The sequence below is a fragment of the Streptomyces sp. NPDC047014 genome, assembly GCF_040644195.1.
In the GTDB taxonomy this organism is placed as follows: Bacteria; Actinomycetota; Actinomycetes; order Streptomycetales; family Streptomycetaceae; genus Streptomyces.
Genome location: NZ_JBEYVX010000013.1, coordinates 1 through 115,343 on the forward strand (window position 1 = coordinate 1; position 115,343 = coordinate 115,343).

General features: G+C 72.1%; 93 protein-coding genes, 3 pseudogenes and 5 riboswitches (1 of these 101 running past the window's edge). Of the genes and pseudogenes, 49 read left to right on the plus strand and 47 right to left on the minus strand.

The window, feature by feature from the left end; translation table 11 throughout:
• Positions 1-764 (minus strand): serine/threonine-protein kinase (locus ABZ873_RS11075; protein ID WP_360868552.1); only part of this gene is annotated, 764 nt, incomplete at its 3' end.
• A gap of 205 nt (positions 765-969) precedes the next feature.
• Here ABZ873_RS11075 and ABZ873_RS11080 point away from each other — a divergent pair.
• Positions 970-2,967 (plus strand): FHA domain-containing protein, encoded by a 1,998-nt coding sequence (locus ABZ873_RS11080; protein ID WP_360868555.1) that lies wholly within the window; start codon positions 970-972, stop codon positions 2,965-2,967.
• Here the strand turns inward: ABZ873_RS11080 and ABZ873_RS11085 are convergent.
• Positions 2,964-3,521, minus strand: a complete 558-nt coding sequence (locus tag ABZ873_RS11085; RefSeq protein WP_360868558.1) for a YceI family protein — start codon at positions 3,519-3,521, stop codon at positions 2,964-2,966. The two genes, ABZ873_RS11080 and ABZ873_RS11085, sit on opposite strands and share 4 nt — an antisense overlap.
• Positions 3,522-3,683: 162 nt before the next feature.
• The gene (locus ABZ873_RS11090; protein ID WP_360868817.1) at positions 3,684-4,085 is read right to left on the minus strand and encodes a M64 family metallopeptidase; all 402 of its coding nucleotides are present in this window, start codon (positions 4,083-4,085) and stop codon (positions 3,684-3,686) included.
• A 682-nt stretch (positions 4,086-4,767) separates the two neighbouring features.
• On the opposite strand from ABZ873_RS11090, the gene ABZ873_RS11095 reads away from it, so the two are divergent.
• On the plus strand, positions 4,768-5,553 hold the full coding sequence (locus ABZ873_RS11095) for a hypothetical protein (protein WP_360868561.1): 786 nt from the start codon (positions 4,768-4,770) through the stop codon (positions 5,551-5,553).
• 80 nt (positions 5,554-5,633) lie between these two features.
• Here ABZ873_RS11095 and ABZ873_RS11100 read toward each other — a convergent pair whose 3' ends face one another.
• The 3 genes from ABZ873_RS11100 to ABZ873_RS11110 all read right to left on the minus strand — a co-directional run bounded on the left by ABZ873_RS11100 (position 5,634) and on the right by ABZ873_RS11110 (position 9,491).
• Complete coding sequence (locus ABZ873_RS11100; protein ID WP_360868564.1) at positions 5,634-6,566, minus strand: hypothetical protein; 933 nt, start codon at positions 6,564-6,566, stop codon at positions 5,634-5,636.
• A gap of 241 nt (positions 6,567-6,807) precedes the next feature.
• Positions 6,808-8,106 carry a metallophosphoesterase gene (locus tag ABZ873_RS11105; protein WP_360868567.1) on the minus strand — a complete coding sequence of 433 codons (1,299 nt, stop codon included), beginning with the start codon at positions 8,104-8,106 and terminating at the stop codon, positions 6,808-6,810.
• Between the two features lie 152 nt (positions 8,107-8,258).
• A complete protein-coding gene (locus ABZ873_RS11110; protein ID WP_360868570.1) occupies positions 8,259-9,491 on the minus strand; it encodes a S8 family peptidase in 1,233 nt (410 codons plus the stop codon).
• Positions 9,492-9,844: 353 nt separating this feature from the next.
• On the opposite strand from ABZ873_RS11110, the gene ABZ873_RS11115 reads away from it, so the two are divergent.
• Positions 9,845-13,972, plus strand: coding sequence for a bifunctional nitrate reductase/sulfite reductase flavoprotein subunit alpha (locus ABZ873_RS11115; RefSeq protein WP_360868573.1), 4,128 nt, complete (start codon positions 9,845-9,847; stop codon positions 13,970-13,972).
• A 69-nt stretch (positions 13,973-14,041) separates the two neighbouring features.
• Here the strand turns inward: ABZ873_RS11115 and ABZ873_RS11120 are convergent, their stop codons facing one another.
• The 8 genes from ABZ873_RS11120 to ABZ873_RS11155 form a co-directional block, all read right to left on the minus strand.
• Positions 14,042-14,638 carry a molybdopterin-dependent oxidoreductase gene (locus ABZ873_RS11120; RefSeq protein WP_360868576.1) on the minus strand — a complete coding sequence of 199 codons (597 nt, stop codon included), beginning with the start codon at positions 14,636-14,638 and terminating at the stop codon, positions 14,042-14,044.
• A 155-nt stretch (positions 14,639-14,793) separates the two neighbouring features.
• The gene (metE, locus tag ABZ873_RS11125; RefSeq protein ID WP_360868580.1) at positions 14,794-17,121 is read right to left on the minus strand and encodes a 5-methyltetrahydropteroyltriglutamate--homocysteine S-methyltransferase; all 2,328 of its coding nucleotides are present in this window, start codon (positions 17,119-17,121) and stop codon (positions 14,794-14,796) included.
• 188 nt (positions 17,122-17,309) lie between these two features.
• Positions 17,310-17,465: riboswitch (cobalamin riboswitch) on the minus strand.
• 152 nt (positions 17,466-17,617) lie between these two features.
• The gene (locus ABZ873_RS11130) at positions 17,618-18,439 is read right to left on the minus strand and encodes an enoyl-CoA hydratase (protein WP_360868583.1); all 822 of its coding nucleotides are present in this window, start codon (positions 18,437-18,439) and stop codon (positions 17,618-17,620) included.
• A complete protein-coding gene (gene mmsB, locus ABZ873_RS11135; RefSeq protein ID WP_360868585.1) occupies positions 18,436-19,338 on the minus strand; it encodes a 3-hydroxyisobutyrate dehydrogenase in 903 nt (300 codons plus the stop codon). The genes ABZ873_RS11130 and mmsB overlap by 4 nt, the downstream gene beginning before the upstream one ends.
• Positions 19,335-20,441, minus strand: a complete 1,107-nt coding sequence (locus ABZ873_RS11140) for an enoyl-CoA hydratase/isomerase family protein (protein WP_360868588.1) — start codon at positions 20,439-20,441, stop codon at positions 19,335-19,337. The genes mmsB and ABZ873_RS11140 overlap by 4 nt, the downstream gene beginning before the upstream one ends.
• Positions 20,438-21,583 carry an acyl-CoA dehydrogenase family protein gene (locus ABZ873_RS11145; RefSeq protein WP_360868591.1) on the minus strand — a complete coding sequence of 382 codons (1,146 nt, stop codon included), beginning with the start codon at positions 21,581-21,583 and terminating at the stop codon, positions 20,438-20,440. Before ABZ873_RS11145 ends, ABZ873_RS11140 begins: the two co-directional genes overlap by 4 nt.
• Positions 21,584-21,588: 5 nt before the next feature.
• On the minus strand, positions 21,589-23,088 hold the full coding sequence (locus ABZ873_RS11150; RefSeq protein WP_360868595.1) for a CoA-acylating methylmalonate-semialdehyde dehydrogenase: 1,500 nt from the start codon (positions 23,086-23,088) through the stop codon (positions 21,589-21,591).
• 212 nt (positions 23,089-23,300) lie between these two features.
• A riboswitch (cobalamin riboswitch) is annotated at positions 23,301-23,486 on the minus strand.
• Positions 23,487-23,546: 60 nt separating this feature from the next.
• Positions 23,547-24,959, minus strand: coding sequence for a short-chain fatty acyl-CoA regulator family protein (locus tag ABZ873_RS11155; RefSeq protein WP_360868598.1), 1,413 nt, complete (start codon positions 24,957-24,959; stop codon positions 23,547-23,549).
• Between the two features lie 378 nt (positions 24,960-25,337).
• Here ABZ873_RS11155 and aceA point away from each other — a divergent pair, with 378 nt between their 5' ends.
• The 3 genes from aceA to ABZ873_RS11170 all read left to right on the plus strand — a co-directional run bounded on the left by aceA (position 25,338) and on the right by ABZ873_RS11170 (position 29,193).
• The gene (aceA, locus tag ABZ873_RS11160; protein ID WP_360868601.1) at positions 25,338-26,624 is read left to right on the plus strand and encodes an isocitrate lyase; all 1,287 of its coding nucleotides are present in this window, start codon (positions 25,338-25,340) and stop codon (positions 26,622-26,624) included.
• An 80-nt stretch (positions 26,625-26,704) separates the two neighbouring features.
• Positions 26,705-28,303, plus strand: a complete 1,599-nt coding sequence (gene aceB / locus ABZ873_RS11165) for a malate synthase A (RefSeq protein ID WP_360868604.1) — start codon at positions 26,705-26,707, stop codon at positions 28,301-28,303.
• Positions 28,300-29,193 (plus strand): 3-hydroxybutyryl-CoA dehydrogenase, encoded by an 894-nt coding sequence (locus ABZ873_RS11170; protein WP_360868607.1) that lies wholly within the window; start codon positions 28,300-28,302, stop codon positions 29,191-29,193. The genes aceB and ABZ873_RS11170 overlap by 4 nt, the downstream gene beginning before the upstream one ends.
• Positions 29,194-29,299: 106 nt before the next feature.
• On the opposite strand, the gene ABZ873_RS11175 is transcribed toward ABZ873_RS11170, so the two are convergent.
• Genes ABZ873_RS11175 through ABZ873_RS11185 form a run of 3 tightly spaced genes read right to left on the minus strand, consistent with a single transcriptional unit; the run spans position 29,300 to position 32,367 of the window.
• Positions 29,300-30,334 carry a serine hydrolase domain-containing protein gene (locus ABZ873_RS11175; protein WP_360868610.1) on the minus strand — a complete coding sequence of 345 codons (1,035 nt, stop codon included), beginning with the start codon at positions 30,332-30,334 and terminating at the stop codon, positions 29,300-29,302.
• Positions 30,335-31,618 (minus strand): UDP-N-acetylglucosamine 1-carboxyvinyltransferase, encoded by a 1,284-nt coding sequence (locus tag ABZ873_RS11180; protein ID WP_360868613.1) that lies wholly within the window; start codon positions 31,616-31,618, stop codon positions 30,335-30,337.
• A gap of 26 nt (positions 31,619-31,644) precedes the next feature.
• Positions 31,645-32,367 (minus strand): hypothetical protein, encoded by a 723-nt coding sequence (locus ABZ873_RS11185; protein WP_360868616.1) that lies wholly within the window; start codon positions 32,365-32,367, stop codon positions 31,645-31,647.
• 455 nt (positions 32,368-32,822) lie between these two features.
• On the opposite strand from ABZ873_RS11185, the gene ABZ873_RS11190 reads away from it, so the two are divergent.
• Together ABZ873_RS11190 and ABZ873_RS11195 are read left to right on the plus strand one after the other, a co-directional pair.
• Positions 32,823-33,848 carry a tetratricopeptide repeat protein gene (locus tag ABZ873_RS11190; protein ID WP_360868619.1) on the plus strand — a complete coding sequence of 342 codons (1,026 nt, stop codon included), beginning with the start codon at positions 32,823-32,825 and terminating at the stop codon, positions 33,846-33,848.
• 151 nt (positions 33,849-33,999) lie between these two features.
• Positions 34,000-34,073: riboswitch (cobalamin riboswitch) on the plus strand.
• A gap of 168 nt (positions 34,074-34,241) precedes the next feature.
• Positions 34,242-34,736 (plus strand): DUF4430 domain-containing protein, encoded by a 495-nt coding sequence (locus tag ABZ873_RS11195; protein WP_360868621.1) that lies wholly within the window; start codon positions 34,242-34,244, stop codon positions 34,734-34,736.
• A 54-nt stretch (positions 34,737-34,790) separates the two neighbouring features.
• Here ABZ873_RS11195 and ABZ873_RS11200 read toward each other — a convergent pair whose 3' ends face one another.
• A complete protein-coding gene (locus ABZ873_RS11200) occupies positions 34,791-36,203 on the minus strand; it encodes a prenyltransferase/squalene oxidase repeat-containing protein (RefSeq protein WP_360868624.1) in 1,413 nt (470 codons plus the stop codon).
• Positions 36,204-36,320: 117 nt separating this feature from the next.
• A riboswitch (cobalamin riboswitch) is annotated at positions 36,321-36,397 on the minus strand.
• A 162-nt stretch (positions 36,398-36,559) separates the two neighbouring features.
• A riboswitch (cobalamin riboswitch) is annotated at positions 36,560-36,630 on the plus strand.
• A 181-nt stretch (positions 36,631-36,811) separates the two neighbouring features.
• On the opposite strand from ABZ873_RS11200, the gene ABZ873_RS11205 reads away from it, so the two are divergent.
• From ABZ873_RS11205 to ABZ873_RS11290, 18 genes are all read left to right on the plus strand, one after another.
• Positions 36,812-39,574 carry a prenyltransferase/squalene oxidase repeat-containing protein gene (locus ABZ873_RS11205; RefSeq protein WP_360868627.1) on the plus strand — a complete coding sequence of 921 codons (2,763 nt, stop codon included), beginning with the start codon at positions 36,812-36,814 and terminating at the stop codon, positions 39,572-39,574.
• Positions 39,571-40,515, plus strand: a complete 945-nt coding sequence (locus ABZ873_RS11210) for a hypothetical protein (RefSeq protein ID WP_360868630.1) — start codon at positions 39,571-39,573, stop codon at positions 40,513-40,515. The genes ABZ873_RS11205 and ABZ873_RS11210 overlap by 4 nt, the downstream gene beginning before the upstream one ends.
• Positions 40,516-40,519: 4 nt before the next feature.
• Positions 40,520-41,707, plus strand: coding sequence for an energy-coupling factor transporter transmembrane component T (locus tag ABZ873_RS11215; RefSeq protein WP_360868633.1), 1,188 nt, complete (start codon positions 40,520-40,522; stop codon positions 41,705-41,707).
• Positions 41,704-43,374: an ATP-binding cassette domain-containing protein gene (locus ABZ873_RS11220; RefSeq protein ID WP_360868636.1), complete on the plus strand. Its 1,671-nt coding sequence runs from the start codon at positions 41,704-41,706 to the stop codon at positions 43,372-43,374. Before ABZ873_RS11215 ends, ABZ873_RS11220 begins: the two co-directional genes overlap by 4 nt.
• Positions 43,371-44,228, plus strand: a complete 858-nt coding sequence (locus ABZ873_RS11225) for an ECF transporter S component (protein WP_360868639.1) — start codon at positions 43,371-43,373, stop codon at positions 44,226-44,228. Before ABZ873_RS11220 ends, ABZ873_RS11225 begins: the two co-directional genes overlap by 4 nt.
• A gap of 288 nt (positions 44,229-44,516) precedes the next feature.
• Positions 44,517-45,506, plus strand: coding sequence for an ABC transporter substrate-binding protein (locus tag ABZ873_RS11230; protein ID WP_360868642.1), 990 nt, complete (start codon positions 44,517-44,519; stop codon positions 45,504-45,506).
• A gap of 68 nt (positions 45,507-45,574) precedes the next feature.
• Entirely contained in the window at positions 45,575-46,591 is a 1,017-nt protein-coding gene (locus ABZ873_RS11235; RefSeq protein WP_360868820.1) for an iron ABC transporter permease, read from the plus strand.
• Positions 46,588-47,439 carry an ABC transporter ATP-binding protein gene (locus ABZ873_RS11240; protein ID WP_360868645.1) on the plus strand — a complete coding sequence of 284 codons (852 nt, stop codon included), beginning with the start codon at positions 46,588-46,590 and terminating at the stop codon, positions 47,437-47,439. The genes ABZ873_RS11235 and ABZ873_RS11240 overlap by 4 nt, the downstream gene beginning before the upstream one ends.
• Positions 47,440-47,939: 500 nt before the next feature.
• Positions 47,940-49,355, plus strand: coding sequence for a YcaO-like family protein (locus ABZ873_RS11245; protein WP_360868648.1), 1,416 nt, complete (start codon positions 47,940-47,942; stop codon positions 49,353-49,355).
• Positions 49,356-49,391: 36 nt separating this feature from the next.
• Entirely contained in the window at positions 49,392-50,414 is a 1,023-nt protein-coding gene (locus ABZ873_RS11250) for an LLM class flavin-dependent oxidoreductase (RefSeq protein WP_360868651.1), read from the plus strand.
• Positions 50,411-51,775, plus strand: coding sequence for an MATE family efflux transporter (locus ABZ873_RS11255; RefSeq protein WP_360868654.1), 1,365 nt, complete (start codon positions 50,411-50,413; stop codon positions 51,773-51,775). Before ABZ873_RS11250 ends, ABZ873_RS11255 begins: the two co-directional genes overlap by 4 nt.
• Positions 51,776-51,816: 41 nt before the next feature.
• Positions 51,817-52,779 (plus strand): TerC family protein, encoded by a 963-nt coding sequence (locus tag ABZ873_RS11260; protein WP_360868657.1) that lies wholly within the window; start codon positions 51,817-51,819, stop codon positions 52,777-52,779.
• 136 nt (positions 52,780-52,915) lie between these two features.
• Positions 52,916-53,044 (plus strand): hypothetical protein, encoded by a 129-nt coding sequence (locus ABZ873_RS11265; RefSeq protein WP_360868660.1) that lies wholly within the window; start codon positions 52,916-52,918, stop codon positions 53,042-53,044.
• Positions 53,045-53,162: 118 nt separating this feature from the next.
• Complete coding sequence (locus tag ABZ873_RS11270) at positions 53,163-54,131, plus strand: hypothetical protein (RefSeq protein WP_360868662.1); 969 nt, start codon at positions 53,163-53,165, stop codon at positions 54,129-54,131.
• 209 nt (positions 54,132-54,340) lie between these two features.
• Positions 54,341-55,123 (plus strand): PIG-L family deacetylase, encoded by a 783-nt coding sequence (locus ABZ873_RS11275; protein ID WP_360868665.1) that lies wholly within the window; start codon positions 54,341-54,343, stop codon positions 55,121-55,123.
• 187 nt (positions 55,124-55,310) lie between these two features.
• Positions 55,311-55,532, plus strand: coding sequence for a hypothetical protein (locus ABZ873_RS11280; RefSeq protein WP_360868668.1), 222 nt, complete (start codon positions 55,311-55,313; stop codon positions 55,530-55,532).
• Positions 55,533-55,719: 187 nt separating this feature from the next.
• Positions 55,720-56,175 (plus strand): tellurite resistance TerB family protein, encoded by a 456-nt coding sequence (locus ABZ873_RS11285; protein ID WP_360868671.1) that lies wholly within the window; start codon positions 55,720-55,722, stop codon positions 56,173-56,175.
• A gap of 68 nt (positions 56,176-56,243) precedes the next feature.
• Positions 56,244-56,801, plus strand: a complete 558-nt coding sequence (locus ABZ873_RS11290; RefSeq protein ID WP_360868674.1) for a LysM peptidoglycan-binding domain-containing protein — start codon at positions 56,244-56,246, stop codon at positions 56,799-56,801.
• A gap of 39 nt (positions 56,802-56,840) precedes the next feature.
• On the opposite strand, the gene ABZ873_RS11295 is transcribed toward ABZ873_RS11290, so the two are convergent.
• Both ABZ873_RS11295 and ABZ873_RS11300 read right to left on the minus strand, forming a co-directional pair.
• Positions 56,841-57,287 (minus strand): MerR family transcriptional regulator, encoded by a 447-nt coding sequence (locus ABZ873_RS11295; RefSeq protein ID WP_360868676.1) that lies wholly within the window; start codon positions 57,285-57,287, stop codon positions 56,841-56,843.
• Positions 57,287-57,637, minus strand: coding sequence for a hypothetical protein (locus ABZ873_RS11300; protein WP_360868679.1), 351 nt, complete (start codon positions 57,635-57,637; stop codon positions 57,287-57,289). The genes ABZ873_RS11295 and ABZ873_RS11300 overlap by 1 nt, the downstream gene beginning before the upstream one ends.
• A 334-nt stretch (positions 57,638-57,971) precedes the next feature.
• Here ABZ873_RS11300 and ABZ873_RS11305 point away from each other — a divergent pair, with 334 nt between their 5' ends.
• The 6 genes from ABZ873_RS11305 to ABZ873_RS11330 all read left to right on the plus strand — a co-directional run bounded on the left by ABZ873_RS11305 (position 57,972) and on the right by ABZ873_RS11330 (position 66,047).
• Complete coding sequence (locus tag ABZ873_RS11305) at positions 57,972-58,511, plus strand: EF-hand domain-containing protein (RefSeq protein ID WP_360868682.1); 540 nt, start codon at positions 57,972-57,974, stop codon at positions 58,509-58,511.
• Between the two features lie 46 nt (positions 58,512-58,557).
• Positions 58,558-60,342 (plus strand): isocitrate/isopropylmalate family dehydrogenase, encoded by a 1,785-nt coding sequence (locus tag ABZ873_RS11310; protein ID WP_360868685.1) that lies wholly within the window; start codon positions 58,558-58,560, stop codon positions 60,340-60,342.
• Positions 60,339-60,974 carry an isochorismatase family cysteine hydrolase gene (locus tag ABZ873_RS11315; protein ID WP_360868688.1) on the plus strand — a complete coding sequence of 212 codons (636 nt, stop codon included), beginning with the start codon at positions 60,339-60,341 and terminating at the stop codon, positions 60,972-60,974. Before ABZ873_RS11310 ends, ABZ873_RS11315 begins: the two co-directional genes overlap by 4 nt.
• Entirely contained in the window at positions 60,971-62,137 is a 1,167-nt protein-coding gene (locus ABZ873_RS11320; protein WP_360868690.1) for an SAM-dependent methyltransferase, read from the plus strand. Before ABZ873_RS11315 ends, ABZ873_RS11320 begins: the two co-directional genes overlap by 4 nt.
• Before the next feature lie 202 nt (positions 62,138-62,339).
• Positions 62,340-63,290 carry a helix-turn-helix transcriptional regulator gene (locus ABZ873_RS11325; RefSeq protein WP_360868693.1) on the plus strand — a complete coding sequence of 317 codons (951 nt, stop codon included), beginning with the start codon at positions 62,340-62,342 and terminating at the stop codon, positions 63,288-63,290.
• Positions 63,291-64,889: 1,599 nt separating this feature from the next.
• Entirely contained in the window at positions 64,890-66,047 is a 1,158-nt protein-coding gene (locus tag ABZ873_RS11330; protein WP_360868696.1) for a trypsin-like serine protease, read from the plus strand.
• 117 nt (positions 66,048-66,164) lie between these two features.
• On the opposite strand, the gene ABZ873_RS11335 is transcribed toward ABZ873_RS11330, so the two are convergent.
• From ABZ873_RS11335 to ABZ873_RS11345, 3 genes are all read right to left on the minus strand, one after another.
• Positions 66,165-67,316: an acyltransferase gene (locus ABZ873_RS11335; RefSeq protein WP_360868699.1), complete on the minus strand. Its 1,152-nt coding sequence runs from the start codon at positions 67,314-67,316 to the stop codon at positions 66,165-66,167.
• A gap of 401 nt (positions 67,317-67,717) precedes the next feature.
• Complete coding sequence (locus ABZ873_RS11340; protein WP_360868702.1) at positions 67,718-70,126, minus strand: trypsin-like serine protease; 2,409 nt, start codon at positions 70,124-70,126, stop codon at positions 67,718-67,720.
• A gap of 124 nt (positions 70,127-70,250) precedes the next feature.
• A complete protein-coding gene (locus ABZ873_RS11345; RefSeq protein ID WP_360868705.1) occupies positions 70,251-70,763 on the minus strand; it encodes a hypothetical protein in 513 nt (170 codons plus the stop codon).
• 465 nt (positions 70,764-71,228) lie between these two features.
• On the opposite strand from ABZ873_RS11345, the gene ABZ873_RS11350 reads away from it, so the two are divergent.
• On the plus strand, positions 71,229-74,591 hold the full coding sequence (locus ABZ873_RS11350) for a hypothetical protein (protein WP_360868708.1): 3,363 nt from the start codon (positions 71,229-71,231) through the stop codon (positions 74,589-74,591).
• A gap of 302 nt (positions 74,592-74,893) precedes the next feature.
• Here the strand turns inward: ABZ873_RS11350 and ABZ873_RS11355 are convergent, their stop codons facing one another.
• On the minus strand, positions 74,894-75,103 hold the full coding sequence (locus tag ABZ873_RS11355; RefSeq protein WP_360868711.1) for a hypothetical protein: 210 nt from the start codon (positions 75,101-75,103) through the stop codon (positions 74,894-74,896).
• 55 nt (positions 75,104-75,158) lie between these two features.
• Here ABZ873_RS11355 and ABZ873_RS11360 point away from each other — a divergent pair, with 55 nt between their 5' ends.
• Both ABZ873_RS11360 and ABZ873_RS11365 read left to right on the plus strand, forming a co-directional pair.
• The gene (locus ABZ873_RS11360) at positions 75,159-76,697 is read left to right on the plus strand and encodes a DNA/RNA non-specific endonuclease (RefSeq protein ID WP_360868714.1); all 1,539 of its coding nucleotides are present in this window, start codon (positions 75,159-75,161) and stop codon (positions 76,695-76,697) included.
• A gap of 29 nt (positions 76,698-76,726) precedes the next feature.
• Positions 76,727-77,608: a hypothetical protein gene (locus tag ABZ873_RS11365; RefSeq protein WP_360868716.1), complete on the plus strand. Its 882-nt coding sequence runs from the start codon at positions 76,727-76,729 to the stop codon at positions 77,606-77,608.
• Between the two features lie 25 nt (positions 77,609-77,633).
• Here ABZ873_RS11365 and rph read toward each other — a convergent pair whose 3' ends face one another.
• The gene (rph, locus tag ABZ873_RS11370; RefSeq protein WP_360868718.1) at positions 77,634-80,315 is read right to left on the minus strand and encodes a rifamycin-inactivating phosphotransferase; all 2,682 of its coding nucleotides are present in this window, start codon (positions 80,313-80,315) and stop codon (positions 77,634-77,636) included.
• 318 nt (positions 80,316-80,633) lie between these two features.
• Between rph and ABZ873_RS11375 the strand changes: the two genes are divergently transcribed.
• A complete protein-coding gene (locus ABZ873_RS11375) occupies positions 80,634-81,380 on the plus strand; it encodes a class I SAM-dependent methyltransferase (protein WP_360868721.1) in 747 nt (248 codons plus the stop codon).
• 80 nt (positions 81,381-81,460) lie between these two features.
• Positions 81,461-82,282, plus strand: a complete 822-nt coding sequence (locus ABZ873_RS11380; protein ID WP_360868724.1) for a type II CAAX endopeptidase family protein — start codon at positions 81,461-81,463, stop codon at positions 82,280-82,282.
• 789 nt (positions 82,283-83,071) lie between these two features.
• Here the strand turns inward: ABZ873_RS11380 and ABZ873_RS11385 are convergent.
• The 4 genes from ABZ873_RS11385 to ABZ873_RS11400 all read right to left on the minus strand — a co-directional run bounded on the left by ABZ873_RS11385 (position 83,072) and on the right by ABZ873_RS11400 (position 86,016).
• A complete protein-coding gene (locus tag ABZ873_RS11385; protein ID WP_360868727.1) occupies positions 83,072-83,476 on the minus strand; it encodes a hypothetical protein in 405 nt (134 codons plus the stop codon).
• On the minus strand, positions 83,469-84,332 hold the full coding sequence (locus ABZ873_RS11390) for a heavy metal-binding domain-containing protein (RefSeq protein WP_360868730.1): 864 nt from the start codon (positions 84,330-84,332) through the stop codon (positions 83,469-83,471). The genes ABZ873_RS11385 and ABZ873_RS11390 overlap by 8 nt, the downstream gene beginning before the upstream one ends.
• Position 84,333: 1 nt before the next feature.
• Positions 84,334-85,155, minus strand: a complete 822-nt coding sequence (locus ABZ873_RS11395) for a heavy metal-binding domain-containing protein (protein WP_360868733.1) — start codon at positions 85,153-85,155, stop codon at positions 84,334-84,336.
• A gap of 288 nt (positions 85,156-85,443) precedes the next feature.
• Positions 85,444-86,016: a snapalysin family zinc-dependent metalloprotease gene (locus ABZ873_RS11400; protein WP_360868736.1), complete on the minus strand. Its 573-nt coding sequence runs from the start codon at positions 86,014-86,016 to the stop codon at positions 85,444-85,446.
• Between the two features lie 531 nt (positions 86,017-86,547).
• Between ABZ873_RS11400 and ABZ873_RS11405 the strand changes: the two genes are divergently transcribed.
• Positions 86,548-87,186, plus strand: coding sequence for a hypothetical protein (locus ABZ873_RS11405; protein ID WP_360868739.1), 639 nt, complete (start codon positions 86,548-86,550; stop codon positions 87,184-87,186).
• Here ABZ873_RS11405 and ABZ873_RS11410 read toward each other — a convergent pair.
• From ABZ873_RS11410 to ABZ873_RS11435, 6 genes and pseudogenes are all read right to left on the minus strand, one after another.
• Positions 87,187-88,119: pseudogene (locus ABZ873_RS11410) on the minus strand (IS5 family transposase). It lies immediately after the preceding gene.
• Between the two features lie 269 nt (positions 88,120-88,388).
• Positions 88,389-89,027, minus strand: coding sequence for a hypothetical protein (locus ABZ873_RS11415; protein WP_360868742.1), 639 nt, complete (start codon positions 89,025-89,027; stop codon positions 88,389-88,391).
• A 761-nt stretch (positions 89,028-89,788) separates the two neighbouring features.
• Positions 89,789-89,980, minus strand: coding sequence for a hypothetical protein (locus ABZ873_RS11420; RefSeq protein ID WP_360868745.1), 192 nt, complete (start codon positions 89,978-89,980; stop codon positions 89,789-89,791).
• A gap of 1,202 nt (positions 89,981-91,182) precedes the next feature.
• Complete coding sequence (locus ABZ873_RS11425; protein WP_360868748.1) at positions 91,183-91,752, minus strand: hypothetical protein; 570 nt, start codon at positions 91,750-91,752, stop codon at positions 91,183-91,185.
• Positions 91,753-91,908: 156 nt separating this feature from the next.
• A complete protein-coding gene (locus tag ABZ873_RS11430; protein ID WP_360868751.1) occupies positions 91,909-92,385 on the minus strand; it encodes a hypothetical protein in 477 nt (158 codons plus the stop codon).
• 131 nt (positions 92,386-92,516) lie between these two features.
• Positions 92,517-93,119 (minus strand): hypothetical protein, encoded by a 603-nt coding sequence (locus ABZ873_RS11435; RefSeq protein WP_360868753.1) that lies wholly within the window; start codon positions 93,117-93,119, stop codon positions 92,517-92,519.
• A 287-nt stretch (positions 93,120-93,406) separates the two neighbouring features.
• Between ABZ873_RS11435 and ABZ873_RS11440 the strand changes: the two genes are divergently transcribed.
• Positions 93,407-93,685, plus strand: coding sequence for a hypothetical protein (locus ABZ873_RS11440; RefSeq protein ID WP_360868756.1), 279 nt, complete (start codon positions 93,407-93,409; stop codon positions 93,683-93,685).
• Here ABZ873_RS11440 and ABZ873_RS11445 read toward each other — a convergent pair.
• From ABZ873_RS11445 to ABZ873_RS11455, 3 genes are all read right to left on the minus strand, one after another.
• The gene (locus tag ABZ873_RS11445; protein ID WP_360868759.1) at positions 93,675-95,390 is read right to left on the minus strand and encodes a sulfite exporter TauE/SafE family protein; all 1,716 of its coding nucleotides are present in this window, start codon (positions 95,388-95,390) and stop codon (positions 93,675-93,677) included. The two genes, ABZ873_RS11440 and ABZ873_RS11445, sit on opposite strands and share 11 nt — an antisense overlap.
• Positions 95,387-96,730, minus strand: coding sequence for a tetratricopeptide repeat protein (locus ABZ873_RS11450; RefSeq protein WP_360868762.1), 1,344 nt, complete (start codon positions 96,728-96,730; stop codon positions 95,387-95,389). Before ABZ873_RS11450 ends, ABZ873_RS11445 begins: the two co-directional genes overlap by 4 nt.
• An 86-nt stretch (positions 96,731-96,816) precedes the next feature.
• Complete coding sequence (locus tag ABZ873_RS11455; RefSeq protein ID WP_360868765.1) at positions 96,817-98,385, minus strand: DUF4331 domain-containing protein; 1,569 nt, start codon at positions 98,383-98,385, stop codon at positions 96,817-96,819.
• 892 nt (positions 98,386-99,277) lie between these two features.
• Here ABZ873_RS11455 and ABZ873_RS11460 point away from each other — a divergent pair.
• Positions 99,278-100,342 carry an NAD-dependent epimerase/dehydratase family protein gene (locus tag ABZ873_RS11460; RefSeq protein WP_360868768.1) on the plus strand — a complete coding sequence of 355 codons (1,065 nt, stop codon included), beginning with the start codon at positions 99,278-99,280 and terminating at the stop codon, positions 100,340-100,342.
• 84 nt (positions 100,343-100,426) lie between these two features.
• Here ABZ873_RS11460 and ABZ873_RS11465 read toward each other — a convergent pair whose 3' ends face one another.
• Both ABZ873_RS11465 and ABZ873_RS11470 read right to left on the minus strand, forming a co-directional pair.
• Positions 100,427-101,536 carry a HAMP domain-containing sensor histidine kinase gene (locus ABZ873_RS11465; RefSeq protein WP_360868771.1) on the minus strand — a complete coding sequence of 370 codons (1,110 nt, stop codon included), beginning with the start codon at positions 101,534-101,536 and terminating at the stop codon, positions 100,427-100,429.
• Positions 101,529-102,386, minus strand: a complete 858-nt coding sequence (locus ABZ873_RS11470; protein ID WP_360868774.1) for a response regulator transcription factor — start codon at positions 102,384-102,386, stop codon at positions 101,529-101,531. Before ABZ873_RS11470 ends, ABZ873_RS11465 begins: the two co-directional genes overlap by 8 nt.
• A gap of 124 nt (positions 102,387-102,510) precedes the next feature.
• On the opposite strand from ABZ873_RS11470, the gene ABZ873_RS11475 reads away from it, so the two are divergent.
• The 3 genes from ABZ873_RS11475 to ABZ873_RS11485 are packed head-to-tail and all read left to right on the plus strand — an operon-like array spanning position 102,511 to position 104,500.
• Positions 102,511-103,227: a glycosyltransferase family 2 protein gene (locus tag ABZ873_RS11475; RefSeq protein ID WP_360868777.1), complete on the plus strand. Its 717-nt coding sequence runs from the start codon at positions 102,511-102,513 to the stop codon at positions 103,225-103,227.
• Positions 103,224-103,844 (plus strand): DUF2064 domain-containing protein, encoded by a 621-nt coding sequence (locus tag ABZ873_RS11480; RefSeq protein ID WP_360868780.1) that lies wholly within the window; start codon positions 103,224-103,226, stop codon positions 103,842-103,844. Before ABZ873_RS11475 ends, ABZ873_RS11480 begins: the two co-directional genes overlap by 4 nt.
• Positions 103,841-104,500, plus strand: a complete 660-nt coding sequence (locus tag ABZ873_RS11485) for a methyltransferase domain-containing protein (RefSeq protein WP_360868783.1) — start codon at positions 103,841-103,843, stop codon at positions 104,498-104,500. Before ABZ873_RS11480 ends, ABZ873_RS11485 begins: the two co-directional genes overlap by 4 nt.
• Positions 104,501-104,580: 80 nt before the next feature.
• Here the strand turns inward: ABZ873_RS11485 and ABZ873_RS11490 are convergent, their stop codons facing one another.
• A complete protein-coding gene (locus ABZ873_RS11490) occupies positions 104,581-104,985 on the minus strand; it encodes a hypothetical protein (protein WP_360868786.1) in 405 nt (134 codons plus the stop codon).
• Entirely contained in the window at positions 104,985-106,127 is a 1,143-nt protein-coding gene (locus ABZ873_RS11495) for a molybdopterin-dependent oxidoreductase (protein WP_360868788.1), read from the minus strand. Before ABZ873_RS11495 ends, ABZ873_RS11490 begins: the two co-directional genes overlap by 1 nt.
• Positions 106,128-106,240: 113 nt before the next feature.
• On the opposite strand from ABZ873_RS11495, the gene ABZ873_RS11500 reads away from it, so the two are divergent.
• A complete protein-coding gene (locus ABZ873_RS11500) occupies positions 106,241-107,695 on the plus strand; it encodes a glycosyltransferase 87 family protein (protein ID WP_360868791.1) in 1,455 nt (484 codons plus the stop codon).
• A gap of 177 nt (positions 107,696-107,872) precedes the next feature.
• On the opposite strand, the gene ABZ873_RS11505 is transcribed toward ABZ873_RS11500, so the two are convergent.
• The gene (locus ABZ873_RS11505) at positions 107,873-108,322 is read right to left on the minus strand and encodes an SRPBCC family protein (RefSeq protein WP_360868794.1); all 450 of its coding nucleotides are present in this window, start codon (positions 108,320-108,322) and stop codon (positions 107,873-107,875) included.
• A gap of 240 nt (positions 108,323-108,562) precedes the next feature.
• Between ABZ873_RS11505 and ABZ873_RS11510 the strand changes: the two genes are divergently transcribed.
• A complete protein-coding gene (locus tag ABZ873_RS11510; RefSeq protein ID WP_360868797.1) occupies positions 108,563-108,937 on the plus strand; it encodes a DUF4267 domain-containing protein in 375 nt (124 codons plus the stop codon).
• A gap of 132 nt (positions 108,938-109,069) precedes the next feature.
• Here the strand turns inward: ABZ873_RS11510 and ABZ873_RS11515 are convergent, their stop codons facing one another.
• Complete coding sequence (locus tag ABZ873_RS11515) at positions 109,070-110,332, minus strand: beta-ketoacyl-[acyl-carrier-protein] synthase family protein (RefSeq protein WP_360868800.1); 1,263 nt, start codon at positions 110,330-110,332, stop codon at positions 109,070-109,072.
• Between the two features lie 67 nt (positions 110,333-110,399).
• On the opposite strand from ABZ873_RS11515, the gene ABZ873_RS11520 reads away from it, so the two are divergent.
• Positions 110,400-111,017 carry a TetR/AcrR family transcriptional regulator C-terminal domain-containing protein gene (locus tag ABZ873_RS11520; RefSeq protein WP_360868803.1) on the plus strand — a complete coding sequence of 206 codons (618 nt, stop codon included), beginning with the start codon at positions 110,400-110,402 and terminating at the stop codon, positions 111,015-111,017.
• 382 nt (positions 111,018-111,399) lie between these two features.
• On the opposite strand, the gene ABZ873_RS11525 is transcribed toward ABZ873_RS11520, so the two are convergent.
• Complete coding sequence (locus tag ABZ873_RS11525; RefSeq protein WP_360868806.1) at positions 111,400-111,915, minus strand: hypothetical protein; 516 nt, start codon at positions 111,913-111,915, stop codon at positions 111,400-111,402.
• 192 nt (positions 111,916-112,107) lie between these two features.
• Between ABZ873_RS11525 and ABZ873_RS11530 the strand changes: the two are divergent.
• Positions 112,108-112,311: pseudogene (locus ABZ873_RS11530) on the plus strand (DUF5133 domain-containing protein); the annotation flags it as partial.
• A gap of 135 nt (positions 112,312-112,446) precedes the next feature.
• Here ABZ873_RS11530 and ABZ873_RS11535 read toward each other — a convergent pair.
• Complete coding sequence (locus tag ABZ873_RS11535; RefSeq protein ID WP_360868823.1) at positions 112,447-112,818, minus strand: hypothetical protein; 372 nt, start codon at positions 112,816-112,818, stop codon at positions 112,447-112,449.
• A gap of 906 nt (positions 112,819-113,724) precedes the next feature.
• A pseudogene (locus tag ABZ873_RS11540) lies at positions 113,725-113,889 on the minus strand (pirin family protein); the annotation flags it as partial.
• A 94-nt stretch (positions 113,890-113,983) separates the two neighbouring features.
• On the opposite strand from ABZ873_RS11540, the gene ABZ873_RS11545 reads away from it, so the two are divergent.
• Both ABZ873_RS11545 and ABZ873_RS11550 read left to right on the plus strand, forming a co-directional pair.
• Positions 113,984-115,138 (plus strand): tyrosine-type recombinase/integrase, encoded by a 1,155-nt coding sequence (locus ABZ873_RS11545; RefSeq protein ID WP_360868809.1) that lies wholly within the window; start codon positions 113,984-113,986, stop codon positions 115,136-115,138.
• Positions 115,139-115,288: 150 nt separating this feature from the next.
• Positions 115,289-115,343, plus strand: the start of a protein-coding gene (locus ABZ873_RS11550) for a helix-turn-helix domain-containing protein (protein ID WP_360868812.1). 179 nt of this gene lie beyond the right edge of the window; only the first 55 of its 234 coding nucleotides appear in the window; the start codon lies at positions 115,289-115,291; its stop codon lies off the right edge, out of view.

The window sequence follows — 115,343 nt, forward strand, 5'->3', positions numbered from 1 at the left end:
GGCGCTGCTGTGCGGGTTCGCGCTCCAGGCCATGGGTACGGCGGGCGAGCCGGTGCTGCGCGGGATCGGGCATGTGCAGAAGCTGGTGTTCCGGGGGGCGAGGTGCCCTCGACGGCCGTGTACAGCAGCACGCCGAGCGACCACAGGTCGGACTCGGGGCCCGAGGGCCGGCCCAGCGCCCGTTCCGGCGGCAGGTATTCGGGGGATCCGACGACCTCGCCGGCCATGGTGAGGGCGGTGCTGCCCTCGACGGCGGCGATGCCGAAATCGCTGAGCACCACGCGCCCGTCGTCCGCGATGAGGACATTGGCCGGTTTCACGTCCCGGTGCTCGACGCCCGCGGCGTGCGCGGCGCGCAGCCCGCGCAGGACCTCGGCCCCGACCTGGGCGGCGTACCGGGGGGTGAGCGCGCCCTCACCGCGCAGCAGGTCGGCGAGGGAGCGGCCGCGGATCAGTTCCATGATGATCCAGGGGCGCCCGCCGTCCATGATCACGTCATGGACGGTCACGACATTGCGGTCCGCGATCCGGGCCGCCGCCCACGCCTCGCGTTCCAGCCGGGCGTAGAGCCGGGTCACATCGGCCGGTTCCAGCCCGGCCGGGCCGCGGACCTCCTTGACGGCGACGTCCCGCTGCAAGGTCTCGTCCCGTGCGCACCACACCGTACCCATGCCGCCCTCACCGAGCCGGGACAGCAGGCGGTAGCGGCCCGCGACCAGCCCGCCACCGGCGGGTTCCCACAGCGTGGTCTCCTCGTCGTACATCAGGGCGACTCTCCGTTCCGTTCCTTCACGCGTCGGGCTTCGGCCTTCCGCCACGCACCACACGTGGGCTGAGGCATGCCGGTTCACCGGTGAAGCGAAGAGTTCAAGGAAGTTTTCGGAAAAAATCGAACCCGGTTGAACCGAACCGATCAAGACGACGTGTCAGTGCCGTACGGGGATGGGTTTCGTTCACAAGGAGTGTGCTGTGCCATCGGTCATCGTGGGTCGCACGGGTCCCTTCACGGGGCAGAGCGTGGTGCTGGGCGACGCCCCGCTGACGTTCGGGCGCAAGAGCGACAACGGCGTCGTCATCGTGAGCCCCAGCGCCTCCCGGCTGCACGCCGAGATCGTCGCGGAGGACGCGGGCTTCGTCCTCTACGACCGCGACAGCAGGAACGGCACCTACGTCAACGACCGGCGCGTCGTCCGCCACGCGCTGCGCCCGGACGACCTGGTCCGGATCGGTGACGAGACCTTCCTCTACGAGGCGCAGGACTCGGCGGAGACGGTCGTGGTGAACCTCTCCCAGCTGGACCTGCCGCGCCTGAGCGCCCCCGCCGACCCGGGCGTCCTGCGGGTCACCGTCACGGGCGGCGGCCCGGTGGGCCTCGCCTTCGCGCTCTCCCTCGACGCGATACTGCCCGGCCGGGTGGCGGTCACCGTCCACGACGGACGGTGGACGCGGCGCGGCACCACGGTCGTGTGGAAGGGCGCCGAGCAGGGCAATGTCCGGCGCAAACAGGTCGTGACCGTCCAGAGCCGGCAGTACCTCGCGCTGCCCGAGGAGGTGCGCTCGGCGCTGTTCTCCGACGGCTCCGCCTACTCCGAGATGTGGCCGGTCGGCCCGGACTCCGTGGAGGGCAACCCGCCCCGCAACATCCGGATCGCGGACATCGAGGACCGGCTGCTGGAGCTGGCGAACACCAAGGCGTCGATCCGGCTGGTCCCGAAGCGCTTCGACCCGGAGGAGCAGCGACAGCGGCTCGCCCAGCAGCATGTCCTGGCCGTCTGCGAGGGCGGGCGCTCCCGCACCCGCGAGTACTTCGCGGACCGCTTCGGCGCGGCCGACGCCTCGATCTACTCCCTCGACGGGGAGCACCTCCAGGACATCGTGCTCGGGCTGCGGGTGAAGTCGGCGCTGCCGGACCCGATGAGCGTGCTGCTGACCGTGTCGCAGAACCGTTTCCTGCTGAACTCCCTGCGCGGCGAGGGCTTCCTGAACATGCGGCTCACCCGTGAGGAGGCCCGGAACGTGGTCGGCATCGACCCGGTCCGCCAGGTCTTCGAGGAGTGCGTCGCGGCCCGCCCCTGCCTGATGAGCCGGGAGGAGGACCACGAGTTCCGCTGCCCGACGCACGGCACGCTCTTCCTGCCCGCGCTGCTGCGGAGCTCGCCGCTGTGGAAGGAGATCCGGCAGGGGCTCGCGCTCTTCGGCGTGGCCGAGGAGGACCTGACCGCGATCACCTCGTTCCGGCTGGACATGGTGCAGCGCCCCCGGTTCACCGCCCCGTTGACCCGTCCGACGCCGACGAGCCCGGGGACGTACGGCTTCCTGCTCGGCGACGCGGCCAACGCCATCCACTTCTGGCCGGGCCGCGGCCTCAACAGCGGCCTCGCCTCCGCCACCTCCCTGGCCCGCTCACTCAGCCGGGCCTGGCGGGGCAGACCCCTGCGCGACGCGGATTTCATCCGGCACGAGGCGGCGATGTCCATGCTCCAGTACCGGCACAAGAGCCGGGCGTGGAACGCCATGGTCACCACCGACGAGCAGGGCGTCACCCGCGCCATCCGGGACGTCATCGCCGACAGCGTCCACCGGCCGCGCGGCACCGCGCCGGAGGGCGGGCAGGAGGGCGGGCCGGACGTCGCGCCGGAGGGCGGGCCGTACGAGGGCCAGAGCGGCACCGAGGCGCTGCTGGCCCGGATGACCGCCATCCGTGAACGTCTCGCGCCCCGGCTGCCGGGGACGCCGACGGACGACAAGCTGCGCGCGCACCTCGCGAAGCTCGCCCCGGCCACCGTCCGTACCCTGCTGGAGAGCGGCGCCTGGGACACCCTGATCGTCGGCGGGGAGGAGGCCGACATCGACCTCTTCTACCAGTCGGACTCCCCGGTCTACGTCCCCCGCCCGGAGGACCCCCGCGTCCCCCCGCCGCCGACGACGGGCCCCCCGAACCCGTACGCCGCCCTCGCGTTGTCCTAGTCCTGCTTGATGGCGGAGATGTCGAACTCCAGGACCACCTTGTCCCCGACCAGGACGCCGCCGCCCTCCAGCGCGGCGTTCCAGGTGACGCCGAACTCCTGGCGGGAGATCGTCACCTGGCCCTCCAGCCCGACACGCCGGTTGCCGAAGGGGTCCATGGCGGTGCCCGTGTACTCGAAGTCGATGCTGACGGGGCGGGTGGTGTCCTTGACGGTCAGGTCACCGGTGACGCGGTACTCGGTCTCGGAGACCGGCTCGACCGAGGTGCTGCGGAAGGTGATGTCGGGGTAGGCGGGGGCGTCGAGGAAGTCATTGGTCCGCAGGTGCTGGTCGCGCTGCTCGACGCCGGTGTCGATGCTCTCCGTCTTGATCACCACCTGTGCGGTGGAGCTCGCCGGGTCGGCGCCGTCCAGGTGCGCGGTCCCCTCGAAGCTGTGGAACGCGCCGCGGACCTTGGTCACCATGGCGTGCCGGGCGACGAACCCGATCCGGGTGTGGGCGGGGTCGAGGACGTAGTCCCCGGTCAGGTCGGCGAGGGTGGGGCTCGTGGTCAAGGTGCCTCCGTGGGCCGGGATCCCGGCGACGGCCGCCCGGGATCGTTCCCGCCCCACGCTAGGCCGTGCCCCGCCCCCACCCCCTCCGGACGCACGCACCCACGACGGAGTCCCCCCGAGGGGACCACGCGGCGGGCGGGGGGGCCGCCGGGCCGCACGTGCTCAGCGGCTGACGCGCCACTCGGCCTTCGAGGAGAGGCCCGCGGCGATCCGCGGGTCGCGGACGGCGGAGGTGGTGTCCGTGACGACGACCCACAGCCGGTGTTCGCGCCGGTCCGGCAGCGAGTCCGCCAACTGCGCGACCTCCACCCGGCGGCGGCCCGCAAAACCGGGCCGGAACAGGCCCCTCTGGTAGGAGCCGCCGCCCTCGTACGTGCCGACCGTGCCGCCGTCCGGCGAGGGCTCGCCGAGCCAGTGGGCCCATTTGGCGCCCCGGGCGGCCATGGCGCCGGCCTTGAGCACGGACAGGTTCACGTCGGCGGGCTCGGAGCCCCGGTAGCGTTTTCCGGCGCCGTACGTGTACTCGTCGGCGAGCTTGCCCAGCGAGTGCCCGGTCTCGCAGATCGGCCTCCGGGGCCTTCGCCACGTACGCGTCCGCTTTGGGCCGGTCGATTCTGCCGGGCGTCCGCGTGGAACTTCTCCTGCTCGGCCAGCGCGGTCACGGCGCCGTCCCCCTCCCGCTGGGCCCCGGAGAGCGGTGCGGGGGTACGGGCCTTGCCGGCCGCCGCCACTCCGGCGTGCCCCGACCCGGCCCGGCCACCGTGCTCCGGCCCCGGTATCTCGACCTCGACCCGCCCCGCGCCCGGGGCCGTCCGCCCGGGGCCGGGCCGGCGACGGCTCCGGGGGCGACGGTCAGAGTCGTGGCGACGGCGAGAGCGGCGGTGGCCGTCAGCATGACGGTGCGCGGGGTCGCGGGCATGGGGGCACCTTTCGGCGGGGGGAGGGAGGGGTGCCGGCTGGGCGCGGCGCGCTCAACCCAGGCAGCGCGGCGGAACAGGGTCAACGCCCTACTCGCCCTCAGGAAAAGGGAGTTGCGCGGTCCCCGGGGTGCCGGACGTGCCGGGACCGGCCCCCTGGCCAGGCCCTTCTCGCCGGAGGAGCCGAAGGCCGGTGCGCCGTCGCGGGACTGCCCCTGCGCGCCACTGGCGTCGATGAGCGTTCGGGCGGGCTCCGCGCGGCTTGGATGTCGGGGGCCCCGGGCGTTCCGGGGCCAGCTCCCCCAAGGCCCACACCCCTAGGAGTCGCCATGTCTCGCGCACGTCATGCCCGCCGCCGAAGGATCGGCACCCTCGCGGCCGTCACCGCGGCCTGCGGACTGCTCGCCGCGGGCCAGGCCGCGTCCGCGGCCGTCCCGGGCGGCAACGTCCTGATCAACTGGTCGATACCCGACGCCCCGTCGGACGGCGTGCAGAACCTCACCTTCCCGATCACCGTCAACCCGGCCACCACACACCAGCGCGGCCTCTACTTCGCGCAGATGTTCGCGTACACGGGGAACGGGCTCGTCGGCTACACCGGCCTGCAGCCCCGCCCCGACACGGACGGCCACGAGCAGCTGCGCGGCGTCTTCTCGATCTTCGGGCCCGGCGCCTCCACCACCGACCCGAACTGCTACGACGGGGCGGACGGCGATGACGGCGTCAGCTGCGCCACCGAGTTCGCGGGGGTCTACGGCCACACCTACGACCTGTCCGTCGACCGCACCGGCCCCGACACCTGGAGCGGCACCGCCACCGACACCGTCACCGGCGCGTCCCACCACATCGGCACCTTCACCCTCCCCGGCGGCGGGAACCTCGCCTCCTCCCAGCTCGGGTTCGTGGAGTACTACCTCGGCGTCCCCAGCTGCCGCAAGATGCCCCGTACCGACGTGGTGTTCGGCGCCCCCCGCACCACCGACGCCGACGGCCGGACCGGCACCAGCACGGCCGCCTACGAGTACGGCGCCTGCGTGGGCAAGGCCAGGTACGAGGCCGAGTCCGACGGCCACGGCGGCACCCACGTGACCCGCGGCAACCCCGGCAGCCGGTAGCGGATCCGCGCACACGCGCCGACGGCATGACGCGGCCGCGGGCCTTGGGAGCAAGGACACCGCGGCCGCACTGCCGTGATCTACCGCCGGAAGCCCCGTAGGGCGTCCCGGACCTCACGGCCGTCGAAGGGGACGAACCAGGCGGCCTGCGCGAGTTCGTCCGAGCCCATGGACCGGTCCGCCCGGCGGTCGAGGTCCCGGCCGCCGGTGAAGTCGGCGTGGAAGAGCGCCTCGACCTCGTGGTCCGGGGGCAGCAGGCGGGCGTAGTCGTAGTCGTCCTCGCACACCGGCAGGGTGTGGTGGTCGTCCTCCGCGCAGAGGTCCGCCTGGTGGCCGGGCGCGTCCTGGACGGCCAGGTGGAGGGCCATGCGCTCCGCGGTACAGGTGGGGTTGGGCCGGTTCCCGGCCGCGAGGTCGCCGGCCAGGTCGTCGAAGGCCCGCGCCATCCGGCGCCGCCAGCGGCGCCCGGCCGTCCACGTGAGCGGGGGCAGCCGGTCGAAGACCTCCAGCACCCCGGAGCCGGCCTCCCGTACGAAGCGGTCCCCCAGGTACTTCGCGTCGTCGTACGCCTGGTCCGCGAGGACGACCAGCGCGGTGTGGAGCAGGTCGGCGGTACGGGGCGTGAGCTGCCACGCGCGCTCCTCACCGTCCTCGCCCGCGCCGAGGAGTTCCGCGGAGCTCTGGTACTCCAGGGTCCGGGTCCCGCTGAGCGCGGGATCCCCGGTGAGGGCCATCACGGCGCCGAGCAGGTCACGCGGGTCGTCGTCGGCCCGGTCGGCCGCGGGCAGCGGCTGCCATCCGCGGCCCGCGGCGGCGTGCAGCAGCGCGTCCTCGTCGGTGACGCGGTACTCGTAGGCGTGCGTCACCCGTACGACCCTCCCCCGCGCACCTCTGGGCCGCGGCCGAGCCGGGTCGGCGTACGGCGCGGCGAGGAGGGGCGACCGGCGCTCCCGGTCCAGGGGCGGAAGGGGGTGGACGACCAGGGCCGGGGCGGTGTGCTGGGACTGGTTCATGCTCGCACTGCTCCTCACGGGATGGGTCTGCGCGGATGGGCGGGGAGACGGCCCGACGGGGCGGGGGCGCCGGGCGGGAAGGTGACCTCGGCCAGCTTGACCGGCTGCCCGGAGCCGTCGGCGGGGACCATGTACACGAGGCGCCTGCCCTGTTCCGTGCGGCCGTGAGGGGCGCGGGACGCGGAGAGGGCCCGCCGCCGGAAGGGCGGCCGCCGGGGAGGGCGGCCGCCCGGGGCGGGGGCTAGGAGCCCGTGGCCTTGGTGCGCTTGGCGTGGCAGGTGCCGCTGACCGAGTCGGTGAAGGTGCGGCCGGAGACCTGCTTGAAGGTGAACGCGTAACCGGTGGCGGACAGGTCGAACTGGCCTACTCCGTAGGTGTTGTTGTTGAACACCTCGGACGGACCGGCCGAGGTGCTGCGCTTGCTGTAGAGGGTCCGGCCGCCGGTGCCGAGGACGAAGGACCGTATGCCGTTGGCGGTGTCCTTGGTGCCGTCGGACATCGCGGGCGCGAAGCGCTCGTAGTGGTGGTCGTGGCCCCAGACCGCCACATCGGCCTTGTAGTCGGTCAGCGCCTTCATCAGCGGAGCCGTACCGCCGCTGTCGCCATGGTCGCCGGAGGAGAACCGGGCGTGGTGCCAGTAGGCGATCGTGCAGGGCTTGGTGCTCGCCGCCAGGTCGGCCCGCAGCCACTTCTCCTGCGCGCTGCCCGCCTTCGTGCTGATGTTGGAGTTCAGCGACACCATGTGCCAGTCGCCGACGTCGAAGCTGTAGTAGCCCTTGTCACGGTCGCCGGTGGTGACGCCCTTGCCCTGGTAGTAGTCGAAGTAGCCCTTCGCACCAGAGGTCTTGTACTCGTGGTTGCCCGGCGAGGGGTGCACGATCGAGTTGAACCTGCCCCAGTTCTTGTCGTAGGCCCCCTTGTACTCCGACAGCTTGCCCGACTCGTAGGCGTTGTCGCCCGCCGTGATCACGGCCGCCGGCGCCATGGCGCTCACGAGAGGGGCGGCCTGATTGCAGGCGGAGCCGCAGATGTCACCGACCGCCGCGACCTTGACGGACGCCGCGGCCAGGGATCCCCTGCCCGACTGGTAGGCGTCGATGGAGTACGCGCTGTCGGCCTGGGTGAGCTGCGGCTTCACCGTCACGCAGCCGCCGCTGAACGCCCGGGTGAAGAAGTCCTTGCCCGTCGCGTTCTCGGAGGTGAGCGTGTAGCTGTCACCGGTGGAGCCGGTGAGGGTGACGGTGTCCCCGCCGCGCAGGGTCAGCGCGGCGAAGCGCAGCCGCATCCGGCCCGCCCCGTCCGCGCACACGCGGCGCTCGGCGGCCGGAGTCGCCCGCGCGCCGTCGCCGCTGACCTTCGCGGTACCGAGCGTGGCGCCCGGCTGCGCCAGCTGGGTCACGGTGCTCTCATCGGCCTGGTCGGCCGGGGGCTGGCCCGCGGACGCGCTGTACATGAAGCCACCGCCGATGAGGGCGGCGAGGGAGGTCGCGATCAGCAGGTTCCTGCCGTAGTGGTGCTGCTTCGGTCCGGGTTCGTGCATGACTGCTCCATGGAGGGTGGGGGAAGAAGGGCCCGGCCGGTCCGTCGGCGGCACGCCGGGGATACGGGCGCGGCGGACCGGCCGGGGGCTTGCGGGGGGGGTGGGACGGGCGGTGCGGTCCCGGCCGCCCCGGGCGGGGCGGCGAGGAGCCGCTACGAGCCGCCGGTGTAGAGCAGCCGGTTCGGGGTGTCCTTGCCGACGCCGCGCACCTTGCCGGGGGTCGCGGCGTCGATCAGCGCGCTCTGGACCTCCGCCGGGGTCGCGGCCGGGTGCTTGGCCAGGTACAGGGCCGCGGCCCCCGTGACATGGGGTGCGGCCATCGACGTACCGGACAGCTGACGGCTCGCGGTGTCGCTCCGGTTCCCGGCCGAGGTGACGCCCGTACCGGGGGCGAACAGGTCCGTACAGGGGCCGAAGTTGGAATCCGAACGGCGGCTGTCACCGGACGTGGAGTTGTTGACCACGATCGCGGCGCTGATCCGGCCGGGCGAGTTGTTGCAGGCGTTGGTGTTGCCGTTGCCCGAGGAGACCACCCAGGTGACCCCCGACGCGATGGACCGCTTGATGGCCTCGTCCTCGGCGGAGTTGCCGCCGCCGTTGATGCTCATGTTGACCACCGCGGGCTTCACGGCATTGGCGGTGATCCAGTCCGCCGCGGCGATGATCGCGGAGGTGGAGGCCCGGTCGCGGCAGTCCGTGACACGCACGGACACCAGCTTCGCCCCCTTGGCCACACCGAAGTCCTTGCCTCCCACCGTCCCGGCCACATGCGTGCCGTGTCCGGTGCAGTCCGCGCCGTTGCGGCCGTCCCCGACTTTGTCCACCCCGATGGCGGCCCGGCCCTGGAACTGCTCATGGCTCGTACGCAAACCACTGTCCACCAAGTACACGGTGACATTGGAGGCCGTCTCCGCGGCCGTGTACTTCTTGTCCAGCGGCAGATCACGCTGGTCGATCCGGTCCAGACCCCACGGCGGATCGGCCTGACTCCCCGACACGCTATGCAGTCCGTCCTGCTGTACGTAGGCCACCGCGGGATCGGCGGCCATCTTCGCCGCCTGAGCCTCCGTCATCTCGGCGGCATAGCCCCGCAGAGCCGTACTGAACACGGTGCGCACGGTGCCGCCGTGCGCACGGGCGGTGCGCGTGGCCACGGAGGCCGCCGCCGCGTCCTCGGCACCGCGGACCGCGGAGACGGAGGCGGGTGCCTCCTTGAAGACCACCAGGTAGCGGCCGGGTATCGGCTCGGCGGCGGTCCGTACGCGGCCGTCCGCGGATCCGGCCTCGGCGGGCCCGACGGCGATCGTCACCGCGGTGATGGCGGTCGCACCGGCCACGGCGATGCTCAGCGACCTGTAGGACAGGCGGGGGAAGTGGAAGGACAAAGGAGGCTCCCTTGAGACGGGGAAGAAGTGGAATTGCAGACCCCGGTTGCTCCGGGGAACCACCGGTCTACCGCCCCAAACCCCCGAGCGGTGGCACAGGGAGGCCGGTGGCGCCAAAGGGCGCCCGCGCCCCTCCCACCGCCGCGCCGGGCCGTCTCCGACGCGCCGGAGCCGTCCGTACTGCGCTCACACCCAGGTCCGGCCCGGTGTGCGGGGCGGTTTACACAGGGCGGTCATGGGGCGTGATCGGGCGGTAATGGGGGCTTCCTACCGTCCTCGGCAGAGGGAATGCCGTCGCGACCGCCCGCCTGGGCGGGGGCGGCGGAGGCCGTGGACCGGGGAAAGGGGTTGGAGTGCCGGGCGCGAAGGTGGAGGGCGTACGGACGGTCTGCTCCTACTGCGGGGTCGGCTGCGGCATCGTGCTCGGCATCGGACGGGATCCCGCCAGCGGGCGGCGGGTCGTCACGAAGAGCTCCGGGGACCGGCGGCACCCCAGCAACTTCGGGCGGCTCTGCACCAAGGGCGCGACCAGCGCCGACATGATGGCCGCCGGCGGGCGGGCCACGAGCGCGCTGGTCCGGGCCGCGCGCGGCGCCGCGCCGGAGGAGGCGGACGTGGACGCGGCCGTCGCGGAGGTCGCCGGGCGGCTGCGCGCGATCCTCGATACGCACGGCCCCGACGCGCTGGCCTTCTACGTCTCCGGGCAGATGTCGCTGGAGGCCCAGTACCTGGCCAACAAGCTGGCGAAGGGCTTCGTGCGGACGAGCCGGATCGAGTCCAACTCCCGGCTGTGCATGGCGAGCGCCGGTTCCGGCTACAAGCTCTCGCTGGGCGCGGACGGGCCGCCCGGCTCCTACCAGGACTTCGACCACGCCGACGCCTTCCTCGTCATCGGCTCGAACATGGCCGACTGCCACCCGATCCTCTTCCTGCGGATGATGGACCGGGTGAAGGCGTCCGGGGCGAAGCTGATCGTCGTCGACCCCCGGCGCACCGCCACCGCCGACAAGGCCGATCTGTTCCTCCAGATCAGGCCCGGCACCGATCTGGCGCTGCTCAACGGGCTGCTGCACCTGCTGGTGGCGGACGGGCACACGGACGAGGCGTTCATCGCCGAGTTCACCGACGGCTGGGCGGACATGCCCGCCTTCCTCGCGGACTATCCGCCGGACAGGGTCTCCGGGATCACCGGGATCCCGGAGGACGACATCCGGCGGGCCGCGCGGTGGATCGGTGCGGCGAACGCCTGGATGAGCTGCTGGACGATGGGGCTCAACCAGTCCACCCACGGCACCTGGAACACCAACGCCCTGGTCAACCTGCATCTCGCCACCGGCGCGCTCTGCCGCCCCGGCGCCGGACCCTTCTCGCTCACCGGCCAGCCCAACGCCATGGGCGGCCGCGAGATGGGGTACATGGGCCCCGGCCTGCCCGGACAGCGGTCGGTACTGGTGGACGAGGAGCGGGAGTTCACCGAGCGGCTGTGGGGCGTCGGGGCGGGCACGCTGCGTACGGAGGCGGGGCGCGGCACGGTGGAGATGTTCGAGCAGATGGCCGCCGGGGAGATCAAGGCGTGCTGGATCATCTGCACCAATCCGGTGGCCTCCGTCGCCAACCGCAGGACCGTGATCGCCGGGCTGGAGGCGGCGGAACTGGTGATCACCCAGGACGTGTTCGCCGAGACCGAGACGAACGCCTACGCGGACGTGGTGCTGCCCGCCACGCTGTGGGCGGAGTCCGACGGGGTCATGATCAACTCGGAGCGGAACCTCACCCTCGTCCAGGGCGTGGTCGACCCGCCCGGCCAGGCCCTCCCGGACTGGCAGCTGATCGCCCGCGTCGCCTGCGCGATGGGCTTCGCCGAAGCCTTCACGTACACGAGCGCCGAGGAGGTCTTCGAGGAGCTCAAGCGCGCCTGGAACCCGAAGACCGGCTGGGACCTGCGGGGCATCAGCTACGAGCGGCTGCGCGAGACCCCCGTCCAGTGGCCGGCGGCGTCCGGCGACGGCCCGGACCGCAATCCGGTCCGCTACCTCAACGACGGCATCAGCCAGACCCTGCTGGAGCGCGCGGACGGCAGCCGCCCCCGGCTGGCCTTCCCCACCGCGACCGGCCGTGCCCAGTTCTTCGCGCGCCCGCATCTGCCGGCGGCCGAACTCCCCGACGACGAGCACCCGTTCGTGCTCAACACCGGGCGCCTGCAACACCAGTGGCACACCCTCACCAAGACCGGCAAGGTCGCCAAGCTGGGCAAGCTGAACCCCGGGCCGTTCGTCGAGCTGCACCCCGACGACGCCGCCGCGCTGGGCGCACGGGACGGGGACCCGGTCGAGGTCGCCTCCCGGCGCGGCCGCGCCGTCCTGCCCGCCGTCGTCACCGACCGGGTCCGCCCGGGGAACTGCTTCGCGCCCTTCCACTGGAACGACCTGTTCGGGGAATACCTCAGCGTCAACGCCGTCACCAACGACGCCGTCGACCCGATCTCCTTCCAGCCGGAGTTCAAAGCCTGTGCCGTGGCCCTGCGGGTGGTGGCCGCCGCTCCGGAGCGCGCCGAGGCCGTGGCACCGGGGGCGGCCGAGGACCTGTCCGCCCCTCTCGCCGCACTCAGCGGCATCTTCGGCCTGGCCGATGTCGCCGCCCCCGCCCTGGAGGAGCGGGAGCGGCGCTACCTGGCCGGATTCCTGTCCGGCGTGGCCCTGGCCCCGCCCGGCGGTGTTCCCGTACTGCCGCCGGGCGCGCCCTTCACCCCGGAGGCGGCGCTCTGGGTGGACGGCGTCCTGGCCGGCATGTTCTCCCGTACGAGCAACACGACCGCCCCGGAGGCCCCGGCCGCCCCGGCTCCCGGCGCGGGTGCGGGCGTCCCCGAGGCCCGGAAGCTGGTCGTCCTGTGGGCCTCGCAGACCGGCAACGCCGAGGAGTTCGCCGCCGCGGCGGCTGCCCGCCTCACCGCGACCGGGCGCACCCCGGCCCTGCTCTCCATGGCCGACACCACCCCCGCGCAGCTCACCGCCGACACCGACCTGCTGATCGTGACCAGCACCTTCGGGGACGGCGACAGCCCGGACAACGGCGCCGGCTTCTGGCAGGGGCTCACCGCCGCCGACGCCGCGCGCCTGGACGGCCTGCGCTACGCCGTACTGGCCCTCGGTGACTCGCACTACGAGGACTTCTGCGGCCACGGCCGCCGCCTGGACGAACGCCTCGCGGAACTCGGCGCCGGGCGGCTGCACCCCCGCGTCGACTGCGAGCCCGACTACGAGGAGGCCGCCGGCCAGTGGCTCGACCGGATCGCCACCGCCCTCGCCGCCCCGGGCACCGCCGCCGCCCCGCAGCCGGTGCCGGACGCGGTCGGGGCCCGTACGCCCGCTCCCCCCGGCATCTCGAAAGCCTCCCCGTTCGCGACGCTCCTCGTAGGGAACCGGCTGCTCAGCCTGCCCGGATCGCAGAAGGAGGTACGCCAGTTCGCCTTCGACACACGCGGCGGCGAGCTGGCCTACGAGGCCGGCGACGCCCTCGGGGTCTGGCCGGCCAACGGCTCCCCGCTCGTGGCCGAATGGCTGGCGCTCACCGGCCTCGACCCCGACGAGGACAGTGACGGCGTCCGCCTGGCGGAGGCCCTGCGCACCCGCTTCGACATCTCCCGCATCACCCCGGACCTGTTGAAGTTCGTCGCGGCCCGCACCGGTGACCGGGACCTCCAGCGCCTCCTGCGCCCCGACAACAAGGGCGAGCTGGCGAAGTGGAGCTGGGGCCGCCAGGCCGCCGACGTCATCGGCGCCTTCCCCGTCCGGGCCTCCGCCGCCGAGTGGACCGGCGTACTGAAACGGCTCCAGCCGCGTCTGTACTCCATCTCCTCCAGCCCCCTGGCCCACCCGGGCGAGGTCCGGCTGACGGTGTCCGTCGTCCGCTGGACCAATGACGCGGACCGGGAGCGCAAGGGCGTCTGCTCCACCTACCTGGCGGACTGCGCGGACGACGGGCCCGTACAGGTCTTCGTCCAGCGCTCACCGCACTTCCGCCCGCCCGCCGGCTCCGCCACGCCCATGATCATGGTCGGTCCGGGCACGGGCGTCGCCCCCTTCATCGGCTTCCTGGAGGACCGGCGGGCGAAGGGGCACACCGGCCCGAACTGGCTGTTCTTCGGCGAACAGCGCGAGGCCACCGACTTCTACTACCGCGAGGAGCTGGAGGCTTTCCGCTCCTCCGGCCACCTGGACCGGCTCGATGTGGCCTTCTCCCGCGACCAGCGCAACAAGGTCTACGTACAGGACCGGATGCGCGAGCACGGCCCGCGCCTGTGGCGCTGGCTCCAGGACGGCGCCCACTTCTACGTCTGCGGCGACGCGGGCCGCATGGCGAAGGACGTGGACCGCGCCCTGCACGGGATCGTCGCCGCGCACGGCGGGATGGACGAGGAAGCGGCTGCCGCGTACGTCCGCCGCCTGGCCGCCGACAAGCGCTATGTCCGCGATGTGTACTGAGCCCCACCAGACCCACCAGACCCCTCAGCCCCCACAGACCCGTCAGGCCCGTCAGACCCGTCAGGCCCGTCACCCGGTGGCGTCGTCCTCCTCCTGGTAGGAGTGCCGCCGCCCCGTCCACGGGTCCGCGATGTTGTGGTAGCCGCGCTCCTCCCAGAAGCCGCGCCGGTCCTGCGTCATGTACTCGATCCCGCGCAGCCACTTCGGCCCCTTGTAGCCGTACAGGTGCGGGACCACCAGGCGCAGGGGGAAGCCGTGTTCGGCGGTGAGCGGTTCGCCGTCGTGGTGGGTGGCCATCAGGGTGCGGGGGGAGGTGAAGTCCGCGAGGCGCAGGTTGGCGCTGTAGCCGTACTCGGCCCAGGCCATGACGTGGGTGACGTCCGGGGCGGGCGGCGCGAGCTCCAGGAGCACGGCCGCCGGTACGCCGAAGAACTCATGGCCGGTGGTCGTCGTACCGGAGGCGCAGTGGAGGTCGGTGCGCAGGCTCTCCTTCGGGAGGGCCGTGATCTCCTCGAAGCTCCAGGAGTACTTCTCCCCGCTCGCGGTGGCCCCGAAGACCTGGAGGTTCCAGCGGTCGGCCCGGAACCGGGGCACGGGCCCGTAGTGGGAGACCGGCCATCCCCTGACCGTGCGCTGCCCCGGCGGAAGCGGTTCGTCCTGCTCCACGCGCCTCACCTGCACACCACGGGGTCCACCTCGCACATGCGACCCAGTGTGGCAGATTCACCTGGCGGATGCCCGGCCGCCACTACCACCCCGTGGCCTGCCGCACCGGGCGCGAGGCCGGCGGCCGGACAGCCGTCGGCCCGCGCCCGGGCCCGTCAGGCGCGGTCGGCCGGGGGCAGTTCCGCGCGGATCTCGCGGGCTGCCGCCACCAGGTGCTCCAGGGAGGCGCGGGTCTCCGGCCAGCCGCGGGTCTTCAACCCGCAGTCCGGGTTGACCCACAGCCGGTCCGCCGGGATGGCCTCGAGGCCGGTGCGCAGCAGGTCCGCCGCCTCCCGCGTGGACGGGATACGGGGCGAGTGGATGTCCCAGACGCCCGGTCCGGCCTCGCGCGGGTAGCCGTGGGCGGCGAGTTCGCGGGCGACCTGCATGTGCGAGCGGGTGGCCTCCAGGCTGATGACGTCGGCGTCGAGGTCGTCGATGGCCTGGACGATGTCCCCGAACTCGGCGTAGCACATGTGCGTGTGGATCTGCGTGCCCGGCCGGACCCCGCTGGTGGTGAGCCGGAAGGACTCGGTGGCCCAGGCGAGGTAGGCGGCGTGGTCGGCGGCGCGCAGCGGCAGGGTCTCGCGCAGGGCGGGTTCGTCGACCTGGATGACGGAGGTGCCGGCGGCCTCCAGGTCGTCGACCTCGTCGCGCAGGGCGAGGGCCACCTGGCGGGCGGTCTCGCCGAGCGGCTGGTCGTCGCGTACGAAGGACCAGGCGAGCATGGTGACCGGGCCGGTCAGCATGCCCTTGACCGGCTTCGGGGTGAGGGACTGGGCGTACGAGGTCCAGCGCACGGTCATCGGCTCCGGGCGGGAGATGTCCCCGGCGAGCACGGGCGGCCGCACGTAGCGGGTGCCGTAGGACTGCACCCAGCCGTGCTGCGTGGCGAGGTAGCCGGTCAGCTGCTCCGCGAAGTACTGGACCATGTCGTTGCGTTCGGGCTCGCCGTGCACGAGGACGTCGAGGCCGGTCTTCTCCTGGAAGGAGATGACCTCGCCGATCTCGGCCCGGATCCGCTCCTCGTAGCCGGCGGCGTCGATGCGTCCGGCGCGCAGGTCCGCCCGGGCCACGCGCAGTTCGTCGGTCTGCGGGAAGGAGCCGATGGTGGTGGTCGGCAGCAGCGGCAGGCCCAGATGCGCCCGCTGGGCGAGGGCGCGCTCGGGGTACGGCTGGGCGCGGCGCCCGTCGGCGTCGGTGACGGCGGCGGTGCGGGCGCGGACGGCGGGGTCGTGGGTGAGGGCGGAGCCGGCGCGGGAGGCCAGGTCGGCGCGGTTCGCGGCGAGTTCGGGCGCGATGGCGTCCGTACCCCGGGCCAGTCCGCGGGCCAGGACGGCGATCTCCCGTGTCTTCTGGCGGGCGAAGGCGAGCCAGCGGCGTACCTGCGGGTCGATGTCGCGCTCGGCGGAGGCGTCGAGCGGGACGTGCAGGAGGGAGCAGGAGGCGGCGACGTCCACCCGGTCCGCGAGGCCGAGCAGGGTGCCGAGGGTGGTCAGGGACTTCTGGTAGTCGTTGATCCAGATGTTGCGGCCGTTGACCACGCCCGCGACGAGCCGCTTGCCGGGCAGCCCGCCCGCGGCGGCGAGGTCGTCCAGGTTGGCCGCGCCGCTGTCGGTGAAGTCGAGCCCCAGGCCCTCGACGGGTGCGGCGGCGAGCACCGGGAGGGCTTCGCCCAGCCGGCCGAAGTAGGAGGCGACGAGCAGCTTCGGCCGGTTGGCCGGGGCGCCGAGCTCGCGGTAGGCGCGGGCGGCGGCGTTCAGCTCGGCCGGGGTGCGGTCCTGCACCAGCGCCGGCTCGTCCAGCTGCACCCACTCGGCCCCGGCGGCCCGCAGGTCGGCGAGGACGGACGCGTACACGGGCAGCAGCCGGTCGAGCAGGGTCAGCGGCTCGAAGTCGGCGGGGACGCCGGGCGCGGGCTTGGCCAGCAGGAGGTAGGTGACCGGGCCGACGAGGACGGGGCGGGCGGTGTGGCCCTGGGCCAGGGCCTCGGTCAACTCGGCGACCTGCTTCGCGGAGTCCGCGGTGAAGACGGTGTCGGGGCCGAGCTCGGGGACCAGGTAGTGGTAGTTGGTGTCGAACCACTTGGTCATCTCCAGCGGCGCCACGTCCTGGGTGCCGCGGGCCATCGCGAAGTAGCCGTCGAGCGCGTCCGCGTCGACGGCGGCCCGGTGGCGGGCGGGGATCGCGCCGACCATGACGCTGGTGTCGAGCACGTGGTCGTAGTACGAGAAGTCGCCGGTCGGGACCTCGTCGATGCCGGCCTCGGCCAGCTGGCGCCAGTTCGTCCGGCGCAGTTCTGCGGCCGTCTCCCGGAGGGCTTCGGCGGTGACCCGGCCCTTCCAGTAGCCCTCGACGGCCTTCTTCAGTTCGCGGTGCTGACCCTGGCGGGGGTAGCCGTACACGGTGGCGCGTACCGCCGCGGCTGCGGGCTTCGGTGTCACGGAACTCTCCTTCGCGAGATGTGTCCAGGAACATCCCGGCGACGGGACGCGGACGCGAAGGGAACGGCAGAACGCGCGGACCACGCGGCGGCACCGGGGCCGCACATGCCGCTCGCTGTGTACGCCGACCCGCCCACGAGGTCACCGGGATATCCGCGCACGGCATCGGCCGTACACGGGCAACGGGCAGGTCTTCGGACTCGCGGGCACGCCTGCCGGTCTCCCGGCGGGCACCTACTGGCCGTCGCTTCCCAGGACCGTTGTCCGGTCCCAGTGCGTATGACGGCGGTCGTTCCCGCTCACCGCTGCGGGGCAGTCCCGGATTCCCACCGGGTTCCCTCTTACGACGCCTCCCGTCTGGCGGGCGGGGGCGAACCAGCTGCACCGGCCACCCTAGGCCGTTCCCCTGGAGCGCGAGTACAGCCGTCCACATACCGGACAGAAATCTGAGACGCGGGGCCCCGCGGTGTACCGCGGGGCCCCGCGCCGGGCGGGCTCAGCCGTGCGTGAAGTGCGGCGGTCGCTTGTCCACGAAGGCGGACATGCCCTCCTTCTGGTCGGCGATGGCGAACACCGCGTGGAACAGGCGGCGTTCGAAGCGGACGCCCTCGGCGAGGGTGGTCTCGAAGGCCCGGTTCACGGCCTCCTTGGCCATCATCGCCACCGGCTTGGACATCTCGGCCACGGTCGTCGCCACGGCCAGGGCCTCGGCGAGCAGGTCCTCGGCCGGAACGATCCGGGACACCAGCCCGGCCCGCTCCGCCTCGGCGGCGTCCATGGTGCGGCCGGTCAGGCACAGCTCCATGGCCTTGGCCTTGCCGACGGCCCGGGTGAGGCGCTGGGAGCCGCCGATGCCGGGGATGACACCGAGCTTGATCTCCGGCTGGCCGAACTTCGCGGTGTCGGAGGCGAGCAGGATGTCGCAGAGCATGGCCAGTTCGCAGCCGCCGCCCAGGGCGTAGCCGGAGACCGCCGCGAGCGTGGGGGTGCGTACCTCGCCGAGGCGGTCCCAGGCGGTGAACCAGTCGGTGAGGTACATGTCCATATAGCTCTGCGGGCGCATCTCCTTGATGTCCGCGCCTGCGGCGAACGCCTTGGCGGAGCCGGTGAGGACGATGCAGCCGACCTCCGGGTCCCGGTCCAGCTGCTCCGTGGCGGCCACGACCTCCCGCATCACCTGGAGGTTGAGCGCGTTGAGCGCGCCGGGCCGGTTGAGGGTGAGGAGGGCGACGCGGCCCTTGCGCTCCAGCAGGATCGTCTCGTAGGTCGTCTCGTCGGCGGTCGCGTCGCTGGTCGCGTCGGTCGTCTCGTAGGTCATACGGGGTTCCCGTTCTGGGGTCGGAGGGTGCGCACGATCGCCGAGAAGTCCAGGTCGGCCCCCTCGGCGGCGGCGAACGCGGCGTACATCTCGGCGGCCTTGAGCCCGAGCGGGGCCTCCACCCCGCCCGCGCGCAGGGCGTTGGCGGCGAGGCCGAGGTCCTTGGCCATGAGGGGCGCGGCGAAACCGGGGCGGTAGTCGCGGTTGGCGGGGCTGGCCGGGACCGGGCCGGGCACGGGGCAGTTGACGGTGAGGGCCCAGCACTGGCCGGAGGCGGTGGAGGCCACGTCGTAGAGCGCCTGGTGGTCCAGTCCGAGGCTGTCGGCGAGTACGAACGCCTCGCTGACGCCGATCATCGAGATGGCCAGGATCATGTTGTTGCAGATCTTCGCGGCCTGTCCGGCGCCCGGACCGCCGCAGTGCACGGCCTTCTTGCCCATGGCGCCGAGCAGCGGCTCGGCGGCGGCGAACTCCTCGGCGCCGCCTCCGGCCATGAAGGTGAGCGTGGCGGCCTCGGCGCCCACCACCCCGCCGGAGACGGGGGCGTCGAGCGCGCGGTGGCCGGCCGCGAGCACCGCCTCGTGCGCGGCGCGGGCGTCGGCCACGTCGATGGTGGAGCAGTCGACGAAGAGGGTCCCGGGCCGGGCGGCGGCCAGCAGCCCCTGCTCCCCGTAGAGGGCGAGGACATGGCGGCCGGCGGGCAGCATGGTGACGACGACCTCGGCCTGCGCGGCGGCCGCGGCGGCGGACTCCGCGGGCTCGACCCCGGTCGCGGTGGCCGCGGCCAGCAGGTCGGGGAGGAGGTCGAAGCCGAGGACGCGGTGTCCGGCCCCGACCAGGTTGGCTGCCATCGGCCCGCCCATGTGGCCGAGCCCGATGAATGCGACGGTGCTGCTCACCAGACGACCTCCTGGGACGGGGCGGCCGCGGCGAGCCGGAGCTCGTCCGCGCCGAGCGGGGCGAAGTAGCGGTCCACGTCCGCCGGGGTGACGTCCTCCAGCGTGGCCGGTGACCAGTGCGGGGTGCGGTCCTTGTCGATGACCTGGGCCCGGATGCCCTCGACCAGGTCGGGCGAGGCCAGGGCCGCGCACGAAACGCGGTACTCCTGTTCCAGTACGCGTTCCAGCGGCCCGAGGCGGCGGGCCCGGCGCAGCGCCGCCAGGGTGACCTTGACGGCGGTGGGCGACTTGGCCCGCAGGGTGTCCGCCGCGGCCTTCGCGGCGGGCACGCCGGAGGCGAGCAGCCGCGCCAGGATCTCCTCGGCGGAGTCGGCGGCGTAGCAGGGGTCGATCCACTCCCGGTCGGCGGCGAGCCCCCCGGCCGGCGGCTCCGCGACGTACCGCTCCAGCACGGTGTGTACGGGGTCCACGGCCAGCTCCCGGGCCAGCGCGGGCAGGGCGGCCGCCGGGACGAAGTGGTCCGCGAGGCCGCAGAGCAGCGCGTCGGCGGCGCCGACGGGGGCGCCGGTCAGCGCGAGGTGGGTGCCGAGCTCGCCGGGGGCGAGGGCGAGCAGGTAGGTGCCGCCGACGTCGGGCACGAAGCCGATGCCGGTCTCGGGCATGGCGACGCGGGAGCGCTCGGTGACGATCCGGACGCTGCCGTGGGCCGAGACGCCGACCCCGCCGCCCATGACGATGCCGTCCATGAGGGCGACGTACGGCTTGGGGTAGCGGGCGATCAGGGCGTTGAGCCGGTACTCGTCGCGCCAGAAGTCCGCGGAGGCGGTGCCGCCGGTGCGCGCGTCCTCGTGGATCGCGCGGATGTCGCCGCCCGCGCAGAGCCCGCGCTCGCCGGCGCCCTCGATCACGACCAGCTCGACCGCGGGGTCGTCGGCCCAGGCGGTGAGGGCTTCCATGATGCGGAGCACCATGGGGTGGCTGAGGGCGTTGAGGGCCTTGGGGCGGTTGAGGGTGAGGTAGGCGGCGCGGCCCTCGGTACGGATCAGGACAGGGCCGGGTGCGGCCGGGCCGCCGCCGGGTGTGTTCGCGGTGTTGTCGGTCATCGCAGTGTCTCCGTGAGTCCGCGCGCCACGATGACACGCATGATCTCGTTGGTGCCTTCCAGGATCTGATGGACCCGCAGGTCGCGGACGATCTTCTCGATGCCGTACTCGCTGAGGTAGCCGTAGCCCCCGTGCAGCTGGAGGGCCGCGTCCGCCACCGCGAAACCGGTGTCGGTGGCGAAGCGCTTGGCCATCGCGCACAGCCGGGGGGCCAGCGGGTCCCCCGCGTCCAGGGCCTCGGCGGCCTGCCGGACCAGCGCGCGGGCGGCGGCCAGCTCGGTGGCCATGTCGGCCAGGCGGAACTGCAGCGCCTGCGCGTCCAGCAGCCGGGCGCCGAACGCCTCGCGGTCGGCGAGATGGGCCAGCGAGCGGTCGAGGGCGCTCTGCGCCCCGCCGAGCGAGCAGGCGGCGATGCCGAGGCGGCCCCCGTTGAGGCCGTTCATGGCGATACGGAAGCCCTCGCCCTCGGCGCCGAGCCGCCGGTCGGCGGGCAGCCGGACGCCGTCCAGGATCACCTGGCGGGTCGGCTGGGCGTTCCAGCCCATCTTGCGCTCGTTGGGCCCGAAGGCCACCCCGGGGTCCTCGCGTTCGACGACGAACGCGGAGATGCCGCCGGGGCCGGGCTCCCCCGTCCGGGCCATGACCACGTAGAGGCCGGCCGCTCCGGCGCCGGAGATGAACTGCTTGACGCCGGTCAGGACGTAGTGGTCGCCCTGCCGTTCCGCGCGGGTGCGCAGTGCGGCGGCGTCGGAGCCGGCGCCCGGTTCGGTGAGGCAGTAGCTGCCCAGGGTCCCGGCGGAGCAGAGGCCGGGCAGCCAGCGGGCGCGCTGGGCGTCGTCCCCGTAGCGGTCGACCATCCAGGCGACCATGTTGTGGATGGAGAGGTAGCCGGCGATGGACGGGCAGCCCGTGGCGAGGGTTTCGAGGACGAGGACGCCGTCCGCGCGGCTGAGGCCGGAACCGCCGTGCTGCTCGTGTACGTACACCCCGGCGAGGCCCAGGGCGGCGGCCCGCCGGATGACGTCCACGGGGAAGTGCTTGTCCTGGTCCCAGGCCACGGCGTGCGGGGCCAGCTGCTCCTGCGCGAAGTCGAGGGTGACCTCGGCCAGTGCGAGCTGGTCCTCGGTGAGGGTGGTGGTCATGGCGCTCATCCCATCGTCGGGATGGTGAAGCTCGCGCCCTCCTTGACCCCGGAGGGCCAGCGCGAGGTGACGGTCTTGGTACGGGTGTAGAAGCGGATCGAGTCGGGGCCGTGCTGGTTGAGGTCCCCGAAGCCGGAGCGCTTCCAGCCGCCGAAGGTGTGGTAGGCGACGGGCACCGGGATGGGGACGTTGACGCCGACCATGCCGGTGTTGACGCGGCGGGTGAACTCGCGGGCGGTGTCCCCGTCCCGGGTGAAGATGGCCACGCCGTTGCCGTAGGGGTGCTCGCTCGGCAGCCGCAGCGCCTCCTCGAAGTCGGCGGCGCGGACCACCGACAGCACGGGCCCGAAGATCTCCTCGCGGTAGATCCGCATCTGCGGGGAGACCCGGTCGAAGAGGGTGGCTCCGGCGAAGAAGCCGTTCTCGTGGCCGTCGAGGGTGAACCCGCGTCCGTCGACGACGAGTTCGGCCCCCTCCCCCGCGCCGATGTCGACGTAGCGGCGGACCCGGTCGAGGGCGTCCCGGCTGACCAGGGGCCCGAAGTCGGCCTGGGGGTCGTCGGAGCGGCCGATGCGCAGGGTGCCGAGGCGTTCCTTGAGGGCGGCGACGAGCCGGTCGGCGGTCTCCTCGCCCACGGGGACGGCGACGGCGATGGCCATGCAGCGTTCGCCGGCCGAGCCGTAGCCGGCGCCGACGAGGGCGTCGACGGCCTGGTCGAGGTCGGCGTCGGGCATCACGATCATGTGGTTCTTGGCGCCGCCGAAGCACTGGGCGCGCTTGCCGTGGGCGGCGGCGGTGGCGTAGATGTGCGCGGCGATCGGGGTGGAGCCGACGAAGCCGAGGGCCTGGACGCGGGGGTCCTCAAGGAGGGTGTCGACGGATTCCTTGCCGCCGTTGACCACGTTGAGCACGCCCGGCGGCAGCCCGGCTTCGAGGAACAGCTCCGCGAGGCGCAGCGGTACGGAGGGATCGCGCTCGGAGGGCTTGAGGATGAAGGCGTTCCCGCAGGCGAGGGCGGGTGCGGCCTGCCAGAGCGGGATCATGGCGGGGAAGTTGAAGGGGGTGATGCCGGCGACCACGCCGAGCGGGGAGCGCAGCGAGTGGACGTCGATGCCGGTGCCCGCGTTGTCGGTGAACTCGCCCTTGAGCAGGTGCGGGATCCCGGCGGCGAACTCGACTACCTCCAGGCCGCGTTGCAGGTCTCCGTGGGCGTCGGCGACGGTCTTGCCGTGCTCTGCGGACAGCAGCCGGGCCAGGTCCTCCCGCTCGCCCTCGACGAGCTGGAGGAAGCGCAGCAGTACGCGGGCGCGGCGCTGCGGGTTCCACTGGCCCCAATCGGCCTGCGCCTCCTCGGCGTTGGCGATGGCGGCCTCGGTGTCGGCGCGTCCGGCGAGGGGGACGCGGGCCTGGACGGTGCCGGTGTTCGGGTCGTACACGTCGGCGAAGAGCCCGGAGGTGCCGGTGGTGTGCTTTCCGCCGATGAAATGGGTGAGTTCGCGGACCATGGGTGCCTGCTCTCGTCAGGTTGGATCCGGGATGGCACGGCAGGACCGCGCCCGCACCCGGTGGGGTGCGGGGGTGGGGCATGCCGTGGGACAGCGACGGCGCGGGGGCCGCCGACGAGCTAGGGGGACGCGGGAGTTCCCGCTCGCTCCGCCGGATCACCAGGGTCGTGGGTACGGACCGGTGCCATGCGTGTCTGCTCCATCCTCGTGGACAACACGGAACAATCCGCGGCCGGTATCCTGACTCCCGGATCCCCGCGCGCCGCCCGCCTTCCCGACAGCCCTCGTCAGTGGCGTGTGGATGGCAGCACACTCCCCGGTCACAGTGGCGGGACCGTGCCGGATTCACACCGGCTTCCCTGCACCGCGGACCTTGTGCCACGAACATATAGTTGGACGTCCTAGTAAGTCCAGAGCCTCCGCCCGCGCGCCCCGGGGCACGACCCCCTCGGCCCGCGTCACTCGCCGCCGCGGGCCACCGGGTAGGGGATGAAGGTGCTGCTGTTCTCGTCCACGGCGAGGGGGCGGCCCAGCGGCGGCACGGCGCGCTGCGGGCAGTCGAGGCGTTCGCAGAGGCGGCAGCCCATGCCGATGGGGGTGGCGGCGGCGATGTTGTCGAGGTCGAGGCCGTCGGAGTAGACGAGCCGCGGGGCGTGCCGGATCTCGCAGCCGAGGCCGATCGCGAAGGTCTTGCCGGGCTCGCCCCAGCCGCCCCGGTGGCGGGTGACCGCCCGCGCGGTCCACAGGTAGCGCTGGCCGTCGGGCATGGCGGCGACCTGGACGTGGATGCGTCCGGGCGCGGCGAACGCCTCGTAGACGTTCCAGAGCGGGCAGGTGCCGCCGGCGCGGGAGAAGTGGAATCCGGTGGCGGACTGCCGCTTGGACATGTTCCCCGCCCGGTCCACACGGACGAAGGAGAAGGGCACCCCGCGCAGCCTGGGGCGTTGCAGGGTGCTCAGCCGGTGGCAGACCGTCTCGTAGCCGATCCCGAAGTGGTCGGTCAGCCTTTCGATGTCGTAGCGGAATTCCTCGGCCGCCGTGTGGAAGGCCCGGTACGGGAGGATCAGCGCGGCGGCGAAGTGGTTCGCGATGCCGATCCGCGCCAGCCGGTGGGCCGGGGAGCCGGGCGGGAAGTCCTCGGCGGCGAGCCGGTCCAGTTCGGGGCCGTGTTCCAGGAGGGCCAGCTGGGTGGCCATCCGGAATGCCTGCTGGCCGGGGCGGAGCCGCCCGGACAGGTGCAGGACGCGCGTGGCGGCGTCGTAGTGGTGCAGACGGTCGGAGTCTGCGGCGAGCCGGATGCCGTGGCGCTCGGTGAGGCGGCGGGTGAGCGCCCGGACGACCTCGCCGGGGCGGATGCCGATCTCGCGGGCCAGGTCCTCGGCGGCGAGATCGGTGTCGTGGAGGTAGTTCTGCCGCCGGTAGAAGAACTCGCGGATCTCCTCGTGCGGGGAGCGCGGGGAGCGGGGCGCGGCCGGGCCGCCGTCCCGGCCGTCCGCGGTGTCCGCCAGCCGCTCCGCCAGGAGCTGGGCGCGCCGCCCGAGGTCCAGCAGCACGGAGGCGACGGCGGGCATCCGGGAGGCCAGTTCGGCCAGGTCGGAGGGGGAGACCCGGGCCTCGGCGACCTCCCCGGCCAGGGCCTCGCGCAGATCGGCGACGAGCCGGCTGGTGTCGCGCTCGGAGAAGAAGCCGGGGTCCACGCCGAACGCCTCGGTGAGCCGCAGCAGGACGGGCACGGTCAGGGGCCGCGAGTCGTGCTCCATCTGGTTGAGGTAGCTCGGGGAGATGGCCAGGACCCGGGCCAGCTCGGCCTGGCTCATCCGGCGCTCCTCGCGCAGCCGCCGCAGCCGCGCCCCCGCGTACGTCTTGCTCACCTGGCTCCTCCGGCTCTCGACCGGGATTCAGGTTACGCGCGATCCCGCCGCCCGGGACCTTCGCAAGCTTGGCAAATCCGCTGCCGAAGATTCGCAGAACTTGGCAGACGTACCGCATTGATGGCACTGCGTGCCGCTGCCAGAGTCTGTGGTGCGGCCCGCCGGACCCCGGCGGCCCGGGCGGACACTCCGGGCACGACTCACGCCCTGACGTCGGAGATCCCGGCAGTCCCACCCGGCCGACCTGCACCATTGCTCAGCACCTCCCCAGGTGGGGACGGCGGCCGCAACCCAAGAACACGGCACACAGTGCCACCCCTTCCGTCGCGAGGCACGGAGGGTTGGCAGGACAAGCGACTCATGGAGACGGTGACGGTCATGGCAGACACGAACACGACGGCGGCGGCCGAGCAGCTGGCGCGGCGGTGGGCCACGGACCCGCGATGGGCGGGCATCGAGCGCACCTACACCGCCGAGGACGTGGTCCGGCTCTCCGGCAGTGTCCGCGAGGAGCACACCCTCGCCCGGCGCGGCGCCGAGCGCCTCTGGCGCCAGCTGCACGACCTGGACTACGTCCACGCCCTCGGCGCGCTGACCGGCGGCCAGGCCGTCCAGCAGGTCCGGGCCGGACTCCAGGCCATCTACCTGTCGGGCTGGCAGGTCGCCGCCGACGCCAACCAGGCCGGGCACACCTACCCCGACCAGTCGCTCTACCCGGTCAACTCCGTGCCCCAGGTGGTCCGGCGGATCAACAACGCCCTGCTGCGCGCCGACCAGATCGCCACCGCCGAGGGCGGCGCCGACACCACCGACTGGCTCGCGCCGATCGTCGCCGACGCGGAGGCCGGCTTCGGCGGCCCGCTGAACGCCTTCGAGCTGACCAAGGCGATGATCGCGGCCGGCGCGGCGGGCATCCACTACGAGGACCAGCTCGCCTCCGAGAAGAAGTGCGGCCACCTCGGCGGCAAGGTCCTCGTCCCCACCGCGCAGCACATCCGCACCCTGAACGCGGCCCGCCTCGCCGCCGACATCGCGGACACCCCGACCCTGGTCATCGCCCGTACGGACGCCCTCGCGGCCACCCTGCTGACCAGCGACGTCGACGAGCGCGACGCCGAGTTCTGCACCGGCGAGCGCACCTCCGAGGGCTTCTACCACGTCCGCAACGGCATGGCCCCGGTCATCGCGCGCGGCCTCGCCTACGCCCCGTACGCCGACCTGATCTGGGTGGAGACCGGCACCCCGGACCTGGCCCAGGCCCGCGAGTTCGCCGAGGCGATCCACGCCCAGTACCCGGACCAGATGCTGGCCTACAACTGCTCGCCGTCCTTCAACTGGAAGGCCGCGCTGGACGACGACCAGATCGCCAAGTTCCAGCGCGAACTGGGCGCCATGGGCTACAAGTTCCAGTTCATCACCCTGGCCGGCTTCCACTCCCTCAACCACGGCATGTTCGACCTGGCCCGCGGCTACGCCGAGCACGGCATGACCGCCTACGTCGACCTCCAGGAGCGGGAGTTCGCCGCGCAGGCGCAGGGGTTCACCGCCGTCAAGCACCAGCGCGAGGTCGGCACCGGCTACTTCGACCTGGTCTCCACCGCCGTCAACCCGGCCTCCTCCACCACCGCCCTCACCGGCTCCACGGAGGAGGAGCAGTTCCACTAGGAACGCCCCCTCCCCCGTATCCGACGGCGCCCGGGCCGCACCCCGGGCGCCGGCCGCCCCACGCCGAGGAGCAGAACCGCATGTCGCCCACGTCCCTGACCGCCGGTGTCCGAGTCCTCGGCACACCGGGCGAACGCCACGAGGAGATCCTCACCCCCGAGGCGCTCGACTTCCTCGCCCGCCTGGACTCCGCCTTCGCGGACCGCCGGCAGGAGATCCTCAAGGAGCGCCGCCGCCGCACCGGCAACCTGGCCTCCGGTACGCCGCTGGACTTCTCCCGCGCCACCTCCGCCGTGCGCGCCGACCCGGGCTGGCGGGTGGCCCCGCCCGCGCCGGGGCTGCTCGACCGGCGCGTGGAGATCACCGGCCCGCCGGAGCGGCGTATGGCGGTCCACGCGCTGAACTCCGGGGCGAAGGTGTGGATGGCCGACTTCGAGGATGCCACCGCCCCCACCTGGGACAACGTGATCGGCGGGCAGTTGGTCCTGCGCGACGCGATCGAGCGCCGCATCGACTTCACCACCCCCGAGGGCAAGGAGTACCGCCTCGGGACGGAGCTCGCCACGATCATGGTCCGGCCGCGCGGCTGGCACCTCCTGGAAGAGCATCTGGAGATCGACGGCCGCCCCGTCCCCGCCTCGCTGGTCGACTTCGGGCTGTACTTCTTCCACAACGCGCGGCGGCAGATCGACGCCGGCCACGGCCCGTACTTCTACCTCCCCAAGCTGGAGAACCGGTACGAGGCCCGCCTGTGGAACGACATCTTCGTCCTCGCGCAGGAGCTGCTGGGCATCCCGCGCGGCACCGTCCGCGCCACCGTCCTCATCGAGACCATCACCGCCGCGTTCGAGATGGAGGAGATCCTCTACGAGCTGCGCGAGCACAGCGCCGGGCTGAACGCGGGCCGCTGGGACTACCTGTTCAGCCTGATCAAGACCTTCGGGCACCGCACCGACTTCCAGCTCCCGGACCGCGCCGCCGTCACCATGACCGCCCCGTTCATGCGCGCGTACACCGAACTGCTCGTACGGACCTGCCACCGGCGCGGCGCCCACGCCATCGGCGGCATGGCCGCCCATGTCCCGAGCCGGGACGCGGAGGCCAACACCGCGGCGCTCGCCAAGGTGCGGCTGGACAAGGAGCGCGAGGCCGAGGACGGCTTCGACGGCTCCTGGGTGGCCCACCCCGGGCTCGTCCCCGTCTGCCGCGAGGTCTTCGACGCGGTGCTCGGCACGCGGCCCCACCAGCTGGAGCGGACCCGCCCGGACGTCGAGGTCACGGCCGCCGACCTGCTCTCCGTACGCCGTATCGCCGCGCCGCCCACCCGGGAGGGCGTGCGCTCCAACGTGGCCGTGGCCCTGCGGTACTTCGACGCCTGGCTGCGCGGCAGCGGCGCCGTCGCCCTGTACGGGCTGATGGAGGACGCGGCCACCGCCGAGATCGCCCGCGTCCAGATCTGGCAGTGGCTGCGCCACGACCGGGTGGACCGCGGCACCGTCCTGGACCTGCTGGACGCCGAGTGCGCCGCGCTGGAGGCCGAGGACCCGCGGGCCCGGGTCCTGGAGGCGCGCGAGGTGTTCGTGGACACGGCCCTGTCGGTGCGGCTCCCGGCGTTCTTCACCCCGGAGACCTACTCCCGCCACCTGGTCCGCCGCGCCCCCGGGGCGGTGACGGCGTGAGCGCCCCGGCGTACCCGGCCGTACCCGGCGCCACGCGGCGCGTGGGCATCGTAGGCGGCGGGCAGATGGGCGCCGGCATCGCCGAGGTCTGCGCCCGCGCCGGGCTCGACACGGTCGTGGCCGAGGCCGACGCCACGGCCGCCCGCGCGGCGCGGGAACGGGTGGCGGTCTCCCTGGAACGGGCCGTGCAGCGCGGCAAACTGGACCGGCTGTCCGCCGAGGACGCCCTGGCCCGGCTGCTGTTCACCGGCGATCTCGACGACCTCGCCGACCGGCAGCTCGTCATCGAGGCGGTGACCGAGAACGCCGCCGCCAAGACGGAGATCTTCGCGGCGCTCGACAAGATCGTGGAGGACCCGGGGGCGATCCTCGCCACCAACACCTCCGCCATCCCCGTCATGCGGCTCGGCATGGCCACCCGCCGCGCCGACCACGTCCTGGGCCTGCACTTCTTCAACCCCGTGCCCGTGCTGCCGCTGGTGGAGATCGTCACGTCCCTGCACACCGCCCCGGCGGTCACGGCCACCGCCGAGGCGTTCGTCCGCGACACCCTCGGCAAGACCCCGATCCGCTCCCAGGACCGGGCGGGCTTCGTCGTCAACGCCCTGCTGATCCCCTACCTCCTCGCCGCCGTCCGCATGGCGGAGTCCGGGTACGCCGACGCCGCCGACATCGACCGGGGCATGGTCCTGGGCTGCGCGCACCCGATGGGCCCGCTGGAACTGGCCGACCTGATCGGCCTGGACACGGTCGCGGCGATCGCGGACTCGCTCTACGAGGAGTTCAAGGAACCCCTGTACGCCCCGCCCCCGCTGCTCCAGCGGATGGTGCAGGCGGGCCTGCTCGGCCGCAAGACCGGCCGCGGGTTCCACCAGTACGGCCGGCCCTGACGGCCCGGCCCGCCGCCCGGGCTCTGAGGGTGCCCGGCAGCTGAGGAAGAGGAGGGGCGCGACGAGTGGTGTCGTCCGCCCCTCCTCGCGGTGTCCGGGTTTCCGGTCAGGTCGCGGTGAGGGTCTTCAGGGCGAGTTCGCGCAGGGGTGCGATCCGGGTTCGGGCGGGGCCGTTGTAGATCGCGTTCGTGGCGATCACCAGGTAGCGGCCGGTCGCCGGGGCGAGGTAGAGGCTCGTGCCGGTGAAGCCGTGGTGGTAGGCCACCGTGCCGCCTGCGGCCAGGATCCAGCCAAGGCCCCGGGCGAGTCCCGGCTCGATCTCCGCCTGCGGAGTGAGGCTGTCCCGCCACCAGCGGCCGGACGGGGTGTCCGGACCGGCGTCGAGGAGGGCCTCGGCATAGGCCGCGAGGTCGGAGGCGGGTGCGAACACCCCGGCGTGACCGGCGACGCCGCCCAGGGTGACGGCGTTGTCGTCGTGCGCGGATCCCCAGATCCGGGGGCCGCCGGGGATCAGTGCCTCCGTCGGGGCCACACGGCGCGAACGGCCCACCGGACCGTAGGCGATGTCCTCCATGCCCAGATCGGACCACAAGCCCCGGGCAAGAGTGTCGAGGGGGCGCTGATGGATGTGGGCGAGCGCGAGCCCGAGCAGGATGTACCCCCGGTTGATGTACCGGTGGACGCCGGCGACCCCCTCCAAGGGTTCGCGGCACAGCAGTTCGTGCAGGGGCAGGCCGGCACCCCGGTACTGGTCGAGACGGGTGGATGCCCGCAGGCCGGAGGTGTGGGTCAGCAGCTGCCGCACCGTGGCCGCCCCGCTGGGGCTCTGGCCGGTCAGCGGGGGCAGGTAGTCGCGGATGGGGGCTTCGGGATCCAGCAGTCCCGCGTCCCGGGCCCGGCCGACCAGCGGCCAGACGGCGACGACCTTCGTCAGCGAGGCGATGTCGTACACCGTTCTCTCGTCGGGGACCTCGTCGCCGATCTCGCGGGCGATCACACCGGCGGAAAGGACGGAGCGCTCGCCACCGGCCGTACCGCACACCAGGACCCCGCCGGGACTGGCGCCGTCGGTGACGACCTGCCGGAGGCCGTCGTGCAGGATTGCGGTGTCGGTGCTGGTGAACGGTACAGCCTGGCTCATCTAGTCCTCCGGTTCCGTGGTGATGTCCGCACCCAGCCTGGCGAGGCCGTCGAGCAAGTGCCCGTAGCCGCGCCGGAGATGGTGCAGGCCCCGGATGGCAGAGGTGCCGTCCGCGGTCAGGGCGGCGATCAGCAGGGCGGTGACACCCCGGATGTCGGCGGCCTCCACGTCGGCGGCCCGCAGTCGCTTGCCGCCTTGTACCCGGATCAGGTTGCCGGTGGAGCGGATGTTCGCACCGAACTCCCGCAGCGGGGCCACGTGGGTGTCACGCCGGGGATAGACCCGCTCGCGGATCAGGGAAGTGCCCCGGGCCCGGGTGAGCATCGCGGCCAGCTGGGGGGCGGTGTCGGTGGGCAGACCCGGGTGCGGTCCGGTACGGGTTTCGATCGCGGTCAGCGGCCCGGCGGCGGCGGTGACGGCCGGAAGGTGCGCGCCGAGACCTTCCCCGGACACCTGAATGAGGGTGAGGCCGGCCGCCGCGAGCGGACCGGCGAGTCCTTCGGGGAATGCGTCCCGGCCGATGCCGTCCAAAGTGACGGCTCCGCCGGTCGCGGCGGCGGCCATGGCGATGGTGGCGGCCTCGATCCGGTCTCCGGCAACGGTGAACGCACCGCCGGGGAGGTAGTCGGTCCCGGTGATCATGAGGCTGCCGCCGTCTAAGGCGACTCCGACGCCGCGCTCGGACAGGAAGCGCGCGGTTTCGGTGACCTCCGGCTCGATGCTGGGGCTGGTGATGAGGGAAGTGCCGTCGGCCCGGGCGGCCAGGAGCATGGCGGTGACGGTCGCTCCCAGCGACGGCCCGTAGGGGGTGTTCACGTCCACGGTGAAGGGGCGGACGCCGTGGGTGCCGGTGAACGCCCGGACGCCGCTGTCGGAGGTGATGATGTCGGCTCCGGCTGCCTGCATCGCGGCCAGGTGCCGGTCGATCAGGCGCGGACAGAAGGCGTCACCGCCCGGGTAGGGGAAGGAGACCATCCCGGTACGGGCGAGGACAGCGGCGGCCAGAACGGCGGTGGTGCGGACGAGGTGGCCGATCGCGGGGTGGATGACAGGGCAGAGGGCGGGCGCCGGGCCGGTGGTGAAGGTGGTGCCGTCGAAATCGGCTCCCATCCCCGTGTGCTGGAGAATCCGGGCGCATACGCCGCTGTCCACGATGTCGGGTGCGTTGTGGAGAGTCACCGGCCCGTCCGCGAGGATCACCGCCGCGTACAGGTGCAGTGCGATGTTCTTGCTGCCCTGGATGCGGTAGCGGCCCGCCAGCGGGGTGCCGCCGGTCACTTTCACCAGTGGTTTTGAAGAGGTCACGGGAGTCACCGGGGCCGGGAACCGGCGGGCAGGAAGCCGCCGATCTGGTTGCGGGGGTAGAGGGTGGTGCCGGGGCCGATCAGGGTTCCCGGGGAGAGCGTGGTTCCGGCGGGAACGGCGACCTCGTCACCGATGACAGCCCCGAACTTCGTCTGTCCGGTGCCGATCCGCCGGCCTCCCAGGGTGACGGTGATCTCCTCCGTGGCCGGCTCCGCGACCGGCCCACCGTCACAGCGCAGGCCGGTGGTGGAGCAGAACGCGCCGAGGTTGACGCGGCGGCCGACCACGGAGTCCCCGATGAAGCAGGCGTGCTTGGCGAAGATGTGCCCGGCCAGCAGGCTGCGGGTGATCTCGGCGTTGAAGCCGATCCGGCAGCCGGGCCCGATCACCGTGTACTCACGGATCAGGGCCCCGGCGCTGATCACCGTACCGGTGCAGATGAGAGCGGGGCCGGTGACCATGGCGCCCCTCTCGACGCGGGCGCCGCACTGCACGATCACCTCCCCCTCGATGAGGGCCCCGGCGGCGATGCAGCCTCCCCGATCGGCGTCCAGACCGCTGGCTACGGGGTCGTCCAGGTCGGCCGTCATCAGCGGCTTGACGTCGAAGACGGTCGTACAGCGGGCCAGCAGAGCGGTGACGTAGTCGCCCAGGCCGTTGGGGTCGAGGTAGTAACCCGTGGTGAGTCGGACATCCGTCGCCGGAGCGGACGCGGTAGGGGGTCGCACGGAACCTCCCGGGTGAGAGTGGCAGGTGAGGGGAGGGCCCTTCTGAGCCAATCCCCTCGGAGGCGGGTGATGTCCAGTCAACGGCGCTCCCCGGTCCTGGGACAGGGCCCACGATGTAGTCCTGCGTAATCCCGCGTAATCCAGGTGGGGAGGATGACGGGGTGCCGAAAAGGCCGGTCATCGCGGAATTGATCAGCCGGGCATGTGAGGCCAAGGGCTGGGGCCCTACCGAGCTGGCCCGGGCTTGCGGCGTGGCCGAGAGCGGCGATCCCCGCCGCTTACAACGCCAGCACGCGTACCGCTGGATGACCGGTGACCGGACTCCGGGTCACTGGTGGCCGTACATCGCCCAGGTCCTCGACCTGGACCCGGAATCGATCAACCTTCCGGAGACCGGGCCGGGTGAACTCCTCACGGATACCGTGGCATCAGTCCTGTCCCTGGGAAGGAGCGATGTGGACCGCCGGAATTTCTTCACCGCGTCCAGCGGATACGCCTTGGCGGCCCTCGGCCTGCCCGATCCGGACAGCATCACGCGCCGGACCAAGGCCGCCCCGGGCGGCTCTGTCCACGTCGGCAAAGGCGAGGTCGCCGCCGTGAAGCAGATGGTCAAATCCCTGGGCGATTCCGCGTCCGAGCTGGGCGGCGGTCACGCCCGGCACCTCGCCGTGCGCTACCTCACCGAGGACGTCGCCCGCTGGCTGGAGGGCAGGTTCACCGAGGACACCGGCCGCGAGTTGTACGCGGCCACGTCCCAGCTCGTCCACCTCGCCGGCTGGATGGCTCAGGACGAGGGCGACACGCCCACACTGCGCGGCCTCGCGCAGGGCTACTACGCCCACGCCTTTCGTCTCGCCGCCGAGGCCGGAGACCCCGAACTGTCCGCGACCGCTCTGAGAGGACTCGCCGTCCAGTGTGTCGAGCTCGGATACCGCGCCGAAGCGGTCCAACTCGGTGAAGCCTGCGTGGAGTACGGCCGTCACCTCGACAACGGCCGGGCCGTCGCCTACTACGAGGCGACCCTCGCCAACGCCGCCGCCCAGGACGACGACCGGCGCACCGCCACACGCCACCTCGGGCTCTCCGAGTCCGCCATCGGCAAGCCGTCCGCGACCGGCGGCGAGTCCTGGGCCGCCCACTACTCGCCGGGCCGATGGGCCCACGAATCGGGCATGATCCTTTCCCGGCTCGGTGACCTCGACGCCGCCGAGGACCACCTCCATCTCGCCCTCGACATCCACGGCGTGGACCGACGCCGGACCCGCGCCATCGTCCTTGCCGACCTGGGCGGTGTCCGTCTCCGCCAAGGCGATGTGGACGGCGCGCTGGTCACCTGGGGCGACTTCCTCGACTGCGCCGACGGCCTCCACTCCGTGAAGGTCCAGGCGGCCCTTCGCGATATGCGCGTCCGCCTGCGGCGATTCCAGGGCCTCGGCGCGGCCGAAGAACTCCGCGAGCGGGCAGCCCGTATCAGCGGCTGACCCGGCAGCCCTCGCGGTGTCCGGAAACGGAGTTGTGGGTTCGGGGGATCTGGTGCGTGGAGGTGCTTCCGGTGGCTGCCCGGAGGGTCGTACGATGCGTTCGGCTCCGGCCCGGGTGGCGGGGGCTCATAACCGAATGCGTGCACAGCTGGGGGAAGCCGGTGGGAATCCGGCGCTGACCTGCAACCGTGAACGGGGCCTGGGGCGCCGTGAGTCGGAGTACCCGGGGTGCGATGCGTACCGCTTCTCACTGTCATGGTCTGCAGCGCGAAGCCCCCTCCCGGGTAGCCGTCCCCTGCCCGTTTCCCCTGGGAAACGTGCGGTGGGAGGGGCGCGCGGGGCGGAGGGACCGTGGGTGCAGGCCCGTCGTCCCTCTCAGGAAGAAGGCACACCATGCGCCGGACACCCGCCCACCGCTCCCGCTCCGTGATCACCTCGGTCGTCCTCGGTCTGGCACTCGCCGGTGCTCCCGCCGTCGCGGAGGCGGCCGCCAAGCCGGACACGAACAAGGCCGTCAAGGTCGGCGTCACCGTCCAGGGCCCCAGCGGGCTGCTGTTCAAGGGCAAGGTCAAGACCAAGGGCCACGACGTCACCACCGCCACCGGCGGCACCCACAAGTGCGACGGCACCAACGGCGGAGCCAACCCGTCCAAGGTCCCCACCCCGACGGCCGCCCTCGACGACGCCGCCCACAAGAAGGGCTTCACCTGGGACGGCGCCTGGTACTCCTCCTTCGAGGACTTCTCCGTCGACACCATCAAGAACGTGAGCGGCGGCGGCTCCGCCTACTGGAGCATCTCCGTCAACGGCACCCCGACCCCCGTCGGCGGCTGCCAGTTCAAGATCAAGGCGGGCGACGAGGTCGCCTTCACCTGGACCTCCTTCTAGCCGCGCGGGGTGCGGGCCGCCGGGCCCGCACCCCTGGCCGGTGGCGGCGGAGGGTCAGACTCCCCAGCGCAGGGCGATGGTGTCGCCCACGTTGATCACCTTGTTGCGAGCGGCCCCGGCGAAGGCGGAGCCGTCGACGCTGACCTTCCAGGTGCTGGAGCCGCTGTTGGCCTTGCCGTTGACCGCCGTGATCGTCCCGGTGCCGGAGGAAGGGGTCACGCTGGTGACGCACCCGGACGGGGCGGCCGAGCCGATCGCGGCGTTCAGGACGTCGCCGAGGGTGGTGGTCGTACCGGTCGGGGTGAAGGAAACCGAGCAGACCTTGAGGCCGCCCGCGCCGTCGTCCACGGTCAGCGCCACCTTGGTGGCCGTACCCGCCGTGAAGGTGGACTGCGCGACCCACTGCGGGGCGCCGGCGGTGACCGGGACGGGCGGGGCGCTGGTGAAGCCGCCGCCCGCGACGGCGCGCAGCGCGTCGATGGAGGCGTAGGCGGTCGGCGTGGTGTCGGCCGGCTTGTACTTGAAGCCGCCCGCCGGGTTGTACTGGTTGGTGATCAGGAAATCGATCGGGGTCTTGCCGCTGCCGGTGAGGAAGTCGCCGGTCTGCGGGTTGAAGCCGCAGGCGTTGAGCCCGGCCACGCCCCAGCCGTTGGAGCTGGTGTTGACCCCGTAGAGGGAGTTGAAGGCGCCGCTGCCCGAGACGAGCGTGCTCTTGAGGAAGTTCTTCGCCTGCACCACGTCGGTGTCGGTGTTCGGGACGCCGGACGCGCACAGGGCGGCCATCGCGGCACCCGTCATGTCGACGTCGCTCGCGGAGTTCAGGACGGTGGGGTTGCCCTCGCCCTTCTGGTAGGTCCAGCCGCCGTCCACGTGCTGGTTGGCGCGGATCCGGGTGACCATCGTGTCGGTCAGCGCCTGCGGGACGCGGTTCGCACCGCCCTGGGTCTTGGCGCCGCCCAGCGAAAGGGCCGCGAAGACCGTGCCGTTGAAGTTCCCGGACGGCCCGAAGTAGCCCGCCTCGGCCGTCTGCCAGTATGAGTAGATGTGCGCGATGAGGTTGCGGGAGGCCGAGACCCGGGCCGGGTCGATACCGGCGGCGTACGCGTTGAGGGCGCCGCGCTCGTAGTCCGTGACCACCGGGGACGCCTGCGGCCAGCCCGCCGTCGACAGCAGGTTGCGGTAGACGGTGCGCGCGTTCTTCGTGGTGTCACCGCCGGGGTAGACGTCGACGACGGCCGTACCGGTGGCCGCGAAGGCGGTGAACGCCCACTCGTTGGACAGTCCGCTGCCCGCGTAGGAACCGTCGGCGGCCTGGAGGGACTTGAGATACGTCACACCGTTCGTCTTGGATGTGGCGATCTGCGCCGGCGAGGAGGTCGCGACGGCGGGCAGCGCGGTGAGCACGAGGGCGCCGAACGCGGCGGGCACCGCGAGCGCGAGGCGGCGGGAGGTACGGGGACGGGACATGGCCTGCTCCTGGAATGAGGGACGCCGGCCTGCCCGCGGCTCGTGCGGGCGGTCGGCCCGGAGCGCGGTGGCGGCCGTCCGAACGCGTGGTACGGCTGAAAATGTGCCTCGCCGCATGGGCATTCGGGCTCGGTGACGGCCCCCTGCCGTCCCACACCGCTGCGCGTCAGCCCCGGATTCGCACCAGGTTCCCCCATGTGGCAGCCCAGGACGCTACCTCAGCGATCAGGGGTCCGCCAGCCACCCCGGGTGCTCCCGCCGGAGCGGCGGCGGAGCCGGTCATCCTGAGACGCAGACCACCTTGACGCTGTCTTTATCCGCGTGGTCCACTCCGACTGATAAGCACTCAGCTCCAGGGGAAGCCGGTCTGAATCCGGCGCTGACCCGCAACCGTAGGCCCGGCACCGTCCGGGCGAGCCGGAATGCCTGGAGCCTGGTTTTTCGCAGCGAGAAACGCCGTCGCGGACTACGGCGTGGTTCGAACGGCTTCCCCCGTGGGCTCCACGGGCTGTGGAAGCCCTTTTGCCACGCACTGGTCCGCCCGGCCGAATTGAGGGGCCGTGGTGGGGACCGCAGAGCAATCACAGCAACGCAGCGGCGGCAGAGGGATGTTGTCGCTCGTCTCGGCGGCACTGCTGACCTTCGCCGCGGGCACGGCCTTCGCCGGCGGGGCGGCCCCCGCCGCGGCCGATCCGGTCGAGCGGTGCAACGCCACCACGGGCGCCCTCGTCGCCGTCGACTTCGGCCCCTTCGGCGGCAAGCTGGAGAAGGGCTGCGACACCACGCCCACCACCGGCTACGAGCTGCTGCAGACGGCCGGATTCACCATGGAGGGCACCGTCCACGACGGCCCCGCCTTCATCTGCCGCATCGGCAAGGGCACCGGTACGCGCTACCCCACGCCGGACAGGGAGGACTGCGTCCTCACCCCGCAGGCCACCGCCTACTGGTCGTACTGGACGGCCTCCCCCGGGCAGCGGAAGTGGTCCTACAGCCAGCAGGGGGCCATGACCCGCACGCCGCGGCCGGGCGATGTCGAAGCCTGGGTCTACGGCGGCACCGACATCGCGGGCACCAAGGGCAAGCCGTCCTTCTCCCCCGACGACATCCGCGGCTTCACCACGCCCGACCCGACCGTCCCGACGGCCCCGCCCAAGGTGCCCGCCGGCCGGGTGGACGTGGCCGCGGCCACCCGCTGGGTCACCGGGGCGCTGACGGACGGGGAGCGCGTCGTCGACGAGGGCTCCACCACCCCCAACCACCTGCTCAGCACCGAGGCCGTGTTCGCCCTCACGGCGGCCGACCGCAAGAGCCCGGTGGCGCGGAAGATCGCGGACTTCCTGGCCACGCCCGCGCAGACCGACGCGTACGCCTACCCGGCCGGGAAGGACGGCATCCCGGACGCCACCGCCGCCTCCCGCCTCGCGCTGGTCGCCGAGGCCACCGGCAAGGACCCCCGCGCGTTCGGCGGGCACGATCTGCTGGGCGACCTCGTGAAGTACGCCTGCCCCCGCGACATCGGGGACGGCGAGACCGTCGAAGGCTGCTACACCAAGGGCGACTTCCGCACCGCCGGGCAGGCCGACGCCCAGGCCATGGCCGTCATCGCCCTGGTCAACGCCGGTATGACACCCCCGCCCCACTCCGTGTCCCGGCTCACGCACCTCCAGTGCGAGGACGGCGGATTCACCAGCATCCTCATCCGGCCCGGCGCCCCGAACTGCGAGAGCGAGGCCGGCGCCACCGGCCTGATCGCCCTGGCCCTGGAACGGGCCGGCGGCCACGAGCAGGTGCTCCAGAAGGCCCGCAACCACCTCAAGCGCGCCCAGCTGCCCACCGGAGCCTGGCCCGGAGTCTTCTACGAGACCACCGGCAGCCCGTTCGCCACCGCCTGGGCCGCGCAGGCCCTGCGCGCCCTCGGTGACGAGACGTTCGCGGACGCCGGCGTCTCCTGGCTCGCCCGGCGCCAGCTCCCGCCGGGCGGCTTCGGCTTCGGCGAGGAGGACACCGAGCCGAGGCTGTACCCGACCGCCACGGCCACCCTCGCGGGCGCCGGCAGCGATCTCGCCGCCGTGACCGCCAAGCCCGCCGCACCGCCCACCACGCCCCCGGCGGGCGAGGGGCCGGACGTGAAGAAGGGCGTCGCCTACCTGACCGCGCCGTCCCGGCTGATCCAGGGCCGGTTCTACGACAGCGGCAAGGGCTTCGCCGACTACGGCATGACCATCGACGGCGCCTACTCCCTCGCCGCCACCGGCGGGGACAACGCCGCCCTGCGCCGCATCGTCGACTTCATGGACAAGGGCGGCAAGGACGGCCAGAACCGCGGCATCCACGACTGGACCCTGATCGGCACCAAGTACGCCAACGGCGGCTCCCTCGGCAAGACCGCCGTACTCGCCGAAGCGGTGGGCCGGGACCCCCGCGACTTCGGCGGCAAGGACCTGATCGCCGCCCTCGCGAAGATCACCTGCCAGGCGAAGACCGCCGCTCCCCAGGAATGCGCGGCCAAGGGCAACTACGCCTACGCCACCTCCGTCTTCAAGCAGTCCCTCGGCGTCATGGCCCAGCTGCGCGCCGGGGAGAAGGCCGCCGCGGCCGAACCGGTCGCCTACCTCAAGAGCCTCCAGACCCCCTCCGGCGCCTGGGTCAGCCTGATCGGTGAGCCCAGCGGCCCCGAGGTGGACTCCACCGCCATGGCCGCCATGACCGTGGACCTCCTCCCCGACGCCGGCTCCCAGGCGGCCGTGGACAAGGCCCTCGCCTGGCTGGCCACCCAGCAGAAGGAGGACGGCGGCTTCCCCGGCGCCTCCGGCAACTCGGTGAACTCCGCCGCGCTCGCCGTCCAGGGGCTCTCCCTCGACGCGCCCAAGTACGCCGCCCAGATCGCCAGGGCCCGGAAGTTCCTGGCGAGCCAGCAGAACGCCGACGGCGGGTTCAACGTCGCCGAGGACGGCCAGGCCGGCTCCGACCTGCGCGCCTCCGCCCAGGCCGTCGGCGGCGCCACCGGCATCTCCTTCGGCACCCTGGCCCGCGACCTGACCGGCACCACCCCCGAGCCGATCCCCGGCACCAGCGGAGGCGGCAACGGGGGCAACGGCGGGACCACCGGCGGCAACGGCTCGCCCGTCATCGTGACCCCGGGCGAAACCGGCGGCGGCTCGGGCTCCGGATCCGGCTCCGGATCGGGCTCGGCAGGCGGCTCCGCCTCGGGTTCGGGCTCCCCCTCCGCCTCCGGCGGCGGCCCCCTCGCCTCCACCGGGGCCCAGGCCGGCGCCCTCGCGGCCGCCGCCCTGGCCCTGACCCTCGGCGGCTGGGGCCTCACCCGCGCCGCCAGGCGCCGCCGCACGGCCCCGGGGAGCGAGGCATGAGCCGCCACCGCGTCCTGCGGGCCCTGGCCCGCACGGCCGCCGCGCTGGGGCTGACGCTGGCGGCGACCGCCGCCACCGCGGCCCCCGCCGGGGCCGCCCCGCAGCCCATGGGCCAGTGCACCACCTCCTCGGGCGTGGTCCTCGCGGTCGATTTCAGCCGCTGGGGCGGCCCGGTCTACCGCTCCTGCGGTACGACGCCCACCACCGGCTACGAACTCCTCAACCAGGGCGGCTGGGCCACCACCGGCACCGGCCACGACGGCCCCGCCTTCATCTGCCGCATCGGCTACAGCGGCCACCAGGGCGGCAAGCAGTTCCCGACCCCGCAGCAGGACGACTGCGTCCTGACCCCGCCCGCCTCCGCCTACTGGTCCTACTGGCACGCCGACCCCGGCCAGAACACCTGGCAGTACAGCCAGCTCGGCGCCATGCTCTACAAGCCGAAGCCCGGCAGCGTCGACCTGTGGATCTTCGGCGGCACGAACATCGAGGGCACCGAGGGCAAGCCCACCGTCACGCCCGACCAGCTGCGCGCCCACAACACCCGGCCCACCGGCGGCCCGGCGCCGCAGGACACCCGCACCGCCAAGCCGCTCCCGCCGAGCGTCAACACGGGGCCGAGGCCCGAGAACCCGCCGCCGGCCGCCGCCCCGGCGACCACACCGGCGGCGGCGCAACCCAGCCCGGGCCCCACCGCCCCGGAGAGCCCGTCCCCCTCGGCTTCCGCCAGTCCCACGGAGAGCGCCCCGCCGTCCCCGTCGCCCAGCGCCCCCGCGGCCGCGGCTCCCGCCCCCGGGCCCCAGGTCGTGGAGGCGGCCCCCGCCGCGGACGCCGAGCACGACGCGGGCTCGTACCTGCCCGCCGCCGCCACCGGGGCGCTCGTCCTGCTGATCGGGGCCGCCGCCGTGTACGCGGCCAGGCGCCGCCGCCGTACGGAGTAGCCGCGTGCCGCGCACCACCACCACGGCCCCGGCGAAGCCTCCCGTGTCCGGCCCCGCGCCGGACACGGGAGGCCGCCGGCTGCCCCGTACTCTGCATCCCGTCGCCTGGTGGATCTGGGCCCTGGCCCTCGCCACCGCCGTCAGCCGCACCAACAACCCGCTGCTGCTGTTCCTCGTCCTCGCGGTCCTGGGCTACGTCATCACCATGCGCCGCACCGAGGCCCCCTGGGCGCGCGGGTTCAAGTACTACCTGTATCTGGCCCTCACCGTGGTCGCCCTGCGGGTGCTGTTCCGGGCGGTCTTCGCCACCGGCATCACCCCCCGCGACCACTTCCTCTTCTCCCTGCCGCACATCCCCACCCCCGACTGGTACGCGGGCATCCAGCTCGGCGGACCCGTCTCGCTGGAGGCGCTGCTCTCCGCCGCGACGGACGGGCTGCGGCTGGCCTGCATGCTCTGCTGCATCGGCGCCGCCAACACCCTCGCCAACCCCAAGCGCGCCCTGCGCGTCCTGCCCGGGGCCCTCTACGAGCTGGGCGTGGCGGTGACCGTCTCCCTCAGCGTCGCCCCGCAGCTGGTGCAGAGCGTGCAGCGCGTGCACCGCGCCAAGCGGCTGCGGGCCGGGCGGTCCAAGGGGCTGCGCGCCCTGCGCGGCATCGTCGTGCCCGTCCTCGAAGACGCCCTGGAGCGCTCCCTGCGGCTGGCCGCCGCCATGGACTCGCGCGGCTACGGCCGGGCCGGCACCGCCACGCGCGCATCCCGCCGGGCCACGGGTGCCCTGATGCTGCTCGGGATGTGCGGGCTGTGCGCCGGGGCGTACGGGCTGCTCGACGCGACCGCCCCGAAGCTGCTGGGCCTGCCCGCCCTGGGCGTCGGCGCGCTGCTGTGCTTCGCGGGGCTGCGGCTCGGTGGCCGCCGGGTCACCCGGACCACCTACCGGCCCGACCCCTGGCGGTTCGCCGAATGGGCCGTCGCGGGCTGCGGGGTCCTCTCGGCCGTACTGCTCTTCGCCAATGTCGGTTTCAACGCCGCCGAGCTGAACCCCTCCATCTATCCGCTCAGCTGGCCGACGCTGCCGCCGGTACCCGCCGCGGCCGTCCTGCTGGCGGGGGCCGCGGGCTTCCTGGCGCCGCCGCCCGCGCCGCCCGCCCGGCCGGCCGTCCCCGCCCCGCGCACCGAGGAAGCCAAGTGATCACCTTCGACCAGGTCACCGTCCAGTACGAGGACACGGCCGAACCGGTCCTGCGGGACGTGGACCTCACCGTCGAGGAGGGCGAGCTCTGCCTCGTCGTCGGCCACACCGGCGTCGGCAAGTCCACCCTCCTCGGCGCCGTGAACGGCCTCGTCCCGCATTTCACCGGCGGCACCCTGTACGGCAGGGTCACCGTCGACGGCCGCGACACCGCCGAGCACCCGCCCCGCGAACTCGCCGATGTGGTGGGCGTGGTGGGGCAGGACCCCCTCGACGGCTTCGTCACCGACACCGTCGAGGAGGAACTGGCCTACGCCATGGAGCAGTTGGCCGTCCCGCCCGCCACCATGCGCAAGCGCGTGGAGGAGACCCTCGACCTCCTCGGCCTCGCCGATCTGCGCCACCGCGCCCTGCACGAGCTGTCCGGCGGCCAGCAGCAGCGCGTGGCCATCGGTTCCGTCCTGACCGCCCACCCGCGCGTCCTGGTCCTGGACGAGCCCACCTCGGCGCTCGACCCGACCGCCGCCGAGGAGGTGCTGGCCGCGGTCACCCGCCTCGTCCACGACCTCGGCGTGACCGTGCTGCTCGCGGAACACCGCCTGGAGCGCGTGGTCCAGTACGCCGACCGCGTCATCCACCTCCCGGGCGACGGCCGCGTGGTCTCCGGCGCGCCCGCGGAGATCTTCCGTACGTCGGCCATCGCGCCGCCCGTCGTGGAGCTGGGCCGCGCCGCCGGCTGGGCTCCGCTCCCCCTCTCCATCCGGGACGCCCGCCGCACGGCCGCACCCCTGCGGGCCCGGCTGGCCGACCGCACTCCCCCGCCGGTCCGGCCCGCCCCGGCGGGCGAGCGGCCACGGCTGCTGACCGCCCGCGGGATCACCGTGACGTACCAGGGCGTGCCGGCCGTACGGGAGGTCGATCTCGGCCTGCACGGCGGGGAGATCACCGCGCTGATGGGCCGCAACGGCTCGGGCAAGTCCTCCCTGCTCTGGGCACTCCAGGGTTCCGGGCCGCGCAAGGCCGGCACGGTGGCGGTCGGCGGAGGCGGGGACGGGGACGGGAACACGACCTCGAAGAAGCCCGCGGATCCCGGGAAGCTGTCGGCCGCCGAGGCCCGGAGGCTGGTGGGCCTGGTCCCGCAGACCCCCACCGACCTCCTCTACCTCGAATCGGTCAAGCAGGAACTCGACCAGGCCGACACCGAGTCGGGGACCACCGGCGAGGGGGCGCGCGCCATCCTGGACCGGCTCGCCCCCGGCATTCCCGACACCACCCACCCCCGGGACCTGTCCGAGGGCCAGAAGCTGGCCCTGGTCCTGGCCATCCAGCTCGCGGCCGCCCCGCGTGTCCTGCTGCTGGACGAGCCCACGCGCGGCCTGGACTACCGGGCCAAGAGCGAGCTGGTCCGGATCGTCGACGGCCTGGCGGCGGAGGGCCGCGCGGTGGTGATCTCCACGCACGACGTGGAGTTCGTGGCGCGCGCCGCCGACCGGGTGGTGGTCATGGCCGAGGGGGACATCGTCGCCGACGGTCCGACGACGGAGGTCATCGTGGCCTCGCCCGTCTTCGCACCGCAGACCGCGAAGATCCTCGCCCCGCTCCCCTATCTGACGGTCGCCCAGGTGACCGGCGCCCTGTCCGCCGACGGGAGGGATCCCGCCGCATGAGCACCGTCGTCCGCGCCACCGCCATCCGGATCAACGCCCGCACCGGGATCGTCATCGCCATGGCGGGCTTCCTCGGGGTGGTCGCCTTCTTCTGGCCCTTCCTCGTCGCCCCGGGCAAGTTCGGGTCGAACTACGCGCCGCCGCTGATCTTCGGCGTCCTGCTGGTGATCGTCCTGTGCGTGGTGGTCTCCGAGATCGCCGAGGGCGGGATCAACTCCAAGGCGCTGGCCATGCTGGGGGTCCTGTCCGCCGTCAACGCCGCGATCCGGCCGCTCGGGGCGGGCACCGCCGGGATCGAGACGGTGTTCTTCATCCTCGTCCTGGCGGGCCGGGTCTACGGGCCGGGCTTCGGTTTCACCCTCGGCTGCACCTCCCTCTTCGCCTCCGCGCTCATCACGGGCGGGGTCGGGCCCTGGATGCCGTACCAGATGTTCGGCTGCGCCTTCGTGGGCATGCTGGCCGGCTTCCTGCCACGGGCCTCGGGGCGCCTGGAGGTGGGCCTCCTCGCCGTGTACGGCTCGCTCTCCGGCTACCTCTTCGGCTTCCTCCTCAACCTGTCCTTCTGGCCCTTCTCCCTGGACCCGAACAGCTCCATCGCCTACCTCCCCGGCCTGCCCTTCACCGAGCAGTTCCAGCGCTACCTGGCCTTCGACCTGGCCACCTCCCTCGGCTGGGACACCGGCCGCGCCGTCACCAACTTCCTCTGCGTCTGCCTGGCGGGGCCGGCCGTGCTCACGGTCTTCCGCCGGGCAGCGCGCAAGGCCCGCTTCCAGGCGCCCGTACGCTTCCCCGCCCGCGCGGCGGCGGAGGAGAAGGGGGCGGGGACGGGCACCGCGGCCGCCCGGAGCAGCTGAACGCGCCTGTCCGGACCACCCCGAGGCTCCCACCGAGCCCTCGCACGCCCTGCGCGCGACCCCGCGCGCCCCTACGAGCCCTCCCCCGCCCCGTCCCTCTAATTGCGAAGAAATGGCAATTGCCTCTACCTTGCAGCAGCGGTGCCGACACGGGGAGCGAACTGGCCGGATCCCACCGGTCCGGGCGGCAGCCCGAGCAGGACGAACAGCCCGAACCGCCCGAGCACGACCCAGTCCACCGACGAGGTGGCAGAACCAACCGATCCATCTGCGGTGAGAGGACCATCCATGCCCCGCAACCCCCTGAAATCCATGCTGTCCGCATGCGCCCTGGCCGTGCTGATATCCGGCTGCGGAGGCGGTAACACGCCCTCCGCCACCTCGTCGACGGGCGCCGCCGCCCCGGGCTTTCCGCTCACGGTCGAGAACTGCGGGGTGCGGACCACGTACCAGCGCCCGCCGCAGCGCGCCGTCTCGCTGAACCAGCACGCGACCGAGGCGCTGCTCTCGCTCGGCGTGGAGAAGTCGATGATCGGCACGGGCTACCTGGACGACAAGATCCTCCCCGAGTACCAGGCCGCCTACGACGGCGTGAAGGTCATCTCCAAGGAGTACCCCTCCTTCGAAACCCTCCTGGCGGCCGAGCCCGACTTCGTCTACGGCGGATGGACCTCCACCTTCGACGAGAAGGAGGGCCGCAGCCGGGCCGCCTTCACCAAGGCGGGCATCAACACCCACCTCAACACCGAGGAATGCCCCACCGGTCCGGTGACCGTCGCCGCCCTGGACGAGGAGATCCGTACGCTCGCCAAGATCTTCGGCGTGCCCGAGCGGGGCGAGGAGCGGCTGAAGACGCTGCACGCCACCCTCGACGCGGTGGAGGGCAAGCTGAACGGTGCCGCGCCGGTCAAGCTGTTCGTGTACGACAGCGGCGACAAGACGGCCTTCACGGCGGGCGGCAAGGGCATCGGCAACGAGATGATCCGGCGCGCGGGCGGGGTGAACCTCTTCGCCGACCTGGACAAGGCGTTCGGTGACGTGTCCTTCGAGCAGGTGGCGCAGCGGGCGCCCGAGGCGATCGTCATCTACGACTACGGCGACCAGTCCGTCGAGGACAAGAAGAAGTTCCTGCTGGCCCACCCGGCGCTCAAGGACGTGCCCGCGATCCGTGACCAGCGGTTCGCGGTCCTGCCGCTGTCCTCCACCGTGCTCGGTGTGCGGATGCCGGCGGCCGTGGAGTCGCTGGCGAAGCAGCTGCACCCGGACCGCGTCCGGTGACCGAGGTGCAGACCCGGGCCCCCGAGAAGGCGGGCCCCGGCCCTGCCCCGCGCTCGCGGCGGCCCGGGATCCCGTACGGCCTGGTGCTGGCCCTCCTCGCCGTCCTGGTGCTGGGCGCCACCACGGCCGGGATAGCGGTGGGCTCGATCAGCGTCCCGGCCGAGCAGGTGTGGAGCATCCTGCTGCACCGGGTGCACCCGGCCCTCGCTGAGCCGACGTGGACCCCGGTGCGCGAGACGATCGTCGTGGACGTGCGGCTGCCCCGCGTGCTGCTGGCCGGGGTGGTCGGGGCGGGCCTGTCGGTGGCGGGCATGGCCCTCCAGGCCCTGGTCCGCAATCCGCTCGCGGACCCGATGCTGCTGGGGGTGTCCTCGGGCGCCTCGGTCGGGGCGGTGCTGGTCCTGGTGCTGAACCTGACGGTGTTCGGCCTGTTCACCCTGCCGGTGGCGGCGTTCTGCGGGGCGCTGGCGGCACTGGTCGCGGTGTACTTCCTGGCGCGCTCCGGCGGGCGGATGACGACGGTACGGCTGGTCCTGGCCGGTGTGGCGATGGCCGAGGTGCTGTCGGCGCTGTCCAGCTTCCTGATCGTCACCTCCAACGACCCGCACAAGACGCAGTCCGCCCTGCGCTGGATGCTGGGCGGTCTGGCCGGCACCACCTGGACCACGGTGTGGGTCCCGGTGGGCGCGGTGCTGATCGGCACGGCCGTGCTGCTCGGGGTGTGCCGTGCCCTGAACCTGCTGCTGGCCGGGGAGGAGGCCGCGGCGGCGCTCGGGCTGGACGTGCACCGGTTCCGCGGGGCGCTGTTCACGCTGGTGGCCCTGATGATCGGCACCATCGTCGCCGTCAGCGGGCAGATCGGCTTCGTGGGGCTGATCATGCCGCATGTGGTGCGCCTGCTCGTCGGCGCCGACCACCGCCGGGCCCTGCCGGCGGCCGCGCTGCTCGGCGCGGCCTTCCTGATCGCCGCCGACCTGGCGGCCCGTACCCTCATGAGCCCGGAGGAGATTCCCGTCGGCATCCTCACCGCCCTGGTCGGCGGCCCGTTCTTCCTGTGGCTGATGCGACGGAAGGCGGCGCGATGACCTCCGATGCGGTACGCGACGCACCCGGGACGCTCGACGTCGAGGGCGTGGGCGTCGTGGTGAACGGCAGGGCGCTGGTCGACGGGGTGTCGCTGCGTGTGGCACCCGGCGAGGTGCTGGGGCTGGTCGGGCCCAACGGGGCGGGCAAGTCCACCCTGTTGCGGACCTTCTACCGGGCGCTGCGGCCCACCTCCGGCCGGGTGCTGCTCGACGGCGAGGACGTGTGGGGGATGCCGGGGAAGCGGCTCGCCCGGCGCCTGGCCGCCGTACTCCAGGAGACCTCCGGGGACTTCGAACTGACCGTCTACGACGTGGTGGCGATGGGCCGCACCCCGCACAAGCGGGCCTTCGCCGGGGACGACGCCGACGACCGGGAGATCATCACGCGGTCCCTGGCCGAGCTGCATGTGGACGACCTCGCGCACGCCCCGTTCGACCGGCTGTCGGGCGGCGAGAAGCAGCGGGTGCTGATCGCCCGCGCGCTCGCGCAGCGCACGGGGACGATGGTGCTGGACGAGCCGACGAACCATCTCGACCTGCGGCATCAGCTCGACGCCCTGCGGCTCGTACGGCGCCTCGGCGTCACGGCGGTGGTCGCCCTGCACGACCTCAACCTGGCCGCGGCCTTCTGCGACCGGATCTGCGTCATGGCGGGCGGGCGCGTCGTCGCCACCGGGAAGCCCGAGGAGGTGCTGACGGCGCCACTGCTGTCCGACGTGTACGAGGTGGAGGCCGAGGTCATCGAGCATCCGCGGAGCGGAAGGCCGTTCATCAGCGTCGTACCCGGCCATGAGCGGCCCGCCCACGGGGCCCTGGAGGGGGGAGAACCAGCCGTTCACGCGGACTGAGGGGCGGGACGGCAGGGCCGGGGCCGCACGGTCGGCCGTCCGGCCGGCTCGTGCTGCGCGGAAATCCGGCGCCGTCCTCCCCTGCGTCCCGTCCGGCCCAGCGGTCACACGCGGCTGCCGGGCGGGGCCTGTCCGAAAGCAACGCCGCTGCGGTGGAGGGGTGTTGAGCGTTGCGCCGCCCGGCTCCTAGCCTTATTGCACGTCATCTGCACCTGCACTGCTCGTGCACAGGAAGCACGGGGAGTGCCGATTCCGAGGAGGACGCACATGGCTCACGCGGGTTGGGCGGAACCGGAAGAGCCCCAGCCGGGCTGCCTCAAGTCACACACCCCCGCCGTCGACGCGCCGTTCGAGTGGCGTGAGGACGGCGAGGACACGGACGAGTAGCGTCCGCCGGCGCGACCGTGCGGTGGGGACGACGCCTCGGCGCCGCCCCACCGCACACCGCGTCCGGGCAGGCCGTATCCGGAGACAGTGAGCGCAACGAGGAGCGTGGGGCCTTGGCGACAGCATCCGGCGACCGGACCGCACCGGCGGGACCGGCGGGACCGGCGGCCCCCGCGCAACCGGGCGACGGGCCTCCGCCGGACGCCGGCGCGCACCTGGTCCGCCAGGTGACCCTGGACCGCCCGCGCGTGCCGACCGTACCGAGCTGTGTCTCCTACACCGCCCGCCTCGCGGCCGATCCGGCGCGCGATCCGGCGGCCGTGGACACGGTCACCGGCGGCGCCGCGCTCGGCCACGACCACGAGCGGGCCCGGCGCGCGGCGACGGGCGAGGCGGTCGAGCGGTACTGCGCCAACCTGGTCCCCGACGGCCTGCCGATCGCCCCGTACGGCGGGCTGTCCGGCACGCACCGGGACGCCGTGGATCCGCGTACCTTCGCCCTCTACTCCCCCGGCCAGTACGCCCAGCGGGGCTTCCCGTTCGTGCCGATGACCCGTGAGCTGCCGATCGCCTGGACGGCCGGCCAGGACCTGGACAGCGGCCGCGAGACCTGGGTCCCCGCCTCCATCGCCTACGTCAACTACCACCGGGGCGCCCGCCGGACGCAGCCGCCCACGCACTACCCGCTGCTGGCCGGGACGGCCGCCGGGCCCAGCCCGGAGGAGGCCCGGCTCGCCGCGCTGCGCGAGGTGCTGGAGCGGGACGCGGTCACCCTGTGGTGGCTCGGCGGCGCGCCCGCCACCGCGCTGGAACCGCCGTACGGGGACCAGGTCGCGGCCGCGCTGGAGGAGGCGGCGGCCTCGGGGCTGCGGGTGACGCTGCTGCGGATCCCCTCCACGCTGGACGTGACCGTCGTCGGCGCCTTCATCGAGGACCGTGCGCGGCGGATCGTGGCCTTCGGCAGCGCCTGCCGCGAGACGGCCGGGGCCGCGGCGGCCAAGGCCCTGACCGAGGCCATCGGCACGCACGAGACCTCGCTCGAACTCCTCGACGCCGACAGCGGGTTCTGGCGCGCGGTCCGCCAGGGCCACGTCGACCGCCGCCCCTACCGGGCGCACCGGGCCGACCGCGCCTACCGGGCGGCCTTCCGGCGCGACTGGCACGACGTCAACGACGTACGCCTCCACCTCCAGGCGTACCTGGACCCGCGCATGCAGGACGACACCCGCCTGGACCGGCTCCGGAACCCCCGGCCGCCGCAGGACGGGCAGCCGCCGTGCGCGGCGGACGGGCCGGCTCCGGATCTCGCCGGGTACGTCCGGCTGCTGGCCGCGCAGGGGCTGCGGGCCGTCGCCGTGGACCTGGCGCCCGAGCCGGTGCGGGCGGCCGGGGTACATGTGGCGCGGGTGCTGGTGCCGGGGCTGTACTGCAACGCCCCGGCCGCCTTCCCCTTCCTCGGCGGGCGGCGGCTGTACCGCGGGCCGGCCCCGGTCGGCGGACCGGTCCTCGATCCGCTCCCCTTCTCCTGACCGCCCGCCCCCGTACTCACCGCAAGGAGTCGTCGCATGCGTCTCGGGCTCGCCCTGGGCTACGGCGGAGAACCCGTCGAAGAGCTCCTTCCCGTCGTCCGGCACGCCGACCGGATCGGCATCGACTCGGTGTGGAGCGTGGAGGAGTACGGGCCGGACGCCGTGAGCGTCCTCGGCTACCTCGCCGCGACCACCGCGCACGTGAAGCTCGGTACCGCGATCATGCAGATCCCCGCCCGGACCCCCGCCGCCACCGCGATGACCGCCATGACGCTCGACGTGCTCTCCGGCGGCCGCTTCCAGCTGGGCCTCGGCCTGTCCGTCCCGTGGATCACCGAGGGCTGGCACGGGCAGCCGTACTCCCGCCCGCTGCGGCGCACCCGCGAGTACGTCGCCGTCGTCCGCAAGGCCCTCGCCCACCGCGAACGCGTCGAGCACGACGGCGAGATCTACCCCCTGCCCTACCGGGGCCCCGGCTCCAGCGGCACCGCCCGCCCGGTCAAGTCCGACATGCGGCCGCTGCGCCCCGACCTGCCCCTCTACCTGGGGGCGATCGGGCCGCGCAACGTGGAGCTGACCGGCGAGATCGCCGACGGCTGGCTGGCCGGCCTGTACGCGCCCGAGCACGAGGCCGTCCTGACCCGCCCGCTGGACGAGGGCCTGCGCCGCTCCGGCCGCGGCCCCGGGGAGATGCGGATCAGCCCCATCGTCTACGTGGCCCGCGCCGACACCGTGCGCGAAGGCCGCGACAAGCTGCGCCCGCTGTACGCGCACCTGATCGGCGCGACGGGACCGGGCGGCCGGAACACCTACTTCGACGTGGCCTGCCAGATGGGGTACGAGGGCCCCGCGCACACCGTCCGCCGGCATCTGGCCGAGGGCCACCGCGCCGAGGCGTTCGCGGCCGTTCCCGACAGCCTGCTGGACGAGGTCGCGCTGCCGGGGCCGCTGCCGGCGATCGTCGACCGGATCCTGGCCTGGAAGGACTCCCGGGTGGACACCCTGATCCTCCTCGACCGCGACCCCGAGCTGCTGGAAGCCGCACAGGCGGCCCTGTGAGTGAGGCCGTTCGCCGTGTGCAGGAGCGGGAGCCGGTACGCCCCGGGCTGCGCGGGGCATGGGCGCTGACCGGGCCGCTGCTGGTGGCGGGCCTGACGCAGGTCGCCGTCAACACCGTGGACACGCTCATGCTGGCGCGCGTGTCCACGGACGCCCTCGGCGCGTTCGCGCTGGCCGCGCCGGTCTATCTGGTCGCGCTGATCGTCGTACGCGGCTGGGCGACGGCCGTGCAGGTGCGCGTGGCCCAGTGCCACGGCGCCGGACGCGGCGCCGACCTCGGCCGGGTGGTGCGCACCGGGCTGGCCACCTCCGTGGCCGCCGGGGCGGCCCTCGGCCTGCTGCTGTACGCCGTGGCGCCGCTCGCCCTGACGGCGCTGGGCGCGGCCGGGGACGTCCTCGGTCCGGGCACCACCTATCTGCGCGTGCTGGCCTTCGCCGTCCCGTGCGCCGCCGTCTCCTTCACCCTCCAGGGCGCCTGCGCGGGGATCGGGGCCACGCGGGCGGCCATGTACACGGCGCTGCTGGTCAACCTGGTCAACCTGCCGCTGGGCCTGCTGCTGATCTTCCGCGCCGGGCTGGGGGTGACCGGGGCCGCGCTGTCCACCCTGGCCGCGACGCTGGCCGGTACGGCCTTCCTGCTCGGGTACGCGCGCAGGCACCTGCCGGACTTCTCGCGGGGTGCGGGCTCCGGGCGGGCCGAGGGCGGCAGGCTGTGGCGGATCGGCTGGCCGGAGATGAGCACGCTGGGCATCGGATACGTCAACGAGGCGCTGATGGCCGGGTTCGCCGCCCGCGCCGGCGTCCACGACCTGGCCGCCTACCGGATCGTGGACAACCTGACCCTGGTCGTCTTCACCTTCCTCGGCTCCGCCTCCACCGCGATCACCATCCTGGCCGGCCAGGAACTGGGCCGGGGCGACGAACGGGCCGCGCGCGCCTGGCAGCGTACGGGCGCCCGGCTCCTGCTGCTGATGCTGGCCGTACCGGCGGCCGTGGCGCTCGCCCTCGGCCCGGTCCTGCCGGGCTGGATCACCTCCGACCCGGAGGTGGCGGGGCCGGCCTGGGGCGCGACCCCGCTCGCCCTGCTCAGCATGGTCCCGCTGGCGGCGGCCATGTCGTACGCCGCCCCGCTCCGCGCCGCCGGGGACACCCGGGCCGTCCTGGTGGCCTCGGTGACCAGCGACTACCTGCTGCTCATCCCGCTGGGCTGGCTCCTGGGCGTCCGCCTCGGGATGGGCCTGCCGGGGCTCTACCTGGCGTGGACCGCGTTCGGCCTCCTCTACTGCGCCCTGCTGCTCCCCCGGTACCGCCGCCGGTTCCCGCCCGAGCGGCCGGGGCGCGTGTGCCGCAGACTGCTGTAAAGGGCCGGTCTTCCCGGCACCGGCCGCGGGGAGTGGCCGACGTGCTCGACGTACCGTTCTGGCTGTGGGCGGCGTTCGCCGTGACGGTGGTGGTGTCGCTGGCGGTGGACCTGCTGGCGCACCGCACCGCGCATGTCATCGGCTTCAAGGAGGCCGCCGCCTGGAGCGGGGTGTGGGTCGGCCTCGCGCTCGTCTTCGCGGGCGTGGTCTTCCTCGTACTGGGCCCGACCGCGGGCACCGAGTACACGACCGCCTGGCTGCTGGAGAAGAGCCTGTCGGTGGACAACCTCTTCGTCTTCGCCGTGATCTTCGGCTATTTCAAGGTGCCGCGCGCCTATCAGCACCGGGTGCTGTTCTTCGGCGTCATCGGCGCGCTCGTCTTCCGCGGGATCTTCCTGGCGCTCGGGGTGGCGGTGGTCAGCCGGTTCACGGCGGTGCTGTTCGTGTTCGCCGCCGTCCTCTTCTACAGCACGTACAAGCTCCTCAAGGACGAGGACGAGTCCTTCGACCCGGGCAACAACTTCGCGGTACGGCTGCTGCGCAGGGTCATCCCGGTCCGCGAGGAGTACGCCGGGGACAAGTTCTTCGTCAGGGAGGCCGGCCGGCGCGTGGGCACCCCGCTGCTCGCGGTGGTCGCGGCCATCGAGGCGGCCGACCTGGTCTTCGCCGTCGACAGCGTGCCGGCCGTCCTCGCCGTCAGCGACGACGCGTTCATCGTCTACACCAGCAACGCCTTCGCCATCCTGGGGCTGCGCGCGCTGTACTTCATGCTCTCGGGGCTGCTGGACCGCTTCCACTACCTCAATGTCGGGCTGGCGATCATCCTGTCCTTCATCGGCGTGAAGCTGATCCTCCAGGCGTCGCACAAGATGATCGACCCGGCGATCCCGGAGATCCCGTCGCCGGTGAGCCTCGCGGTGATCGCGGCGATCCTGGCGCTGTCGATCGTGTTCAGCCTGCGGCGCCGGCCGGACGCGGAGCCGAAGCGGGGGGACGCGCCCTGACCGGGCAGCACCGCATTCCGGGACCTATCATTAAAAAATGGGTAAAAACGAGCACGCAAACGAGTATGCGAACGAGCGTGAAACAGGACGGAAAGGCGCACTCGTCTGCCCGGCCTGCAAAGGCGACGTCGACACCGTGATCAAACGCCGCCACAAGACCCTCGGGGTGTTCGTCCCGGTCTGGGAACAGGGCCCGTGCCGCAACCCGGACTGCTCGGCGTACGCGGACTACCCGAAGCACACACCCCGCCACCAGGACCACTGAGGGAGCCCGGGCACCACCGCTGACCGGCGAGGCTCGGGGGGCCGCCTTCGGCCCCGGCGAGGGCCACCGTAGCCTTTGCCCAGCGATCATTCGGGGGGAAGTCGTGGTGGTCTGGTGCGTGCGCGTGTCGGCGGTCCTCGCCTACGCGGCGGCCGCGGTGCTGAGTGTGTGGACGGCGGGGCTGCCCAGCGGCGTCCCCCTGCCCGTGCCAGGTCTGGTGGGGCTGGCCTGGACGCTGATCGGTTTGCTGTGGCTGCGGGTCGTCGCCCTCTGGATCGGGCGGTCCCAGGGCACGTACTTCTGGCTGTCCTCCGGGGAGCCGGACCGCGGCCGTCCGGTGTCGCTGACCAAGGGCGCGGCCGGTGTCCGGCGGAACCGGTTCGGTGCGCTGCTGCGCAGGGTGCGGACCTACCGCTACGACGACGCGCCGTGGGTCTACCTGCGCCAGAGCGTGGTGTGGCTGCTGCTGCCGGTCTCCTTCGTGGCGCTCGTCGTGCTCGGCGACTCGCACGGATCGCCGCACGTCCGCTCGCTGGTACGGGCCGGAGCGGCCTACGAGACGGCCTCCGTGGCCGAGGTGGTCGAGCTCACCGAACGCCGGTCCGACGAGGGGGTCACCGGCTACCGCTCGACGCTGGTACTGGCCCTGCCCGGCGGCGCCCGGGTCCGTGCGGAAGGCGCCGCGACCCGCTACGAACCGAAGCCGGACAGCCGGGTCCCGGTGCTCTGGGCGCCCACCGCACCGGGCCTTGGCGGCATGGTGGACGACGGTGAGGGCCTGGGCCGGTACCTGGACCGCGACTGGGGTCCGACCTGGCGCACGAGCGCCTACGGGGCGCTCGTCCTGCTGCTGGTCCTGGTCGCGATCCTCCCGGCCTCCATCGCGGCGGAGGACGAGGGCATCCAGGACATGGCGTGGTCCCCGCTCGCCCAGACCGTGCACGCCGGTGTGGTCACCGGCGCGGTGCTGGCCGCCCTGCCGTTCCTGACCGGCACGGCGTCCGGACACGACGTCGCCATGATCGGGGCCGCTTGCGTGAGCCTGCCGGCCCTCTACCTCGCGATGCCGATCAGGACGTTGCTCTGACCGGGACACCGCACACAGACAGCCCAGCCACCGTCGCAGGAGGCGCGTCGGGACCTCGCCGCCGCGCCCCGACCGCGTCGGCGCAGGGCCGACCTGGAGCATGCCGGGCCCGCGAGATCTGAGGGGGCGACAGATCTGAGAGGGCGGCATGATGGGTGGCCGCGTGTGCCGCTGCCGACTGCCGACCGCCGAGCGCCCTAGGAGCAACCGTGCCGCTGCCCAGCCTGCTGGGCGTCTTCGCCCACCCCGATGACGAATCGCTCCTCGCCGGAGGGGTCCTCGCCCAGCACGCCGGCTCCGGCGCGCGGACCGCCGTCGTCACCGCCACCTGGGCCGAGGACACCCACCGCGCCGCCGAACTGGCCGACGCCACCGCGGTCCTGGGCGCCGGACGGCCCCGGCTCCTCGGCTACGCCGACCACCGCATTCCCCACTCGGCCCCCGGCCGGCCCCGGCTCTGCGAGGCGCCGCTCGACGAGGTCATCGGCCGACTCGTGGCGCACATCAGGGAGTTCCGGCCGGAGATCGTGGTCACCCACGACGCGTACGGCCAGCTCACCGGCCATCCCGACCACCGCCACACCCACCGCGTCACCACCCTCGCCTTCACCGCCGCCGGGCTGGAAGGGCTCTACCCGGACGCGGGCGAGCCCTGGCAACCGCAGGCCCTCTACGCCGCCACGCACCCCCACTCCGGCGTCAGCGACCTCGGCCCCCTGCTCGCCGCTGTCGGCAAGTCGGTGCTGAGCGTGCCGGACGAGCTGGTCGCCGTAGCGGTGGACGTCCGGCCGTGGCTCGACCGCAAGTGGGCCGCGATCCTCGCGCACCGCAGCGAGGTGGCCAAGGAGCGCCCGCTGCCTGCCGTGTACTCCCGCCTGCCTGCCGAGACCCGCGCTCGCATCATGAGTACGGAGTACTTCACCGCCCTCCACTCCGGCGGCGGCGGTCGGGGTCGGGTGGGCACGCAACTGACCGTCCAGGGCTTCGCGTAGCGAGCGGCGGCGGCGCGGCCGCATCTTGGTTTGAGCCAGTTTCCTGGTTTTTGGCCGCAATCAGTCAGAATGCGGCTCCTCGATGCTCCCCGCGCCCCTATTCTTCTACAGACGTGTAGATGTTGCGACAGGCGGCCGGGCTTCCCCGGCCCCTGTCGCACACCCATGACCACCTGGAGGAACCGCTATGGCTTCGATCGACCTGGACAAGGTGCTCGACAAGGCGTGGGCCGACAAGAGCCTGCCGGAGATACTCGCCGCGCCCGTGGACGCGCTCAAGGGCGTCAGTGAACGACAGGGTGAACTCTTGAAGGAGGCGTTCGGGATCAAGACCGTCGCCGACCTCGCCGACCTCAAGTACGCACGCTGGGCGCAGGCGCTGGCCGCCCTGGATACGTCGGCCAAGTAGGCGGGACCTGTGGGGCGGTACGGGCACCCCCGCACCGCACCGCCCCGTACCCCGCAAACGGGGGCGTTCTTCTCCCGCACACCCCTACTGGTAACTTCTACATGACTGTAGAAGGTGAGCGGCGCGTCCCCGAAGCGGCCCCGAGCCCTCGGACCGCCCGCCCACCCCGTAGGAGAAGGAGTCGGCCATGCCCCTGTGGGACCGCATCAAGGAATCCGCCCAGCAGATGCAGACGCAGCTGGAAGCGAAGAAGAACGACCTCAAGTCCGGCGCCTTCCGGGACGCCTCCATGGCGATGTGCGCCCTGGTCGCCGCCGCCGACGGGACCATCGACCCCGCCGAGCGCCAGCGCGTCGCCCAGCTCATCGCCGGGAACGACGTACTGCGCAACTTCGACGCCGCCGACCTCCAGCGCCGCTTCGACGAGAACCTGGGCAAGCTGACCACGGACTTCGGCTTCGGCAAGGTCAGCGTCCTGCAGGAGATCGCCAAGGCCAGGAAGAAGCCGGCCGAGGCCCGCGCCGTCATCCAGATCGGCATCGTCATCGGCGGCGCCGACGGTGATTTCGACAAGACCGAGCGCGCTGTCGTCCGCGAAGCCTGCTACACCCTCGACCTGCCGCCGCACGAGTTCGACCTGTAGCCCCTGGCCCCTGGCTGCTGGCGCCTCGCCCCTCGCCCCTCGCCCCTCGCCCCTCGAAAGGAACGTCCATGAACGACACGCTCTACCCGGGTGATGAACTCGGCCTCGGCCACTCCCTCCAGGGCGGCGCCTACATCCTGACGCTGCAGAGCGACGGGAACCTCGTACTCTCCGAGCCCTCCGGCCCCGTATGGGCCACCGACACCCACGAGCAGGGGGTGCAGCGCGCCGTCCTCCAGCACGACGGGAACTTCGTCCTCTACAGCGACGACGGCCCGGTGTGGGCCACCGGCACCCATGGCGCGGAGCCTGGCCGTTTTGTCGTCCAGGCGGACCGCAACGTGGTGCTGTACGCCGTGGACGACAGCCCGCTCTGGGCCTCGGGCACCCACACCGACCAGCCGATCGCCGCCGAGGAGCCGGCTCCGGCTCCGGACCCCGCCGCCGAGGAGCCGTCCGCGTTCGTCCCGGAGCCGCGCACCTACACCGTCGAGCCCGGTGACACCCTCTGGGACATCGCCGAGCGCTTCTACGGCGACGGCGACCGCTACCCCGAGATCGCCGCCGCCAGCGGCATCGACGACCCGGACCTGGTGGAAGCGGGCCAGGTGCTCACCATCCCGTAGCCCCGGCCAGGACTCCGGGAGGGCGGTACGGAACGGACGTCAGCCACCGCCCCGTCGGCTCTCCCCGGCCAGCTCCGTGAAGGGGATCGGGCAGCAGGTGCTGCCGCTGGCGGCGCAGGCGGTCAGGTCGTCGCAGCCCGCCTCGACGGCGGCGGCCAGGACGGTGCGGATGGTGGTCAGGTCCGCGATCTTCGCATCGACCTCGGCGAGCTTGGCCGCCGCGCGCTCCTGCAGGCCCGGTACGGGGCGGCCGTGCCGGTGGCGGCCGGTTTCGAGGAGCTCCTTGACCTCGTCCAGGGTGAAGCCCAGCCGCTGCGCCGCCTTGATCACGCGCAGCGCGACCACGGCGTCCTCGCCGTAGAGGCGGTGACCGCCGTTGCTGCGTTCCGGGGCGGCCAGCAGGCCGCGCCGCTCGTAGTAGCGCAGCGTCTGGATGTTCACCCCGGCCGCCTCGGCGACCTGCCCGCTGCGCAGGCCCGTACTCATCACCGCTCCCGAGCGGCAGCGGTACGTACGGCCAGGGCGTCCAGGACCGCCGCGTGCGGCGGGTCCACCGCGATGTCCAGCCGGATCAGGCCCTCGCCGGGGGTGACGGTGAAGGTGAAGAAGGAGCAGCAGGCTCCTTCGCGGCCCGCGAGATCCCGTACGCGAGCCTCCACACCCCCCGCGCCCTCCGCCCCCTCCCCGTCGGCCAGGTAAAGGCGCAGGTGGAGCGGGTGCGGCCGGGACAGGGAGGTCAGCCGCTCGGAGAACAGCGCGTCCCACTCGGCCACGCGCAGGGGCTGCTCCGGGGTGGGCAGGGTGCAGGACTGCGGCACCCACGCAGGCTCAGTCATCGCGCTCGCTCCCCTCACTCACGTCCCCGGTGGAGGACACACCTCCCACGGTAAACCTGTACCTGAGTACAGGTTGCAAGGGCCCGGTCCCGCCCGCCCTGGCCAGGCCGCCGCCGGCGGCAAGGCGAAGACCCGGCTCGGCCGACAGGCCCTGGAGCAACACCCCAGCCCCCTCCGCCTGTTCATCACCCTGACGAGTGATGCGGCGTCAGTTTCCGCACAAGATCCGCTTCGCGGCCCGCACAGTGGCAGTCCCGGCCGGCCCCGCTCGCGGCGCCGCCGGGCCCGGTGCCCCGCCGTCCGAGGCGGGGCCGCTGCACGATGGAGAAACACCATGGCCTACGAAGCCCAAGAGGCCCACCGGCGCGCCGCGCTGGTCTTCACCCTGTTCGACGCGAACGGCAACGGGGTACTCGACGCAGGCGACTTCGACCTGATGACGGAGCGCGTCCTGGCGGTCGCCGAGGACTCCTCCGGAGCCGACCGGCAGGCGCTGTCCGACAGTCTGCGCCGCTACTGGGAGTCGCTGCTCGCGGCCCTCGACGCGAACGGGGACGGGGTGATCAGCTCAGAGGAGTTCAGCGGCTTCGTCCTGAACACCGAACTCTTCGGCCCCACCGCCTCCGCCTTCGCCGACGCCCTCGCCACCCTCGGCGACCCCGACGGCGACGGCCTGATCGAACGGCCGCGGTTCGTCGGGCTGATGAGCGCGATCGGCTTCGAGAAGCCGAACATCGAGGCCCTGTTCGACGCCTTCGGGCCGGACGGCCGCGACCGGATCCCCGTCAGCACCTGGGCCGACGGCATCCGCGACTACTACTGCCCCGACAAGGCCGGCATCCCGGGCGACCACCTCGTCCCGGCCACCGCCTGACCTGCCCCCTCCCCTCCCTCTCCTCCCTCTCCGAAGGAGCTCCTGCATGACCGCACCGCTCATCGCCCTCGCCGTCGGCCGCGGCACCGGCCCGGAACTCGCCCCCGTCTTCGAACGGGTGCTGCACCGGATCACCGGGCTGCACGGCACGCGGGTCGAGGTGGTGCGGTCACCGCAGGTCTACCACTCGTACGTATCGCTCCGCGCCGAAGCGGCCGGGACCAAGGAGATCGCGCGGCTCACCGAGCTGGACGCCGCGCACTACGAGCACTTCTGCCGCGAGCAGGCGGCCGCCGGCGTGCGGGCGGTGTTCCGTACGGCGATCAACGCCCAGTCGCTGTACCTGGTCCGGCGGCGGCTGGCCGCCGTGAAGGTGGAACCGCTCACCGCCGGTTCGGCCCGGATGCTGCTGGTCCGGGACCAGGCGCAGGGCTTCTACACCGGCGAGAACCACCACACCCCGGACCGGGTGGTGCGCACGATGGAGTTCAGCCGCGCCGTCACCGAACAGATCCTGAGCTACGCCGTGGGCCGCGCCCGCGCGCTCTGGCCGGAGGGGCCGTCCCGGGTGGTGATGGCCTACAAGTACCACCTGCTGGACGGCGCGTTGGACGACTGGACGGAGGGCCTGTCCGAACGGCTCGGCGTCACGGTGGAGCTGTTCCAGCCCGACACGGTCAACCGCAACCTGATCACACACGGCCCGGAGGACCGCACGCTGCTGGTGGCGGGGAACGAGTGGGCGGACATCATGCATGTCGTGCTGCTGGACCGGTACGGGTCGGAGCGGCAGGAGAACCGTTGCACCGAAAACGTGCACCTGGAGCCGGGCCTGAACGAGCTGACGGAGTACCAGACGGTGCACGGCAGCGCCGACGACCTGGCCGGCCGGAACGTGGTCAACCCGATCGCCACGATCCGCGCGGCGGCCCGAATCGCGGAACGCCACGCGGGCTGCGCGGGCGCCGAGGCAAGGATCGAGTCCGCCCTGACCACGCTCCAGGAGCGCGGCGTCCGCACCCCCGACCTCGGAGGCCGGGCGTCGACGACGGAGGTGACGGAGGCGGTGCTGGCGGAGCTGTGCGGGGCTGCGGGGGCGCGCGTGCCGGGGCCGGCGCTCGGCGTGGGGACGGGGGCGCACGAGCCGGGGCCCGGGGTGGCTGCGGCGATCGGCGCGGGTGCCGGGGCGGCTTCCGGCACCGCGCCGGGGACCGTTTCCGACACCATGTCCGGGGCTGCTCCCAGGGCCTTCTCCGCGGCCACCTCCGGCACCGCTCCGGGGTGCGCTGCCGAGACCGTCTCCGGCACTGCGCCGGGAGTCGCCTATGGGACCGCTCCCGCGGCCGCTTCCGGGGGCGTTTCCGCGTCCGCGTCCGGCACCGCTCCGGGGAACACTGCCGGGACCCTTTCCGGCGCCGCTCCGGGGGGCACTTGCGGGGCTGTTCCGCAGGCCGCTTGCGGGGCTGCTCCGGAGGCCGCTTTCGAGGCCGTATCCGGCATCGCCCCTGGGAACATGTCCGAGGCCGCTCCCGAGGCTGTCTCCGCGGCCGCTTCCGGCAGCGCACGGGGGGCCGTTCCCGAGGCCGCTCCGGGTGGCGTTTGCGCGGCTTCTCCGGAGGTCGCTACCAGGGCCGTATCCGGCGTCGCCCCTGGGGACATGCCCGAGGCCGTTTCCTCGGCCGCCTCCGGCAGCGCGCGGGGGACCGTTTCCGGGGCCACGACGGGGGCGACCTCCCGGACCGCGTCCGGCGTCACTCCGGAAACCCCCGGAACCAGCTCCAACACCGCGTCCGGGACCGCAACGGGCACCGCCGCAGCGGGTGCCCGATGACCGAGGTCCCGTCCCGCACCGCCTTACTCGTGGTCGACCTGCAGAACGACTTCTGCACCGGGCCCGTCGCCGCCGCCCGATTCCCCGGCGACCCCGATCGACTCGGCCGCGCCGCCGCGAACAGCGTGCGCGCGGTCGAGCTGGCTCGGGAGACCGCCGGCATCGAGGTGCTGTTCGTACGGTTCCTCGGTGACCCCGCACACCAAGGACCCGCCTGGCGCCGACGCGACGAAATGCTCGGCAAGCGCCCCAAATGCCTGGAGGGGACCTGGGGCGCGGAGTTCCACGGCGTCCAACCCCGCCCGGACGAGGAGGTGTTCACGAAACACGCCGTCTTCGACGCGTTCCTCGACGAACGGCTCGAACCACACCTGCACCGGCGCGGCATCGACCACCTGGTCCTGGCCGGCCTGTTCACGGACGTATGCGTGGACTCCACCGCCCGCACCGCCTTCCAACGCGGCTTCCACGTCACCGTCCTGCGCGACTGCACCACCGCCCTGCACCTCGCCGACGCGGACATCCTCCGCTTCATGACCCGCGTATACGGGGCCCGCATCACCACCCTGGCCGAACTCCCCTCCCTCGCCGCGCCCTTGTCGGTGTCCTCCGCCCCGGCGCAGCACCGGTGACCGCCGTCGAAGCCCCGGGCGCGCCGGCCGGCGTCACGGCCGGTGTGGGGCGCACCGCGCTCCTGGTCGCCCACGCCCGCGCCTTGGAGGCCCGCCGCTCCGACCCGCTCGCGGTCGACCCGTACGCCGAATACTTCGTCCGAGCCGCCCCCGGCTGCGCCGACTGGCCATGCGACCCCTCGGACGTAGCCCCCGGCGACCCGGTCTGGGACCGCCTGGCCGGCTACTTCGCGCTGCGCACCCGCGTCCTGGACGCCCACCTGCTCGCTGCCGCCCGCGCCGGTACCCGCCAGATCGTCCTCCTCGGCGCCGGCCTCGACTCCCGCGCCCATCGCCTCCCGTGGCCCACCGGCACCACGGTATGGGAACTGGACCGCCCCGCAGTCCTCTCTTTCAAGCAACAGGTCCTGGACACCCTGCCGCCGAGCCCCCCGGCCACCACTGCCCGGTCCGCCACTCCCATGGCGGTCGCTCCCGCGGCTGCCACGCCCCGGGCGGTCACTACCTCAGCCGCCACAACGACATCGGCCGGCACTCCCCTGGTCGTGACTCCCCGAGCCGTCACACCACCGTGTGTCACCACGAAGGCAACCACCACACCACCTTCCGCCACACCAACGGCGCTCCTCACCCCACCCCTCGCCACCCGAAGCGCGTCCCCCACCCCACCCTCCGCCACCCCCCGCGCCGACCGCCGCACCGTCCCCGTCGACCTCCGTGCCGACTGGACCGCCGCCCTCCGGCGAAGCGGCTTCGACCCGGCCCGCCCCACCGCCTGGCTCGCGGAGGGCCTCTTCCTCTACCTCCCCGCCGAGGCCGAACTCCGCATCGCCGCCGCCCTCGACACCCTCAGCGCCCCCGGCAGCACCCTCGCCTACGAGATCAAGGCCGAGCCGGAGAACGCCGCCGTCCGCGCCCACCCCATCTACACCACCGCCCGCGACCGCCTCGGCATCGACCTCCTCGCCCTCTTCGCCCCCGGCCCCCGTCCCCGTACCGCCGAGGCCCTCACCACCCTCGGCTGGACCACCACCACCCGCACCCCCTTCGACCACCCCACCACCCGCCTCTCCCACCGCGACCCGCACGACCCCCTCAGCGCCAACCGCTGGATCACCGCCACAAAGACCCACCCCCGCACCGATCACCGGATCGCCGGCTGATGCCAAGGACAGAACACGGCACACGACACACGCCCCACCCAGCCCGGCCCAAGCCATCGCCCCCACCCCCGCCCGCTCCCACCCCGCTCCCCCACCCACCAAGCCCGGGTTCGCTTTCGCCCCCCGCCAGACGTACTGTCGACCAGACGTACGGTCGACCACCCCGGGTCCGTCGGCGGGAGCGGTATCGGGAGGTATGGGGGTGGAGACCCTTCGTTTCGACAGCAGTGACCTGGAAGCGACCGAAGCGTTCATGTCGCGCGCCTACACCCCGATGCGCATCGGCGGCCGGCCCCGCGACATCCGCGCCCGCGTCGTCCGCTCGGCGGCCGAGCGGATCACCGTGGACAAGCTCGCCCTCGACTTCACGATGGCCTACGACGCCGGCGCGCTGGACCGGGTCACCCTCCTGACCCTCCACACCGGCGCCCTCGCGGACACCACCGCCGGCCGCGACGAGGTCTACGGCGCGGGCGAGTCCTTCCTGATCACCCAGCCCGGCCGTCCCTACGCCGGAGAGGTACGCGCCGCCCGCTACACGGTCGCCATGTTCGACACCGCCCTGCTCGACGAGGTCGCCGCCACCGGCGCCCGCACCACGAGACCGGTAGCCCTGACCGGCAACCGCGCCATCGACCCCGCCGCCAACCGCCGCCTGGGCGCCACCGTCGCCTACCTCCGCGACCACGTCCTCTCCGACCCCGACGCCGGCCCCCTCGCCGTCTCCACCGCCGTCCGCCACCTGGCCGCCGTCACCCTGGAATGCCTGCCGAACTCCACGACGGACGAACAGCTCGACCCGCTGGACAGCCGGGACGCCAGTACGGCCACCCTCCGCCGGGCCATCGCGTTCATCGAGGACAACGCGCACCGCGACATCGGCATCACGGACATCGCGGCCGCCGCGTACGTCACCCCGCGCGCGGCCCAGTACGCCTTCAGCCGCCACACCGGCACCACCCCGCTCGGCTTCCTCCGCAAGATCCGCCTCGAACGCGCCCACGCCGAACTGAAACTCTCCGACCCGACCACCACCACGGTCACCGCGATCGCGATGAAGTGGAGCTTCGCCCACCCAGGCCGCTTCGCCGCCGCCTACCGCGCGACGTACGGCGTCTCCCCGTCCACCACCCTCCACCGCACGGGCCCCTGACCCCGGCCCCACCTGACCCTCCGGGCAGGTGCCGCCGCTCGAGGGCGGAGGGTCTACCCACAGCGCCCGGCATCCCCGCCCTGCGGGCACGCCGCACCCCCAGCGGCCGTACGGACGTACTCCGGCAGCCCGGAGCCGAAGGACTGGTACGGAAACCAGCCCCCACCTCCAGAGACCGGCTCCCCCGGCCGCTGGTACGGGGGCGGCGGCCTCACCGCAAGCGACTGACCTGCGTCGATAGCACACATCGGCGCACACAGGCCCTCACCCACCACTCCTGACCCGCAGAAGCTGCTGCGCACGAGCGTGCCTGAGACCCCGCCCTCCAACCAGGCACTACTCCGGCAGGTCGAACCTCGTACCGGCAGCCCCGCTCAGCGCGTACCTGCCGGCTGACTGGGAGCCTGCTAAGACCTCGGCACCGTCGTGGTGGTCTCGGGCCACGGCCATTGCGCGGAGCATCGGCCGGGGACCATGCGGCACCCCCGCGCACGCAGCACGGACGCGAGCGGCGCCCGCGTGTGCGGCTTCATGGGGGAGGAGCAGCGACATCGTCTCCAAGCGGGGGCCGGTGGCTCTGGCTGCGACTCCCCCAGTGCGGTGGGACCCGCTCGGCGGGCTTGGCGGCGTCGGGGCACGAATCGGCGGGGCGGACGTGGTCGTCACTCCGCGCGGCCAGATCGCCGTCACAGTGCGCCGCCGTCGCGATGGACGACCCGTCGGCCGACGCGCTCGCCGGCCACGGCAGCCCGGCGGTCTCGGACGGAGCCCTGCTGTGCAGGACGGTCGCGCACCTTCCCCCTCCCCGACCCCGGGCGGATACCGGCTCCTCGGCCTCTCAACCGGGCTGCCCCGCGCCGAGCCGGACCAAGTAATGACCGGCGACGACACGGAGCTCTTCTGGTCCCCGCCGTTCGACCTGACAGCGGCCACGCGGCGGCACATTGTCGAATTCTGCGAGCAATACGCGGACTTCGCCCCCGCCTCGCGCACGACACGGACCATCACCCGTACCACCCGAAGGTAACCCCACCATGGGCCGCCTGGGCGAGCCATCACGCACAACAGTGCTCTCACACAAAGCCGTTGGCGCCGTCGGCCGAGGCCGCTACGACCTCCGCGGGCACGACGGCGACCGCTCGCGTGCCTTCCTCGCCGCAGCCTACGGCCACGGTGCCGTCCTCGCGGGTTCCAGATATGCCGTGACCTCGCGCGACATTCCCAAAACACTATCTCGAAGCGAACGCGGCGCGGATATGGAGAGACAGATGGCCGAATGCGATCCACCGGTTTGCGCAAAATCGACACAACCTCGCGCCAGGTGACACAAGTCACCCCAGAAACGGGGGAATATGTACAGTATGCCGGTTTATTTCGCTTGGTTCGATCTCGGCCTGACTGCTTCTATTCAATAGATCGACAACGCGCCGATCCGCTCACCCTTTCCCCCTTGCCCAGTTTACGAAAATAATTGAATTCCGAGCGAAAATGCCGTCCGCCGAACATCTCGCTTAGAGGCGCACTCGATGGCGCCAAGCGCTGAATCCGGCATTCCGACACTCCGAGACTCCGGCACTCCCCCATCTCAAAGGAAAAGGCATGTTTGCACTCCGTCCGCGCTCGGCGCGGATCGCGGGCCTTGTCGCCGCCTCCGCCGCGGCTCTCGCACTGCTCCCCTCTACTCCCGCTACGGCCGTGACCGGGCCCGGCGCCACCGCCGGCTCCTACCCCTTCACGGTGCGGGTCCAGCTCGGCGGCGATGCCGATTCCCGTACCTGCACAGGCACGCTGGTGGACCAGTTCTGGATCATGACCGCCGCCAGCTGCTTCGCGACGACCCCGGGGAATCCGGTCGCAGCCGGCAAGCCGTTACTCAAGGCCACCGCAGTCCTGGGCAACGGCAGCACCATCGACATCACCGAGGTGAACCCACGCGCCGACCGTGACACCGCACTCGTACGTCTGGCCACCCCGGTCGCAGGCATCAAGCCCGCCGAACTCGCCGGCTCGGCGCCGGCCCCCGGCACCGCTCTGACGGCTGCTGGCTTCGGCCGTACGAGGACCGAGTGGGTTCCCGGCACAGTGCACACCGGCACCTTCAAGGTGAACTCCACGGAGTCCACTGCCATCTCCACCACCGGCAAGGGCACCGACGTCATCTGCAAGGGCGACACGGGCGGCCCGCTGCTGAACGCGGACGGCAAGCTGGTGGGGGTGAACTCCCGTTCCTGGCAGGGCGGCTGCCTCGGAACCGCAGTAGGAGAATCCCGTACGGGGGCCATCTCCGCACGGGTCGACGACCTCACCAACTGGGTGCAGCAGGCCCGTCTCGCGACTACCACCGCGTCCATCAAGAACGTCATCAGTGGCCGCTGCCTCTGGGTGCCGTGGCAGACCGCCGGAAACGACGCCGTGGTCAAGCAGTACGACTGCGACCCCCAGTACGCGGACCAGCTCTGGAAGATCGAACCGGCCGCGAACGGCGCCTTTCAGATCCGCAACGTCGTCAGCGGCCGCTGCCTGTGGGTGCCGTGGCAGACATCCGGCAACGACGCCGTGGTCAAACAGTACGACTGCTTGCCCGAGTACGCCGACCAGCTGTGGAAGATCGAGCCGGTGCCAGGCGGCCGCAACCAGATCCGCAACGCCGTCAGCGGCCGCTGCCTGTGGGTGCCGTGGCAGACATCCGGCAACGACGCCGTGGCCAAGCAGTACGACTGCGACCCCCAGTACGCGGACCAGCTCTGGAAGCTCTGACGCGGCACCCGGAGGCCACCCCGCGGCACAACAGGGGTGGCCTCCGCGCCATCGGGCTGAGCACGCTACCCACCCGGAGTGGAGGCGGAACCCAGGACAGCGCTCAACGCGGTGGGTTTATGCGTCGGCTCGGTCCCGAGGAGCCATCGCGCGGCGCAGCAGTGGGGTGAGGGGACGTTCGACGATCCGGTGCAGGAGCCAGGAGACCAGAATCATCCCCGCGGTCACGCCGATCAGGGTCGGCCAGGGGCCCCACTGCTCGTTCCACCGCCAGATCACGCGGACACCCAGCGACTGGTGTACGAGGTAGAGGGGATAGGAGGTCACGCCCGCGACGGGCAGCCAGCGCCACTGGACGCGGTCCAGCTTTCCGAGCGCGATCAGCCCCATGAGCAGGTACATCACCGTGACCGCGATCAGGCACACCTTCCAGTTGATGCCGTGCCCTTCGCCCGCCATGATCTCCGGCAGGCGGTGCTGCATGAGCAGCCACGACAGCATCAGAATGCCTGCGGTCTCGCCTTCGAGGCGTCCGGCCCGGCGAACGAGATAGAAGGCGATACCGGCGATGAAGAAGGGGGCCCAGCGGGGCATGAGGAGTTGGTCGAGCAGCGGAATGCCCGAGGCGGGTGCCATGACCGAGCCCAACGCCCAGAGCCAGCAGAAGTTCGCGATCCGGCGGTAGCCGCTGCCGAGCAGGACGACGAGGGAGAAGAGCAGGTAGAAGCGGAGCTCGACCCAGAGCGTCCAGTAGACGTTGTCCACGGGGCTGACGCCGAGGGGTTCGTTCAGCATGGTGAGGTTGGTGAGCATCTGACCAAAGGTGACCTTCGGCTCCCCCGGGACGTGCGGGCCCATCCGTGCGGCCGCCGAGGAGAGTAGGACCGCGGCCCAGTAGAGCGGGAAGAGCCGCAGGATACGGCCCCGCCAGAAGTGGCCGAGCGACCTGCCCCAACCGGACATGCAGATGACGAAGCCGCTGATCATGAAGAAGAGGGCCACGCCCAGCCAGCCGAACTGGGTTATGCGGTGCAGCACCGGGAACAGTTCGCCCGCCGTCCGCTGCCAGGGGATCGTCCCGTAGCTGGCCAGGTAGTGGAACAGGACCACGGCCAGCGCGGCGAGCAGCCGCAAGCCGTCCAGCACCAGGATGCGCGGCGCGCGCCCGGGCGCCGTCCCGCCGGCGGCCCGCCCGGGCTTGCCGCGCCTCCGCAACGCCCCGCGGAGCGGAACGCCGTCGGGGGCTACCGGCGGAGCGCCGGTAGTCACCGGGACGCGGTCCTCAGCGAGAGCGAACCTGTCGGACATGACACCTCTGATAAATCCTGCGGTGTCGCGACACCGGTACGTTTCTGACGTGAGAACCCAGCGATACTAGCCGGGCAGCGAGGCACCGTCCGCGCTCGGGTCCCGCCCGGGGTTTCCCTCCGTATCGGGGAACGTACCCGGGGCCGAAAAGGGGGACGGCCGGTGTGGCCGAAAGGTGTTTTTCGCTGGCGCTGGGACCCTCACGCTCCTCCAGCAGGCATCTCGCGCCGATCCGCAGGAGGCATTTCTGCGACACTATTGGCTGGAAATCGCCGAACTCCGGCGGTGTATGCGAACCCGTCACGAACGGTCGGCCCTTCCCGCCAACACAGCGCGAAGGGCCGACCGAGGCGCAAGGGGTGTTATCGGGTGGTGGTGGCAGTGAGGTCGGCCTGCGTGCTGACGGTGCCGGGAACCTCACGCCAGGCGGTCCACCTGCCCAGGGTGGTGTCGAGGATCGTGCTCTGGACCTTTCCGCCGGTACCGATGGCGTGGACACCCACGTTGCCGCCGGCGGAGGCGCTGGAGAGACGGGTCAGTCCGGTACCTCCGATCTTGCTCCAGGACGGCATGAAGGCTCCGGCCAGGTAGTCGCCCGCCTGGCTGTACAGAGCACCATCGGATCCGATGACCTGGATCTGCACGGTAGCTCCGACGCGGGAGACCGTGATGTCCATGGCCCCGGTCATGCCCCCGGGAATGTCACCCCAGTTGTTCCAGGTGTTGCTACGGGTGTCCAGGTCCCGGCCGTAGACCTTGCCGCCGGCGATGCCGTAGAGGCGGACGTAGGGGCCGGCCTTCACGGAGGTCAGGCCGGTAAGGCCGGTGAATCCGGGGACCGCGGCCCAGCTGTGGTTCCAGCGGCCGGCGTTGTAGTCGCCGACCTGCGCGTGGAGGTCCCCGTTGGCTCCCACGATCTGCACGTATAGCACGTTGTCGATCATGGTGGCGGAGATGTCCTTGACGCCTGCGGCGCCGCCCGGCACTTCGGCCCAGTTCCCCCAGACGTCGGTGGCGGGGTTGTACTCGCGGTCGTAGACCCGGCCGCCCGCGACGCCGACGTACCGGATCGCGCTGCCGGTGTCCACGCTGGTGAGGTGGGTGACCGGAAGGCCGTCGACGCCAGCCCACCGGGCCCCGAAGGCACCGTTGGCCAGGTTACCGTTCTGAATGGCCAGAGCGTTGCTCGCGGTCGCGGCCAGCGTCACCTTGGAGGGGGCGGCCATGATCGCGGCCGCCACGTCGGTGGCGCCGGAGATGCCGCCCCTCAGTTCCCGGAACGCGGTCCAGGTGCCGGTCTCCGTGTCGAGCCGGGTGTTGGTGACCCTGCCCGCGGTGTCGACCGCGTAGAGCTCGACGGCGTTACCCGAGGGGGCGCTCGTGATGTTCGTCAGACCGGTGCCGCCAACCCTGCTCCACGTATCGTTCCAGCGGCCGACGTCGTAGTTGCCGAACTGCGTCCACAGTGCGCCGTCACCGCCGGCGATCTGGACCTGGACATTGTTGCCGACCATGCTGGAGGAGATGTCCTTGACGCCGCCGGCACCGCCGGGAACCTCGCCCCACGGCGTCCAGCCGCCATTGCGGGTGTCGAAGTCACGCCCGTACACGCGCCCGTCGGCGACGGCCTGTACGCGCACGATGGGCCCGGCGGGCGCACTGGTGACACGGGTCAGACCGGAGGCTCCGACCGCGGTCCACTCGTTGTCCCAGCGGCCGGCCCGGTAGTCGGCGACCTGCGAGTAGAGGTTGCCGTCGGAGCCGGCGATCTGCACGTGGACGCTCGTACCCACCCGCGAGGCGGCGATGTCCCTCACACCCGCCGCGCCACCGGGCACCTCACCCCAGCCGGACCACCTGCCGTTCGCCGCCAGGTCGAGATCCTGGCCGTACACCCGGCCGTCGGCGACCGCGTAGGCACGCACCAGGTCGCCGTCGCGGACTGTGGCCACCCGGGACACGTCCTTGCCGTCGACCTTGGCCCAGGACTGGCCGTACTCGCCGTAGCCGAGGTCCCCGGACTGGGACCACATCGTTCCGCCACCACCGGCCAGCAGGGACACCTGGTTGCCGGTGCGCGGGGCCGTGACCGACTCGATCCACGCCGCAAGGTCGTCGGTACGAGCGGCTGTCGCGCCGGTACGGGTCTCGGTCGGGGGCGCGCCGAGGCAGCCACCCTGCCAGGAACGGCTGTTGACGCCTACGAGCTCACCGGCGGCGTTGAGGAGCGGGCCTCCGGTGTCGCCCTTGCAGAGAGCATCGGTGCCCTTGGCCGTGATCGAGACGGTGCCCGCGGCGGAGGAGGCCGTGATGAATGAGCCGGTGTGCGGCTTGCCAGGTACCCACTCGGTCCTCGTCCGCCCGAAGCCCACGGCGGTCAGGTCGACGCCGACCGTAGGAGCGGCGGTGGCGCGCCTGACCGGAGCGATGTCGGTGACGGGAGAGGCCAGCCGGCCCAGGACCAAGTCACGATCGGCGGCGCTCGCGGAGAGCTCAACGACCTCGCGGGCCTGCCCGGTGAACCTGACCGTGGTCTTCCGCGCGGGCGTCCCGGCCGCGACCGGGCTGCCGGGAGTGGAGGCCAGGCAGCTGGCGGCGGTCAGGACCCAGCGGGGGTCGACCAGGACCGCGGTGCAGCCGCGGCCGGCTGTTTCGTCGCCGACGGTGAGCGCGGCGGTGAACGCGTACCGGTCGGCCGGTGCTTCGGAACCTGCGACCGCTTGGGCAGGGGCCGCAGGTGCGAGGGTCGCCGCGACAGCGGTCGCTGTCACTAGCAGACCGGTCGCCCGCGTGGGCAGGGGACGTTTCTCAGGCATGGTCTTCTTTCGGAGTGGGAAAGTTTGCCGTTGCGCCGGGATCCGGGCCCGACGAGCGGAGGGGTTTCCCCGATGTCGGCTACTTGGAAGTCCTGATCTCCAGAAGCATGAAGTCACGGCCTTGTTCGTCCGCGGTCTCACCGACTGCTGTCCAGGCATTCTTGTCGACGTTGAACGTCTTGTGCTCGCTGCCCGTGGACATCGCGACCTGCGCCTCGTAGCTGTTTCCCTTCACTCCGAACACAGAGGGGATTTCCAAGCTCAGGTAACCCTTGTCACCGGTGACTCGGAAGCAGACCTTCTCGTTCTTGAGGGGAAAAATCTCCATCAGTTCGGGTGCACCGTTGCACTCGGCCAGGAGGATGTGGCCGTTTCCGCTCTTCAGCTTGATCTTCTTCTCGGCAAGGATTCTGTCGGCATTCGGGTACGAAAAGTCCTCCACCGCGTAGCCCGGCCCCTCGTCAGCGATCGGCTGCGCCGCAAGGCTTTCGGTACCGCCATCCTGAGGCATGCCGACCATAGCTACGCAGGTCAGAGCCCCCGCAGCCAGAGCAGCGCCGGCGATCCGCAGGAATGTGCCACGTGACTTCATTGCCGTCCTCGATGTCGATCCAGGTGGTTCGCCAGCGCACAGACGTGCACGGCGATGAATTGAGCAGGCCAGAAGGCGGAGTGCGCCCATGGTGGCGCTTTTCTCCGGACACGACTGATCGTCGCATTCGAAGCGAGATCAATTCGACGCCAGTTCCAGCAGCTGTCGATCTTCTGAATCAAACCAAGACATTCGCCGTACAGCCAATGGGTTAGACGGCCCAAATCGGCACAAAAACACCACCCATGAGGTGACTTGCGCCACTCCCCTGAATGGTTGTGACGATTTCTCGAAAATCCGTGGTCGAGATCCGGCCATCTTTCGCTCGTAGTGGCGCCCGAGATCGGGCCGAGCGTGTTCCGGGCGGATCTGCTGCATATGGTCGGGTCATCACCGCCCGATGAAGAATCCCGGGCCGGTTATCACCTCGGATTCACGAGGACACAAAGTCAGAGAGGTTCTTCTGTGCAGGAAACATTCTGGAGCCGGCGGCGCTTCGCGACCGCTGTCGCGGCGGGAGCGGCTGTCGTCTCCACGCCCTGGCTGTCCGTCACCCCGGCCCGGGCAGCACCTCGGCCAGGCGCCGCCTCCGCAGCTGGCGCGGCCGGCGACCCTCTGGCACTGCCGGACACCGACCGTGCCAGAGTCGTCAAGGCATGGGTGCTGGGCGGCCGTTCGGTCAAACAGGCAGCCGCCTACGCCCTCGGTGGCACCGACCAGGAGATCGCCACCTTCCTCACCGAGCAATTACCGAAGACCACGCAGGTCGACAACCGCGTCACCACATTCACCTTCCTGGGCTTCGGAGGCAGAGGTGTCCGAAGGGACGCCGGCGCCGCCCTGAGTGACGGAGATGAAGCGATAGCCACGTTCGTCAAGGACGGGTTCCGCTCCTCCGTCACGGAGGACATGCGGGTCACGACACTCAGCGTCATGGCCAACGGAGGCAAGAGCGTCAAGCGGGACGGCAACGCCGCGCTCGGCGCCGGCACAGACCAGGCTCTGGAGCAGTTCCTGCTCGCCGGCCAGTACGACGCCAGGCTGGAGGACAAGCGGGTCGAGATCGTCCGCAGCCTGGCGACGGCCGGCCCGGAGCTCAAGAAGTACGCGAACCGCGCCCTGAGCGGAACCGCGGACGACGTGCAGTGGTTCCTCGACACCGGTCAGCACATCGCGCGGGCCCGCGACCAGGAGGCTGCCACCATCGGCCAGCTGGTCGCCATCGTCGAGCGTGAGAGTGCCCGTGCCCGCGAGCAGACCGACCTCGCCGTCGAGGCTTCCGAGCGCGCGGCCACCGCCGCGAGCAAGGCCAAGGAGAAGGCCGAGACAGCTGCCGCCGAAGCCGAGAAGGCGAGGGACGACGTGCGGCGCTCCGCGGAAGCGGCTCGTGAAGCCGCCACCGCCGCAAGCGGCGCCGCCTCCGCGGCCCGGACGGCCATCCGTGCCTCCTCTGCCGCGGTCGAAGCTTCGCAGCGGGCGTCCTGGGCGGCCACGGCTGCCTCACAGGCCGCTGCCGCCGCAGGCTCTGCGGCCACCCGCGCCTACCACGCCGCGATCGCCGCTTCGAAGGACGCTTCGAAGACCGCCGAGGCGAAGAACGCCGCTGTCGCCGCCCGGGACGCTGCCGCGAAGGCGAGCTCCGCGGCCAAGGCCGCCGACGACGCGGCCGTCGCGTCCGAGCAGTCCGCCACCGCCGGTCAGGCCGCTGCCGGCGCGGCGCGCAACGCCGCGGCCGCCGCCAAGGCATCCGCCCAGGCGGCCGCCGCCTCCGGCGTCGCGCAGGGCGAGGCGGCCGAGGCCAAGCGTCAGGCCGAGATCGCCTCGAGTGCCGCCAACCAGGCGACCAACGCCGCCTCTACGGCGCAGGCCCTCGCCTCGACCGCCGCGCAGGCCGCCCGCAAGGCGAACACCGCGGCCAACTCCGCGGCACGACACGCCGAGAAGGCCGCCGACGCCGCGGAAGAGGCCGTCAAGTACGCCGGCCAGGCCATCGACTTCGCGAACAAGTCCACCGCCCACGCCGACGAGGCGGTCAAGGCGGCCAACCTCGCGACGCAGGCCGTGGCCGACGCGATCGACGTGGAGAAAAACGCCCGCGCCGCCGAGGCGGCCATGCTGACGGCGGACAAGCTGCAAGGGATGAAGGAGGCAGCACAGCTCTTCCTCCTGGACAAGAACGAACGGGCGGCCGCCCTGAACAAGCGCTCCCAGGCACAGCAGACAGCCCAGGCCACCAAGGACCTGATAGCCAAGGCGGAGCAGGCCCTCGGAAACGACGACCTCACCGCTGCCGCCACTCTCGGCCGCCAGGCGGCCATCGCGCTGCTGGACTCGAAGGGCAGTTGGACCCGCCAGGCCGCCCGCTTCGCACTCGCCGGCTCCGACTACGACGTCCACTCCTGGATCGACCTCGACCGGATGCTCGCCGAGTCGCAGGACGACCGCGAAACCATCCTCTTCATCGCTCAGGTCTCCGAGCCCGCCGTGGCGAAAGCGGCGATGCAGGCACTCGCCGGCGGCACCCCCGCGCAAGGCGACTTCAACACCGGCGGCGTCATCAGGTCGCGCGCCGAGGACAACAGGATCAACATCCTCAAGATCCTCCACGAGAGGCCCGGAAAGGCCGTCGTCAAGGCCGCCAATGACGCGCTCGACGCCAACACGCCCAAGGCCCTCCAGAAGTTCTTCGACGAGGACCTGCCCAAGGCCGTCGAAGAGGACGACGCCGTCAGGACCATGAAGATAATCTCTGAAGGTGGCGCGTACTCCAGAGCCTATGGTGAGGTAGCCATGGAAGGTCCGGCGTGGCTGCGGCGGCGGTTTGTGGAGTCCGTGCAGTACCAGGCCGCCCAGCTCGACTACGACTCCCTCAGCCACGCCGCCGCCATGCAGGCGACCATCGCATCCGCGGCCAAGGCCGCCCACGACGCGCAGAAGGACGCGGCACTCGCATCCAAGGTCGCGGCAGACGCCCGGGACGCGGGGCAGAAGGCGCAGGAGTGGGCCGACAAGGCGGTGGCATCGGCGAAACTGGCCGACGACTTCGCGCTCAAGGCCCGGCAGCACGCCGACTCGGCGGACAAGTCGGCCGCTGACGCCCGGACTTCGGCCAACAAGGCCAAGGATGCCGCCGCCACCGCGCAGAGCGCCTCCCGAGCGGCCAATCACTCCGCCAACCGCGCCATCGACGCGGCCCGCAGCGCATTGGCGTCCTCATACAGCGCGCAGGCATCCGCCGCCAACGCCCACCAGGCCGAACTCGCCGCAGGCCGGGACGCCAAGACAGCTGCCACCGCAGCGGCCCAGGCCCGCCAGATCGCGGCGGACAAGCGGACGGCGGAGGTACAGGAGGCCGCGCGCGTCGCCGCCGAGCAGGCACAGAGGGACCGGGACGCCAACCGCAACCCCTCCGACACGTCGCACAACGACACGGTCAATCCCAAGGGGAGCGAGCCTGGCAAGGACGAATGGTGGAACGACGCCAAGTGGTGGGCTGACACCGCCGAAAAGGTGAGCGTGGCCGCAGGACTCCTGGCGGCGGGCTTCGCCGTCTCCTGCCTGTTCTTCCCGGCGGCGCCCGTCCTCGGCAGCATCGCCGCGGTCTGCTTCGGTGTCTCCGTCGTCGCCTCCGGAGTCAGCGCGATCGCCTCCGGGATCGAGTACGGGTTCAGCAGCGGCGCATTCGCCTCGTCCGCGGGCCGCGCGGCTCTCGGGCTCGTCACCCGTGGTGGCGGACGAGCCGCCGCCACGGTGGCCAAGCCGGTTGTCCGGACCGTGGAAAAGGCCGCGGGGACGGCCTCCAAGCTGCTCCACGCACTCGCCTCCTGAACGAAGTGCTCCCGGCAAGGACCTGACGTACGTCCAGAGGGCGCGCGCCCGGCCGACCACCTGCCGAATCGTTTCAGCGCGCGCCTTCACCCCAGATGGCCACGACTCCCACCGAAAGAAGACATGTATCCATCACGCAGGAGACACATACTCTCCGGCCTCCTCCTCGCACTGAGCCTGACCGCTACGGGGACCGCCGCTGCCGATGCCGACCGGGCTGAGCCTCCCCTCAGGCCGAGCGCCCTCGCTGCGAGCGGCACCGGCAGCGGGACACCGCCGGTGCCCTCCACTGACGTGAGCGGTCACGGAAAGACCCAGCCCGCCATGCTGAGTTCCGGGGAGAAGTGCGAGCCGACGCCCGCCGGCTCGCCGGAGCGCGAGGCAGGTGCCGTGGAGGCGTGTGTCACGACGAGCGCCACGCCATTGTCCTCCGCCGCACGCAAGCCCCGCGCCGCCGCGCCGCCGGCGTCCGCGCCCGCTGCCACGGCCGACGCGGGCAGCTGTGCCATCACGACGCCAGGCATGTGGTGGCACAGCCGTTATGGGTACTGCGTGCACAGTCTGACCGTGCTCTACACGCTCAAGGACACCAACGGAGCCGAGGTCGGCACCGGAACGCTGAACGTTTCGAGCAGCGCCGTCCTGCCGGCCAAAGGCACGACGTGGAGTGAGCTCGTCTCGGTGACGATGACCGGTGCCACGGGGGCGGTCACGGAGCTGGATCTGCGGTTCAGGGGCAGTTGCTCGGACGGGTGCAGGGTCACCAGCTCCCCCAAGTGGACGGGCAGGCGCATCATCAAGAACCAGGTCATCTCCGGCAAGGTGGCCTACGCATCCACCCCGGCTCCCGGCACTCAACTCGACTTCACCACCTCGTACGAGTTGTTCGTAACGGCGCCCGGCGCACAGATCACCGACCCGAGCGCCTCCTGGAGCAACCCGGAGAAGATCCGCTGCGACGACTCCGTGCGCGACACGACGAGCGCCGGCGCGCCCGATCCCGGCTGCGTCGTGCCCAGTTACATGCCGGTCGTCAGGATGAGCGACCAGCAGGGCCCGTCGGGGGCAGGGGCCGCCGCGGCCAGCTATCTGTGGGCCCAGACCAACCTCGCGGGCTGGGGACGCGACAAGCCTCTGACCCGGGCCAAGGGCGACGTGGCCGGCCGAGCTGCTCGCACCTGCGCGAGTTTCCATGCTCGGGCCGACCTTGTTGCGACGGACATTTGCGATGAGTTCCCCTTCGCGGCCACCCGAGAAGGAGGAATCGACGGTGCCCGGTGTGCCGAGGTCCTGCCCCGTCACAGCACCAGCGGAGGATGGGTCGTCGACGTGCTGGACGGCGACACGAGCAGCGCTTGCACACGCGCTCACGTTCCACTCGCAGATAAGCAGGCTGCTGTGGTCCAGCTCACCGATGGCTTCACAAGCCAGCGAGTTGTGCAAGACGAACAGTTCAGTCTTCTGGTATCCGGTTCGCTCGCGGAACCAAAGGCCGTCTGTCGTCAGAACGCCCCAGCCGAGTCGGTGCCCAACGGCGATGGGTGGATCAAGAACACCACGGAACCGGTCCCGCACATCGACAAAACCACTACACCGCTGGGTCCCCCCGGTGCGCGGGCTAGCGCGGCTCAGGCATGTCTGGGTTCGTCGATAAGCGAAGGCAGTGAAGCGGTAGGGAAAATAACGGGTTGGGAGGACGCCGAGTTGTTCCGCAGCAACAGCACCGCACACAAGGCCACCCTCGCCCGATGCCACCTGATCGCCAGGGCTCTCGGAGGAAAGGGCAAAGTGCGAGACGGCGGTCAGATCAATCTTGTCCCCTGTTGGCAGTCCGGGATGAACACCGGAACGCCAAGCATGCGGACTTATGAAGCCGTGACTCAACAGGCGGCCAAACCCGCGAAGAGCGAGGGCATCCTCGGTCCGAACGACGCCATCCTCTACGAGGTGACGCCTGACTATCTGAACGCCGACAGCACGATTCCCCAGGGTGTCAAGGTGACCGCTAGGGTCGAGCGTTCGGACGGAACCTCGCAACCGCTGTTCCCCGATGCCTACATCCCCAACACGTACAAGGACAGTGGACAGCTGAACCTCGGAAACTAGCCCACCTGATCTGCGTCTCGGGAGCCAGAATGAGCCGTACCACTCCGCCGCGGTCGATCGATGTCACCACCTTCTTTCCTCAACTGGCCCCGCTGGCGCGTCCAGCGACCCGGTTGCACCCGCGCCCCGGGGCTCCGACGCCGCGCGACAGTTCCGTCGGCGGGCCGCTGTTGTGGCCCGCCGACGAGCCGTGGGCTCACTGCGACGAGTCACACGGCGGGCCCGGGCCCGTGGCCATGGTGCCCGTGGCGCAGCTGTACGTACGTGACGTGCCCCTGCTGCGGACGCCCGGGCGGGCCGATCTGCTCCAGGTGCTGTGGTGCCCCTTCGACCATGAGCCGGACAACAGGCCGCTGACGGCACTGTTCTGGCGTACCGCCGCCGAGGTCACGGAGGTCATGGCCGCGCCGCCCGAGCCGTTCGATGTGGAGTACGAGGGATATGTGCCCGAGCCGTGCCTGTTGGCGCCGGAGGAGGTCACGGACTACCCGCACCACATGGAACTGAGCGCGGAGTTGCAGCAACAGCTGGCCGACTGGAGCCGGTGGGAGGGCGCTGGTGTCGACAGCACGTACGCTCCCGCCCCCGAGGAGTTCTACGGGGATGAGCTTTCCGTAGTTCCCGGCTGGAAGGTAGGCGGGTGGAGCCGTTGGGGCCTCACGGATCCCGTCCCCCGGGTCTGCACTGCCTGTGGGACCGAAATGGAGCCGCTGTTGACCATTGCCTCGTCCGAATGGTCCTCGAACAACCGTGGTTGGATTCCTTACGAAGATCAGGACCGCTCCCACGCATCCGCCGACAACTACGCACCGTGGAACCCGACCCGACTCGACCTGGCCCGGGGCTACGATCTCCAGCTGCACATCTGCCCCGTCTCCCCGGAGCATCCGCACCTCGGCCTGATCCAGTAAGGCCCCCCGGTCAACGGGCCGCTCGTCACGGCAGGAGTTCGACGTAGCCGTCCGTCCCATGGACGCGGATGCGTTGGCCGTCCTGGATCAGGCGGGTGGCGCCCTCCACGCCCACGACCGCCGGGAGGCCGTATTCGCGGGCGATCACCGCGCCGTGTGTCATCAGGCCGCCCACCTCCGTGACCAGACCCGCGATGCCGACGAACAGCGGGGACCAGCTCGGGTCGGTGAAGGCCGTGACCAGGATGTCGCCCGCTTCGAGATCGGCCTGCTCCATGTCCAGGACGACCCGGGCCCGGCCCTCCACGGTCCCCGCCGAGACGGCGACGCCGGGCAGGGCGCCGGCCGGAACGTCGTCGCGGCGGTAGGCCCCCGTCAGGGCTTCGCCGTCCGAGGTGAGGACGCGGGGCGGGGTGAGGGCGTGGTGTGCCCGGAAGGTCTCCTCGCGCTGCCGGATGAGCCGCGGGTCGACGGGCCGGCCGGAGCGTACGGCGTCGTGGAGCTCCGCGAAGGTGAGGTGGAAGGCGTCCTCCGGGGTGGTGAGGACCCCTGCCGTCACCAGGCGTTCGGCCTCCGCCAGCAGGGCGCGCTTGTAGACGAAGTAGCGGCTGACGATGGCGTACTTGGGGTACTCCCGGTACCCGATGAAGGTACGGACCCGGTCGATCATCCGCTTGGTCTCGTCCGCCTTGCGCTCCCCGCCCGGCAGGGCCCGCAGGCGGGACAGTACGTCCTGCTCCTTCGCGTACGCCTTCCGCCGCCCCTCCTCGAAGCGCCGCGCCGCCGCGCCCGGCTCGGAGGTGCGGACGTGGTCGAGGATCACGGGGACCAGTGCGCTGGGGTGCTCGCGCCAGCGCGGCCTGGTGATGTCGATCTCGCCGACGCAGCGCATGCCGTACCGGTCGAGGTACGCCTCGATCACGTCGCGGGCCTCGGGGCCGCCCGGGAGCCCGGCCAAGCCGTCGAGGAAGGCGTCGTCCTGTACGCCACGCAGGAAGGCCACGACCTCCGGCAGGGGGCGGATGACGTCCGCCACCTCGAGCAGCGCCAGCCCCATCTGCGAGGTGATGTTGCCGGGAGCGGAAAGGGTGAGTGTGTCGGCGGCGTTCTTCTCGCCCAGCCACTCCCCCAGCCGGTCGTTGAGCCACCAGGTGGCCTCCATGCCCGCCATGATCACCTGGATGCTCTCCGGGTCGCTGAGGAGGCGCTTGTGCTCCTCGAACGCCTCCAGCAGGAAATCGAAGAGGGCCGGGCCGGTCTTCGTCCGGATGTCGTCTTCGAGGGCGGCGAGGGCGGTACGGCTGCGCTCGATCAGGGTGGTGACGACGGCCGGGTCGGTTTCGAGGGGGGCGGGCGCGCCACCACCGGCGCCGCCGGGCGGCGGGCCGCCGGGGCCCGGGGCAGGCGGCGGTGCCGGGGCGAAGTCCTTGCGGTCGAGGACCGTCTCCAGCGCGTCCCGGACCAGCGGATCGCCCTTGCCGAGGGCGTCGAGCAGGGCTTCGCGGCTCGCGGGCGAGGCCAGGCGCGCGGTGACGTCCACGAAGAGCCGCCCGCCGGCCTCGTGCATCGCCACCATGGCGGTCAGCTGCCACATGGAGTACCCGAGCGGCTTCATGGGGTCGGTCATCATCTGCCCGTGGCCCACGGAGACGTACACCCGGTCGTCCTGAGCATCGCTTTCGCGCACCGGGACGGGGACGGGGACGGGGAACAGCGTCGTGATCGGACGGCTCTGCACGATCACGAAGTCATCGCCCACCAGGCACCATTCGATGTCCTGCGGCCGGCCGAAGTGCGCCTCGATCCGCCGCCCGAGCGCGACCAGCCGTACCGCCTGCGCGTCCGTCAGCGCCGGCTGCTCCCGCCGCCCCGCCTCGATCGCCACCTCCTGCGTGCCGCCGGCCGGCAGGGCGGTGAGGGCGCGCGGCTTGGCGGCGATCTTCCGGGTGACGACCTCGCCGTCGCGCACGGTGAAGACGTCCGGGTTCAGCAGACCGGAGACCAGCGCCTCGCCGAGGCCGAATCCGGCGTCGACGGTGGCGACCTTCCGGTTGCCGGTGACGGGGTCGGCCGTGAACATCACGCCGGACGCCTCCGGCGACACCATCCGCTGCACGACGACGGCCATGTGGACGGTCCGGTGGTCGATGCCGTTGCGCCGGCGGTAGATCACGGCGCGCTCGGTGAACAGCGAGGCCCAGCAGCGGCTGATGTGCTGGAGGATCGCCGTCCGCCCCACGATATTGAGGTACGTGTCCTGCTGACCGGCGAAGGAGGCCGTCGGCAGATCCTCGGCGGTGGCACTGGAGCGCACGGCGTAGGCGGCGCCTTCGCCGGACCGGGCGAGGGCGTGGGTGATCGCGGCGGTGAGGTCGTCGGGGATGGGGGTCTCTTCGATGGTGCGGCGGATCTGCGCGCTGAGCGTACGGATCGACTCACGGCGGTCGTCGGCGGCGTCGGGGACAGCGGGGCTGTCGGGTCCGGCGGAGCTGTCCGGGCCGAGGTGCGCCAGCCGGTCGAGGAGGTCGGCGAGCCGGGGCGCCTGCCCAACGATGCGCTGGAAGGCATCGGTCGTCACGCAGAACCCTCCCGGCACACGGACCCCATCGATCCGGGACAGCGCACCCAGGTGCGCGCCCTTCCCCCCGACGGCTGCCGCCTGCGTCTCGTCCACCTGGTGGAGGTCCCACACGTACTGCTCGTTCACTGCGATTGCCTCCGGGGCGGTCGTGGCTCGGAGGCATGATTCTGCGCCGTACCCGGGGCCTTGCGGCAAGCCCCCGGGTGCGCTATAAGTTGAGAGTGGCAAGGAGAGCGCTCTCCTTGCCTTTGTCGTTTCCGGGGCCTGCCCCGCCGCCCGGAGTAGGTTGGCGCGAGACAGCGCCCCCGCGGGCCCGGCCGCTGGTACGGGTACCGGCGCCGAAGGGGCAGCCAGCCCCGGCACGGCACGGCACACGGGGGGGGCGAAGGACGGGGCACCGGTGCCCGGCCGTTCCCCTGTCCGCCCCATGAGGAGTGGAACACCATGGCTCGCGACAGGAGCTACGAGGAGTTCGCCGCCTGGTACGACCAGGGCAGCGCGGACAACGTCTACAACACGCTGCTGGACCGGCCCGCGGTGCAGAGCAAGTGCCCACCGCTCGCCGGGCGGCGCGTCCTGGAGGCAGGCTGCGCCGGCGGGCGGCTGACCGAGTGGCTGGCGGACCAAGGCGCCGCGCGGGTCACCGCGCTGGACGCCAGCCCGACCCTGGTCGAGCTGGCACGGAAGCGGCTGGCCGGGCGGGCCGACGTACGGGTGCACGACCTGCGGGAGCCCCTTGACTTCCTGCCCGACGCGTCCGTCGACGTGGTGGTGTCCTCCCTCACCCTGCACTACCTGGAGGACTGGGTCCCGGCCCTGTCCGAGTTCCGCCGGGTGCTGGCGCCCGACGGCACCGTGGTGCTCTCCACGCACCACCCGCTGAACGACTTCGAGATGTCCCCCAGCGGCGACTACTTCCGCGTGGAGGAACTCCGGGACGAATGGCCCAGCTTCGGGCCGCCCACCCCGGTCGTCCGCTTCTTCCGTCGGCCGCTCGGGCGCATGGTCTCCGACGTACACCGTGCCGGTCTCGTCCTGCGCGAACTGTACGAACCGCGGGCGGACCCGGCCCGCCGCGAGGAGTTCGGCCAGCGCTTCGACAAGCTGTCGCGCAAGCCGTGGTTCCTCGTCCTCGTACTCGGCCGCCCCGACGCCCTCGCCGCGGACGGGAGCTCGGGCAGCCCCGGGTAATCCCGCCCCATGAGTACAGGCACCTCCTGAGGAGCGGGCGGACCAGGGAACTCCCGCCGTGCGAAGGTACGTTGAACGACATGACACACACGCCGACCGCGGGCGCCGCGCCGGACTCCGGGACCACTCCTGCCCATCGGCCGCGGACCGCGAGGGCGGTGGCCGTCGCCGCGGTCGTGCTGACCGGCCTGCCGATCGTCGTCCCCTGGCTGTACGAGCGTCCCCTGCTGCTGGCCCTGTACGTGCTGCTGCTCGCCGCCCTCACGGCCGGCGCGTTCCTCACCCGCTCGCCCGCCGCCACGCGCGTGGTACTCACCGCCGACCTCGTGCTCGGCATCACCCTCGTCACCGGGCTGGGTACCTGGCCCGCACCACTGGGCCTCGCCGCGGTCGTCGTCCTCGCGGGCGGCCGCCTTCCGCTGTTCCGCGAGGGCCGCGCGTGGCTGCGTACGGGCGTCGTCAACCGGCAGGTCGTCTGGCTCACCGTGGCCACGGTGGTGGTCAGCGGAACGGCGCTGGCCACATGGGCATGGCTGACGGACCCGTCGGGGGGTGCGTACCTGACGTCACTCCGGCAACAGCCGCTGCTGCTGGGGCTGCTGGGGATCCTGGCCTTCTCCCTGATCAACTCGTTCTGCGAGGAGGCCGTCTTCCGCGGCGTCTTCCAGACGGAGCTGACGACGCTGATGGGAGCGTTCCCGGCGCTCATCACCCAAGCCGTCTCCTTCGGGCTGCTGCACATCACGGGCTTCCCCTCGGGCGCCGCGGGCGCGGTCCTGGCCGGCATCTACGGACTCATGCTCGGCCTCGTCCGCGAACGCAGCCGGGGCATGGCCGCGCCGTACGTGGCCCACGTCTGCGCGGACATGACCATCGGCCTGCTGGTCCTGACGGCTCTGTGAGGGGGCGGGCATTGACTGCGGTGGCGCGGTGCGGCGGCGGTAGTAGGCGATCGCCAGAGCGATGGTGATGGGGCCCCAGGCGGCGAGGGGGGCGACGCATACTCGCGCGAGCGCCTCCCAGGCGCCGTTGGCGTAATCGACCGTGTCGATGACGCCGTACGAGGAGAGTTCGCGGCCGCCGCCGATCGGGAGGGTGGTGAACAGGAGGGTGAGGATCAGGCCGCCGACGACGGCCGGGCCCGTGGCGGCCAGCGGGTGGACGCGCCGGCCGCCGATGAGCGGGATCCAGGCGGGCGCCACCTCTCCCCAGCCCCGGACCAGCCCGAGGGTGAGGATCGCGGTCGCTTCCGACAGCACGCTGAGCGTGAGGACGTACGGGATGCTCACCCAGTAGGGCGGCATGCCGGCCTCCTGCACCTGCCCCATCTCGAAGTGCACGGCGAAGGGCAGCCGCCACAGGCACGACGGCAGCAGGAGCAGCGGAAGCGCGTAGGCCAGGCGCATGGCCCAGCGGGGAACGGGGAGCTCGGTGTCACCGACGGGCGGGGGTGCGTGGAGGAGCTTCGGCTTCATGGCTTCATCGTTACGAGACGCGCACGAGCCGGGATCGCTCCCGGGGGCCGAACCGCTCCCCCGTGTGGGGGATGCCGCCCCGGGCAGCGTCCCCCGGACGGCGGACACCCGCCTGCGATCGCGCCCGGGCGACCGTGCCCCCCCAGCGATCGCACCACCGCCATCGCAGCACCGCGATCGCAGCCCCCGTACGCGCGCCGCGCAGGCCCGCGCCGCTCAGGCCAGGAAGCGTTCCACGGCCGCGCGGGCCCGGGCGTTCGTGGCCGCGGCCGTCGCGAGGGAGCGGGCCAGGGCCTCGATCCACTCGTCCAGCTCGACCTGGCGCCGCGAGAGCACGATGCCCCGTACCTCGTGCAGGACCTCCCCGACCATCCGTCCGCGCTCCGTCCGCAGCGCGAGCCGCCGCTCGCCGAGGGCCACGTCCACTTCTACGACGGAACCCTCGCGCCCGGCCATCCGTTCCGCGAAGGAGCGCGTGCGCCGGACCCGTACGGCGCCGGGCGGCAGCGAGTCCGCCAGGTCCGCCGACAGCACCTGTGCGTAGAGGTTCAGGTCGGCGCTGTCCCGGCGCAGCGCAGCGGCCAGCAGCTGCACATCGTTCCCGGGCATCGACTCAGCCATCAAGGCTCACCACCACGGCCGGCCGGTCGATGACGTGGTCGTCGCGCAACGGCCGTACCGCCGTCCCGATGGCGAAGAACTCGGTGGTGTGGCCTCCCCAGCCGTGCGAATGCTGCCTCAGCTGCACCCCTACGATGCCCTCGGCCTCCAGTGCCTCGCCCTCCGCCCGCATCCGGCTCATGGCCAGTTCGCGCGCCTCGTAGAGAGCCTGGGTGAACGGCTCGATCTCGACATTGCGTCCGGCACTGCCCAGCACCTGGGCGAAACGCTGATGTGCCACGTGGTAGACGCACGAGCCCATGACCAGGTCCAGCGGCGCGTACCCGGCCCGGATCAGCGTCCAGAACTCCTGGCCGGAGAGGTCCGAAGTGAACGGCTTGCCCTTGTTGTTGAGCCATGTCCCGGCCGGTCCGGGGTCTGCGCCGTCCGCCTTGACCGCCGTACCGACCGCGATGAACTCGACGACGTCCGACCCGAATTCCTTGGCCTCGATGTCCAGCCGCACGCCCACGACCCCGTCCGCCCCCAGCGCGCTCGCCTCGGCCTCCATCCGGCTCATCGCGAACTCGCGCGCCTGGTACATGGCCTGCGAGAGCTTGGTCAGCTCCTGGTTCTTCGACCACCGGCCGATCTGGAGGCCGACGTGGTAGACGGAGGTGCCGAGGACCAGACCCAGCGGGCGGAAGCCGGCCTCGCGCACCAGCAGGAACTCGTTCACCGACAGGTCGGAGGTAAACAGCCCGCCCTTCTCGGCCGGTTCGGGCCGCGCGAGCCGACGCATGGCGTCCTCGGCCGCACCCTCGTCCGCCGACTGCACGGCTTCCCCCAACACGTCCCGCCCCGTTCGTCCGGTCATCTCAGCGCTCTCGCTCCAGTCTCATGATGGTCAGTGGTGGTCTGGGACCCGCAGGCCGCCCGGTGCGGCCGAACCGGGCGATCGCCGTGCCGACGAGGACCGCCTCGGCGGTGACGTCGCGCGTCGACCCGTACGCGGGGCACTCCTTCTCCTCCACGCGCAACTCCACGTCGTCCACCACCACCCCGTCCCCGCCCTGCCGCGCCGTGTCGACGACCAGCTGCCTGCGCGCCTCCCGCCGGACGTGGCTGACCAACTGCGTGTACCCGTCGACCTCTTGGTTCCTGCCGACCAAGGAGGGGACCCGGAAGGAGGTGCGCCAGTCGTCGTGGCGGATCGCGAGGGCGATACCGAAGGCCAGTCCTACGGGAACCCACCCCGACCCGATGAGCGCGGCGAAGTCCTGGCCGCTCAGGTGCGAGGTGAACGGCGTACGAGGCCGGATCCGCGAGCGGGCCCGGACGGCCGTCCCCCGCACGGTGAACTCCAGCCCATCTGCGAGGAATTCACCCACGTGCAGCTCCACACCCACAATCCCGTCACCGCCGAGCGCTCCGCATTCGGCCACCGCGCGCGCCAACGCCGCCCGACGCGCGGCGTACATCGACCGCACCAGCGGCGCCAGGGAAGGCGCCCATCTCGACGACGGCACCACCGTGTTGTCGTCGCCGACCGACCACTCCCCCGGACACCCCCAGGCGCCGGTGTACCCGATGCTGAATACGGCCGTACCGAGCACCTGCCCGACCGGCTCGAACCCGACCCCGCCCACCGCCGCGAACTCGCCGCCCGAAAGCCCCGAGTCCCAGACGCCCCCCGACACTCCGGCATTCCCCCGGTACGTCATCCACTCCCGCCATCGACCTCACACCCACCCGCGCGAACCGCGCCCCCGTCCGGGCAGATTATGTCACCGGTGAGCTACGGAGGTGGGGGGACCCGGCGGCCTCCTCGGCATCCGAGGGGGCCGCTTTCCACGTCGACCGGGAGCGTCAGGTCCCGGGCCGGGTCAGCAAGGTAACGGCCAAGGACGGCGCGGACCGGCGCGGGTGCCCTCCGGGGAACCAGTCCCCGCCAGGGCCCCGCACCGGCCCGCCCGCCTAACCGCCCGTCAGGGGGCGTCGATGAGGACCCGGCCGTCGGTCGGCACGGTTGCGGCGAGGCCGTTCGCGTACGCGTTCTGCACGCGGGAGCGCTCGGTCGTGTTGGGCACGGCGTTGGTGCAGGCCGTCCCGGCACTGGACCCGGACATCAGCTGGGAGCACGGCCCCGGCTTGGTGTCCGGGAGGCCCAGGCTGTGGCCCAGCTCGTGGGCGGCGATGCGCGTCTTGTCGTACCCGTCGCTCACGGCCTGCGCGCCGAGTTCGACGCGCACCTGTCGCCCGGGACGGACCGGGCCGAGGGTGGCCTGCGGCCAGCCGGTGGTGGCCACGATGACGATCTCGGCCCGGACGCCGGGCGCGGCCTTCACCAGCCGCACGTTGCTGACGTTCGCGTTCCAGGAAGCGACCCCGGCCGTGATGGCCGCTTCCCAGCCGCCGGCGCGGCTGTCGTCGTAGCGGAGCGTCACTGCGGCTGCGGCGGAGTCCGGTACGGGTGCGGGTGCCGCGGTCGCGGCGGTTGCCGCCGCGAGAACCAGCGCGGCGGCGGAGGTGCCGACTTTCAGCCAGGTACCCAGAGTCATGGTCGTCTTCCTTCACGCGTGGGGGGCCCGGCCCCCGCTGGGGCCGGGGCACCGGAGACGCCGCCATCTCCCGCCTGTGTCCCGCGCGTTCGGACAGCCGCCCCTCCGGAGCCTTAAAAAGCTAGCCCCGCACCCCACCAACCCGTCATGCACCTGCCAGCCATTTCCGGCAACACATCCCGCCGACGCCCGGCCAGCGGGCAGCCCCCTCCAGACCCGGCCCCACGGACTCTAGAACCACGAATCGATTCGGCCTGGCGAAAAGCCCGCAACCGGCAGGAACTAGGTCTTGTCCGGCCGATCATGGAGTTGAGCCGGCAGATGCTCTGCATACGGGGTGGCTCGCTTGGGCCGGCCAGGATGGTTGCAGAGTAGTCCTGCTGGGGTCACACCCGCTGTGTTCGGTGGCCACTGTCCTGGCTTCTCATGTTGGGCATGGGGGGCGGATTCCTGGGGGACCTCTCTACCAGAGGCAACGGTGTCAGCCCACACAACTAGGGTTGCTGACCACCGACCTCAAGGGGCTTCACCATGAGCATTCATCCCGACGTCGCCGTACTGCTCGACCTCGTGCCAGCAGACTTCGCAGGCGGTGAGCAGATCGACTGGGCTGCGGCCGAAGTCGCGCTGGGCACCAGGCTACCGAGTGACTACAAGGCTTTGCTGGACACGTACGGCGTGGGTGATATCGGAGAGCTCGTCATTCTGCCCCCGCTCCCGAGTGACGTGCGCGGGTGGGAAGGGTGTCACATCGGAGGCATGACGGACGGCCTGCGCGGGCTCTGGGAGGACCGCGCAGGAGTCCTAGACGTGACGCTGGGTGCCGAGGCCGTCCTGCCCTGGGGTTCCGGGATGAACGCCAACGAGATGGCTTGGCTCAACAACGACCCAGATCCGGATAAGTGGCCTGTCATAGCTTGGCGCCGGCACCACTTGTGGGGCGAGTCGCCGTGGGCCCTGTTCGACTGCAACATGGTCCAGTTCATCACCCGCATGATGCTGGGCCAGTTCGACGCCTGCCCTCTCGGCGATGCGTCGCTCTGGAAACGGACAGACACCTTCGTCAGCTGGCGAGAGCAACATCGACGGCTCAGGGCCGGACTGGACCCTGCCACGGGCGAGCCCAATCCCTACGCCCACATGTACCCCATCACCGAGGACTGGCCCTGATCAGGACCGGAGCCAGATCGCGAGGGCTGCCGCTGTCGCAGTGCCGAGGAAGACGTAACCGCGCTTGTCGTAGCGAGTCGCGACCGCCCGGTACTGCTTCAGTAGGTTGATTGCCCGCTCGACAGTGTTGCGCTTCTTGTAGCGGGCCTCGTCAAAGCCGGGCGGCCGTCCACCGCGTGCGCCTTTGCGCAGGGCGGGCCGCCTGGCTGTCGGTCTTCTCCGGGATGGTGTGGCGGATTCCCCGCCGTCGCAGGTACTCGCGGATGGGGCCGTTGCTGTAGGCCCTGTCGGCCGCAAGGCTGTCGGGCTTCTTGCGCGGCCTGCCCAGGCCAGACCTGGGCACCCGGATCTTCTCCAGGACCGGTTTGAACTGGGTGCAGTCGGCCCGCTGACCTGGAGTAACGATTAGGGACAGCGGGCGGCAGCGGCCGTCCGCGCTCAGGTGGAGCTTGCTGGTGAACCCGCCGCGCGAGCGGCCCAGGCCCTCACCTCCAGCACCACCTCCACCAAGCGGGCGACGAGACTCTGCCACGGCGCCTCGTCCTGGTGTTCCATCCCTCCGGCCCCCCTTGATCCCGGGGCCGGAGGTGAGTCGGTGCGGGCCCCGGCTGCATGCTGATGCGCGCGGACGATGGTGGAGTCGACCGAGGTGTCCCAGTCGATCTCGCCTGCGGCGTCGGCCGCGGCCTGGACCTGCTGGAGCAAGCGTTCCCAGGTGCCGTCGGCCGACCACAGGCGGTGGCGTTCATAGACGGTCTTCCATGGCCCGAACCGTTCGGGCAGGTCACGCCACTGCACCCCTGTCCGCACCCGGTGCAGAATCCCGTCGATCACCTGCCGGTGATCCCGCCACCTGCCACAACGCCCGTTGCTGACTGGCAGGAACGGCCGCAGCCGTTCCCATTCGGCATCACTCAGATCGCCCCGCCCCATGCCCACAGGAACGTCTCGGGCATGGAGTAGTCACATGATCGGCCGGACAAGTCCTAGCCGAGGAGCGGCGAGGCTCGCCTACCAGACCCGGGCGCCGAGGTAGCCGCACAGCCGGGCCGGCGCCGTGCGCCGATCGGCTTCACGCCTCGTCTGCGTGGTCGGGCCTGGCGTTGCTGAACGCCGACGTCCTACCACCTGCGGCTCGGTGCGTGAGGTGGAAGTCCGTACGGGGGGCGCTCCTGCGGGGTCCGTCCTTCCTTCCCGTGCGGTTACCAGTGCTGCCAGGGCCCCAGGACTGTCAGCCCCACCTGCTCGGCGAGCCAGTGCGCGTACGGCTCCCTCCTCTGGCGGCCATCGGCGTCGAGGCTGCCGAGGACGTGAACGAGGACGGTGTGGTCGTCGGCCTGCTCGTCGACGTCACGCGTGGGCGTATTCAGGAGCAGCGTCACCTCGGCGTGCTTGGATTCGCCGTGCAAGCCGGCCTGGGGCGCATCAGGCCACCACAAGCCGGACCAGTTGATCTCGCCCCTGTTCGTGCCGATCGCCGCTAGGAACGCGTCCTCGACACTCCCCACCGGGACACCGTTCAGCGCGCACTCGACCGGCAGCCGCCCCTCGTACCCGGCCGGGTCGGCCGGCACGTCCGACCCCCGGACGGGATAGAACAGCGGCGGAAGGTCTTCCTCCCGTCGCACTCCGGCGCCCTCGTCGTCACCGGATGTCCCCTGGAACCCACCCTGGGGAAAGGCCCTCGCGACGCGTTGCACCTCGGCGACGGAGTCCAGGTACGCGCACACGGAGACCCAGGAGTCCTCGTGACAACCGACCTGCACGAGGCGCCGCGCCACACGGAGGGCGAACACGGGGTCAGGGGTACGGAAGACCGGGTAGGTGATGTCGTCAGACATGCCAGGACTGTGCCACGCTCTGCTGCTCCGTGTCTTCCACGAGGCAGGACGGGACGCCGCAACCACGCCGACGCCGCGGGTGGAGGCGGTCACGGGCTTGCGGACGGATCGGCTCGTGCAGCGCGTGAAGGCGGTGTGGGAGCGGGTGGGAACGGGCCCTGTGGGGGCCGGTCGTCGTGCCTGCCGGCACAGGGCTGGGAGGAGATGTCAAGGGTAGACGGCACTCGACGGACGTCTGGGGCGTTGGATGAGGGGGTGCTCGGGCATGGAGTTGGCTGGAACGGCGTGGCCTGACGGGTCGCCGGGGAAAGTGCTGGCGGTGGTGATGTTCGTGGCGTTGGTCTGCATGTTCTCCTGGGGTTTGTACCGGAAGAAGCGCTGATGACCTGGCCGACAGGATCCGGCAGAGACGGCCCAGGGCCTTTCTGGCGTGCCAACGAAGGAGGACGGCTTCACGGGGTACACGCGCATCCGGTACTCAAATAACTGGCACGACAGCCACTAAGGGTAGGGAGAACCAACGACGTGTCGCACATGCAGCTCTTGGCCAAAGGAGCGGGGCAGGGGACTCCGCCCTTCTGGATCATCGCCGTTATTTTGATAGTCATCGTCGGAGTGGCGTTTCTGGTAACAAGAGCGCGCAGGAAATAGGGCACGGGATCCAGGCCGCGCATCCTGGGGGCATCTGATCAAGCTTCGATATCAGAGCACAATGGGCTGCCAGCTGCCTGTCCACGCATCCGTGGTTGCGGGGCGGCGAATCAGTTTTCGGTGACGGGATACATGTCGGCGTATGGACTGGGTTCGCCAGTCAGTGGGTCCAGGCCGGCCCGCTGCCGTCGGAGTTGTTCCCGCCAGCTGACGAAGGTGCCCGTCCGGTTCCACAGCAACGCATCGCCGAGCGGACGGGCATCGAAGCGGCCCTGCATCATGCGGGTGATGAACTCGACCATTCCGCAGTCGAACAGCGCCCACGGCGACTCGTTCCACGTGTGCTGACGCCGCCAGACCACAACCGGCCATGTGTGTCCGGATCGGGATCGTTCATGAGCCAAGCCATCTCGTTGGCGTTCATTCCGGTGCCCCAGGGCAGGTCGCTCGGCGTGGGCGGCAGGATGATGGGCTCTCCGATGTCGCCCACACCATAGGTGTCCAGCAGTGCCTTGTAGTCGCTCGGCAGCCTGGCCCCCAGCGACGCTTCGGCGCGGCCCAGTCGATCCGCTCGCCGCCTACGAGGTCTGCTGGTACGAGATCGAGCAGTACGGCCAGATCGGGATGAACGGTCACGGTAGAAGTCACTGCGGTGTGACCAGCCACCTTAAGGGGTGCTGCAGAAGGTCGTTGTGGGCAGGTGGATAGGTTGCCTGGCGTGCACTTTCACCGGGCCATGGTGAGGTTGCGCATGGTGGACGGCGGGGTGCGGCACGATCAGGCCGGTGCCAGGATAGGCGTCCGGATGACGCGGTGCCCGCGGCCCGTGCTGGCAGATACGACTTCCGCCGGACGTGGGCGTCGGCTTCGTTTCCGGATACAGCCCGCAACACCGAACCCATGCACGCAAAATGCCCGGGGACAACTTTCGTGAGCCACCCCTGAGCTTGAGGGCGGAGTGGAGCTTGCGGGCGTTGTCGAGGGCCTTGGGGCCGGTGGCGGATGGTGGAGCCGAGCTCTTGGCGGGCCAGGGTGGGACGACACGGTCGCGGCGGCCGGCGGGGACGGCATCGGCTTTGCGGAAGTCCCCGGCGGTCGGGGCGGCGTTGAGCTGGTCGGTGCGGGCGATGAGCCGCTCAGGTCTTGGGGCAGCCAGTCGCCGAACCTGGCCCCCGGGGCGCACGCGGCGGTGGTTGTGGCCGGGCATTGCGGGCCAGTACGGCGACGTTGGCGCCGGAGGCTTCGCAGCATTCGGGTTCGGCGGTGCCCAGTCGGCGCCGACGTACTGGGCCGCTTCACCGAAGCGCCCCGTGTGAACCGGGGCCGGAAGGTCTCGTCACGGGCACGCTCGGGGGCGATCAACTTGAGCGCGACGGTACGGTCGAGGCGCAGGTCTTTCGCGCAGTAGACGACGGGCCAGACCCACCGCGGCCGATCATGCGATCCGCCCGGTAGCGCCGTGGATCGGGACGGGCCCGTGAGCGGGCCCGCCCGGGCGTTGTGGTTAGTTGTCGTCGTTGCCGCCGGTGCCGCCGTTGCCGCCGAAGCCGCCCGTGGTGCCGCAGCCGGAGCCGAGGCAGAGGCCGCCGTCGCCGCCGTTTCCGCCCCTGCCGCCGTCGCCGCCGGGCAGGGCGACTCCGCCGTTTCCGCCCTTGCCGCCGTTGGCGCTGCCGTTGCAGGTCCCGGCGCAGATGCCGCCTCTGCCGCCGTTCGTACCGTTGCCGCCCGGCACGCCCGTGGTGCCGTTGCCGCCGTTGGCGCTCCCGTTGCACAGCCCGGCGCAGATGCCGCCGTGGCCGCCGTTCGTACCGTTCACCGATCCGTTGCAGTTGCCCGCGCAGATCCGGTCACCGACGCGCACGCTGCCCTTGTCCACCTTGACGCTGCCGAGCACCGCCCTGCCGTCGAAGCGGCCGCCGCCGGGACGCGTGTCTCCGCTGCCGACGGCGGAGACGGTCTGGGCCGAGGGGGCCGAGGCCGGGGCGGCGGAGGCGGCCGGGGCGATAGCACCCGCACCGATCAGGGTCGCGGAGACTATGAGGCCGAGCCGGAACTTCGTGGATCGCGTACGCATGAGATTCTCCCTTGGCTGGAATGGCATTCCGTGACGCGGCTGCGCTGTCCTGCTTCCCGCGTTTCTGTCGTGTGGGCCCGATCGATGTACGGGCTTTCCTTGCCCTCAGGTATTCGCCGACGCCCCGGCCATTTGTGCACCGGGGCGTCGGTGGCCTCACGAGCGGATGTCGTCAGCCATCAGGGCGAACCAGTCGCCGTCGACGTAGTACTTCTTCCAGGTGTCGATCTGCTTTTCCGAGATCTTGTACTTGTCGGCGATCTTCTTCGAGGTCTCTTCCTCGTCGTCGGCCGCCAGCACGACGATCGCTATGCGCATCTTGTCGAGCGGGGTGAGGTCCGCCTTCGACTTGTCGGGCAGGTCCTTCAACGTGAAGCAGCCGACCCCGCCGGGCTGACCGGGCTCGCCCGGCTGGCCGGGCTCGCCGCCCCGGCCGCCCTTGCCGCCCTCTCCGCCCTTGCCGCCGGCGCCGCCGAATCCGACGCAGTGTTCGGGCCGGTCGGCCGGGGCCGAGGCGCTGATGTTCGTGGGGGTGTGGGACTGCGACGCCTGCGCGGCGCACGCCGTACCGGTGACGAGGGCCAGGGAGGCCGTGGCCAGGATGATCGGACGCTGCCAGGACTTCGTGAACATGAGGGGTTTCTCCGTTTCGGCACATACCGAGAGGGGGGTGGAGGGTGGGGGTGGAGGCTCGAATGCCTCCACCCCGTTGAGCCGGGTCCTACGTCGAGCGGTCAGAAGCCGAGCGGCCAGAGGCCGAGCGGTCAGAAGAGGCTGCCGCCACCGGCGCCGCCGTTACCGCCGGCGCCACCGAACAGGCCACCGAAGCCGCCGTTGCCGGCCTTGCCGCCGTTGCCTCCGTTGAAGATGCTGAAGCCGCCCTTGCCGCCGTTGCCGCCCTTGCCGCCCTTGATGAAGCCGTCGCCGCCCCCGCCGCCGCCACCGGCGTTGCCGCCCTGGAGGCCACCGAAGCCGCCGTCGCCACCGTTGCCGCCGGCGCCACCGACGCGGCCTTCGCCACCACCGCCGCCACCGCCACCGGCGCCGCCGACCAGGAGGCCGTCTCCACCGGCACCGCCGTTGCCGCCCTTGCCACCGGTGCCCAGGACGCTGCCGCCACCGGATCCACCGGCGCCACCGGCACCACCGACGAGGCCGCCGCTGCCGCCCTTGCCGCCGTCGCCTCCGGCGCCTCCGCCGTTCGGGAGGGCCGTAGCGACGTGGGAGGTCACCGGAGCGGCCGAGGCCATGGACGCGGGAAGCACAACTCCTCCGGTGACCACAGCGGCCGCGGCGACCAGGGTGGCGACGCGGAAACCGCGGCGGGTGGAGCGGGTGCCCTTGCTGGTGTGCATCTTGCGGTTCATGACTATCTCCTACAAGTTCAAAAGGGGTATGTGACGTACCGGATTTCCGGGACGGTGCGGTGATATCCGCGAGAGAAGGGATCCTCGGGAAGGTTTTCCTTTTCTCTGTCGAGCCTCTTTTTCTTTCCGGTGAGGCCCGCACCACAAGTAAGCCCCGGGGGCGACCCCCGGGTCATGTTCCGGAAAGTCGGGGCTTGACACCCTCGTGAACTCGGTACAAAATCCCCCGCTCCCGCTCGGCCGGGTCGACGCAGAGTGCCCCTCTCAGCCGGCCGGACCAGATCGACGTGGACGCCCTGGTCGAGGAGCTGTCGGACGCGGCGTCGGAGCAGGGCGTGCCGCCGAAGGTGGCCTCGAAGGTCCCGGCCGTCCACACCGACTTCGGTCGAGGTATCCGGGCGCTGGGTGCGTTGGCCCTGGTGAGGGCGCTGGGCGCGTTTTTCGTGGGCCCCTCACGGCCGGCGGTGTTCGTGCGGCACCTCTGCAGCCGCTGCATCGCCTCCGGCCGCGATGTCGCCGTTTCGTCGTTTCGTCAGGCTGAGGCGGCAGAGGTGGTCACAGGGTGAGGAGGGTGCGGGCGATGATTCCGGCGCCGACAAGGATGACGAGGGTTGACGTGGCGGCGGGACCGAAACGTCCGAGCAGTCGGAGACCTGCGGCGGCGCGTTCGGTGGTGCGGGCGGCGATACGGTCGCGCAGCCGCACGAGGAGGAGGCCGGCGACAGTGAGGGTGGCGGCCATGCCGAGTCCGTAGCCGGTGACCAGGAGGACACCGAAGGCGGTCCGGCCGAGGGCGACAGCGCCGAGGAGGACCACCAGTGCCGAGGGGCTGGGTACGAGGCCCCCGGCGATCCCGATGCCGATCAGAGACCAACGGCGACGGCCTGTGGGGGCGTGCTGGTGGGGGGTCTCGTGATCGTGCGTGTGGCTGTGGGAGAGCTCGGCATCGGATTTCGTCAGGACGGTGGTGACACCGCCGGCCGTCCCGCTGTCTGGCGCTCGGCGTGAGGAGGGGAGGCCGACAGGCGTTCCATGGCCGTGGTGGTGATGCCCGTGCCCGTCGCCGTGGTGGTGATGCCCGTGGCCGTGGCTGTGGTCGTGATGCCCGTGGCCATGCCCGTGGTCGTGATGCCCGTCGCCGTGGCCGTGGTGGTGATGCCCGTGGCCGTGGTGGTGGTGCCCGTGCCCATGGCTGTGGTCGACCGGTCGCCCCCGTAGCGCCGAGTACAGGAGTCGCAGGCCGATGGTGGTGACGAGGAGGCCGCTGGCGAGACCTAGCCAGCTGAGGACGGTTTCACCCGCGAGGTGGGTGGCGAGGGGCAGGGCCAGGCCGAGGGCGAGGACTCCCGCGGTGTGGGTGAGGGTGACCGTGGCGCCGACGGTGATGGCGTCACGCCGCGTACCGCGGCGGCCTGCGAGGTAGGCGGCCATGATCGTCTTTCCGTGTCCGGGCAGCGCGGCGTGCGAAGCACCGAGGACCACGGCGAGCAGCAGGGCGAGGAGACCGACCGGGACGGTCAGTTCGCGGCTGCCGACCAGGGTGTCGAAGAGGGCGGAGACCCTGTCGACCGCGGTGGCGACCAGGCCGGCACCGGGCAGCCCGGGCGGCACGATCCGGGAGGCGGGGCCGTCGCCCGGCGCGGTCCGCAGGTCTGCGGCGCGCTGGTCGAGTGGCGCGGTGAGCGGGTCCCGGGGGTAGTGGCGCAGCCGGTCGGTGGTGGAGGCGGCGGGGACGGTGGAGCGGGTCAGGGTGACGCCTTCGCCGCGGGCGGTGATCTCGTGCCAGCCGACCCGCCCCGTGTCGTAGTGCGTGGCGATCTGGACGCGGGCCGGAGAGCTCAGGTCCGCGGCCGCGGTGAGGTGGCAGGTGAGCCGGCTGGTGGTCAGTCCTGCCTCGCCGGCGGGGAAGGTCAGCGTGTCGGTGCCGCGCTTCCACGGGAGGCGGGCGCCGTCGAGGTCGGCTGTCAGCTGTGAGGCCAGTGCGGAGCACTGGGCCGCGGCGTGGACGGCCCGCTCGTCGGGCGTGACGGATCCGTCGCGGTCGCGGTCGATGAGTGAGCGTTCCTGGGCTGCGGCGATCTCCGCTCGGTCGACGACGATCTCGGCCGCGAGCAGGTGGGGGCCCAGGGTCAGGCTGGTCGCGTAGTTGACGGTGAAGTTGCCCAGCGGATGCGCTGCCGCGGGCGGGGCGGAGACGAGCAGCGCCCATGGGGCGAGCAGGACGGCTGCGAGTGGGGCGGCGGCGAGGCGCCGACGGATGGTGGGGTTCATGGGGTGCCGTCGATTCGCCGGATCGCCTCGCGCGCCGCGGGGGCGTGGAGGGGGTGGAAGGAGGGGTCGGTGGCCAGCGCCTGTCCGAGATCGCTCCGGGCGGCCGTGGTGTCGCCGAGAGCCTGCTGGATGGCGCCGCGGTGGTAGAGGAAGAGCGCGCTACGGGTTCCCAGCGCAAGGGCGTCGTCGGCCTGCGGGAGTGCCTCCTGATGGCGTCCCGCGCGGTGCAGGGCCCAGGCATAGGCGTCGTGGACGGCGATGAAGGGCCGCTCCCGCAGGGCGGCTTCGGCCATGGTCACGGCTTTGCGGGGGTCACCATGGTCGGCCTCGAAGAGGATCGCGTCGGTGTCGGCCGGTGCGTCGCCGGCCCGGCGCAGTGTCTCCTGGGCGCGCAGGATCGCGTACTGGGCCTCGGCCTGGTCCTGGTGTCCGAGGGACTGCTGCAGTTCCCCGAGGCCCAGCAGGTATTGCGGCAGCGGGGCCACCGCAATGGCCGCGGTGTAGTCGGCTGCGGCCCGCTCGCGGTCGCCCGAGGCCATGTATGCCTTGGCCCGGGCTTCCAGCAGACCCGCGTCGCGCGGGGTGAGGGCCAAGCCGTCCTGCGCCTGGCGCATGGCGGTGGCGGTATCGCCGCTGTCCAGGGCGAGGGAGGACAGGTGGGTGTGGGCGAAGGCGCGCTCGCCGGGGGTGCCTGCCGCCCGTAGCGCGCGCTCCATGAGAGCCCTGGCCCGGTCTGTGTCGCCGCGGAGTTCGCACACGTACGAGGCGCGGGCCAGGGAAGCGCTGTCCGGCCGGAGGTCGGCCATCTTCTGGACGGCTTCTTCCGCCTCCCGGTAGTGGCCGAGCTGGGTGTGGGCGTCGGCCAGCACCCCGTAGGAGGCCGGAGTGGCGGGGCTCGTCGCGACCGCCTTGCGGGCCCAGGCGAGGGCGTCGGTGAACTGGTGGCGGCCTGCGGCGAGCGCGCCCATGCCGATCTCGGCGTGCAGGTTCTGTGCCGGCTGGAGCGCGAGGGAGCGGCGCAGGGCCGTCTCCGCCTGCGCGTAGGTGGCCTGGTCGGCTGTGGTGCGGGCCTGCTGGACCAGGGCCATGCCGAGGTCCGCCCAGCTGACCGGATCGTTCGGCAGGCGCTTGACGCGCTCGCGCAGCGCCTCGACGCCGCGGGCCGGGCTCTGCTGGAGCGAGGTGGTGGAAGGCGTGCCGGGTGTGCTGGAGCCCGAGGGGGAGAGACTGATGGCGCCGACGGTGAACATGACCACGCCCAGGGCGATGGCGATCGCGGTGGCGCGCAGACGTCTGCGCTGCCGGATCGCGGGGGTGGGTACGTCGTCGGGACGGTGCACGGGATCCTCCCCGGTGGAGTCAGCGAAGGGGGACCGGGCGGAGGCCGGGGGACCGACCTCGCGGCCCCCACCCGGCGTGGGGTGAGTCAGCCGGCCTTGCGGCCCTGCTTGCTGCGGTGGCGGAGGCGGAGGCCGCCCGTGGCGATGAGCAGGGCGCCGAGGCCGCCGAGGGCCGCCGCGTTCTTGGTGCCGGAGCGCTCAGGTGCGTTCGGGCCGCTGTTGACGGACTTCGTGTGCGGAAGTGCCAGGTACGGGAAGGTGGCCCCGAACGGCACCTCGTTGGCGTTGACGCGGTCTCCGTCGGCGAGTGCGGGAACGAGTTGCCCGGTCTGGGCGGCGCCTTCGACGGCCTGGAGGGAGATGTCGATGACGTCGTCGGTCAGTCGTCGGCCGTTGGGGAAGCCAGCCAGGTCGCCGGCGAGGACGCCGTACCGGTTCGGGCTGGCGGTGGGCGGGATGCTCATGTTCAGGCGCAGCTCTTCCGCCGGGACGATGTCACGGCGCTTGGCGTCCCTGTTGAGGCTGTGGGCGTTGAGGTCGGCCTGGATGGGGCCGCACGCCTTGCAGATGCCCGTCAGGTAGATCTCGAACAGGTCCCTGCGCGGGGTGGCGGGGGCCGGAATCCCGTAGACCTGCTGGATCAGCTTGGGGAGGATCGGGTCGAGCACCTTGTCCACGACCGGCTGCACGGTGCGGTCCTGGTCCGGGTTGAGGGTGTTGAAGGCGTCCTTGTACTTGAGCGGGACAACGACTTCGTTGACCAGGGGGTTGCCCAGCCGGGAGACCTGCTTCCACCGGTCGCCGTGCTGCTTGTCGCGGGAGTCGGAGATCTGGACGCCCTGGCGGTCGGTCGTAGACCACACGCCGATGACCGGGTTGCGCGTGCTGTTGCCCTTGAGGGCCAGCTGCGACTTGGGGATCTGGAGGGCGACGGAGTTGACGTTGTAGCCGGCGAGGGTGTCCTGGCCTCGCTCGGACAGATTTCCGCCGTAGAGGAGGTCGAAGACGCGCAGGTCGGCGAAGAACGGGTCCTCGGCCTGGCCCGCGAAGGTCTTGCCGCCGCCGGGGATGGTGCGGATGGCCTGGTTGCGCAGGGCGGCGTAGTTCGGCATGGACGCCGGGCCGACGCGTGAGGGAGCGGCCGGTACGTCGGAGAGCAGGACGCGGCTCTCGTTGCCGTGGGAGAGCACCAGGTCGTAGACCTGCCGGAAGTTGAGGTCCGGGTCGTTCAGCGAGGTGACCGGGCCGGTGTTGTAGAGGAACTGGTTGGCGCTGTCACGGTAGCTGTTGTGGAAGCGCCAGGTGTACGTGATGTCGGAGACGCCGTCGCCGGTGTTGTCGATCTTGATGTTGTAGCGGAGGTCCTCGCCGAAGGCGTAGAAGTTCGGGCCGCCGTTGGGCTCCTCGAAGGGGATCCAGTTCGCCAGGAACGTCACCGAGTCGGGCCGGTCCAGGCTGGTGTACGCGTACACGTCGGTGTTGTCGGCACGGGGGTCCCCCGCGATCAGCGGCGCCTCGCGGTGGCTGGAGGCGGCGCTCACTCCCGGCGCCAGGGTGAGGGCGGCGAGGCCGGTCGCGAGCGCTCCGGCCCCCAGGACGAGGAGGGACTGGTCGAGCAGACGCCGCGAACGGGGCCGTGCGGAGATGGACTTCAATGCTGATCCTCTCGACTGCGAGCCCCGGGCCGCCGACTGCATGAGCCCGGCGGACAGGGGTGTTCGGGGGGGGTGACGAGATGGTCGGACAGCGCGCCCATGAGGCGGCGGAGCAGCGCGGAAGCCCGCCGCTCCGATTCAGAGCATTTACGCCCCGAGCGCGCAGACGGAAGGAAAGCATGCCGCGCCACTCACGCATGACCGCATTCTGCGGTCACGTGACAAGTCCCGCGTCGCGAGGAACGCAAAATGCCTGACCACAGCCATTAGGCGGAAACATGAGAGCAGAATTAATTGCGGCAACACGCCGGGCAAGGACTAGGCCGATCAGGGCACGATCTGTTATTGCACGCCATGTGCAATAACAGAGAAGCGGTGTACTCGGCCCGGGGCGGGAAGCGGGCAGCGATTCCGGTAGGGGGCGCAGACGCCGGACGCAAAAGGACTTGAAAATCCCCGGCGAAAAACGAGGAAACGTTTCTCTTCTTTCGAGAAAGAGTCACGCGGAGGCACTTTTCGTATTGCCTCCGACGACGAAGAACCGGGTGCTTGTTTCTCGGTCTTTCCCTTTCGTCTTCCTCAACTTCCGGCCCGGGCCGGAGCGGCCCCGGCCGGAGGTGCGGCGGGCGGGCCGCACCTGCTCTTCGTCCGGCCCCGCCGTGCGGTTTGGCGGCCGGCGGCCCGTTCACCCGGAGGAGTGGGTCCGTTCCTGCATCCGGGCGAGCCTGCGGGGCCCTGGGCATGCGGCAGGAGGGGGTTGAGCCGCGGTGCGGTTCGGCAGATTGCCTACGCGGCCGACGGGACGCCTCACGCGCCAGGTCCGGATGACGGAAGTCTTACGTCCACGCGTGGGAGACCGCCCGGGGATCCCGCACCGCGTAGCGTCCCGGCCATGCGCGTACTCGTCACCGGAGGAGCCGGGTTCATCGGCTCCCACATCGCCACCGCCCTCACGGCCCGCGGGCACGACCCCGTCGTCCTCGACGCCCTGCTTCCCGCCGCCCATCCCGGCACTCCCCCGCTGCCCGACGCGGAGTTCGTACGGGCGGACGTACGGGACGCCGAAGCCGTGCGGGCGGCACTGCGCGGCGTGGACGCGGTGTGCCACCAGGCCGCGATGGTCGGCCTCGGCAAGGACTTCGCGGACGCCCCCGACTACGTCGGCTGCAACGACCTCGGGACCGCGGTGCTCCTGGCGGAGACGGCGGCCGCCGGGGTACGGGAGCTGGTGCTCGCCGGGTCCATGGTCGTCTACGGAGAGGGCCGGTACACCTGCGAGCGGCACGGAGCGGTGCGCCCCGGGCCGCGGCGGACCGAGGACCTGACGGCAGGGCGCTTCGAGCCCCGCTGCCCCGACTGCGGAGCCGAGCTCGCGCCGGGCCTGGTGGGCGAGGACGCACCGACGGATCCGCGGAACGTCTACGCGACGACGAAGCTGGCCCAGGAACACCTGGCGGCCTCCTGGGCCCGCTGCACGGGAGGCCGTGCGGTGTCACTGCGCTACCACAACGTGTACGGGCCGGGGATGCCGCGGGACACCCTCTATGCCGGGGTGGCCTCGTTCTTCCGGTCCTCGCTGGCCAGGGGCGAGGCACCCCGCGTCTTCGAGGACGGTGCGCAGCGGCGGGACTTCGTCCACGTCACGGACGTGGCCTCGGCGAACGTGGTGGCACTGGAGGCGGTGGGCGGTATGGCGGCCGGCACGCTGACCGCGTTCAACACGGGCAGCGGGGAGCCGCACACGGTCGGCGAGATGGCGGCCGAACTGGCCTCGGCGCACGGCGGGCCGGCGCCGGTGGTCACGGGCGAGTTCCGCCTGGGCGACGTACGGCACATCACGGCCGATTCCACCCGGCTGCGTCGTGAACTGGGCTGGCGTCCCGAGGTGGGCTTCGCTGACGGGATGGCCGCCTTCGCCCGGTCCGGACAGCGGGCATCGGCGGGCGCCGTCGCGTGAACCGCACCGCGGCGGTGCGGGCGGTTCCCTCACGGGACCCGTCCGCGCCGCCGCGCCGCTTTCCCGGGTCGGAGCCGGAGGCGGCTACGCGGGTGCGGGCAGGGTCAGTTCGAAGCGGCAGCCGCCGGGAACGTTGTGGACGTCGGCGTGTCCGGAGTGGGCCTCGACGATGCCCCGGACGATGGCCAGGCCCAGCCCCGCGCCCGAGGGCGGGGTGCGCGCCGGGCTGCCGCGCCAGCCGGTGTCGAAGACGCGTGGCAGGTCCTCCTCGGGGATGCCGCCGCAGGCGTCGGTGACGGACAGGACCACGGCGTCCTCGCGGCGTTCGGCGGCGATCGCCACGGTTCCGTCGGCGGGGGTGTGGCGGATGGCGTTCACGAGCAGGTTGGACAGCACCCGTGTCATCTCCTTGCCGTCCACCTCCACCGGCAGCGGGGCGACACCGCCGCCCGCCAGCCGTACGCCGTGTTCGCGGGCCAGGGCGTCGGCGCCCGCGAGTGCGTCGCCGACCAGGTCGTAGAGGGACACCCGGGTCGGGCTGAGGGAGAGCGCGCCGGCGTGGATGCGGGAGAGCTCGAAGAGGTCGGTGACCATGGAGTTGAGGCGTTCCACTTCGGCGCGCATCTGCTGGTGGTAGCGGGCCGGATCGGCCACCACGCCGTCCTCCAGTGCCTCCGACATGGCGCGCAGCCCGGCCAGCGGGGTCCGCAGATCGTGCGAGATCCAGGCCACGAGCTCGCGGCGCGAGGTCTCCAGCGCGCGCTCGCGTTCCCGCGAGGCGGAGAGGCGTTCGCCGGTGAGGGCCAGTTCGCGGCTGAGCGCCACCAGTTCGGCGGGGGCGGGCGCCGCGGGAGCCGTGAAGGTGCCGGCCTCCCCGAAGTCGCGTGCCGCGCGGACGAGTTCCCGGCAGCGCAGGACGACCTGACGGCCCAGCAGCAGGGCGGTGACGAGGGACACGGCGGCGGCCATCGCGACGACGGTGGTGACGACGGCGAGGTCGTGGGAGGACAGGAACATCGCCCACGCTACGGAGAGGGTCCCGGCGAGCATCGTGCACACGGCGACGGCGGCGACGACCGCGAGGGACGCGGCGATGCTCCGCCGGCGCAGTATCCGCAGGGCGGTGGCGCCGAGCACACCTGCGGCGGCCGCGCCGAGGAAGGCGTACAGGGCGATCAGCAGCAGGTCACGCACGGTCGCCCTCCGCCCGGGTGCCCGTCCCGGCCGCCTGCCGGCCGGCTGGGTGCGGGCCCACCGGGTGCGAGCCCGCCAGCTGCGAGCCCACCGGATGCGAGCCCACCGGCTGCGGGCCCGCCTCGAAGCGGTACCCGGCCCCCCATACCGTCCGGATCAGCTGCGGATCGGCCGGGTCGTCCTCGATCTTGCTCCGTAGCCTGCGGACGTGCACGGTGACGGTGGAGAGGTCGCCGAAGTCCCAGCCCCAGACCTCGCGCATCAGCCGCTCCCGGTCGCACACCTGTTCCTGATGGCTCAGGAAGTAGGCGAGGAGGTCGAACTCCCTGAGGGTGAGGGAGAGTTCCGCCCCGTCCTTCGTCGCCCGGCGGGCGGCGAGGTCGATCGTCAGGCCGGCCGCCGCGAGGCGGGGCTCGTCGGCCGGGAGCGGGGACGCCCGGCGCAGGACCGACCGTACGCGCAGCACGAGCTCGCGGGGGCTGAAGGGCTTGGTCACGTAGTCGTCCGCACCCACCTCCAGGCCCAGGATGCGGTCGTCCTCGTCTCCGCGTGCCGTGAGCATGACCACGGGTACGGGAGGAACCCCACCCGCGCGGGCCCGCAGCCGGCGGCAGACCTCCAGTCCGTCCATGCCCGGCAGCATCAGGTCGAGGACGACGAGGTCCGGCCGGTGCCGGGCGGCGGACTCCAGGGCGGCCGGGCCGTCGGCGGCGCGGTCCACGGTGAACCCGGCCCGCTCCAGATAGCCGACCACGACCTCGGAGACGGTCGGATCGTCGTCCACCACCAGGACGCGCGCCGCGCCCTCCCCCGAGAAGGAGCCGCGATCGGTTTCATTGCTGGGTGCCATGCCTCCAGGGTGACATCGCGGTCCCCCCGGGCGGACCCGGGGCCGCAGCCATGCGAGGCGGCGTCCGCGTTTCGTAAGGAGTTCCGACGCCCTTCCGCGCCTTCCGCTTCCTACGGTGTGGAGGGTGACTCCTTCTGCATGCCGTCCGCCCCGCGCGGACCTCGTACTGCCGTGTCTCGACGAGGCGGAGGCCCTGCCCTGGGTGCTGGCACGGGTGCCGGCCGGGTGGCGGGCCATCGTCGTCGACAACGGCTCCACCGACGGCTCCGCGGACATCGCCCGCGACCTCGGCGCCACCGTCGTGCACGAGCCCCGGCGCGGTTTCGGAGCCGCCTGCCACGCCGGGCTGCTCGCCGCACGCGCCGAGCTGGTCTGCTTCTGCGACTGCGACGCCTCCATGGACCCCGGTCTGCTCGCCCCGATGGCCGAGCGGGTCGCGGCCGGTGAGGCCGACCTGCTGCTCGGCCGCCGCCGTCCCAGGGGACGCGGCGCCTGGCCCGCCCACGCCCGTGCGGGGAACATCGCCCTGGCCCGGATGCTGCGCCGCCGCACCGGACTGCGGCTGCACGACCTCGGCCCGATGCGGGTCGCGCACCGCGAGGCCCTGCTCGGCCTGGAGCTGACCGACCGGCGCAGCGGCTATCCCCTCCAGATGGTCGTACGGGCCGCCGACGCGGGGTGGCGGGTGGCCGAGACGGACGTCCCCTACCTGCCGCGCTCGGGGAAGTCCAAGGTCACCGGAACCTGGCGGGGCACCTGGCACGCCGTGCGCGACATGCGCCAGGTGCTGGCAGAGCCCATGGCTGCCCGGCCCGCGCCGGTGGAAGGGACGCCCGCATGAGCACACTCCTCGTCATCGCCAAAGCCCCTGTCGCGGGCCGGGTGAAGACCCGGCTGACCACGGCGTTCACCCCGCGGCAGGCGGCCGAACTGGCCCTGGCCTCGCTCAGGGACACCCTGGACGCGGTCCTGGCCGCACCGGCACGGCGGCGCGTCCTGGTCCTGGACGGGGAGCCGGGCCCCTGGATCCCGGACGGCATCGACGTCGCACCGCAGGCGGCAGGAGGTCTCGACGTGCGGCTGGCCGCCGCCTTCGCCCTGGCCGACGGGCCCGCCCTGCTCATCGGCATGGACACCCCGCAGGTGACCCCGGACCTCCTCGCCGCCGGTCTCGACTTCGCCGAGGCGGACGCCTGGTTCGGGCCCGCCGACGACGGGGGGTTCTGGGCACTCGGCCTGTCCGTCCCCCGGCCGGCCCTCCTCCTCGGCGTGCCCATGTCCGTCGCGCACACCGGCGAGGTGCAGCGGCAGCGGCTCACCGACGCGGGGCTGGCGGTGCGGGACCTGCCCGAGCTGTGCGACGTGGACACCCCCGCCGACGCGGCGCGGGTGGCCGCCGCCGCACCGCGGACCCGTTTCGCCGCCCTGCACACCGACCTGTGCGCGGTGGCGGGATGACCCCCCAGCTCACGGAACCCGCCGCCCTCGCCTGGCGGGCCGACCCGTACGCCGACGCTCTGCGCAGGGGCCGGGGCCCCCTCTACCTCCGCCGCCGCGACGGCCGGCTGCTGCCGCTCGACGTCGAGCGGTGGTGCGCGGAGCCCGACGCCGCCGACGGCACCGTCCTGGCCCGATGTACCGGCAGGGTCCTCGACGTCGGCTGCGGACCGGGCCGTCTGGTCGCGGCCCTGGCCCGGCTCGGTCGCACGGCGCTCGGCGTGGACGTCACCCCCGAGGCGGTGGCGCGTACCGTCCGGGCCGGCGGCAGCGCGCTGTGCCGGTCCGTCTTCGACCCGCTGCCCGGCGTGGGCGGCTGGGGTACGGTCCTGCTGATCGACGGGAACATCGGCATCGGCGGGGACCCCGCCGCCCTGCTGCGCCGAGCCCGCGAACTGACCGCCCCCGGCGGCTCCCTGCTCGTCGAAGTGGCCACCGCCGACATCGACGAACGGGTCGAGGTCCACGTCGAGGACGGAAACGGCGGCCGTGGCGCGTCCTTCCGGTGGGCCCGGCTCGGCACCCGGGCCCTGTGCGCCGGGGCGGAGGGCGCGGGCTGGACACCGTACGACACCTGGATGGCGGCGGGCCGGACCTTCGTGCACCTCACCCGCTGACGGCTCCCATACGACGTACCGCCGGGGTGGGACCGCGTGTCAGCGGCTCCCACCCCGGCTTCATGTCGTACGGCGCCCCGTCAGTGCTTCCGGCCCACCCGGCGCAGCACGGCCCGGGCGCCCGCCCAGCCGAGGGTGAGGAGTGCGAGGGCGGCCATGGCGAGCAGCCAGTTGCGCGGGTAGTCGAGGGGCAGGACGCTGGGGTTGGCCACAGCACCGGGCCGCAGCAGAGCCGGCAGGGCGATCAGGGTCAGGGACCCCGCCACGATCAGTGCCGCGCGCACGACTCCGCGCAGGCGCAGGCCCGCCGCCGCGGCGAGTGCGGCGACGGCGATCACCAGCGGCGCGAGGAAGGCGTCGTGCACCACGACGCCTGCCCCGAGCCATACGGCGATCCGCCACGGCTCGGGCTGCTGGAGCAGCAGCCATCCGCCCCAGCCCGCGCACACCAGCCCGGATCCGCCCATCACGAGTCGGAAGCCCATCACGCCACCTCCAGCCGGCCGACCCATTTGGTCTGGAGCACACCGGGCCGGTTCGGGGCGATGATCCGCGCCGGATAGCCGTGGTCCAGGGACAGCACCTCCCCGTTGAGACGCAGGGCGAGCAGGGTGAGCGGGTCCTGCGCGTAGAGCCGGCCCATCTCCATCACCCGGTAGGCTCCCGCCTTTTCGAGGGAGACGACCCGGGCCCGCGAGTCCGGACCACCTCCCGCGCGCTCCAGGATGTCTCGTACCCGTACGCCGGTCCAGTGCGCGGACTTGCTCCAGCCCTCGACGCAGGCGATGGGCAGGGTCACCTCGTACTGGGGCAGCGCGCGCAGCTCGTCCAGGGTCAGCGCGCAGGGGCGCGGTCCCGCCACAACGAGCCGCCATCCGGCCAGCGAGGCTCCGGTGACGCCCGCCGCGGCGGCCGTCCTGTTCACGGGAAGTCCCTGGGGCCCGTGGTCGGGGCTGCGCGGGCTGAAGAGTTCCAGCGGGCCGAGCGCGGTGACGGACTGTCCGACCGTGGTCAGTGTCACCGCGCCCACCGCCGCCGTCACGCCGAGAAGGAGCCGGCGCCGGTCCGGATCGTCGGCCTCGGGCAGCGCCAGGGTTCCGGGCGAGCGGCGGGTGAAGTGGTCCCGGATCCGGGGCCATTGCACGGCCAGGTGCAGGAGCAGCGAGCCGAACAGCAGCCAGGCGACCGCGTAGTGGACGGGAACGAAGCTGAAGGGCCACGGGTACCACTGGAAGATGTTCAGCAGCCCGGTGAACAGTTGGAACAGCGCGGCTGCGACGAGGACGAACACGGAGAGCCGTTCCAGGGCGTGCAGCGGGGACCGCACGGGCGGCCAGGTGAACAGCCGCGGGTAGACCGTCCAGAGCTTGGCCAGCAGGAGCGGGATCGCGGCGATCCCGGAAGCCACGTGCAGGCCCTGGGTGACCCGGTAGCCCCAGTACGGCCGGCTCGGGAGCCAGTCGGCCAGCCATCCCGGCGGATGCTGGAGGTAGTGGCTCAGCACACCGGTCGCGAAGCATACGACCACGGCCAGGCCGAGCCAACGGCCGATCGCGGTCGCGGTACGGGCATCGTGCAGACGGGCCTTGAACGTCACGGGCGGCCGCGGAGGCAGGGTGGGACGCATGCCCCCATCACACCCCGGCGAAGCCCGCCCGGACCGTCCCAACACCTTACGAAACGCGGACGCCCGTGGCGCCACCCGTCGTCGGAGGGCCGATTGCTGGGACGCTTCCCCAGGTGAAAGCCCTTTCCGCGCGCACCGCCCCCGCCGCCGCCGTCCTCACCCTCGCCACCCTCACGACGGCCCTCGTCCTCACCGTCGGGTACGGCGGCTACTTCCGTGACCCCGTCGGCCTGTTCTGGTGGTACGCGGCCTGCTGGGTGCTCTTCGCCGCAGCCCTGGCGGCACTGCGCCGCGTCCCGGCCCGCCGCGCCGCGTGGCTGATCGTGGCGGGGGCCGTCGCCGTCACGGTGACCGGGCTGTGGGGACCGCCCCGGACCAGCACCGACTCCTACCGCTACGCCTGGGACGGCCGCGTCCAGTCGGCCGGCGTCTCCCCGTACGACCACGCACCGCAGGACCCGGCGCTCGCCGGGCTGCGCGACCCCTGGCTCTTCCCCACCGGGGCCGCCTGCCGGGGTCCCGGCCTCGCCCAGGTCCCGTACGCCGGGGGCGCGCCCCACTGCACCCGGATCAACAGGCCGGCCGTCCACACCATCTACCCTCCCGTCGCCGAGGTGTACTTCCTGGCCGTCGACCGCCTCTCCCCCGTCGGCGCCCGGCACAAGCCTCTGCAGATCGGTGCCGCCCTGACCTCGCTGGGCGTCACGGGGGCGCTCCTCCTCGTCCTGCGACGGCGCGGCGACGACCTCCGCGGGGCCGCGTACTGGGCCTGGTGCCCGGCGGTCCCCCTGGAAGCGGTCAACAACGCGCACATCGACGTACTGGGTGTGCTCCTCGCGGTCGCCGGACTCGGCCTCGTCGCCTCCGGGGCCCTGCCCCGGCGGGCGGCGGGCGGTGTGCTGATCGGCGCCGCGATCGCCACCAAGCTGATGCCGGCCGTCGTCCTCCCCGGCGCCCTGTCCGGAGTGCGGCGCGTCCGCGACGCGGCCGCGGTGGTGCTGCCCGCCGCGGCCTTCGTGGCGCTCGCCTACGTCCCGTACGTCCTCCTCTCGCACGGCTCGGTCTTCGGCTACCTCGGCGGCTACGTCGAGGAGGAGGGCTACGACGACCCCTCGGCCGGGTCCCGCTACTCGCTCCTGCGCCTGGTCCTGCCCGACAGCTGGGCGTTCCCCGTCCTGGTCGCCGCCATCGCCGCCGTGGCCGTGTACGTCATGCGGCGCGGTGATCCACGGCGCCCGTGGAGCGGCGCCCTGCTGGTCACCGGCTGGGCGTTCCTCCTCCTCACCCCCGGCTACTCGTGGTACGCCCTGCTCCTGATCGCCCTGGTGGCGCTGGACGGACGCTGGGAATGGCTCGGCGTCCCCCTGGCGGGCGCAGCCGTCTACGTCCTCGCCCCGGCGTTCGGCTACCGGCCGGCACTGACCGACCTCGCCTACGGCGCCGCCGCGGCCCTCGTCCTCGTGATGAGCGGAATCCGGCGCCGAGCGGCGGCTCAGCCGGCCGACGACCCGCCCGCGCGACGCGACCGCCTGGCCGACCCGGCCGCCGATTCCGGCCGAGTCCGATGAGGCAGGCGGGCGGCGTGACTCGTGGATGGCATGGGGTCACGCACGCGGCGATGCGGGTATCGCCTGCGCCGCCGGGGCGCCGCAGGACGGAGCCCCGGCCGCATGGGCCGGGGCGTACCTCGCTCCGCTCGGAGGGAGCGCTTGGCCGGCGGTGTTCAGGCGCCGGCCGTGCGGGGGTCAGACCTCGCCGCGCCAGGAGCCGGTCTCGCGGCCGCGCTCCTCGATGTACTCCTTGAACCGCTTGAGGTCACCGGTGATCTGCCGCTTGACGAAGCCGAGCTTGTCGCCGACGTTCTCGGCGAAGCCCTCCGGGTCGTAGTCCATCTGCAGCATCACCTTCGACTTGTTGTCGGCGAGGTGGTGGAAGGTGACCACGCCGGCCTGCCTGACCTCGCCGCCGACCGTGGTCCAGGCGACCCGCTCGTCGGGGATCTGCTCGGTGATCTCCGCCTCGAACTCGCGGTCCACCCCGCCGAACTTCGTCACCCAGTGGGTCAAGGTGTCGCTGCGCTGCTCGATGCGCTCCACACCGTCCATGAAGTGCGGGAACGACTCGAACTGCGTCCACTGGTTGTAGGCGGTCCGTACGGGGACATCGACCTCGATGGACTCTTCGACCTTCGACACGACGCGTCCTTCCTCCTCGTCGGCCGGACGGCGCCCGGCCCGTATCCAGGGAGCCCTTCCCCTGCGGGCGCCTCTGCCCCCGCCCGGCCATCCCATGACCCCCGGACAGTCGTACCTCCGGGCCGGCCGGACGCGGTGACGTGTCGCCCGCCCGTGAATCCGAACGGGGAGGGCAGCGCGAAGTACTGCTGCCGGGCACGCACACCATTCGAGCCCCCACGGAAGGACGCAACCTTGAACTTGAAGTCGATCGATCTCCCTCGTGTACTGGGCGCCGCCACCGCGCTCTACGGCGTCGCCATCATGGTGCGGCCGGAGTGGCTCGCGAAGCCGTGCGATCTTCCCCTGGACCCTGAGGGCCGTCCCACACAGCAGACGGGACTGCTGATCAGAGCCATCGGAGCACGGGACACCTGCATCGGTATCGCGATGGCCGCCGCCGGAAGCGAGAGCGCGCGGCGCACCGCGACGTGGTGCCGAATCGCTGCCGACACCGCTGACGCGGCGCTCTTCGGCGTACTGCTCGACAGCAGGCAGGCGCGCCGGAAAGCGGCCGGGTTCGCGCTGTCCTGGGCTTCGCTGTGCGCGCTGAGTCTGCGCAGCAGTCGTTCCTGAGGCAGGGGCACGACCGTGCCGGATCTCCTGTACTCGGCTGCTGAACATGCTCCGGCTCGCCGACGAGCCCGGACCGCTCATGGCTGACTTCATGCGGTGGGTCAGGGCCGGGCGTCGGGGTGTGCGTGCGGGTCATGGTGTGGTCGCGGCCGTTCGGGAGGCGGGGTGCCGCGCGGCGGTGACGACGAGTGAGACGTTCTGGCCGCCGAAGCCGAAGGAGTTGCTGAGCACGGCCTCCTGGGGAGCGTCCCGTCGCTCTGTGACGACGTCGAGGTCGATGTCGGGACCGATGCCGGCCGTGGCGAGGTTGCGGGTCGGCGGGACGATGCCGTGCTCCACGCTGAGGACGGCGATGAGCGCCTCGATCGCGCCGGCCGCGCCGAAGAGGTGGCCGAGTGCGGCCTTGGGGGCGGTCACGGTGGCGCGGCCGAAGACCTTCCCGATCGCGCGCGCCTCGGCGACGTCGCCGACCTGGGTTCCGGTGGCGTGGGCGTTGACGTGGGCGATCTGCCCGGGAGCCAGGCCGGCTTGCGCGAGCGCCTTGCGCATGGCCGCGATCTGGCCGGAGCCGTCGGCGGCGGGTGCGGTGATGTGGTGGGCGTCGGCGGCTATGCCGGCGCCCGCGAGCACCGCGTGGACGCGCGCGCCCCGGGCGGCGGCGTGCTCGGCGCTTTCGAGTACCACGACGGCCGCGCCCTCGCCGAGCACGAAGCCGCTGCGGTCCGCGGCGAACGGCCGGGACGCCGAGGCGGGTTCGGCGGTGTACCGGGAGAGTGCCTGCGCCTGGACGAAGCCGGCGACGGTGATCGGGGCGATCGCGGCCTCGGTCCCGCCCGCGATGACGACGTCCGCCTCGCCCGCGCGGATGAGCCTGGCTGCCAGGGCGATCGCCTCGGCGCCGGAGGAGCACGCCGAGACGGGTGTGTAGACACCGGCCCGCGCTCCGTACTCGATGCTGATCAGGGCCGCCGCCGCGTTGGGCATGAGCATCGGGACCGTGCGGGGCGAGACGCGCCGCGCTCCGGCCGCCTCCAGCGTGTCGTCCTCCCGCAGCAGTGTTTGTACGCCGCCGATGCCCGTGCCGATCGCGGAGGCGAGCCGGTCGGGGTCCACCCGCGGGGCACCGGCGTCGGCCCATGCCTCGGCCGCCGCGACGAGGGCCGCCTGCTGCGAGCGGTCGAGCCGCCTGGCCCGCACCGGCGGCAGGGAATCGGCCGGGTCGGCCGCCATCATCCCCGCGGCGACGTCGGGAAGGCCGACGTCCTGGTGGCCGGGCAGGACACCGCCGCGGATGCCGGACCCGCCGGCGAGCAGGGCGTTCCAGGTGGACTCCACGTCCTTGCCGAGCGGTGTGATCGCGCCGAGTCCGGTGACGACGACTTCGGTCGGGTGCATGTCCCTCATCTTTCTTGTATGCGATACAAGCGAACGAGAGCTTGTTGTATCACATACAATTTCGGGTGTGGAGAAGAAGCGAACCGAAGCCGGGGCGACGCCGACGCGGTCGCGCGACCGGGGACGTGCGACGAGGCGCCTGCTGATCGAGGTGACCGCACGGCTCTGCGGGGAGCGGGACGGCGCCGAGCCGAGCGTCGCGGAGATCGCGAACGCGGCGGGCGTCTTCCCCAACCAGGTCACCTACCACTTCGGGTCCAAGGACGCGCTGCTCGTGCACGCGGCCTTCCTCGGGCTGCTGCACGACGCCCGGCGGATCGAGCGCATCGGCCGGCAGGCCCCCGACGCGGCGGCTTTCCGGCGCAACGTCGCCCGCGCCGTACTGGCCATGCCCTCGCTCCCGTCGGCCGCACGAGCGCTCGCCGCGGCGATCTCCAAGCCGGAGCTCGCCCCTGTGGTCGACCGGCATCTCCAGCTGCTGTTCCGGCAGTCCGAGCGCTTCGTGGGCCGGCTCGTCGACAGCCGCGGCTGGCAGACCCGCCGGCCGCTCGGCGCGGAGGCCAGGACGTTCTGGAGCACCGCGCTCGGTGCGGTGCTGCTCGTCCGGGCCGGGGCGCACGGCACCTTCGCCGACCTCGACCTCGCCGGAGCACTGACCGTCCACGACGGACCGGGGCGCGAATAGGGCTGGTCGGCCATGATCCGCCGGACAGGCTCCAGTCGAATCGCCGACCGAATCCTTTCAGGGGCGCCTACGTGACCCGGCCGGGCGGTCGCCGGAGGCCGAGCTGCCGCTCCACGCAATCCGAAGCCGGCAGGGGGCAGAGGGCAGAGGGCAGGGGACAGGTCGGGACGCCCGCGTACGCGGCCGGATCGACATCGGCGCGGGGGCCGGGCGTGACGGGGCATCCACCCACATCCGGGTGGGCGCCGTGGCCATCACGCCATCGAGGCGGATCGCGCCCGAGGTCGGCGCCGGTAGCCGGGAGATGCAGCCGCTGCGCCTGGTCCTCCAGCCGCAGGCTGCCGGCCACCCGGTCGCGCCGCGGGTTCCGGCCGGGGCGGGGTCAGCCGGCGGCTTCCGCGGAGCGTTCGGGTGCCTGGTCGTCCGGGAGGGTGCCGCCGCCGTCGGCCGGCCCGGGGCTGGGGGGCCAGGAGGCGACCAGCAGGTCGACCGCGTCCTCGACACCGTGGGCGCTCCGGTGGCGGGCGACAGCCGGGTCGCGGACGCCGACCGTGAGGGCGTGGGCCTTCTCGCCGGGTTCGGTGCCCTCCCTCACCGCGTCGCGGAGACGGTGTCCGGGGCACATCGCGGCGGCGGGGATGACGATCTCGAAATTGAGCGGCGCGGGCCCCGCTGCCAGTTTGTCGCCGGGCGGGTCGCTCTCCAGTGCCGCGGGCATGCTGTGGGCGGCCATCACCAGCCCGTCCGGGCCATGGATCTCCACGCTGACGCCCCGCCCGCCGAGCGGTCTGCCCAGGAGCAGCGGTGTGCTGCTTCCCGGGGCAATGGACAGGTTGATCGTGATCCGTCCCGGGTCGTCGGCCCCGTCGCTGGAGTAGCCGTAGGCGAGCACCACCATCTGCGGGGTCGCCGACTTCTTGGACGGGCCGGGGGCCCGGGTCGAGGACGTGGCCAGGTTTCCCGCACGCGCTCAGGACGGCGACCCCGCCCCCGTCGAGGAGCCGGTCCCCCGCAGGCCCGGTTGCCGGACGGTCGGCCGCGCCGGGGGCGGACGGGAGGCATCCCGTCGCCATCAGCAGTCCCGCAGCCCATGCCGCGGCCCATCCCGTCCGCCCGCGTCCCGCCACGTCATGCCTTCGTCGCGCTGCCATGCCCCACCCTCGTCGTGCTGTCGCGAACCTTAGCCGCCCGGGACGACACGTCCGCACGGGTCCGCTACGAGGACGCCGGCCGCACCCTGTGCGTGCTGCTCGGCCACGGGGCCGTCCACCCTGCGCCGACCGCCGCCGAGCGCATGATCACCGCCGACCGGATCCAGGGCCCGAGCCCCCTGCGCCCCGCCACCCGGACCGCTGACACCCGGCGGCGCCGATCCACCCGCCGTACGCCTGCGGCCCCGCCCGGGAGGGGCGGGGCCGCAGGCGTACGGTCACCGGTGCCAGCTGGGCGGAACGCACGGGGCTGCGAAGCACTGCCACTCCGAGGGCTTGTGCTTGGCCTTGTTCCCGTGGTCGTGGTCCCACTTGTCGTGCTTGCCGTGGTCCCACTTGTCGTGGTCCCACTTGCCATGCGAGTCCTTGTCCCACTTGCCATGCTCCCCCTTGCTCCACTTGTCGCGCTTGTCGTGGTCCCACTTGTCGGAATGGTCGTCGTGGGACCGGTCCTGGTGGCCGTTCGCGACGACCGTGTGCGGTGACGCCGGGGCGGCGAAGGCGGTCGTGGGGACGAGCACGCCGCCTGCGGCGAACGCGGTGGAGACGGCGAGCAGGGCCAGGCGTCGGGGTCGAACGGTCAGCGTCATGATCCTTCTCCTTGGGCTGGGGAGTGGTGCGAGGTGATGTATCCAGTACGCCCCAGCCCTCGCCCGGCGTCACGTACCTGGATCTCGTGGCTTGACAGGTGCGGGCGGTCCCGGTAGCAGGATCTGACCCCGGCTTCTCTGCAGCTCTCAGGGGGCGGCCCGTACCGCCGACCGATCCCCAGGGCGGACCAGCAGGGCGAGCGGCCGCTACCGAGCAGCCCGCCGGTGTACCGGGGCTGGCCTACGAAGCGCCACCGTGGCCGCAGGACCCGCAGTCGGCACAGGACCTCGGCTCGGCCGCGCCAGTCGCCGACGGCTTCCTGCCGACCAACCTGCAGCTCGATCACAGCATGGGGCGGTTCGCGCCGTGGCAGAACCCGCTGGTCCTCGGCGGCGAGGTCCGGACGTGCCCGCAGTGCGCGGCGTACCGCGGCTGGGTCGTACTGGGCCTACGAGAGGCGAGTCCGGCTGCGCTGCTCCGCAGGCCACGAGACCCTGGAGCCCCGGCTGGAGATCGCCCGGTTAAACCGCAGCAGCGGCAAGTTCAGCACGCTCGAAGAGCGCCTACGCTCCCGCGACTCCTGATCCGGTACTTCCTGCTCCCGCCCCCGCGGGGGTGTTCTCATCCGCGTGCTCCCAGACGAGGTGCACGGCCCCTGCTCTACTCGGCAACCGCGGGCGGAGCCGAGCCCGCTGCCGTTCGCTCCCACGGCTTCCCGCTCCTGCCCGTCGTCAGCAGAAGGTCAGCATGCGTCCAGCCAAAGCCAGTTACGGCCCGCACCGCATGAGCCTCGGCCACCAGGACCGCACACACTCAGACCGCGTCCGGCGGCATCAATTCCGGAACCCGGAGCGGAAGGCTGGGTGCGAGCACTCACCCAGCCCAGGTCCGCATGAAGCAGCAGGTCAGCGGACCCTGCCGCGTGGCTTGAGGTGGGTCGGGGGGAGGGGTGGGGCCGGGATCGGGGGGCCCGCGTAGCCCTTTACCTCGCCGTAGCGGGTGCCGGTTGTCCAGTCCTCGTGGAACTGGGTGATCTCCTCGTGTGACCGGCCGATCCAGTTCCAGAACATCTCGGTGCAGCACGACGTTTTCCCAGGTCAACTGGGGCCCGGATCGCTGACGGTCAGCAAACTGTCAGCATAAGAACCCGAGGAGGCCCCAGCAATGGCCGCCAAGACGCTCCCGCGAGGAATGGGCAGCTTCTTCAAGGAGTGCAAGCACACCCCCGCCCGGTGGGCCAAGTGCCTCCACCCCTACAAGGTCCGCTACCGGGACGCCGGTGGGAGACAGGCCGAGGAGTCGGGGTTCGCCACGGAGGACGAGGCGATCGACCGTTTGACCACTCTCTACAAGGCTAGGAAGGCCGCTCCGAGGCAAGACGCCAAGGCCGAGCGCATCGCAAAGTACGGCACTATGCAGCTGCGGGAGTACACGGCGGAGTGGAAGGAAGGCCAGCGACATTTGGCGCCGGCGTCCCTGAGCCACTTGGACTCGCTCCTGCAGCACCACATCTTCCCGGCCCTCGGCAGCCGCAGGATGAGCAGCTTCGACCACAAAGTCGTCGACGGGTTCATACGCACCATGGAGCGGAACGGCGTCGGCCTGGCAGCCCAGTCCAATGCCTACGACAAGCTGAAGGCGATCCTCCTCGACGCACGTCGCTTGGGACTCTTCGACGACAACCCGCTCTCGGGGGTCAAGCCTCCCCAGTACGACCCCAAGCGCGCCGTGATCCCTTCTCCGGAGCAACTCCAGGCCGTTCGCGTCGCCGGCGACGACACGCTGACCCTCCTGATCGACCTGATGAGCGGCTGCGGCCTCCGCAACGGCGAAGCGGCCGCAGTCAATCTGCGGAACCTCGTGGCCGACGACGTCTACCGGGTGACGGAGCAGGTCAACCAGACCACAAAGACGTACGACCGCCTCAAGCACCGGAAGGCCGGTGAGTACCGCGACGTGCCGCTGCCGGCCAGCACGAGAAGCACCATCGAGTGGTACGCCGAAGTGCACGGGAACGTCGACGGCTACCTGCTTCGCCACCCCCGTGACCCCACACGGCCCTTTCAGCCCTACCTGCTGCAGAACCAGTGGCAGAGATTGAAACGGCGGGGAGATCTCGACATACCCGACGGGATGGTGATCTACAGCATGCGCCACTTCTTCGCCTCGAACTGCCTGCGGCACAACATCCCCATCACCGACGTCGCCGAGTGGATGGGGCACAACAACATCGAGATCACGTACAAGATCTACCGCCACCTCATGCCCGGCTCGATCAGCAGCGCGGCCAAGCTCCTGGACCTGGGGCTCATCGCATGAGGCTGTGCGCGGCGCCGGCATGGCCACGAGCGCCCCGCGCGCCGCGTGCGGCCGAATACCGCCCCACCGAGCACAGGTACACGACGCACAGGATGCCCTCCCTACATAGCCGACGATCCCCGGTTTCCGAAACCGGGGAATCTGCGGACTATGACAGCACAGGAACACCCAGCCCGCGACAAAGGGAGCAGAATGCCAGCACAGT

What these genes read in the sequence shown, in the direction of transcription:
- ABZ873_RS11330 (WP_360868696.1), top strand. Translation starts at nt 64,890, where the DNA reads ATGTTTGCACTCCGTCCGCGCTCGGCGCGGATCGCGGGCCTTGTCGCC.
- ABZ873_RS11460 (WP_360868768.1), top strand. Translation starts at nt 99,278, where the DNA reads ATGCGCGTACTCGTCACCGGAGGAGCCGGGTTCATCGGCTCCCACATC.
- ABZ873_RS11480 (WP_360868780.1), top strand. Translation starts at nt 103,224, where the DNA reads ATGAGCACACTCCTCGTCATCGCCAAAGCCCCTGTCGCGGGCCGGGTG.
- ABZ873_RS11545 (WP_360868809.1), top strand. Translation starts at nt 113,984, where the DNA reads ATGGCCGCCAAGACGCTCCCGCGAGGAATGGGCAGCTTCTTCAAGGAG.
- ABZ873_RS11535 (WP_360868823.1), bottom strand. Translation starts at nt 112,818, where the DNA reads ATGACGCTGACCGTTCGACCCCGACGCCTGGCCCTGCTCGCCGTCTCC.
- ABZ873_RS11195 (WP_360868621.1), top strand. Translation starts at nt 34,242, where the DNA reads ATGCGCCGGACACCCGCCCACCGCTCCCGCTCCGTGATCACCTCGGTC.
- ABZ873_RS11385 (WP_360868727.1), bottom strand. Translation starts at nt 83,476, where the DNA reads ATGGCTGAGTCGATGCCCGGGAACGATGTGCAGCTGCTGGCCGCTGCG.
- ABZ873_RS11290 (WP_360868674.1), top strand. Translation starts at nt 56,244, where the DNA reads ATGAACGACACGCTCTACCCGGGTGATGAACTCGGCCTCGGCCACTCC.
- ABZ873_RS11280 (WP_360868668.1), top strand. Translation starts at nt 55,311, where the DNA reads ATGGCTTCGATCGACCTGGACAAGGTGCTCGACAAGGCGTGGGCCGAC.
- ABZ873_RS11380 (WP_360868724.1), top strand. Translation starts at nt 81,461, where the DNA reads ATGACACACACGCCGACCGCGGGCGCCGCGCCGGACTCCGGGACCACT.
- ABZ873_RS11100 (WP_360868564.1), bottom strand. Translation starts at nt 6,566, where the DNA reads ATGAACCAGTCCCAGCACACCGCCCCGGCCCTGGTCGTCCACCCCCTT.
- ABZ873_RS11420 (WP_360868745.1), bottom strand. Translation starts at nt 89,980, where the DNA reads ATGGTCGAGTTCATCACCCGCATGATGCAGGGCCGCTTCGATGCCCGT.
- ABZ873_RS11525 (WP_360868806.1), bottom strand. Translation starts at nt 111,915, where the DNA reads ATGGTGGTGCTCGCCTACGGCTACTCCAGCGACGGGGCCGACGACCCG.
- ABZ873_RS11210 (WP_360868630.1), top strand. Translation starts at nt 39,571, where the DNA reads ATGAGCCGCCACCGCGTCCTGCGGGCCCTGGCCCGCACGGCCGCCGCG.
- ABZ873_RS11250 (WP_360868651.1), top strand. Translation starts at nt 49,392, where the DNA reads ATGCGTCTCGGGCTCGCCCTGGGCTACGGCGGAGAACCCGTCGAAGAG.
- ABZ873_RS11315 (WP_360868688.1), top strand. Translation starts at nt 60,339, where the DNA reads ATGACCGAGGTCCCGTCCCGCACCGCCTTACTCGTGGTCGACCTGCAG.
- ABZ873_RS11225 (WP_360868639.1), top strand. Translation starts at nt 43,371, where the DNA reads ATGAGCACCGTCGTCCGCGCCACCGCCATCCGGATCAACGCCCGCACC.
- ABZ873_RS11430 (WP_360868751.1), bottom strand. Translation starts at nt 92,385, where the DNA reads ATGTTCACGAAGTCCTGGCAGCGTCCGATCATCCTGGCCACGGCCTCC.
- ABZ873_RS11145 (WP_360868591.1), bottom strand. Translation starts at nt 21,583, where the DNA reads ATGACCACCACCCTCACCGAGGACCAGCTCGCACTGGCCGAGGTCACC.
- ABZ873_RS11150 (WP_360868595.1), bottom strand. Translation starts at nt 23,088, where the DNA reads ATGGTCCGCGAACTCACCCATTTCATCGGCGGAAAGCACACCACCGGC.
- ABZ873_RS11365 (WP_360868716.1), top strand. Translation starts at nt 76,727, where the DNA reads ATGAGCCGTACCACTCCGCCGCGGTCGATCGATGTCACCACCTTCTTT.
- ABZ873_RS11240 (WP_360868645.1), top strand. Translation starts at nt 46,588, where the DNA reads ATGACCTCCGATGCGGTACGCGACGCACCCGGGACGCTCGACGTCGAG.
- ABZ873_RS11200 (WP_360868624.1), bottom strand. Translation starts at nt 36,203, where the DNA reads ATGTCCCGTCCCCGTACCTCCCGCCGCCTCGCGCTCGCGGTGCCCGCC.
- ABZ873_RS11140 (WP_360868588.1), bottom strand. Translation starts at nt 20,441, where the DNA reads ATGACCGACAACACCGCGAACACACCCGGCGGCGGCCCGGCCGCACCC.
- ABZ873_RS11445 (WP_360868759.1), bottom strand. Translation starts at nt 95,390, where the DNA reads ATGAACCCCACCATCCGTCGGCGCCTCGCCGCCGCCCCACTCGCAGCC.
- aceA (WP_360868601.1), top strand. Translation starts at nt 25,338, where the DNA reads ATGGCAGACACGAACACGACGGCGGCGGCCGAGCAGCTGGCGCGGCGG.
- ABZ873_RS11425 (WP_360868748.1), bottom strand. Translation starts at nt 91,752, where the DNA reads ATGCGTACGCGATCCACGAAGTTCCGGCTCGGCCTCATAGTCTCCGCG.
- ABZ873_RS11300 (WP_360868679.1), bottom strand. Translation starts at nt 57,637, where the DNA reads ATGACTGAGCCTGCGTGGGTGCCGCAGTCCTGCACCCTGCCCACCCCG.
- ABZ873_RS11405 (WP_360868739.1), top strand. Translation starts at nt 86,548, where the DNA reads ATGAGCATTCATCCCGACGTCGCCGTACTGCTCGACCTCGTGCCAGCA.
- ABZ873_RS11310 (WP_360868685.1), top strand. Translation starts at nt 58,558, where the DNA reads ATGACCGCACCGCTCATCGCCCTCGCCGTCGGCCGCGGCACCGGCCCG.
- ABZ873_RS11205 (WP_360868627.1), top strand. Translation starts at nt 36,812, where the DNA reads ATGTTGTCGCTCGTCTCGGCGGCACTGCTGACCTTCGCCGCGGGCACG.
- ABZ873_RS11285 (WP_360868671.1), top strand. Translation starts at nt 55,720, where the DNA reads ATGCCCCTGTGGGACCGCATCAAGGAATCCGCCCAGCAGATGCAGACG.
- ABZ873_RS11485 (WP_360868783.1), top strand. Translation starts at nt 103,841, where the DNA reads ATGACCCCCCAGCTCACGGAACCCGCCGCCCTCGCCTGGCGGGCCGAC.
- ABZ873_RS11295 (WP_360868676.1), bottom strand. Translation starts at nt 57,287, where the DNA reads ATGAGTACGGGCCTGCGCAGCGGGCAGGTCGCCGAGGCGGCCGGGGTG.
- aceB (WP_360868604.1), top strand. Translation starts at nt 26,705, where the DNA reads ATGTCGCCCACGTCCCTGACCGCCGGTGTCCGAGTCCTCGGCACACCG.
- ABZ873_RS11345 (WP_360868705.1), bottom strand. Translation starts at nt 70,763, where the DNA reads ATGAAGTCACGTGGCACATTCCTGCGGATCGCCGGCGCTGCTCTGGCT.
- ABZ873_RS11470 (WP_360868774.1), bottom strand. Translation starts at nt 102,386, where the DNA reads ATGGCACCCAGCAATGAAACCGATCGCGGCTCCTTCTCGGGGGAGGGC.
- ABZ873_RS11435 (WP_360868753.1), bottom strand. Translation starts at nt 93,119, where the DNA reads ATGAACCGCAAGATGCACACCAGCAAGGGCACCCGCTCCACCCGCCGC.
- ABZ873_RS11175 (WP_360868610.1), bottom strand. Translation starts at nt 30,334, where the DNA reads ATGAGCCAGGCTGTACCGTTCACCAGCACCGACACCGCAATCCTGCAC.
- ABZ873_RS11400 (WP_360868736.1), bottom strand. Translation starts at nt 86,016, where the DNA reads ATGACTCTGGGTACCTGGCTGAAAGTCGGCACCTCCGCCGCCGCGCTG.
- ABZ873_RS11130 (WP_360868583.1), bottom strand. Translation starts at nt 18,439, where the DNA reads ATGACCTACGAGACGACCGACGCGACCAGCGACGCGACCGCCGACGAG.
- ABZ873_RS11305 (WP_360868682.1), top strand. Translation starts at nt 57,972, where the DNA reads ATGGCCTACGAAGCCCAAGAGGCCCACCGGCGCGCCGCGCTGGTCTTC.
- ABZ873_RS11230 (WP_360868642.1), top strand. Translation starts at nt 44,517, where the DNA reads ATGCCCCGCAACCCCCTGAAATCCATGCTGTCCGCATGCGCCCTGGCC.
- ABZ873_RS11390 (WP_360868730.1), bottom strand. Translation starts at nt 84,332, where the DNA reads ATGACCGGACGAACGGGGCGGGACGTGTTGGGGGAAGCCGTGCAGTCG.
- ABZ873_RS11490 (WP_360868786.1), bottom strand. Translation starts at nt 104,985, where the DNA reads ATGGGCTTCCGACTCGTGATGGGCGGATCCGGGCTGGTGTGCGCGGGC.
- ABZ873_RS11415 (WP_360868742.1), bottom strand. Translation starts at nt 89,027, where the DNA reads ATGTCTGACGACATCACCTACCCGGTCTTCCGTACCCCTGACCCCGTG.
- ABZ873_RS11375 (WP_360868721.1), top strand. Translation starts at nt 80,634, where the DNA reads ATGGCTCGCGACAGGAGCTACGAGGAGTTCGCCGCCTGGTACGACCAG.
- ABZ873_RS11515 (WP_360868800.1), bottom strand. Translation starts at nt 110,332, where the DNA reads ATGCACCCGACCGAAGTCGTCGTCACCGGACTCGGCGCGATCACACCG.
- ABZ873_RS11095 (WP_360868561.1), top strand. Translation starts at nt 4,768, where the DNA reads ATGTCTCGCGCACGTCATGCCCGCCGCCGAAGGATCGGCACCCTCGCG.
- ABZ873_RS11495 (WP_360868788.1), bottom strand. Translation starts at nt 106,127, where the DNA reads ATGCGTCCCACCCTGCCTCCGCGGCCGCCCGTGACGTTCAAGGCCCGT.
- ABZ873_RS11105 (WP_360868567.1), bottom strand. Translation starts at nt 8,106, where the DNA reads ATGCACGAACCCGGACCGAAGCAGCACCACTACGGCAGGAACCTGCTG.